This is a genomic window from Fibrobacter sp. UWP2, assembly GCF_900141705.1.
In the GTDB taxonomy this organism is placed as follows: domain Bacteria; phylum Fibrobacterota; class Fibrobacteria; order Fibrobacterales; family Fibrobacteraceae; genus Fibrobacter.
Map to the genome: position 1 here is coordinate 1 of NZ_FQYM01000012.1, position 86,899 is coordinate 86,899.

The following is an 86,899-nucleotide window of genomic DNA, read 5'->3' on the forward strand; positions in this document are numbered from 1 at the left end:
TGCTTGGTGTTTTTTTGCTGAACCAAATTTACAAGTTGGAGACCACCTTTTTCTTTTTGGTTGCAGAAATTTCAACTAACTTTGGGGCATCTTCCAAGCGAGCCCACCAACGACTTTTCCATCACCTGCACTCCGACCGAACCCACAGTCAACCTGGAAGACGACGTCCACTGGAAGCTCTCGTCATACGACCTTCCAGCCGTCGAAATCGCCGCAGCGACATTCAGCTGGACTTTCGACGACGGGACTCCCAAAACAGCAAGTTCTTCCGACGCATATGTTTCCTACACAACTCCTGGCAAAAAAACGGCCACACTCACGGTGTCGACAAAAAAAAGCGGAACCGCCACAACCAGTTGCTCAGTAATTATACCCAGCAATCCCATCACCGACTGCCAGTGCACAGCAGAAAAACGGTCCATTGACATCAAAACGGGAGGGAATGCAAAATGGCAGATTTCGGGTTGCAAGTCATCAAAAGACATCATTAACTACACCTGGGAAGGAGCGGGCGTCGCCGGAAACGGTGAATCGGCAACGGCAACCTTTACCAACAAGGGCGACATTTTGGCCCCGACGGTCACTGTAACGAACGAGGAGTACGGGATAGCAAAAGTCTCGTGCCCCGCTGTCACGGCGACCGATTCCGACACCCCCGACTACCTTTTGGATTTCAATGATTCCTTTTCAACTGAACGCATTAAAGTTCCCAGCGGAGCTTGCATCCAAATCCACGGGAGCTGGAGTACTCAATATTTCACACCGAAGCTTAACGTTACATGCGAATACAGTTCCTCGACTTACGACTTTGTAATGAAATTGTCCCATGAAGACAAAAACATAGACTGCCTCGGGAGTCTATTCTCAAGGTGCAGCATTTCTATCGGCACCGTCTCACTGGGCGAAAACGACTTTGGCGAAGTGTGCGTCACCATTTCTCCCGAAGACGGCACCCTCGCCAGCTGTATACTGGAACTTTAATAAAGCAAAAATCCCGCCACATTACGTGACGGGATCATTTTTAATAGCAAAAAAAACTAGAACAGCTTCTTGGCATCGGTAATTTCGCCGCCCTTCTCGTGGAAGAGCACGAGGGTACCGCCGTCCACCTTCACAAAGATGTCCTTCAAGGTGTTTACGACCTTGGATTCGTCAAAGCCAATCTCGTTCTTGGCTGTTTCGCCGATCACGATGCCGAAGTTCACCATGTCGGGAGAGCTAAAGCGCAGGTACTTCAAGAGGCCAGCTTCATCCTCCACGAGGTCGGTCGCGGTCAAGCGTTCAATCTCTTGCGGGTCGCGCGTGCTCACCGAGAGCGGGAACATGCTTTCGCCAACGGTCTGCTTGGCGTTCAGGTAGAGGGTGTTCCCCACCATGAGGCTAATGGAATCGTCAAGCACCTGGCGCACTTCGATAATCACGTCGCACTGGGCAGACATTTCCTGGATTTCGAGCTTGGAGGGGCCGCAGGCGACAAGCGCCGCAGAGAGGATTGCCGCGAAGGCCACAAACAGTTTTTTCATCTTCATTCCTTGTTTTGGGGTTAATGAACCAATTCCAGCGAACAATATACAAAAGCGTGCAATCACTTCGCGAGGATCGCGAGGGCTTTTTGTATCAAATCGGGTGAAAGTTTAAAGATTTCGCTCAATTTCTCGACACGGACGCCTTCCTCAAGCCTCTCCATGCGCGAACCGTTCGCATCGCGGGTCACGAGGTTCCCCTTTTGGTAGTAATACTGGATTCCGTGTTCGCGATCCAGGCGGTTGAGCACAGGGTAAGTCATCATCTCGCGGTAAAAGCTCTCGCTCCAGTGCAGCTTGAATTCCTCCACGGAGACTCCCGCAAGCGGGTACTCAAAGCGGAGCTTCATCGGTGCCGAGAGTCGACCGTCGGCATGCAGCGTGCCGCCCGTCCAAAGTTCCAGGGCGTCCTCGGCGGGCCGCACCAGGCGCACGCAGTTGGGCACCAGCGGGAACAGGGATTCCCCCGCGCCAAACGGCTTGGGGAGCGGGAGTGGGAGCGGTTCAAAAATCAGGTAGCCCGGATCGAAGAGATACGAGGTATGGAGTATGAGGTCGTCGGCCTTCGGCTGACTTTGAGGTAAGACAAGAGCGCAGTGGATGTTCTTCTCTTTTCGCTTGTGGCCCATCACCAGCCGCGGCTTTAAGCCCAGGTCCACAAAGCTCTGGTACAGGTGCCACGTCATGCTAAAGCAAGTGCCGCCGCCCATCCAGGTGTCAATGTCGTTCTGGTCGCTATCGTCCAGGTTGCGCGCCGCCGAGGCACTCCCCGTCGCATCGAGGCGTATTATTTTCGTGAGATTCTCGTATGTCACGTTCGAGAGACTGTTGCACAGGTCTAGAATCTTTTGCCAGGTCACCGGTTCCATATTACAAAGATAAAAAATACCTAACCAGCTTCGTCATCCTAAATGAACCCTAGCCCCTGCAAGGGGATAGGGAAAGTGAAGGACCCAGGTTTGAATAGCGGGACTGGATTCTTCGAGGCTTCGCCTCTCAGAATGACGTATTCCGCACTCATTTACTATATTATGCGCATGCTTGGAATAGAACAGAAAAAAGGAAACGACACTCACCTTTGCGGCCGCATGATTGCGTACGCGAGGATCCTCCCCTCCCCGGAGATGGACGGGAGCAGCACGCCCTTTGACGACCTGATCAAGAACGGGTTGCTCGCTCTCGAGGGCGACTTTAGAGCCGCGCCCCAAACGCCAAGCCGCAAAATGCTCAACAGCGCCATGGACGAAAAACTCAACAACATGCTCGCCACCATGGAAGAGAACGGCATGGAGATCCCCGAGAACCTCGATGTGGAAGCACTGCGCGAACGCCTGCACGAGCTCAACAACATGGAAGTCATCCCCATCCCGGCACGAATCGGGAACTTTGAATCCGAGGCCGACATTTTAAACCAGGACGCCGACATTTACTACGTGGGCGAATTCCTCGGCGCAAACCAGGCGCACTTTTGCCTCACGACGCTCCCCATCTTTTACCAGGCCAAGTACCGCGAACAGGCGCGCGTCCAGGAGGCGGCGCTCCTCAACGAGATGCTCGCGCAAATGGAATCCAGCGATTTTGTGGACGCCGACACCCTCGAAAAAGACACCGAGGAACTGTTCCCCGACGGAGTCACGCTCAACACCTTCGTAGGCGACCTCTCCAAACTTTTGAACATTCGCGTCATCCCGTTTTTGCTCGCCTGCGAAACCGACAGCGAATACGAAACGCAAATCGGGCTCTTCTATAACTTTATGAAGGACTACCCGCAGCAAATCGACGTTTCGCGGGTGGACCACGCCATCCGCAAGCTGCGCAAGCAAAGCGACAACCAAGCCGCGCGCACGCTCCTGGAACTGAGCTGCAAAAAAATCAACGCCATCTACAGCGAAAACACCAAGGCCGCCGAAGAACTCGAGGCCAAAATCGAAACGCTCTAGCCTCTTGAAACCGTCAACAGCACGGCCCCGAGCAAAATGACGGCAGTCGACATCACGAGCGTCGTGCGTTCCCTGCGGGTCGCATATTCGCCAAACGCGAACACGCCCCACAGCTGGTTCACCACCAGGTTCAACTGCAAAAGTGGGTAGCCAATGGCGTAGCCAAAAAATCCGTCCTCGGCAATGGCCCAAAAAATGGCGAGTGTACCGAACATCCAAAGGACACCCGCCAAAACGGCGAAGAGCGTGGGGACCTTGGGGAAACCGAATCCCTTGCCGCGCTTGAGCGTCATGACCGCGACCAGAACGAGGCTCGTGACACAAATGCCAAGCGCAAACGGCATCAAAAAATCCATGTCGGCAAGTCCACTGAACTTGAAGGGAATCAAGTAAGTGCCGAACACCGCGCCCGAGAGCAGCGAGCGCCAGTTCTTCAAAATGGACTGCTGCTTGGGAGTTTGAATGTAGATGCCGCCCAGCATGCAGGCAATAGCCGGAATCGAAAAATAAAGCTGAGTCGGTTCGCGAAAGAGCACCACGCCGGTAATGAACGAGAGCAAAATGCTCACGCACATGGAGCGAAGCCCCGTGCCCGCGAGGTCGGCCTCGGCCTGCACCGCCCAAAAGCAGAGCGCCCCGCCAATGACCCAGATGGCACCGCAAAGGAGCCCCACCGGCGCGAGGCTAAAGTGCCCGGTAACGGCGGCAATGGAGAGCGAACAAAGTAACGCACCTACCGACATGGCGGCAAGGAACGCCCAGGAGGAATACTGCGGCCACTTTTTGAGCGGCACCATGTAGGTACCGAACGCAAAGATCCCAACAAACACACCCAGAACGCTTAACGCACTACTTTCCAATGCAGAACCCCGCAAAAATTGACTGTAAAATATCCTCGGACGAAATTTCGCCCGTAATGCTCTGGAGCGAGCGGCGCACCAGCTGCATTTCAAAAGCTAACAATTCCACTGCCGGGCTTGTACGGATCAGGTCCAGCGCGCGGTCAATTCCCTTCAAAGCTTCCTCGAGGCAAGCCTTTTCGCGTTCGCTTGTAATCCACAAGTCCTCGGTGTTTTCGGTTGACTTGAAAAGGCGGGCGTTCATCTCTTTAGAGAGCTCCTCGAGCCCGTAGCCCGTCTTTGCCGAAACGGCTATGGATGGCGCGGCCAGGGATATGCCCTCGGCATTGGGCAACCCACCCACCAGGTCCTGCTTGCTCAACACAACCAGGTCGGGGTTGAACTCCTGCTCCGCATCGGCCGCAGGGAGGCTTCCGTCCACCACGCAAATCTTGAGGTCGGCTTCTTCTAGGACCTCCCTGCTCTTTTGCATGCTCAAGGCATCCAGGGCGTCGGTCGCCGTGGCGGCAATGCCAGCGGTATCGACCAGCCTAATTTCGCCACCCGCCAAAAAGAGCCGCACTTCCACAAAGTCGCGCGTCGTTCCCGGGACGCTGCTCACCAAAATGCGGTCCTCGCCCAAAAGCGCGTTCACCAGGCTCGACTTTCCTGCGTTGGGGGCGCCGTACAAAACCGCGAGTGGGATTCTCGAGACCGAGGCCTTGCTGCGGAAGCTCTTGAGAATGCTCTCCACGTTCCCGCGGATGGCGGCAAGCTTGCCTTCCCAGCCGGCATAATCGGGGTCGGCCTCCTCTTCGGCAAAATCCACGTCCAATTCCAAACGCGCCGAGATGTCCTTAATTTGTTCGGTAAGGAGCTTCACTTTTTTGGAGAGGGCGCCGCTCAGCAGACGGTGGGCGTTTTTTAGCTCGGCTCGGTTTGCGCTGTGGATTACGTCGGCAACAGACTCCGCCTGCGAAAGGTCCATCTTGCCGTTCAAATAGGCGCGGCGCGTGAATTCCCCGGGTTCCGCCAAGCGCACTCCCGGCACCCGCCGTATCGCCTGCATAAGTTCGCGCACAATCAGCGGGTTCCCGTGCGGGTACAGTTCCAGCACGTCCTCGCCGGTGTAGGAATTCGGGCCTTCAAAAAACAGGTAAAGCAGCTGGTCAATGACTTCGCCGCGGCATTCCTCGGCATCGCCCTCTTTCAAGGTGCTGCGGGCAGTCCCCAGGGCGGCACGGCGCGGTTCCAAATCCGCGGCGGCGCGTTCCCCAAACAGAGCCCGCACCACATCGCGCACGCGAGAACCGCTCACGCGGAGCGCGGCAACGGCCGAAACCCCGGCCGGGGTCATGGGGGCGACAATCGTCTGGGAATCCATAGGCTCAAATTTAGAATTATATTTACAGGCATATGTCAAAATTCAAGATTATTGCAAAAAATATAAGCGACATCACGTGCCACGCCATAGTCCGTGACGACGGTTGCGAATTCGAAGTCTTTACCGGCTACGGTGCTGGACTCAACGCCTGGCGCGTGCCCGCGGGCAGCACCAAGCTCGACCTTCTGTTTGGCTACCGCGAAGGCGACGACGTCTACAAAATCGGCCCCGACACCAATGCCGGCTGCAGGCTCTGCCCATGGCCCGGACGCACCGCCTACGCCAAGTTCACCTGGGAAGGCAAAACCTACCGGCTTACAAACAACGTAAGCTGGGCGCCGCACGCCCTCCACGGCTTTTTGCAAAACAGGCCCTGGCAATTCCAAAGCTTTGAAAGCGATTCCAGCAAGGCCGTCGCCGTATTCACCTGCGATTGGCCGGGCGACTTTGGCGGATTCCCCTTCCCGTTCCACGCCGAGAACCGCGTGACCTTCACCGGCGAAAGCTATACGGTGCAGTCCAGCGTCAAGAACATCGGCAAGGCACCCATGCCCTATTCCGAGGGCTGGCACCCGTATTACTCCATGGGCGAAAAAATCGACGGAATCACCATGACACTCCCACCCTCCGAATTCTCGGAACTCGACCCGGCGGACATACCCACGGGCAAAACCCACCCCGACACCCGTTTTGTAAAAGGACGCGCCATTGCCGACGAGTTCATCAACGACTGCTTTTGCTTGGACGACAAGGCTACAGACGCATCCGACGGCTCGGCACACGTTTTGCTCTCCGGTAAACACGGCAACCTCACCATTTGGCAACGCCCCGGGAAAAACGCCTACAACGCCATCCAGATTTACACACCGCCCGACCGCATGAGCATCGCCATCGAACCCATGACCGCCGCCCCCGACGTGCTGAACCACCACAAAGGGCTCATCGTTCTTGCCCCCGGCGAAACGGCCTCCTTTGAATTCGGCGCCAAGTTTCTTAAATAATGCTTACAAAACGCAAAAATTCGCCCAATTTCGATATTTTTTACGTTTAGAATCTTTCAACACTTTTCCCGCCCCGTCTCAAAAAAACGACGTTTTTAGGGGTATTTAAACATATTTTAAAAGCAGTCAAAAACAGGAGTGTATCCATGGATGTTAAAAAGTTTTTAGTCGCCTTCGGCCTCGCCGCAACAACCGCAACATTCGCAGCCCAGTACGAAGCCGAGGACGCGACCCTCGAAAACGGGGCTACCGTCTCGAGCAACGCGAACGCCTCCGGCGGCAAGTTCGTCGAAATGAAGGCCGGCGATATTACGTTCAACGTGACCGCCGAAACCGCGGGCAAGTACACGCTGAACGTGCGCTACAAGGCCGGCAGCGAAAAGACGAACCACATCGTGGTGAACGGTTCCCAGTCGGGCGACATGGTGTTCGCCACCGCCACCGCCTTCACCGACAACAAGACTGCCATCACGCTCAAAGCGGGCGCCAATACCATCGCTATCACCAATTTCTGGGGATGGATTGACGTGGACTACATCGAGATTACCGAATACGAGAACGTCGCCTTCAACATCTGCAACGCGCCCGTCACACCGAACGCGACCGAGAGCGCCGTCAAACTCTACAACTTCCTCGTGAACAACTTCCAAAAGAAAGTCATCTCGGGCATCATGACCGGCGACATGACGAACTACACCGCCGGCGCCGCGTTCGACACGCACCCCGACGTGGCCGATATCTACACCCGTAGCGGCAAAAAGCCCGCCCTGGTCGGCCTGGACTTCCTCTTTGCCACCGGCCCCAACGCAAGCGGCAGCTGGAACAAGGAATACACCGACAAGGGAATCGCCCTTGCCAAGGACCTCTGGAAGAAGGGCGGCATCCCGGCATTCACCTGGCACTGGAAGGACCCCCTCGACGAAGTGGACGCCTTCTACGCGAACCAGAACGCCGCCGGCGAAGGAAAGGAATACACCACGTTCGACTTTACCGAAGCATTCGTGAAGGGAACCACCTCGTGGGACACGCTCTCTGCCGCCTACAAGGGAATCATCGCCGACATTGACTACATCTCCGAATACTTCCTCGACCTGCAAAAGGACGGCGTCGCCGCCATCTTCCGCCCGCTACACGAAGCCGGCGGCACATGTTTCTGGTGGAGCACGCACTCGGGCAAGCAATTCGCCGCCCTCTACCGCCTGGTTTACGAACGCATGGTGTTCAAGAACGGCGTCAAGAACCTGGTGTGGGTATTCAACCCGCAAACTGCGAACCTCACTGACTGGAACCCGGGTGAGACCTACTACGACGTACTCTCCATCGACATCTACAATAACGACAATGACAACTCCAGCAACGCCGGCGCCTTTGACGATTTCAAGGCAAAGTTCGGCGTGAGCAAGGTGCTAGCCCTCTCCGAGAACGGTCCCATCCCCGACATCACCAAGATGGAAGAAGATCAGGCGATGTGGAGCTGGTGGATGCCGTGGTACAGCACCTGGGGCGGCAAATGGCCCGGCCAGACCTCCAACGAAGTCTGGAAATCCAACATGGAAAACGAGAAGGTCCTCACCATCGATAAAATGCCCGGCTGGGATAACTACACCGTGGCAAATAGCGGCACGCAGACCTGCAAGACGGCAAGCGAAGGCGCAAACTTTGCGGCAGACACCTCCAAGGCAAACGGCGCAAAAGACTACAAGATGCAGGTCACGTATTCCAACCTGACCACGGACGGAGCCCTCATCAACTTCACGAAGCTCCCGGACCTCTCCGCAAGCAAGTCCATCTCCGTCGACATCCAGGTGAACGGTTCCAGCACCGCAGCGGAAGGCGCATGGATTGGCCTCGCCTTCGTTAGAAACGGCATGGAAGACAAAGCCTGGACCTGGGAACAGTCCTTGAGCGACGGCTGCTGGATTGAATTCGGCGGTTCCAAGAACTGCACGTTCGACATCACGACCTACAAGGACGATGACGGCGTCGAACACCCGATTGACGTGGACAACCTCTTCTCCGTCGTGTTCGTCTTGAGCGCCGAAGGCTTCACGGGCAACATCACCTTCGACAACATGGTGACGGACGACGAAAAAATCGTCTCGGCGTTTGACGCCAAGAAGGACCTCTTCAGCGTTTCCGAAGGGAGTGAGGACTTCGTGAAAGCCATCGCCCTCGTCGAGGAAATCCAGGAACCCTCGGCCATCAGGACCGTTGCCGCCAAGGCTAGCTCCGCTAGGTTCTCTGTGCAGGGCGGCAGCATCATGCTTGCCACCTCCACCTCGGGCAACGTGGCTGTCGACGTATTCGCCATGACAGGCAAGCACGTGGCCACCCTCTTTAACGGAAATCTTGCCGCAGGCACTCACGCCTTCAGCCTTGCCGACATGCCCAAGGGCCAGTACATCGTACGCGTCAAGGGCAATGGAATCGCTGCCACGCAACCGGTGAAGATCCGCTAATCTCGAGTTTCTTTTACTCCATTCCATAGCCGCAAAACCCTCCCGTTTTGCGGCTTTCTTTGAAGTAAAAAAAACGTTCCCGTGTCCGCGAACACTTGACTTTGATTTTATGGAATATATTTTTAGAAGGACTGGAAAAAACAGCCAAAAACAAATGTGTTTGGGCCCCGCAAGGGACTTTAGGGAGATAAAATGAATAAAATAGCAAAGGCCACCATCGCGGTCTCTTTACTCGGCGTAACCGCGTTCGCCGAACCCACCATCTACGAAGCCGAAAAAATGGAAGGCCTGCCCTCGACAGCGACTGTCGTCGACAGCACCGGCTATTCCGGCGGCAAGTACGTGAACCCGGGATCGACTCCGCTCACGTTCAGCATCGACATCAAAGAGACGGCCCTCTACGACATCGCGGTCGCCGTGCGCATCAAGCAGTATGACTGGACCACTTCCAAGATTCTCGTGAACAACGTGGAGGTCGGCTCCGCCCTCACCAACCCGCGCAACTGCGACTCCAACTACGTGGTCGCGACCATCGCCAAAATGAAGGCGGGCAAGAACACCGTGACGGTCGGGAACGGCGCCATCGGCGTCGACTACCTCTCCATCGAAAAGCACCCCGATTTAGAGTTCAAAATCAGCGCCACCCCCGTGACGCCGGGAGCAACGCCCGAGGCTCAAAAAGTCTACTCCTTCCTGGTCCAGAACTTTGGCAAAAAGACCTTGAGCGGCATGATGATCAGCGACCAGAACTTCAACTACGATTACGCCAACATGAAGCTGATCCCGCCGGGAGGCTGCACGCCGCAAGACTCCTGCAAGTACAGCGACGAAGAAGTCTCCTGGAAAGGACAAACCGACATCAAGACCTTCTACGAGTATAGCGGCCACTACCCCGCCATTGGCGGCTTCGACATGCTCTTTGCGGCAGGCGGCCACAGCGACGAAGGCTGGTTCAAGGGCTATTCCGAGAACAACCTGCTCATGGCCAAGGAACTCTGGGACATGCACGGCATCCCCACTTTCACCTGGCACTGGAAAGTGGGCGAAGACACCGTATTCTACACGCAGAACAACGGCTTCCGCAATGCGGGCTGCACCGAGGGCGTGCGCGGCACTGCCGAGAACAACACCTGCTTTGACTACCGCAAGGCATTCAAGGATTCCACCTGCAAAGACGTGGACACGGGTTCCAAGGTATACAAGGATATTGTTGGCGACATCGACAAGGTATCCGCCCTCTTCCAGGTACTACAAGACCAAAACGTGCCGGTGCTGTGGCGTCCGCTCCACGAGGCGAGTGGCGGCTGGTTCTGGTGGGGAGTCGCGAGTGCCGAGTGTTACGTACAACTTTACAGAATTGTGTACGACCGCATGGTCAAAACCAACGGGCTCAAGAACCTCATTTGGGTTTGGAACATCAACACCGACCCCGCATTCGGTTACGATTACAACGCCCTGAACGCCGCCTGGTACCCGGGTGACGACTACGTGGACGTGGTGGGTGTCGATATTTACGACCCGCTCTTGGACCACAATTCCGCCGCCAACTACTTCAACAAGATTGCAAGCGACGTGGGAACAAGCAAGCTCATCGCCCTCACCGAGAACGGCGCCATTCCCGACATCGACAGCATCGCCGAAGACAAGAGCTATTGGAGCTACTGGATGACCTGGAGCCAGACCTGGAATGGACAATTCCTCGACAAGACTCCCAAGGACATGTGGAAACGCAACATGGAAGACGAGCGCATCGTAGCCATTGAGGACTTGCCGGACTGGGGCTCGATCACCACGGCATACAAGAACCGCGCCAGGGCGGTGCGCGACGCCGGTCCGTTCACGCTCTCGGCAAATGGGACGACCCTCTCCGTCACGGTCCCCACTGGCAACGTGAACATCGCTGTTTACGACATGCTGGGCCACTTTGTGGTGCAGCTGAACCGGGGGATTCTCCCCAAGGGAACCTACAGCTACAGCCTGGAAAGCCTTGCCAAGGGAAGTTACGTAATCCGCGCCAAGGCGGGCGCAGAGTCTCGTATAGAAATGCTCCGCGTCAAATAGCGGGGCACCCCTTTTTCGCTAATTTCTATATTGCTCTTATATGAGCGAAAAACACCCTCTTTACTTTACCATCCACGGTCACTTCTACCAGCCACCGCGTGAAAATCCCTGGACTGGCGTCATCGAGAACCAGCCCAGCGCACGCCCCTTCCACGACTGGAACGACCGTATCGCCAGCGAGTGCTACAGCCCCAATTCCGCCAGCCGAATCCTTTCGCCGCACGGTAAAATTGTCGACATCGTCAACAACTACGACTACATGAGTTTCAACATGGGCCCGACGCTCATGGGTTGGATCCGTACCAACACGCCCGACACCTACAAGCGCATTCAAGAGGCCGACAAACGCAGCGCCGAACGCCTGAACGGGCACGGCAACGCCATCGCTCAAGTTTACAACCACATCATCATGCCCCTCGCCAGCACGCAAGACAAACGCACACAAATCCGCTGGGGCATCGAAGATTTCAAGTTCCACTTTGGCCGCATGCCCGAGGCCATGTGGCTCGCCGAGACGGCCATCAACTTCGAGACGGTCGTGGAACTCATCAAGGCGGGTATTAAATTCACCATCCTCTCCCCCACGCAGGCAGACAGTTTCCGCAAGTTTGGCGACGAAGAATGGACCGGGTGCAGCAACACCGACATCGACACCACTCGCCCCTACCGCATTTACCCGCGCGACAAGGAAGGTAACCTTGTTTGTGACGGCTACCTGGACGTGTTTTTTTACAACCCGTGGCTCTCTTCGGCGGTCGGTTTCGAGCATCTGCTCCGTGACGCCGGCGTTTTTGGGCGCCGCATCACCGACGCCTGGGACGCAAACCGCGAAGAAGCTCAACTCGTGAGCATCGGGACTGACGGCGAGTCGTACGGACACCACGAACCATTTGGCGACATGTGCGCCGCCTGGCTCTACAACCGTTACGCCCCCGAGAACAACATGGTCCCCGTCAACTATGGTTGGTTCCTCGAAAAATTCCCGCCGCAACACGAAGTGCTCCTCAAGAATTTCCACGGCGAAGGCTGCGCCTGGAGCTGCGCCCACGGTGTAGGACGCTGGTACAGGGACTGCGGTTGCTCAACAGGCGGTGGTCCGGACTGGAACCAAAAATGGCGCGGACCTCTGCGCGACGCCTTCAACCACCTCAAAAAACTCGCCGACGACGTTTATGTCCGCGAGTTCGAAAGAATCTCGGCAATGAACCCGTGGGACGCCCGCAACGCTTACGTCGAGACCTTGGTCGCCCCCGAGGACCAATCCCGTGTGGACCAGTTCCTCCAAAAGATCCTTCTCCATCCCGAGAACACCGACGACCGCGCCAAGGCAATCCGCCTGCTCGACATCCAAAAGTTCTGCCTTTTCAGTTTCACCAGCTGCGGTTGGTTCTTCAACGACATCGAGGGTCTGGAGCCCGTGCAGAACATGCGTTACGCCCTGCGTGCCATGGAACTCCTGGAACCGTTCCTGCCGCTTGGCCACAACATCAAGAGCGAAATCCTGAGCATCCTCGCCCGCGCCACCAGCAATGAACACAAGTGGAACGGCGCCGAGGTATTCACCCGCTACGCCGAAGACGACGTGCCTGTGATCATCAAAGAGATGGCGGAACGCGCCGCCATATTCCACCTGGAATTGGAAGACGGCTACCTCGACAAGGATTCCCGCATTACCGCGACCAAGATTTCGAGCCGTCGCCGTCAAACCCTGGTGCGCACCTCCTACGAGGACTCCCTCATTGGCGAAAAGCGCGTCACCACGAACCTGGTGATTACCGATGCCCTCGGCCGCATCAACATTGTCGCCGCCATGGGAGAAATCGAGCAGAACGGCCTCAAGTTCGTCGAGAACCCGAACATGGGCACCGAAGAACTCAAACGCCTGTTCCCCACCGCCTACGTGGTCCGCATGCGCGACCTCATGAGCGATTCGCTCAAGCGCATCAACACGCTCTCCACGCAAAAGCACCTGACCAATCTCACGGAATCGTTCTCGAATTTCGCCTTGAATCACGGCATTTCCATCGACAGTCTGGCCGACCCCGACCACACGCTGCCCGATACCATGCGCAAGATCCTCTCGCTCGAACTGAACGCCCGCATCCACTATGCCGCGCTCAAGCTGCTCGAGGAGCCCAGCGACGCCCTCGTCAAAGAGATCAAGGACCTTGTCGACGAAGCCAACGCTCTCGACACCAAGCCGAGCTTTGGCGGCACGGGCCGCATGTTCTTCCGCAAGCTCTCGACACTCATCGAGACCGTCGCCAAGAACCTCGACGAATCTACCGTCAAATACATTACCGACCTCATCACCGTCGCCGATTGGCTGCAACTGTACATCGACAAGACGACCCTCGAAAACAAGGTGTTCGGCTTCTACAGGGAATTCAAGAAGTCCCCGACAGGCAAGTTTGCCGCCCTGAAGCCGATGTTCAGCTGGCTCAACTTTGAGGTCGAGAATGTATAAGTTGTCCGAGGTCCCGCTCCTTTCTGCCAAGCAAATCGACGAACGCCTCGAGACTCTCGCGGCCGAAATCAAACCGTATGATTTTGACTGCGTCGTTTCGGTCCTTACCGGTGCTTTCACCTTTACCGCGGACCTTTGCCGTCGCATTGCCACGCCCAAGATGCGCGTAGCCTTCATCAGGGCAGCAAGCTATGGAGCCTCCACAGAATCCAGCGGCACATTGAAAGTCTCCGGGCTCGACAAGATTGACATCAGGGGCAAAAAAGTGCTCCTTATCGACGACATCCTCGACTCGGGCCGCACCATGTTCGAACTCACAAAAAAATTGGCCGATTTGGGCGCCAAGGAGTTCAAAACGTGCGTTCTTTTGAACAAAGAGTCCCGTCACGAAGTCGACATGCACGCCAATTTTGTAGGTTTTAACATAGAGAACCAATTCGTGGTCGGCTATGGCCTGGACTATGCCGACGACTACCGAACCCTGCCCGATATCTGGACACTGGTGGAGGCATAATGGCAAACAACGATTTTGATGACGTAAGGCTCCATGCAACCCAAACGTTCGCCGCCGTCGAACGCCAATACAACAAGATTGGCCGCGGCAAGCGCTTACTCATCAAGGGTGGAGTCTGCCTTCTGTTCTTTATTGGCGGTTTTATCACCTGCAGCGTAATGAACGACGTCCCTACCGAGGGCGTCATCGAAAAAATCGCAGCACAGCCCGACCTCAAGAACAAGTGCAAGGGCCGTTACGACCGCCCTATGGAATACGCCATCATGCACGAGTGCATTTTTGCCAAGGGAACCCCGAGCAACGAAAAAAAACTGGTGCAGCGAATCAACTACTGCACCTGCGCCCTGCAAAGCGTGCAGGCTAAAAAGCCCTACCAAAAAATGTTCGAGAACAACCTGGTCGACTTCACGTTCAAGATCCGTGAAGAGGACCTTTGCCAAGACGACAAGGTCATCCCCACGCTCGACCCCGAAGACGGGCAAAAGAAATAACCATTTGCCCCACCCAACGGACACGGCCTACTTCGCCATGTACTTGCGGAGCACCTTGCCGCCAATCTTTGTGTATTCCACGACAATGACTCGCGAGGCGGGCATGTTTATAGGCTTTGCCGTGCCCGCATAAAGCGCGCGTCCCTGCATATCGAATATACGGAAGAATCCCGCCTCCACCTCGGTCGAGCGGTTCATTGTCAGTATAGCCTGCGGATCCCCGGTGCCGCTGCTGCTTTCTTCGCTGCTACTCGACATCGCAACGCTGCTACTGCTCGAAAGGACCTCGGAAGCGCGCACGCCGAACGTCACGAAGCCGCTCATCCATGTGAGTTCCGAGTTGTCGGTCACGACCGCCACGGCGGAGTATGTCCCGGCGGGCAAATCCGGCACATTCACCGTATACGGGGCTGCCGTCGAGGAACCCACCAAGGTATTGCCCACATAAAAATCGACCTTCTTAACACTGCCATCGGCATCGCTTGCGTTTGCAGTCAGCGTCACTATCTCGCCCGCTTCAAAAGTCTTGCCCGCGGCAGGGGTCGTCATGGCGACCGTCGCCGCCTTGTTGCTCTGTCCGAAAGCCTGGTTGTATTCGGGCATCTTGCCGTAACGGCCACCCACGCCCACGAGGCTCGGGATTTCCTTCGGGAGGTTCGCCACCGTGCGCTTCTCGAAACTGTAACTCGGGTTGAACGTCGCCGCATTCGGAACGCCCTGCGTCACCGTACCGTTGTAGCGATGCTGCTGCTTGGTGCCGCTCCCGAACGTGACTCCGCTAAAGTACACATAGCCGTTGTCGCCCCATTCGGCCAAATAGCCCTGGCCGTTGTCAATGTAGCTGTTCTCGTAGCGCACGTAGGCCTTCGCATTTGCGCTGTGGCCGTTTGCACCCGCAATAAAGAAGCGGTTGTAATCCACGTACTGGTTGTACAGATGAACCTGCGAGCCGTTGCTTTCGCCGGTCACCTTCGGCACACGGCCGTAGGTATTGTGCCAGTAGTTGTTCGCATAAGTCAGGTGGGCATCTTCGACAAGCGCCATGTAGGGGTCGGTTCCCCAGCAGTTGTATTCGTTCGCACCGTCGAAATCCAGGTAGCTAATGGTCGCGTCGTCCACGAATTCCATGTCCATGCCGTCACTGATCCACTTGTAACTGATGTGGTCAGCCCAGAAACCCTTCACATGGTTCGATGCGGAGCCCACTGTCTCGAGGCCATCGCCACCTTCGATCAAGTGCGGGTTTACGTCGTAAATGGCGAGGTTGCGATAGATGTGGTTTCCGGACCCTTCATAACTACGCACCACGATAGAAGCACCGCGCAGATTCGCACCACGGCCCATACCCACGAGGCTCTTGTTGGGTTTGGTGGTAATCCAGTTGCTCCACGCCTGCAGATTGTCCGATTCCTTCACGATTTCGAGTCCGGATTCCCCGAGACTTGCGCAACTATTCTGCTCGAATGCGATGCGGTAGAACTTGTTCGTCTTGCCCGTCACACGGTTCGTCTCGCTGCAGGTCGTGCGGCACCAGGTTCGTCCTTGCTTGTTCGCCTCGGTCACGGCGTTGCGCATCTGCCTGAAGTCGTAAGTACCTTCGGGCACAAGGATTGTCACCGCATCGTTACTCTGCAGGTACTTGCGGATGCTCGCCGAATCGCTCGCGATGACGATGTTTCCTGCATCGCCGCCAGTCGTAGAAGCGCCAAAGCCCTCGGCCTTCACATAAAAGGTGAAAAGCAGTACAGCGACCGGATCCTCTTCGCTCGCGGTCCAAATCCACTTGGACTCCGTCCCGCTTGCAAAGCCGTTCAGGCTGCCACCACTCGGCATGGCCGTATTTGCATAGTTCAGCGTCGTCGCGCCTCCCCATTGGCTCAAATCGCGGCCTTTGTTTTTCCACGAGGCGTTCGAAACCACCGGTTTCGACTTCCAGCCGGAACCGCTGTAATACGACTTGTCCAAGTCATCGATTTGCACCAAGACACCGGGAGCGCCGTTTCCATTCACTCCAACAACAGAAACAGCGTTCTCTCCCGGGAGAAAGGTGAACGGGACAAAGCGCACCCGGCCCGCCTGGTTGTCCTCCGCCAACAGCTCGCCATTCACGTAAAGGCGATAGCCGCCATCGGCCACAATCCAAACGCCGGGGCCTTTTCCCGCATTATAGGTGGCGGCAATGAGCTGCGAACCAACCTTATCCCCGCCACCATAGCTTGCATCCGTAGGGAGCGAAACCACTTCCGATGGCGACACAGCCGCATTGCCTATACCGAACGCGCACACCAAAGACGCGCCGGCCACCCATTTACCCATATCACTTAACTTCATAAATCCACCTTTTTACAGACAACGGGGCAAAATTGCCATTATTCGTCTGATTTGCTAAAAATCTAGCCTCAAAGAGCCCTTTTCGCCACTATTTTCTTGTTCAACCCTATTTTACCGTTGTTCATGGACAACACAAAACACAGGGCACTGCACCGCTTTTATTTTGGCTTTACCTAAATTTAAAGGTATGAGCGAGAAACCGACGCAAAAAAAAGTCTTTGAGTACCTGGACTACCGGGAATTTCTCAAGGACTACTATGCCCAAAAAAAGGCCGCCAATCCGGCTTTTTCGTTGCGCGTATTCTCCGACAAAATCGGTTTCAAGGCCAAGGACTTCATTAGTCGCGTGATGAACGGCGAAAAGAACCTTTCGGACCAAAGCATTCCCAAGGTGGCAAGCGGGCTCAAGCTGAGCAAGCACGAAACGGAATTCTTTATGGCGCTGGTCAGGTTCAACCAGGCCGAGACCATGGAAGACCGCAACGCCGCCTTTGAAGAAATGCAGGCAGTCCTCAAGGTCGTCCGCTTCGCCGAGAAGCAGCACTTGCTGGGGCATTGTCAGTACATGGTCTATTCGCACTGGCGCCACCTCACCATCAGGAGCCTCATCGGCATGTACGGCTTTGACGGCGACTACGACGCCCTCGCCAAGCAGGTGCACCCGAAGGTCACCACCGAAGAGGCCAAGCAATCCGTGCGACTGCTTGAGGAATGCCAGCTGATCAAAAAGGACGCCAGCGGCAAGTACATGCTCACCGAGAGCGCCATCACCACCGGCGACCGCACCTCAAAACTCGCCCTGCGCGGCTTCCACCAGCATTGCCTAAAGCTCGCCGCCGACGCCATCGACCGCGACCCTCCTGGCAAGCGCCACATTTCGGGGCTCACCCTCGGCATTAGCCAAGAAGGCTACGAGCGCATCGTGGAACGCATCAACGCTTTCCGCAAAGAAATCGCCCTCATCGCCGAAGAGGACGAGGGCGCCGACAAGGTGTTCCAAATGCAATTCGCCCTGTTCCAAGTGGGCGGTAAAAAGTAATTCCCTAAAAACCAAAAAGCAAAAGGCCTCCACACGGAGGCCTTTTAGCACTTCTAAAAAAACTACTTCAGAACAATGCGCTGGACTTTAAGTAGCACCCTGCCGACGGTCACGCGCACCACGCGGGCGCCACTGCCCAGGCCCGAAAGGTCGAACCGTCCTTCCGCCCCGTCAAAGCCGTAACGGGTCAATTCGTTGCCTTGCAAGTCGAACACGCGAAGCATCTTTGCCCCAGCGCTCGGGGCTCGCACATTGAGCACACGCCCATCGAGGTCCAGCGAACACGCCGCATTCAGCGAGACTTCCAAAATCGCGGTCGTCGAGGAGCCCCCCTCCATCGAGGAACTGCTGGAGGAAATCGGCCACCAGACCATGCGGGAACTGCTCGAAAGTTCGGCCACGCTGCTCACCGGCTGCACACTACTGGAACTTCTCCACACACTAGTACTGCTGGAACTTGCCACCGCCCAGCTGCTGGAGCTCACGACACTTGCACTGCTACTGCTCACTGGGGCAACGCTACTGCTGCTCGCCAGTTCCGGGCAGCTGTTCACGCCCACCGACTGCTTTGTGGAGAAGCAAACCCGGTCATTGCCGGACTTTAGCATGTTGTACACGTTGTAGCGGCTCGAGAAGGTGGCCATGGTCCTGCGCGGCGGATTCGAGGCGCTGAACTGCTTTGTACCCGAATTGCTTCCGCTGCCAACGAGCGTCGCCGCAAGCGTGTAACGCCGAGCATCGCCCTTGTTGGGGAAGTAGTCCCAGGCATCACTGGTGTAATTGACATACCAAACGTACACGCCGGTCTCGGCGCTTTTGTTGTCAAAGTCGGTGCCCGAGATTTTGGAGTCCCAGCCAATGCCGGGGCGATACTCGATCACATAGAATTCATCCTGATTCGAGGGGTTGGTAATGGAGTACGCCTTGTTCGCATCGATGTTCGGCAAAACATAAACGTCGTCCGATTCCTTAAGCTCCTCGATTTTCATCCAACCCATGGATTCCCTCTCAAAGGCGCTGTACTTGGGAGGCTGACGCCCCTGTCCCCTCGTACTGTAACTATAACCGTTGTACATACCCTGGGTCATTACATCGTACGGCGTTGGCCCAGGGACCCATTCATTCTCGTAGCTCGAATAAAAATCGGGCAGCCCAAGCACGTGGCTAAATTCATGGGTCATGACGCCAATGCCATTGTTCGCGCCCTCGTCCGCCAGCTGCGCAATCAAAAAATACCGTTCGAACTGGTAGCCGTTGTACTTGGTATACCTGTCATAGACCGAGTACCAGTACATGTGCCCCCACATACCCGTATTTTTTTCGGGCCCGGCCATCACAATGCCAAAACCGTCTATCACCTTGTCGCCATCGGCGTCGTATTTGTTGAGGTTGGCGTCGCCTATGGCGGCAGCGCCCGCCTTGACAACCGCCTTCACAAAAGAACCCTCATCGGAGCCCGCCGATGCCATATTGACATTAACCTTCACGGGGACCATGTCGAACGTCGGCCTAAAGATATTATTCGACGATACCTTGAAGTAGTCACGAATGCTGCCGTAATGGGAGTCCTCGGAATAGCCTTCCTTGTTGCACTGGTCGTTGTAAGCAGCGACCTCGGCATCCGAGAAGGTGCGCTCATCGGTGCCGTCGTTCGAGGTCACCAAAAAAACGGGGAATCGGACTTCCCCCTTGGTAAAGGTGAACGGTTCGGGGCGGTACATCACGGGCACCGAAGACTCCTGCGCAGGCACCTTGTGGTTCAACCTGAACCCTTCCATAAGGCGCTTTTGCTGGTCGGGGTAAGCATCTGGATGCTTTTCGCGATGCCTAGCGAGCATCTTGTAAAGATTCTTGGATTTCAAGAACGCCGTCGCCTTTACGGAACGGGCATCCACATTCTCCGCCTTAAATTCCGAAGGTTCCGCATTCTCGTCGGCAAACTTCCTAAAACCGTCCTCGTCCTTCAAAACCAGGTAACCATCGGAAGTCGTCTCATAATGGTAGTTTTCGTCCCCGTGTTCAAAGACCGAGACTACGCTGCCATCCGGCTGCTGTTTTAGAATCAAGAAGGGATTTGCGGGGCGGGCAAACGCCCCCGCACAAAAAACCAAACAAATAAAACCAACTATAATGTGTCGATTCATTTCCATTACCTCAAGATGAAAATATATCAACGCACTTTATTGAGAGCAGCCCCCAACGAATTAACGTGTAAAAAACGTGTTTTTTACACGCGGGTTACATACCCTAGTGATTCTTGGGCGCAGAAACACGGCGGCCCTTCAAATCGTAGAAGCGCTCGCGCGAAAGCACGTTGAGTTCCGGCTCCCCGTAAATGTTCTTGCGTACAAGATCAAACGATTCGCTACTAGAAGTCGAAGGTTCCTCGGCACTGGAACTGGACTCGAGTCCAACCGAGCTGGAACTCTCCACGACCGAATTGGAGCTGTAAAGCACTTCGCTGGACGAGCTCATGGCTTCGCTCGAGGAACTCAGGAACACAAGACTGCCGCTGCTGTAGGCGATCTTGAACTTTACCGACGAGTCGGTCTCGGTGATTTCAGACAAACTCACGCCAAGGCTATCTCCGCTCCACAAGGCAAAGTTATTGATAGAAGTCTTTCTTTCGTTACCGGGGAACGGATCCCCCTCGTACGTTCCTTGCTTATAGCCCCAGCGCGACGGCTGGTTTCCCTTGCCATCGGCCTCGATCAAGTCCACACGCTGGAGGTCCGACACGTTCAACTCGTTCTTGCTCCACGCCGTCTTGTCGTAAGTAATGTGCCAAACGAGCATCCCGTGCATCGGGAGTCCGGCATCAAAGCCCTTTTGCATGCGGTAATCCAAAAAGTAATACTCATTCGGATTTTTACTGGGAAGCACTAGGCCGTCGTTCTGGGTAACATCGAACAGTTCCTGCTCCTCGTCCGATTCCGACAATGTTCGCGGGACCTGCCAACCCAAAGAGTATCGCTCAAAGGCATTCAAGTACGGAGGCGAACAACTGTACACGTAATAACGGTTGGTCGGGCAATTATAGGTCCCTGCGTCCATCAAGTCCCAGGTGCCGGGGGTAAAGTAGTTGGCGTCGCTGTAATAAATGTCGTAGGTATCCATCAGCCCAAGCACGTGGCTGAACTCGTGCGTAAAGGCGCCGATTCCATCAATGGACTTCGTGGAGTTGTTGTACGCGAAAGCCGTTCCGCTGATTTCGTTGGAGCAGGCATATTTGTACACGTACATGCCCGTTGCCACCTTTTTTCGCAAATAAGAGGCATGCGGCCAAATCGCAGATTTCACATCGGAGTCCGCCGCCCCGACGCCCGCATAAATCATGTACACAAAGTCTACATTGCCATCGCCGTCATTGTCGTACTTCGAAAAATCGATCGTGCCCCAGCCAATGACCGTATTCAACGCCTCGTCCAAAGCGGCCCTCGCCCCCACAGACATGTCCGCTTCCGTCGCCATGTTGCCGTAATAGTCGCGCGTACCGCTGACGCGTACCGGTCCCACCACATCGAATGACGGCCTAAAAACGCTGTCGGAATTCTGGATAAAGTAATCCCTCACGCTACCCACGTTGGCATAGTCCGAAAAACCTTGCTCGTTCATAAAGCGGTCATACAGATCTTGCGAATTCTCGTTCATAAAATGAACGTCCGAGAATTCCACCATAACCACAAGGCCGTGGATATCGCCGGTCGTCAGGGACCTGGTATACTTGGGTTGGGCAACGGCGGCATAGACCCCCGCGGCGCTAGACGAACTCTCGTCCCCCGGGCGCATTAAAACCGACCTGGAACTCGAAGAGGCGGGACGGGGCTTTTTTAAAGCCTTGTGGCGTTCCAAAATCTTTTTGGAATCACGGCCAGTCAAAAAATCGGTCTCGAGCTTTTGGCGCTTATCCTTGGCATGGGCACGCACCTTCGTAGGCTTACCCGTTTCGTCGGCGTAGCTCCAATAGCCCGCAGAGTCACGGGCGATAAGCAACGAGTCCTCGGTGACCGTAAAATGGGCATACTCATTGCCCACATGGCGGATCCGTATTACGGAACCATCCGGCTGTTTAGATTCAATTAATCCCGGGAAGGCGGGCCTCGCAAAGGATTCAAGCGCCAGCATGCCTACGGCAACTGCCACCAACCCCAGTGTAGTTTTCAAACAATTCATACAAATACCCCAACTCCAACCCCTTAGAGACTAAAATAACCTAAAATTCAGCAAAAGAATGTTTTTTTTCTTTTTCTTAGTGACGAACAAGCGCCAAAAAGTCGCAAAGAAATAAAAAAAAGGCGTTTTGGAACAAAACGCCTCAAAAACTCGTCTAGTGAACAATCACTTTTTGCGCGCCAAGACCTTCGACCTTGACCATATAGATTCCGCTCTGGATGTAATCCAGATTGAGCGTCGCCCGGCCTGCGTTCAACGGGCTCACGGCGACCCTTGATCCATTCAGCGTGTAAAGCCCGATGCTTGCGCCGGTGCGTGCACCAGGCACATTGACCGAGAGCGTGCGGCCCAGCAGTTTCACGTCAAAGCCCTTGGCAACAGAAATTTTCTTTTCGGGAATGGGGGTTCCAGAGTCGAGTTTGACGATTTTTTCGTCATAGCGAGTGGCAAGGGCCATCAGGTACCAAGTGCTATGGGGAATCCACTGCTCAATCCAGCGCCAGTTGTTCCAAGGCTCGTCGTAAGGGAATCCCACCGCAGTAACGCCGTCATCGTCCCAAGCGATACCCGAACCATCCTTGTTCCTGCCGGTAATGCCGTTTGCAATGCCGCCAGGCAACGTGGCGTCGTAATTGGACTGGCCGTCATATTCTGCGGGGACTTTTGTTCCCGGGAAACCGTTCATCATGCAGACGCCATAGGGGTTCTTTCCTAAAATCCAGTCCAGCTGGTCGGTCGCATACTTGTCGGCACCTTCATAATCTTTTAAGCCAAGAGCACGGGATGCGTACGTTGCCGCAGCCGCAAGACTTGCGATACGGGCGTCTTCGCCCTGCCACCAGTAGTTGCTCTCGTTGTCGTGGGGGATAAAGAAACCGTCCTTGATGCTTCCACCGGTCTTGTAGGTTTGGCGGGCGTAACCGAAGGGGTTTTCTCCATTGTTCGTGACAGAGATAAGCCACTTGAAGTGTTGTTCAATGGCATCGTTCACATGAGTGCCATTGCAGCTACCTCCGACACAAGCTTCTATTCCAACTTCGGCATAGCGGATAAGCGCAATCAGCGGAAGCCCCGCGTCACTGGCGTGCCAGAAGGGGCGCGTCTTGGCATCGTCGCTCCAGAAGTATCCGTCTTTACTCAAGCGTCCAACAAGGCTTTTAGCGCGTTTATCAGCATCGAGCAAGTATGTGTTTTCCCCTGTCGCTGCATAAAGTTCCGTCGCCGCCAAAAGTGCCGTGTAGTCGTCGATGATGTTTTCTTTGCCGTCGTCGCAATAGGCGCAAGATCCGCCAATGCTCTGCTTTTCGGAAAGATGGGCATACGCCTTCTTGGCACCTTCCAAATACTGGATGCTAGTAAATTCGCCGGTGGCGCCGAGGGTAGAGGCTCTGGCGAGAGCGGCTATTGCCATGCCACCGCCTTCGCGGAAGGCTGTCTGGTAATCCGCACTCTTTATGCCGTCGCCGGTGCTGAACGCGCAAAGATAGCGGCTCCCCATGCCCCAGTTGTCAAAGACCGTCATGTAGAAGAACCCCTGGTCATCGAGCATGCGCAAAAGGAAGTCTGCACCGTAGAGGGCTTCTTCGGCGGCTGTCGCGGAACCCTTGTGGTTACTCAACATTTTAGGGATGCGATTGGCAGCAAAGGCGAGCGCCCACACCGTCAAGGGAATCTGCTGCGGGTTCAGGTAATTCGCATAAGAAAGATGGCTTAGGTACTTGCTCACATCACCGCTGGCGTCGTACCAACCACCGCGCACATCGCGTGTGACGCCAGAAGATCCGTAAACGGAAACCTTGCTATCCCAACCCATAATTGTGGAATTGCTTGCACGGTCCTTGTAGAAATAGTCCATGACCATTTTCAAGGTCTTTTCGGCGAGAGCATTCTCGGCGACGGTGATCTCCGGGGATTTGTTTCCGTTAAAAGAAATGCTGTAGGTGCCCGCGGGGAGGTTGGATCCTAAATTGGCCACGTAATACTTGCCTGATTTGGAACGACCAGAAAGCCATTTGTCCGGGTCGGAGCCTTGATAAAACGTCCCGGTGGAGCCGTTGGATATGGTAAATTGTGTGCCAGCCAAGTCGTCGGTGCTTTCGACGATAATCGTCACCGGTTTACCGGTATCGTATCCAACATTGTTGTAATAGAAGCTGGCCGCCGTTGCCATAGAAGTAAAGGCAAGGGCCGCGGGAATGGTCAAAAGAGAGTAATGGGTCATAGTGTTTTAAATCTAGTTTTTAAATAAACTATGCGATCAAAAAATTGAAATCCCGTGACTCTCGTCAAAAAAAATTCTTTTTCCCATTATTTTAATTAACGCAAATTTTGCGTAGATTTGTCGGAAGTTCATCGGATTTGGCATTCAGTTCCGCCCGCTCTCCCCTACGACCTGTCCGTTCCCTGGACCGTTCGGGGACAGGTTGCCCAAAACCGAGGGCAACAACCAACCCAAAATTTTGACAAATTTAGGCTAGTTTTTCATATTTAACGCATATTTTGCGTAAAAACAACCTATTTTTCTCTCCATTAGAAAAAATCCGTTGCACAAAGTGCCTCAATGACCTACATTTGGCAGGCAACAATTTCAAACAGAGGTTTAAAACCATGTACTACGAAAGCATCAAGGTCCTGGACTGCACCATCCGCGACGGCGGTCTCGTCAACAAGCACGACTTCTCCCTCGAGTTCGTCCGCCGCCTTTACACCCTCCTCACCGCGGCCGGCATCGACTACATGGAAATGGGCTACAAGAACAGCCCCGAACTTTTTGACCCCAAGGAATACGGTCCGTGGAAGTTCTGCGACGACGACCTCCTTTGGAAAGTGAAGGACGGCATCGATTCCAAGATGAAGATGGCCGTGATGGCCGACGTGGGCCGCGTGAACATGGACGCCGTGAAGCCAGCTTCCGAAAGCCCCTACCAGATGTTCCGTGTGGCAAGCTACGTCAAAAACATCGACAAAGGCATCAGCATGGTGAACGCCTTCCACGACATGGGCTACGAGACAACTCTCAACATTATGGCCGTGAGCCGCGACCGCGGTCCGGAACTTGACGAAGCGCTCCACCAGGTGAACGAAGAATGCAAGGCAGACATCCTGTACCTCGTCGATAGCTTCGGTGCCTTCTACCAGGAAGACATCGACAAGGAAATCACGCGCTACAGGAGCATCGTGAAGAACAAGAAGTTCGGCTTCCACGGTCACAACAACCAGCAGCTCGCCTTCTCCAACACCATCCAGGCAATCATCGACCACGTGGACTACCTCGACGGTTCCGTATCCGGCATGGGCCGCGGCGCAGGCAACTGCACCACCGAACTTTTGCTCAGCTTCCTCAAGAACCCCAAATACGATTTGCGCCCGGTTCTCGACGCCATCCAGGAACTCTTCCTCCCGCTCAAGGAAAAGTACGAATGGGGCTACATCATCCCGCAGATGATCACGGGCATGCTGAACCGTCACCCGCAAGACGCCATCGCCGTCCGCAAGACCGACGAGAAGGACATGTACCGCAAGTTCTACGAGAAGATGGTAAACGATTAGCGGATAGCGGTCAAATTACTTTTTTGCCATGAGAAGGCCCAGTTCAAAGAGCAAATGTAATGATGCCGCTACAAACAACTATACAAAAAAGCGCCATGGATCATTCCATGACGCTTCCGGTTTTTTAGAGGTGAAAAACACCGTTTTTTATTTGATGGTCGACGTCAGGCGCACGGCAAGAGCGACATCAGATACCTTTTGTTCACTGTAAGCACTGAACTGAATCTTGGTACGCTTACCGAACTTCTTGATAAGACTTGCCGTCCAGGCGATTTCATCGGCATCGGCTTCAAGTTCGTCGCGGTCGCTAACATATTCCAGTTCCGCGTACAGGTTATCAAAAATGCCACCCGTCGGAACTTCAACACCAACGAAGAACGGCACGTAATCGGTTCCTTGTGCATACTCCGGCTTTACAGAACCTTCACTGGAAAGGTTTTCGTCGTCACCCGTGTGAATGTAAGCGACTTCGCCATACAGGCCAAGCTTTTCGGTAAAGTAGTAGCTCGCACGGCCGGCAGCACGATGCGTCACCTCGGCGGGGTGCTGGATGGGATCCAACGCATTCACGCGATAAGCAGCACCCACCTTGGCACTTCCAAACTTGAGGGTTTCCTCGGCACGGATGTAACCAGTATTAAACTTGGAATCATACGTACCCACCAAGAAGTTGAAGAGGGACGGACCCGTTTCGAGGCCAAAGGAAATGGCGTCGTGCTGGTAATCGCGGGCAAGGAATCCGCGCTTGTTCAGGTGCACGTCCACGTATGTACCGAAGTTACCGGCAACGGTCCAGTCCGTACGGAAGCGACCGAATTGAGCACTGAAATCGCCGAAACCAGTATTCCACTTGTACTTGGCGTAGTAAGTATCGGCGCTGATCTTGTCGAAGCTGAAGTTCTTGCCGTCACCGTCCTTGACCTTGTTGCCAAAGGCCGGAGAGAAGATACGAATGTTGATTACCGCCTCGAAATCGCCGGAAGTGTACTTTCCGCCGATGTTTGCACGCAAGAAGGAATTGTCGAGCGTGTTGTCGGCATCGTTATCGTAAACGGCCTTGATGGCCTGTGCCTGCACGTTTCCGGTGAGTTTGAAAGCGGGTTCCTCTTTCGCTTTTTCGGGCGCGGCAGCTTCGGCCTTCGGGGCTTCAGCCGCGGGGGCAGCGGCCACAGGGGCTTCAGCCGCGGGGGCAGCGGCCACAGGTGCTTCTGCTGCAGGGGCAGCATCCTGGGCGAAAACGTTGGAGGCGAAAAGGGAAGTTGTAATGACCGCAGCGGCGGCGAGCTTTGCAAAATTCTGATTCATTCTTAAACTCCTTGGTTATGGTTATTGTTTTGTTTTTTTGTGCGCTCAAATATAGAAGCCGTTTTTTAACTTGTCCAATACTTTAATTTTATGCGGAGTTATCGGTTTTTGCTATAAAAAAGGTCCCCGCTAGGGGACCTTATATTTTACTTTATCACAACTTTCCGGTAGGTGTCAAAAACTGTCCACTTTTTAAAGAACGCTTCGCGGCCAACTTCGCCCGCTTCGGTGTATTCCCGGAGGAGTTGCGACACGTCTTCATCGGAGCAAACCTTGATTTCAAAGCCACGTCCGTTGATGACCGGGAATCCATCGTAAAGATATTTGGCTACTTCTGTGATTTCGGCGATGCGCTTGCCGCGCACTTTGACGGCGGTGCTGTCGCGCAAGATGATGATGTCGAAATCGTCGGGATAGCGGTAGCTCTCCCCCACTGTCGGGATTTCGTCACCCACGGTGTAGTGCTGCTTGACGGGCTGTTGCTTCACCACAGAGAGTGTCGCCGTATCGTAGAAGAACTCTTCGAAGATTTCTCCACGACCGTGGCGTTCGCCCTGCACGAATTCAGCCTTCTCACCTGCAGCAACCTGTCTTTCGAAAAGACCTTCCACGACGCCACATGCCGATGTCGCATGGGTCACGCGGTCAATGAGAATGAGCTCGCCCAAGGTCTTGTGCTTTTCAAAGAGGTCCACGACAATGGCTTCGGCAAATACGATTTCAACGGAAGCGATGCCATTCTTGTTCAGCGATTCCGTCGCTTGATGCGCACCCGTGTTCACATCAATCGCATAATCGATTTTTGTAAGAGTGTCGGGAATGATTTTCGTTCCGAGTTTCACGAGGTAGTCTTTCCCGAGTGAAAGCGGTTCGTCGTCCATCCACAGGAGCGAAGCCTTAATCTTCTTGTAGCTTCCGATGTCGGTGTCCTTGGCGAGCACGCAACCTCTGGAAACATCCACTTCGCGGTCCAGCGAAATGGTCACGGGTTCACCGACGTGAGCCTCTTCCACATTCTTGTCGCCGCGCAGAATTCCCTTGACAGCCGCCTTCTCGTTGCTCGGGAGGCTTGTAACCGTATCGCCCACGCGAATTGCGCCCGCTTCGATTTGCCCCTGGAATCCGCGGAAAGTGCGATCCGGGCGGCTCACACGCTGCACGGGCAGGTAAAAGCCCGCTTCGGTTTGCGCATCATCGATGTCGATGGTTTCAAGGTAATCCAAGAGGGCCTTGCCCTGGTACCATGCGATGTTCTTGGATTTCACGGTCACGTTGTCGCCCTCGGTGGCCGAAAGCGGAATCACATAAACGCTGTGGAGCGAAAGTTCTGCGCTCAGTTCATTGATTTGCTTCAGGATTTCTTCGAAACGTTCTTGGCTGTAGCCCACAAGATCCATCTTGTTCACGGCAAACACGAAATAGCGAATGCCCATAAGCTTGCAGATGCGGGCGTGACGGCGGGTCTGCACCAGAACACCCTGCGAGGCATCCACGAGAATCACGGAGAGGTCCGCAAATGATGCACCTACGGCCATGTTGCGGGTATATTCCTCGTGCCCCGGCGTATCTGCCACAATAAAACTGCGACGGTCCGTCGTGAAATAGCGATACGCCACGTCGATGGTAATGCCCTGCTCGCGTTCCGCCATCAGGCCGTCGAGCAAAAGCGAATAGTCGATCTTTCCGCTGCGACTACCCACCTTGCTGTCGAGTTCCAAAGCCTTTTCCTGGTCAGCGTAAAGCAACTTAGAATCGTAAAGGATATGCCCGATGAGTGTAGATTTTCCGTCGTCCACCGAGCCGCATGTAATAAACTTCAACAAACCTTTCATTAGAAATATCCCTCCCTCTTGCGGCGTTCCATGCTGCCCGCGGCTTCGTTGTCAATCACGCGGGATGTGCGCTCCGAGGATACTGCGCTCAATGTTTCGTCAATGATTTCGTCAAGCGTCGTGGCGGTCGATTCAATGCCGCCCGTGAGCGGGTAGCAGCCGAGCGTGCGGAAACGCACCGACTTGATTTCGGGCGTCTCGCCTTCCCGCAGCGGGAAGCGTTCGTCGTCCACCATGATGATGTTGCCGTCACGCACCACGACCGGGCGCGGGGCCGCAAAGTACAGCGGGACAATGTCAATCTTTTCGCGCTTGATGTACTGCCAGATGTCCTTTTCGGTCCAGTTCGAAATCGGGAAAACGCGGATGCTCTCGCCCTTGTTAATCTTGGTGTTGTAAAGCTTCCACATTTCGGGGCGCTGGTTTTTCGGGTCCCAGGCGTGCGCAGAATTGCGGAACGAGAAAATTCTCTCCTTCGCGCGGGACTTTTCTTCGTCGCGGCGACCGCCGCCAAATGCAGCGGTAAAGCCGTACTTGTTCAAGGCCTGCTTCAGGGCCTGCGTCTTCATGATGTCGGTGTATGCCGCCCCGTGGTCAAACGGGTTGATGCCTTGCTTGACGCCGTCCTGGTTGATGTATTCCAGCATCTCGATGCCGAGCTTTTGCGCCGTGCGGTCGCGGAACTCGATCATCTCGCGGAACTTCCACGTGGTGTTCACGTGCAAGAACGGGAAAGGCGGCTTTTCGGGGTAAAAGGCCTTCATGGCCAAATGCAACATGACGGAACTGTCCTTGCCTATCGAGTACAGCATCACGGGCTTTTCGCATTCAGCAGCGACTTCGCGGATGATGTAGATGGCTTCGGCTTCCAGCTCGTCGAGGTGTGAAAATTCGCTCACTGTGAAACTCCTAGTATTTGTTAGATTCCTTGGGGTCGATATCGATAGTCTTGACGCTTCCGTCGTTCAGTTCAAAAAACCAGCGCACGATATCGTTCTTTTCGCCCTTGACTTTTTCGGTATGCACCTTGCAGCCCTTGCCGCCGATGTCTTCGCCGAGAAAGAAACTGATGGCGTGAACGGGGCATTCCTTGATGCACGAGGTACAACCCCAGCAGTCCTTGGGGTACTTGATAAACGCTTTTTTATTTTCGTTTATCTTGATTAACGTGCCGGGGCAAACGTCGTGGCAGCGCCCGCAACCGATGCACTTGCTTTGATCAATGCTAATGCTCATAGTTCCTTTGCCCTTCTGCGGTGAGTTCGCGCAGGATGATTTTGATTTCACCGTTTTCGAGACGGGAATTCACGTACTTGCGGAAGTTGACGTTGTCTTTTTCGGGATAGTCGAGGTTCTCGGCAAAACTGTGCCAGCGGGTTTCGTGACGTGCGGCCAAGTGCGCAATCACGCTCTTGCAAACCGTCAGCCGTTCCTTGAGTTCGTAGATAAACATCACCTCTTGCAGGTCGGCGGCACGCAAGTCGCCCACGCGGGTCTCGATCTTCTCGATTTCCTTGAGAGCAACCGCTAACTGATTTTCGCTATAACGATAGCCTGTCTTGATGCCGCCTGCATAAGTGTCCATAACTGCTTGCATTGCTTCTTCAAGGTGCTCGACAGATTCGTTGCGGGCTTCTTCGGTATTGCCGCCGCGCTTGCTGAGGAATTTCTCGATTTCTGCGACATGTTCTGTAACCTCCTCTTCCGAAATTTTTTCCAGCGGATTCGCGCCCGGCGCGCTAGATCCCTGAGCTGGTTGATGAGTTTGTCGAATCAGCCGAAGGGCCGACAAACCCTTTACATACTCCACGGCACTCTTCGCCGCAATCTCGCCTTCGGCAAGCGCTCCCGTCACGTACTTCTGCGGAGCACCACCGGCAACATCGCCCGCGGCGTAAAGCCCTTCGATGGTCGTGGCGCGCTTGGTATCGACCCAGTAACCGCTTGCGGTGTGGCCGCCCACGATGTAAGGCTCCGTACCCTCAATTTCGACATTCGCCTTCGACGGCGTGTCGTTTTCAATCCAGCGAATCGTCTGCGACGGCGCCATGTTCAGGTACGCCTTCAAAAGCGATTCTTCCTGCTCGGGCGTAATCCCAACGGTGCGCAAGTAGCACGGCCCGCGACCTTCCAGATTTTCGGCCACCGTGCCGTAAACACGTTCCGAAGTAGAAATCCCGTACTTGGTCTCGTAAACTTCTCCGAGGGAATTCACCTGCTTGGCGCCAACGCCCTGCGCGAGCGTCCCCGTCGGGGCAATCGTGTCCTTGCAACGGAGCGCTATGAACCGCATTTCGAACGTGGTCATCTCGGCGCCGTGACGGATTCCCATGGCGTAACCCGCACCCGTATTGAACGGCGGGTACCACATCTTGTGCCGCGAAAATCCCGGATTGTTCGGGCGGTAAAGCCCGGCGGCACCGCCCGTCGCGACAATCACCGCACCCGCCTCAATGGCGTAGAAGGTATCGTTCTCTATCCCGAAACCGAACGCACCGTCAATCTTGTTATCGTGAACGGAAAAATCAAAAATGTTCACGTGGTTCAGCACCTGAACGTTCGGGGCCTTCGCGACAGCCGCCGCCAAAATCGGCTTGATGTTCTCGCCGTTGATTTTGATGTTGCGGTTCCCGCGCGTCACATACTTGCCGTCCTTGTCTTTCAAGATGACAAGGCCGAGATTTTCCAAATGCGCGGTGACCTCGTTGAACTTCTCGGAGATGGAATAGAGCAGATCCTCGCGGACGATCCCGTCGGCATCCTTCTTCGCGTATTCCACGTAATCCCTGGGCGTGCGGCCTTCGGTAATGTAGGCGTTCAGCGCGTTTACGCCGGCAGCCAGGCAGCCGCTCCGCTTGATATTCGCCTTCTCGACGACAAGTATCTTGATGCCGGCTTTAGAAGCAGCAATGGCCGCATAACAGCCGGCAGTACCGCCGCCTATGACCAACAAGTCCGTCTTGATCCGTTCTATCTTCACAGCACCTCCGTACAAATGCTTTGTGCCGCCAAATATAGAACGCGGCTTGAGCCGCGTCCAATACTATCTTTTTATGGTGTTTTATAGGTTTTTACTATAGCTTTCAAAAAAATTCCATACCGAAGGTGCCCCCGGAATCAGGACTTCTTAGAAACCAGGGGCACCCGATTGTACGGAACTTTATTCGACCACGAGGCCTTCGTTCGTGGCGGTATCGCCCTCGATGTGGAAGGAATTGAGCACCGGATGTTCGCGGTCCATGAGCGAAAGAATCAAGTAGCTCGCCCTGCTATCGTAGGCAAGACGCTTGTCTTCTTCCGACGGGCGCGAAGGGGATTCCGGATGGGAATGCCAGTTGCCCAGCGGCGAGAGGCCGTTTGCACGCATGTCCTTGATGGCGGCAAGCTGTTCCTTGGGATCCAGCGAAAAATGCTCGTTCGAATGGTCGATATTCGTAAGCAGATAGACCTTCTCGATATGCTTGTCGCCACCTTCGATGCGCCCCGCAATCAGCCCGCAGGCCTCTTCGGGGAGGTTCTTTTGGGCGTGCGCGAGGATTTTTTCGTAGTTGTCTTTTGAGATTGTGATCATTCGCACCGCCTAGTGTTTCAAGTCGCAAACCGCCTGCTCGTAGTCGATGAGCTGCGTGATGGTCGGGTGCGTGCCGCAAACAGCGCAGTCTTCGGTATGCGTCGGAAGTTTCACCTTGCGAAATTCCATTGTGAGCGCATTGTAGGTGAGCAAGTAGCCCGTGAGCAAATTGCCCACGCCGAGAATGTACTTGACGGCTTCCATCGCCTGCAGACTACCGATAACGCCGCCCATAGCGCCAATCACGCCCGCCTGCTTGCAGGTCGGCACGGCATCTTTCGGAGGCGGTTCCTTGAACACGCAGCGGTAGCAGGGGCCCTGGCCCGGAACATACGTCATGAGCTGGCCCTGGAAGCGGATGATTCCCGCATGGGAGAAGGGCTTTTTCGCCATCACGCAAGCGTCGTTAATGAGGAACTTCGCCGGGAAATTGTCCGTGCCGTCGATGATGAAATCGTAATCCTTGATGAGGTCGAGGATGTTTTCGCTCGTCACGAAGGTGTGGTAAGTAATCACCTTCACATCGGGGTTCATCGCTTCCATCGTCTCTTTCGCGGATTGCACCTTGGGCTTGCCCACATCGGCCGTAGCGTGAATGATCTGGCGCTGCAGATTGGAAAGGTCGACCACGTCGGCATCGGCAATGCCGATGGTGCCCACGCCTGCGGCGGCAAGGTACATGGCCACAGGAGCCCCGAGGCCACCCGCGCCAATCACGAGAACTTTTGCGTTCAGGAGCTTCTTCTGGCCCTTCGCACCCACCTCTTTCAAGATGATGTGACGGGAATAGCGCTCCAACTGTTCGTTAGTAAATGCCATTAGCAGCCGCCTCCCATGAAGTAGAGGAACTCGACGCTGTCACCGTCCTTGAGCACGGCCTTGTCAAACGTTCCGCCTTCGACAAATTCCTCGTTCACGGAAACCGTCACGTAAAGCGGGTTGTCAATCTTCTCAGCTTCAATCAGTTCTGCGACGGTGAGGCCGTCCTTGTATTCTTTCTTGTTTCCTGCAACTGTAATAAACATTTTACACTCCTTGGTTAGTCGCCGACCTTCTTCACGATAAGCGTGAAGGAGCCATCCTGGTTGTCGTCAAGTTTCAAGATTTCGTGTCCCTCTTCCTTGATGCTGCGCGGCACGTTCTGCACCGGTTCGCCGTCGTTCAGGCGAATAGAAAGGATTTGGCCTTCTTCCAGTTCCTCGAGGGCGACCTTCGCCTTCACGAAAGTAGTCGGGCACACGACATCGGTAATGTCGATGGTATCATCAATTTTTATTTCTGCCATTGTTGTTTCTCCGTACATTGTTGTTTTAATCTGGCCCAAATATAGAACGCGTTCTTGCGTGCGTCCAATACATTGTTTTTATGCTGAATTATCAGTTTTTTCTATAACAAGTTGCAGGGCTTGTATAAATAATCTTGTGCCTTTAAAGAAGCTATCGGAAGAACCGATAATTCGTTATCAAAAAAATGTATTAGGAACTGGGCGCGCGAGGTTCTATCTTTAGTCGATTAAGCTATAAGACCGAAAAGGTGCGACCATGTCCGAAGTCAAAATTTATCCGGCAAAAGATTTTTATAAAATCGATACTAAGAATTCAACCTTACTCGATGTTCGCGAGCCGAGCGAAGCCATCGTACGCCCTGTAAATGGTGCGTTGCAGGTTCCGTTCTTTGAACTGTCCAAGAAGATAGACAACATCCCGAAAGACAAACCCGTTTACGTGTTCTGCTCCACGGGGGACCGCTCCGAAGAGGTTGCTGAAATCCTCGCCGACCGCGATTATGACGTATACAATGTGGAAGGCGGGCTTGAAGCTGTCCCGAAAGTGCATTTCGTGGATGCCAGGGGCCTCAAGTGCCCGGGCCCCATCGTGAAGGTGGACGAAGCGGTCAAAAGCGTGTCCGTCGGCGAAGAAGTCCAGGTGGAAGCGACCGAGAAGGCGTTCTTCTCGGATGTGGATGTCTGGTGCCAGCGTACCGGCAACGAGTTGAAATCGCTTGCCGAAAAAGACGGCATTATTTATGCGACCATCGTAAAGCGCGATGCGCCCCAGTCTCTTGAAAAAAGGGATTTTGAGCACGGCAAGACATTCGTCGTTTTCAGCGGCGATTTGGACAAGGCCATTGCCTCGTTCATCATGGCGAATGGTGCCGCTGCGATGGGCCGCCCGGTCACGATGTTTTTTACCTTCTGGGGAGTAAGCATTTTGCGCAGGCCCGAAAAGGTCCGCGTCAAGAAATCGTTCATCGGAAAAATGTTCGGGTTCATGATGCCCCGCGGCTCCAAGAAACTCGGGCTTTCGCGCATGAACTTTGGCGGTATCGGCGCAAAGATGATTCGAGCCGTGATGAAGCAGAACGGAGTCTCTTCGCTGGAAGAACTGATTGAAAGCGCAAGGCAGAAGGGCGTGAAGTTTGTCGCCTGCCAGATGTCGATGGAACTCATGGGCATCGCTGCGGAAGAGTTGATTGACGGCGTGGAACTCGGTGGAGTCGCGACGATGCTAGGCTCCGCCGAAAAGTCCGACTTGACATACTTTATCTAGGCTCAACCTTTATGCATCAGTGATGATGCGAATGGTCATGCATGGAATGGTCGGGCATGAAATGATTCATCTCGATGGATTGCTTTGCCGGCTGGTAGCCTGCAATGGACGGATCCACCATACCAAAAATCATGGCGATGTGAGACAGAACCAAGAATGCAGCCAGCAAAGAAATGCGGATGATGTGCCTTTTCTTCGGCTCAGCATGCTTAAAGAGAAGCTTCAAGTTGAGCAGCGCCAGCAGAATCATCGGAATGCCCGCCAACAGGTACGAGAAGATGGCGACCACATCGACCCATGTCCTGAAATCCCCGTTGGACGCGAGTGGCAGAACCACGGCAGGGAACAGGTAAAGGATGATGCCGATAAATGCAACACCCGCAAGTACGCCGCACACGCGGTTCACCTTTTTTGTCAACTCGGCCTTTTCTGAAAGGAGCGGAATCAACAGTTCCGTAATCGCGATGGTTTCTGCCAAGACGACAGGAATTGCCATGAACAGAATCAAGTTCCACGGCGAATTCTGCATCAGTAAATCCATATAATGGGTAGAAGACATAATGTGCTCCTTGGTTTATTTTCCTATATTTTCAATAGGAAAATAGCAAACGGCGACCTTTTTTGACCACACTTTAGCATATATTATTTTTCTATAGGACAGATTTTTATTATGAATCGACAGACTGCTCTTGAAATTTTGAATGCAAACGCAGATTCTATACCGAACTTGATTGAACAGGCATATCAGTTGCGCACGAAATACAAGGGAAACCGCGTAAGCATCCAGTTGCTCACCAATGTCCGCAGCGGGAATTGCACGCAGAACTGCGCCTATTGCGCCCAGTCGCGCGATTCCGAAGCACCGATTGAAAAGTACCGCTATGTAGAAGACAAAAAACTTTATGGCGACAACGATCTCGTTGACGAAATGCATTTGGCAAGGCACTGCATCGGACTTAGCGGCATTCGATTTGCGGATGACGACATCGAAAAACTGGCCGAACGCATCCGCAAAATGAAAAAGAACGACACGCAAATCTGTTGCTCCATCGGGTTCCTGACCGAAAAGCAGGCGCTGATTCTTAAAGAGGCCGGCCTCAACCGCATCAACCACAACCTGAACAGCAGTCGTCGTTTTTACCCGAGCATCTGCACCACGCACACTTACCAGGAACGAATCGACAACCTGAAAATGTTGAAGGGTCTCGGCTTTGAAATTTGCTCCGGCGGCATCATCGGCATGGGTGAAACGCCCGAAGACGTGGTGGACATGCTTTTTGAACTGCTGGAAATCAATCCCGATTCGGTGCCCATCAATTTCCTGCTCCCGGTAGAAGGCACGCGTCTTGCGGAGCGCGATATTTCGGCACTCACCCCCGAATACTGCATCAAGGTGCTTTGCCTGGCGCGCCTGATGCTCCCGAAATCGGACATCCGCTGCGCCGCCGGCCGCGAGGTGTATTTCAAAGGTCACGAGAAGACGCTCTTCAAGGTAGCCGACTCTATTTTTGCGTCAGGCTACCTCACTGAAGGCGGTCAGAGTCTCGAAGAAACATTCCGCACCATCGAGGCTGCCGGCTTCACCTGGCAAGTAGAAAGCGAATCATCCCACTAGCTTCAAAAAATACCGGTGAATGCTCGTGTCGCTATTGAGCTCCGGATGGAACGAAAGTGCAATCTGGTTCTTGTAGCGAACGGCAACGATTTGCTCGGGAGCATCTGCAGTATTCGAACTTGCCGTACGCGAAAGGACTTCGACGCCATCGCCGACCGATTCAAAGAAGGGCGCGCGAATAAAGGTCTGTGGCACTTTTCCGACGTGCGCGACTTCGTTTTCCGTAAAGAAACTGCCAAGCTGCCTTCCGTAAGCATTCCTGCGGATAATCGCGGGGAGTGTTGCGAAATGCGCCTTGTTTTCGCCTGCAATTTTTTCGGCAAGGAGGATTGCGCCGGCACATGTTGCGAGTACGGGCAGGCCTTCGACAATCTTTTTACGAAGAGGCTCGAAAAGCCCTAAGTCGTGGAGCAGTTTTCCTTGCACGGTGCTTTCGCCACCGGGGAGCACAAGACCGTCTAAATGGCGGTCAAGGTCGCGCAACTGCCTGATTTCAAATACTTCGGCGCCGAGCGATTGCAGAATGCGTTCATGTTCGATGAATGCCCCCTGCACCGCGAGCACGCCAATTTGCGGTTTGTTAATTCCCATTACTTTCCCCTTTCGGCCATCAGCAGCGCGATTTCCTGTTCATTGATACCGACCATGGCTTCGCCCAAGTCTTCAGAAAGGTTGGCGATAAGTTTTGCATCGGTGTAATTGGTAACTGCCTGTACAATGGCGGCGGCACGCTTGGCGGGGTTGCCCGACTTGAAGATTCCGGAGCCTACGAAAACGCCTTCGGCACCGAGTTGCATCATGAGGGCGGCATCGGCGGGGGTGGCAACACCACCGGCAGCGAAGTTCACCACGGGGAGTTTCTTGTTGTCGTGAACGAAGCGCACCAGATCGTACGACACCTGGAGTTCCTTGGCTCGGTTAAAGAGTTCGTCTTCGCGCATGCTCGAAATGCGGGCGATTTCCTGGTTCATCAGGCGCATGTGTCGTACGGCCTGGACGATGTCGCCCGTACCCGGCTCGCCCTTGGTACGGATCATCGATGCGCCTTCTTCGATACGGCGCAGCGCTTCGCCCAAATCCTTCGCGCCGCAGACAAACGGCACGTCGAATTCTCGCTTGTTGATGTGAAAAATGTCATCGGCGGGGGAGAGCACTTCGCTTTCGTCGATGTAGTCGATCTCGATGGCCTGCAAAATTTGCGCTTCGGCAAAATGACCGATACGGCATTTGGCCATGACCGGAATAGAGACGGAGTCCTGAATACCTTTGATCATCTTGGGGTCGCTCATGCGCGATACGCCGCCCGCGGCACGGATGTCGGCGGGGATGCGTTCCAGGGCCATCACGGCGGCGGCTCCAGCGGCTTCGGCAATTTTGGCCTGTTCAGGGGTTGTCACATCCATAATCACGCCACCCTTGAGCATCTGGGCAAGATTCTTATTGAGTTCGTAACGGTTCTGGTCAGACATGTAAATCTCCTTGGTTGTGGAATGGTTTAATTTCAGGCTGTAATTTAAAACATTCGCTTGACCTGCACAATATTCAGTTTTTTACTATTTTTATAAGGTCAGTTAAATATCAGATTAGCAATACTAATAAGGTCAGTTTTATGTTCACTTACGATATGTCCAAGGCGGGAGCAAATAGCCTCTACCATTACCTTTACCAATGCATCAAAAAAGATATCGTAAGCGGAAACGTCCTTGTCGAAGAACAACTCCCTTCCAAACGCAACCTCGCGCAGAATCTCGGCATTAGCGTCGTGACGGTTGAAAACGCTTACGCCCAGCTCTTGGCCGAAGGCTATATCTACTCGCTCCCTAAAAAAGGCTTCTTTGTTGCAGACATAAATGCCGTGGCTAATGCGCAAGTCCATCGGAACCGCAAGAAACCCCGCACGCGCAGGCTCCGCGCAGAACTCACCGACGAGTCAGAACATATCAACCCGAAATACATTGCCGACTTTGCAAGTAACGGTTCCGATATCGAGGCGTTCCCCTTTACCACTTGGGCAAAAATCACTCGCGAGGTCCTTTGCGAAAGGCAAAATGATCTGTTGCAAGTTTCTCCGGGAATGGGCACGCTGGAACTTCGCCGAGCTATCGCTCGCATGCTCCGCGAATTCAGAAATATCCAGGTATCGCCCGAACAAATTGTCATTGGTGCCGGGACCGATTACCTTTATGGCTTGCTAGTACAATTGCTTGGATTTGACAAGTGCTATGGCGTAGAAGACCCGGGATGGAGTAAAATATCAAAGCTGTATAGCCAATACGGAGTCAAGGTGAGTCACATTCCCGTTGTGGTGAAAAGTTTCGTGGACTCCGTCAAGAAATCTGACGTCGATGTCGTGCATATTTCCCCAGCGCACCATTTTCCGACCGGGATGGTGATGCCTGTCGGCGAACGCTATCGCCTGCTCAGTTGGGCTGCCGAATCTCCCAATCGCTACATCGTCGAAGATGACTATGACAGCGAATTTCGTATGACCGGAAAACCCATTCCTGCATTACAGAACATCGATGTCACCGAGAAGGTGATTTACCTGAACACCTTTTCCAAGACGATGACTTCTGCGATTCGCCTCAGTTATATGGTGCTCCCGCCGCACCTTGCCGAGAAATTCCATAACAAACTTTCGTTCTATTCGTGTACGGTTTCGAATCTGGACCAGTATGTGATGGCAAAATTCATCGATCTCGGTTACTACGAGACGCACATCAATCGCATGCGCAATCTGTACCGGGCCAAGCGTGATATGCTCCTGTCGGCGATCCGCAAAAGCAAGCTTTCGAATGTCGCCCGAATTTACGAAGAAGACGCTGGCCTCCACTTTATCTTGGAAGTGGACACGAAATGTTCCGATATTGAATTCTGCAACCGCGCCCGATTCCGTGGGGTAAACATCCGCGCCCTTTCGGAGTATTACTTTGAGGCAAAGCCATCGCAGCACAAGTTTGTCGTGAACTACTCGTCGGTAGATAAAGCGAGCATGCAAAAAGCAGTGCAGATACTCGCGAGCCTTTGCAACTAAAAAGGTTTAGTGTCTTTAGTGCCCACCTCTTTCAACGACATCGGTAATGTCGATGGCATCGTCAATTTTTATTTCAGCCATTGTTGTTTTAATCCGGCCCAAATATAGAACGCGTTTTCGCACGCGTCCAATACATTGTTTTTATGCTGAATTATCAGTTTTTTTTCTATAGCAAGTTGCCATCTTATGATTATATAATGTAGTACCACTCCTCGCTTTGGGTAATTTCTTCCGTCTTGTGTTGCTTATCGGTAGAAACGTAGTCCATTTCGAGGCTCTTCATGCTCACGCGGGTATTGGGCGCAACAGAACTCGTGATGAAGGCACTGCCACCGATAATGGCATTTTCGCCTACAACCGTATCGCCGCCTAGAATGGATGCGTTCGCGTAAATGGTTACGTTGTCCTGAATGGTCGGATGACGCTTTTTGCCGGAGAGGCGCTGCCCCCCGCGCGTCGAGAGCGCACCAAGAGTTACACCCTGATAAATTTTCACGTTATTGCCAATAACCGCAGTTTCACCAATCACAATGCCCGTACCATGATCAATAAAGAAGTACTTGCCGATGGATGCACCCGGATGGATGTCAATTCCCGTCTTGGAATGCGCATACTCAGTCATGAGCCGCGGGAGAACCGGAACGTGCAAAAGGTAAAGTTCATGGGCAATGCGGAAAATCGTTGTCGCCATAAGGCCCGGATACGCAAGGATAATTTCGTCGAGGCACCCAGCGGCAGGATCGCCGTCATAAGCGGCATGCAAATCGGTTTCAAGACATTCGCGAATCCAAGGAATCTTCGCGAAAAATTCCTTGCAGATGCGGTAGCTTTCAATCTTGCGCTCGTCCGAAGTCATGGTGCCGCGGAGCTTGCAATAATCAAGCGCGATGGCCACCTGCTTGTGGAGGTGGTAAAAAGTATCTTCGATAATGACCGCGAAGCTGTTCTTGGGGTTGTAAATCTTGTGCGAGCGGTCCCTGAAATGTCCGGGATAAACCACACGGATTAGGTTCTGCAAAATCGTCTGAATCTCGGCCTGGTCGGGCCGATTATAGATGTCAATGTTGTCGATATGCTTGCCGCGATTGTAATCGGCAAAAATCGTCTGGACAGCTTTTTCGACTTCTGATTCCTGGATAAGTTCGTGCATGTGTCAAATTTGTTGAAAGAGAATTACGGCGTTCACTTCGACAAGCTCAGTGAACTTGTTTAGGTCCCTGAGCCTGCCGAAGGGCCGTCTTAGTCTAACCTATGCGAACGTCTTCAACGCCCTCACGAGAGCGTCGATGTCGTCCGGAGAGTTGTACAGCGCAAGCGTCGGGCGTACGGTACTTTCGTAACCGAAATGCCTGAGCACCGGCTGTGCGCAGTGGTGACCTGTACGCACGGCAACACCGTAAGCATCAAGCCTCTTGCCCACTTCTTCGTCGGAATAACCGTCGAGCTTGAAGGCGAGAGCGGAAGCCTTGTTGAGTGCCGTACCTACAAGGTGCAGACCCTTGACGGTCTTCAGTTCCTTGAGGCCATACTGCAGCAGTTCATGTTCCCAGCGGAATACGCAGGGCATCCCGATTTCGGAGAGGTACTGGAGTGCAGCACCGAGGCCAACGGCGTCAGCGATGCTTCCGGTTCCCGCTTCGAACTTGTTCGGGATTCCGTTGTAAATCGTGCGTTCGAACGTCACATCGGCAATCATGTTGCCGCCACCGTGATACGGGCGGGCCGCTTCCAGCAATTCCTTCTTGCCGTAAACGACACCGATACCGGTCGGGGCAAACACCTTGTGTCCGGAGAACACGAAGAAGTCTGCGTCGAGCGCGGAAACATTCACCGGAATGTGCGCGATGGACTGTGCGCCGTCAATGAGGATTCTCACGCCGTGCCTGTGGGCGATGGCAATGAGTTCCTCGATCGGTGTCACGGTGCCGAGCACGTTCGAGACATGCGTCACGGAGACGAACTTTGTGCGCTTCGTGAATAGCGCCTCGTAATCGTGCAATTTGAGTTGGCCGGTAGAATCACACGGAATCACCTTGATGATGGCGCCCGTTTCTTCGGCAATGAGCTGCCACGGCACGATGTTCGCGTGGTGTTCCAGGATGGAGACGATGATTTCGTCACCCGGCTGGAGCGTCGGCTTCACGTAAGCGTTAGCCACCAGATTGATGGCCTCGGTGGTACCGCGCACGAACACGATTTCCTGCGAAGACGGGGCCCCGATAAAGTCACGCACGATGTTGCGGGCGTTTTCATAGGCATCCGTCGATGCAGCCGCAAGCGTATGGGCTCCACGGTGCACGTTGGAGTTCTCGTTTTCGTAGTAGTACTTGAGGCGGTCAATCACCACTTGCGGGCGCTGCGTCGTAGCACCGTTATCGAGCCAAACGAGAGGATGCCCGTTTATCTGCTTCGAAAGAATCGGGAAGTCGCTACGGATCTGCGCAAGGTTCTTGGAACCGATGCGGATGGATTCGTTGCGGGAATTGGAGCCGCTGTTAGCGTTGCCGGCCTTGTTCACGGAATCGCCACCGAGAGAAGTCGGAGTGTCGATCGGACGGGCGTTTTCTGCTGCCTGGGTCTTGGAAAGGACCTTCGGAGAATACCCCGTTGCAGGCGCAGGCGCTGCCGGGACATCGCCGAACTGCGACACAAATTCCGCTTCGGGAACCGCAGGGGCTTCCACGGAGTTGAGCCAGGTATCGGTGGAATTGCCGCCGTAGGCAAACGGTGCCGAAGTTACCGGCTGGTCGCCATAGGTCGCAAACGGATGTTCCCAGTCAAATGCGGGAGTCTGGTTAATGGCTGCTGCCCCTTGGGCGGCGCTCACTCCCTGAGCTGCAGAAGCATTCTGCACTTCGGGTGCCGCGGGAGTTGCAGCATAAGCACTGTCCGTCAGGTCGGGAAAGTACTCATTTGCTAACTGCTCCAGTTCAGCCGCATTGGGAACTCCGGCGAGCTCTTCCAGCGATCTGGTATCTGGATTATTCGTAATCATAGTATTCGCCAACCTCTACGTCTTCAAGGACTGCAATGGCGTCGTCGGCAAGGATAGCCGCAGAGCAGTACAGGGAAAGCAGGTAAGAAGCAACGCCCTTGTTGTCGATGCCGCGGAAACGCACGGAAAGGCCACGAGAGTGTTCGTTCTTGAGACCGGCCTGGAAGAGGCCAATCACGCCGCGTTTGGCTTCGCCAGTGCGCACGAGCAATATATTGGTCTTGCCGCCCTGGGACTTCGGATTCTTCACGCCGTCCACGAGAAGCTTGTCGGTCGGAACGAGAGGAATGCCGCGCCAGGTGAGGAACTTGCCACCGGCGATGTCCACGACAACGGGCGGCACGCCACGGCGGGTGCATTCGCGTTCGAAAGCGGCAATGGCACGCGGGTGAGCGAGGAAGAAGGACGGTTCCTTCCAGACCTTCGAAATGAGTTCGTCGAGATCGTCCGGAGTCGGGCGGCCGTCGGCGCGGAGCGGCTGGATGCGCTGGGAATCAGCCACGTTCTTCAGCAGGCCGTAATCGTCGTTGTTGATGAGCAGGCTTTCCTGACGTTCGCGGAGCGATTCGATAGCGAGGCCGAGCTGTTCCTGAACCTGGTCATACGGAGAACTGTAAACGTCTTCGATGGCCGTGTTCACGTTGATAATCGTAGAGATAGAATTCAGCTTGTATTCACGTGGCTCGGTTTCGTATTCGACGTAGCCTTCCGGAATAATGTCGGTTTTCTTGGTCTGGCTGCAAAGAACATCGAGCGGGGTTTCGCCTTCCACGACCTTGTTCACACGGAACAGGCCCGTTTCGAGACCCTTGAATTCAAGGAACTTGGTGAGCCACTTGGGAGTGAGCGCACCAAATTGCGGCTTGGTCTTGGTGACGTTCGCCAGGTTGTAGGCAGCCTTTGCGCCAAGCGCATTGATGCCGGTTTTCTTTTCTGTAGCTTCATTTGCCATAGTGGTTTACCTCTTGGGTTTGTGTTAAGTGTTGCAGTTCTATAAAGTTTTGTTTCCTATCTGTTTTGTAGGATTTTACGAGAAAAAATTTTACAGCCATGCGCCTTCGTGCGAGAACATGATATCCTTCATGGCATCGACGCCGCCTTTAAGGTTGTAGAGCGGCCCCGTGTAGCCTGCTTCGCGCAAGGTGTTGATGGCGAGAATGCTGCGTTTGCCCTGCTTGCAGATGAAAACCGTATCCTTGTTCGGGTCCAGTTCTTTTTGCCTGCGGGCCAGCTGCCCGATGGGAATCACAATGGCGTTCGGGAATCGCAAAATCGCGCGTTCATGCGGCTCGCGCACATCCACGATAGTCATCGGGTCGCCATCGTCAATCTTCTTCGCGAGTTCTTCGGGAGTAAAGCCCTCCACCGGAATTTCGTTTTCGGTCTTGAGCCCGCAAAGTTCATCGTAATCGATTTCCTCGACATCGGTAATCGTCGGGTTGCTCCCGCAAATGGGGCAGTTCCTGTTGCGTTCCACCTTCAAAATTCGCGAGGTCAGGTACAGGCTATCAATATGCAGGAGTTTCCCGTTCAGGTGCTCGCCGATACCGAGAAGCAATTTGAGCGCCTCGTTGGCCTGGATGCTCCCCACAATGCCCGGAAGCGGACTGATCGCACCACCCTCGGAACAGGAGGGAATAAGCCCTGCCGGCGGAGGCGACGGGAATTGGCAACGGTAGCACGGTCCGCCGTCCAGATTGAAAATGCCCACCTGGCCCTCGAACTGGTAAATCGCGCCGAACACGACGGGAATGCCGTGCAGCGCACACGCATCGTTAATGAGGTAGCGCGCCTTGTAGTTGTCGGAGCAGTCGACCACCAAATCGTAACCGTCAATCTGTTCCAGAATATTCGAAGAATCTAGCTGCACCTTTTCGGCGATAAATTCGATATTCCTGTTGATGTTTTTTACCTTGTCCTTGGCGGAGGCGACTTTCGGGCGCTTGATATCGCGGGAACCGTGAAGTACCTGGCTCTGCAGGTTTTCGAGCGAGACCTCGTTGAAATCGACGACCTTGATGGTCCCGACACCCGCCGCGGCAAGGTACTGGATGACCGGCGAACCGAGCGCGCCCGCACCCGCGACAACGACCTTTGCGGCCTTGATGCGCTTTTGGCCCTTCACGCCAATTTCCTTAAGCATTAGGTGCTTGCCAAAGCGCTCCACCTCGTTGTCATCGAAGGCGACTTCCTTGCGCCTCTCGTCCGAAATGAGACTTTCGACCGCAGCGTTCTGCGATTGATCAACAGGCGCTCCGCCAGCAATCGCAGGCAACAACAGGATTTCCGTATCTTCGGGAAGCGGCGTTTCCCAGAGGGTTTCCACCGTCAGGTTCTTGCCGTTGACATAAATCTGAATAAAATTCCGGATTTTGCCACCATCATCGTAAAGGACGTTCTTGGCATCCGGATACATGTCCAAAAGGATGAAGAGTGCCTTCCTGACCGTACTCGCGGGAATTTCTATCCGCGCATTCCTACCAAAAAAATTTCTAAGAGTAGCCGATATGTATATTTTCACTTTTTCCTCCGTACAAAAAAAAGTGGAATTTTAGACAAAATAACCACCTGGATTATTTTCACCGCGAAATATAGAACCGGATTTTGCCTATGTCCAATACTTAATTTTTATGCGGAATTATCGGATTTTTTTATAACGCCCTAGAACAGCAAGGAGTCGTCAGCATTTGATATCATTTTTGTAACTTCTGATATCGGCAACCCCCTCCCTTGTCACAGAAATTATCACGTAAACAAGCCCAGGGACCATGTTTTCGGCATCTTCCCTGGACGGTACAGCCTCATAATCGGGGTGCGAGTGGTAAAAACCGACTATTTCAAGCCCGCTTCCCTCGATTTCACGCTCCACCTGGTAAAGAAAGAGTGGGTCCGCCTCGAAATGCGTCCCTCTCCCCTCCCCCTGAATCCGGTTAGGCAAAGCACGTATTTCCGTCACCTCGAACTTGCCGTCCGGGGCGTTTTTCCCGAGCAAAATCCCGCAACATTCATGCGGATAACTTTGCCGGGCTTCTTCTGCAATACGTTGCCGCCAACTCATTTCTTAACGCTAGACACTCGCTTCCAGGATTTTCTTCGCAAACACGTCGCGACCGATGCGGTCGATAGTGTACTTGAAACGTTCGCCAGGGTTCGCGTTCTCGGCAAAGAACGTAATGGCCGCATCGCAGATATCGAGCAACTTTTGCTTGTCTTCGATGAAGGGGATAATCGTTTCGCCCTTGTTGATGTTGTTGCCGAAAAGCCCGCCAAAGGAGACGATGTAGCCGTGGGTATCTTCCCAGGCGTCCGTCGGGCAAGACTTGTAGCAGCGACCGCAGAAATTGCACTGCGACTCGTCGAAGATAACCTTCTTGTTTTCGACCTTGATGGCTCCCTTGCGGCAGGTCTTTGCGCAGAGCCCGCAGCCGATGCACTTGTCTTCGAGCCACTTAACCTTGATGGCACCCTTGATGCCCACGTCGTTTTCTTCGGCCTTGAGGCAGTTGTTCTGGCAACCGGTCACGCCGAACTTAAACTTGTGCGGGAGTTCACGGGCAAAATAGCGGTCGTCGAGCTCCTTAGCGAGCGCGTAGGTGTCGATGCACCCACTGGGGCAAACGGCTTCACCCTGGCACGCCGTAATGGTACGCACGCGGGGGCCGCAAACGCCCGGTTCCACGCCGCCTTCGGCCAAGGCCGCCTTCACGTCTTCTACGTTTTCGAGTTTGATGAACGGAATTTCGACGCTCTGTCTGGAGGTCAAATGGGCGTAGCCTTCACCATACTTGTCGGCGACTTCCGCGATTTTGGCGAGCTGGGTGGCGGTCAGGTTTCCACCCACGACGCGTACGCGCAGCGAGAAATTGTTCTTCTGCTTCTGGCGCATCCAACCGCCCTTTTTAAGAGTTGCATAATCCGTTGCCATATTTTTGTGTCTCCGTTTAAATTTTCTTTATAGCTTGTTCGAAATCTTCCTTCAGATCCTCAATATTCTCGATACCGATGCTCACGCGGATAGTCCCTTCGAAAATTCCCGCATGTTCCTTCTGTTCCTTGGAACTGTGCGTAAAGATGGTGCTTTCCGGGTGAATCACCAGCGTGCGGATATCCCCGATATTGGTGGCGATGGTAGCGTACTTGAGGCCATTAATCAGCTTGAACGCCCTTTCCTTCGTGCCCGCGTCAATCGTGAGGATTGCGCCTCCCCTGCCGCCAAGCTGCTTCTGCACCAGGTCGTAATAGGGGCTGCTTTTCAGGGCCGGATAGTTGACAGAAATGCCATCAAAGCCCTGCAAAAATTCCGAGAGTTGCAGCGCGTTGCTGCACAGGCGATCCATGCGCAGCCCGAGAGTCTCGAGCCCGAGCGAATTCAGGAAAGATGTTTGGGGAGCAACGCAGCAACCCACGTTGCGCCAGATTCCGTTGCGCAGCTTCGCGATGTAGGCGAACTTGCCAAAACGCCTGTATTCTTCGAGGCCCCTATAGCGGGCGTAATCCCAAGGGAAGTTCCCGCTATCGACAATGAGGCCGCTAATCGCAGAACCGCTCCCGTTAATGTACTTCGAAGACGAATGCACCACGATATCCGCGCCGAAATCGAAGGGATGCACAAGATACGGGGTCGCCGTCGTGCTATCGACGATAAACGGGACGCCACCCTCGTGGGCGACATCCGCGACGGCATTCAGGTCAACGACATTCAGTTTCGGGTTTCCGATAAGCTCGGTAAACACCGCCTTCGTCCTTTCGTTCAGCTGTTCGCGGACACTTTCAGCAGTCACTTCGGTAACAAAGCGAGTCGTAATGCCGAACGCTTCCAGGTCATGGAACAGGTCGATTGTACCGCCAAAAAGCCCGGCACTCGCAATCACTTCGTCGCCCGCGTGCAAAATGTTCAAAAGCGAGATAGTCACCGCCGCCATGCCCGAAGAACACGCCACCGCGCCGATTCCCTTCTCGAGCGATGCAATGCGGCGTTCAAAGGAATCGTTCGTGGGGTTCGCGATGCGCGTATATGCAAAACCCGGAGCCTTGTTGTTGAACACGGCTTCGAGTTTTTCGGCGGAATCCTGTGAAAAGGCGCTCACCTGGTAAATCGGCGCAAGCGTAGAACCGCTACATCGGTCGCTACCAAAATTCTGGTGCAATAAAGCAGTATTGAATTCCATTCAGCATGTCTCCGTACAATTTTTATCCGCAGCCAAATATAGAACGGTATTTCAACCCCGTCCAATACTTAATTTTTATGCGGAATTATCAGTTTTTTCTATAACGAAGCCGCATCCGTTCGTTAAATCACCACCACCGGCTCACGCAGCGACTTGTTTTCGAGCAGAGTCGCCGTATCGCCCTGCGTCACGAACATGCGGTAGATGAACACGTCCACCTTCTCGCCCACCTCGATTCTCGGCTGATCGAAGGAGCGCCGCGCCGTAAGCAAGACCCCGTTCACGCGGACGCGCAGTTCGATACCGTAACCGCGGAAATCTACTTCTTCCACGACGCCTTCTTCTGCAGAATTCTTGTACTTCTGCACTTCGGTTTTCTTGGTGACCTTCACAAATTCCGGGCGCACAATCGCGTTTTCCGCATTTTCGAGGATGTCAAAGCGACGGAAATTACTATAGTCCCTGAAAATGCTGGGCTGCCCGAAGAACGATGCCGTAAAGGCGGTTTTCGGGTTGCTGTAGACCTCGTAAGGCGTGCCCACCTGCTCGATGCGGCCACGGTTAGTGATGATGATTTCGTCGGCCACCTCAATGGCTTCGTCCTGGTCGTGGGTCACGAAAATGCTGGTGACACCGAGCTTCTGGATCATGCCCTTGAGCCAACTGCGCAGTTCCTGACGCACCTTCGCGTCGATTGCGGCAAACGGTTCGTCAAGGAGCAAAAGCTGCGGGTTGGGAGCGAGGGCACGCGCAAAGGCCACACGCTGGCGCTGTCCGCCCGAAAGTTCGCTCGGGTATCGTTTCTCGAGCCCGGAAAGGCCCACCAGTTCCAAGAGTTCGTGGACGCGTTCCTTGATTTCATTCGCGGGTTTTTTCGCAATCTTCAAACCGAAGGCCACGTTATCAAAGACGGTCATGTAGCGGAACAATGCGTAACTCTGGAACACGAACCCGATGCCGCGCTTGCTCGCGGGCACATCGTTGATGACCTTCCCGTCGATAATGATTTCGCCACTGTCCGGGTTCTCGAGCCCTGCAATCATGCGGAGAATCGTCGTCTTGCCCGAACCGCTCGGGCCCAAAAGGCCAATGAGTTTCCCCTTCTCAATGCCGACAGTCACATCGTCCGAGGCCTTGAAATTTCCGAAATGCTTGTTGATATGTTTGAGTTCGACGTACATAAAATCTCCTTTCAAGGCTATTTCTTTCTTCCCTTATGTTCAATGACGCTTCTTGCCACCAGAATGAGAATGGCAAGCATCACCAGTATCGACGCCACCGCAAACGCGGGCACGTACTGGAACTCGTTAAAAAGGATTTCCACATGGAGCGGGAGCGTGTTCGTCTTTCCGCGCAAGTGGCCCGAAATCACCGACACCGCACCGAATTCGCCCATGGCGCGCGCCGCACAAAGCACGACGCCGTAAAGGAACGCCCACTTGATATGCGGGAAGGTGATGCGCCTAAAAATCGTAAAACCCTTCGCACCCATGAGCGCCGCCGCCTCTTCCTCGTCGGTTCCCTGCGATTCCAGCACCGGAATCAGTTCGCGTGAAATGAACGGGAACGTCACGAAAATTGTCGCCAGCACGATTCCCGGCACCGCAAAGACAATCTTGATGTCGGCATCCTGCAACAGCGGGAAAATCGGGCTTTGGCGGCCGAACGTGAGCAAAAAAATGAGACCCGCAATAATCGGCGAAACCGTCACCGGCAAGTCAATGAGCGTCGCGAGAATCTTTTTCCCCTTGAACTTGAACTTCGTGAGGCTCCAGGCGGCACACAGCCCAAATACCGTATTGATGGCGACCGCAAAGAACGAAGCCTCTAGCGTAAGGAGTATCGCCTTAATGGTGTAATCGTCGGCAACCGCCTTGCTGTACACCGCAAAGCCCTGCTTGAACGCTTCGGTAATCACCGTAATCAGCGGGAGAATAAGCATCAGGAATACGAAAAGAAGGCTTATGCCAATCAGCGAATACCTGACGATTTTCGAGCCTTTCGTATCACGATGGAGACTGCTCTGCGTAACTGTACTCATTAGCTACCTCCCTTGAGAATCTTGGCATTCCTGTTCTGCACCACGTTCACCAGGAACAGCGTGATGAACGACGCCACCAGCATCACGAGGGCAATCGTCGTCGCACTGGAATAGTCGTATTCCTGAAGTTCCGACATGATGATGAGCGGCGCAATTTCGGTTTCGAAGGGCATGTTGCCCGCAATGAACACGACGCTGCCGTATTCGCCGAGGCAGCGCCCGAAAGCAAGCCCGAAACCCGTAAAGATGGCGGGAATCAGTTCCGGCAAGATGACCTTCCAGAAAATCCTTGTACGGCTTGCGCCCAGCACCCCTGCAGCCTCTTCGTAGGCGGGGTCCAGCTTTTCGAGCACCGGCTGCACCGCGCGCACCACGAACGGAATGCCGATAAACACTAGCGCCACCGTGATGCCGATGCGCGTGAATGCAATCTTGATGCCGAAATTCGCGAAAAAGCCGCCTATAAGGCCCGTATCCGCAGTGAGCGCCGTAAGCGCGATGCCCGCCACCGCCGTAGGCAATGCAAACGGGAGCTCAATCGTTCCGTCCACGATGCGCTTAAGCGGGAACGTGTAACGCACCAGCACCCAGGCGAGAATCACGCCCATCACCGCATTGATAAGCGAGGCGACAAAAGCCGTCAAGAAACTCACCTTGAAACTCGAAAGCACGCGCGGACGCGTGATGACGTCGATAATATCGCTCGCACTCATCTGGGCCGAAAACACGACCAGCGAGGCAAGCGGAATCAGCACCACCACGCTCAAAATCGCCAGGGTCACCCCTGTTGTAAGGCCGAAGCCCGGTATGACAACACTCTTTCTTTTCATAAGCGTCGCCAAATATAGAACGCGTTTTCCCGTGCGTCCAATACTTAATAATTATGCTGAATTATCAATTTTTTCTATAACAAACAGGGATGCAATTGAAATTTGAAATATTTATATTACCACTGAAAATTTGGAGGCATTAGATGAGCTTGACACTTGAACGCGCAAAAGAAATCAACAAGGGCCACGTGACCGAAGAATCGCTGGTCATCCATTCCCTCAACGTATGCTATGCCATGGGCGCGATGGCCAAACACTTCGGCGAAGACGTTGAACACTGGCAGGCCGTGGGCTACCTGCACGATTACGACTACCAGGAATTCCCCGAAGAACACCTGCAGCACACCGAAAAGGAACTGCTCGCGCAGGGCGTTTCCGAAGAAGACGTGCGCGCCATTTTGGCACACGGCTTTGAAATCGTAAACCAGGTGGAACCCAAGACCAACATGGAAAAGAGCCTGTTCACCGTCGACGAACTCACCGGAATCATCCAGGCCTGCGCGAGAATGCGCCCCAACGGCATCCTGGATCTGGAAGTGAAAAGTTTCGTGAAGAAGTTCAAGGACAAGAAATTTGCCGCCAAGTGCAACCGCGACTACATCCTGAAAGGCTGTGCCCTGCTCGGCATGGACGTGAAAGACGTCGCCGCCATCTGCATCGAGGGCATGCGTGAACACGCCGCCGAAATCGGCCTGGCGGGGAACGCCGGGGCATAATGTCGGTTTAAATGTCGGAAAAGATGTCGGATTAATGTCGGAATGAAAAACACATTTGTCGGGGTATTTGTCGGTGTAAATGTCGGGGTAAAAAACGACAAAAAATGGGCGTTCCCCGGCTCGTTTACCCTCGCCGGGTCGGGCTATACTCGCTTCGCTCCCGGAGCCTTGCTTTGCGTCATGGCGGACTCGATCCGCCATCTAGAACCAAATAGCGCAAGTCTCCGCCCTTACGGGTCACTATCCCTAACGCAAAAATTCTATTCTGCATCCTTCAAAACATCAAAATTCATTCGAACCCACTCTGCAAGGTACTTAAACGGAAAAGGTCTTACCGTCAATCTTTCATTATGAACGAAATCAACATTCATCAAAGGAAGTAGTTGTTCGAAAAATATTGGCGCATCATCATACGACTTAATACGACGAATATTTGCAGCATTCGCAACTGCCGTTTGCATTCCCAAGCCGACAGTTCCAACGAAATAATACACATCGCCATCTTTTTCAAACATTTTTATATCCGTGATTCCCGGCAAATACATTTCACGACCGGCTTTGCTACGAAATTCATGAATCTGATCCTTTTCATACTCATCTCGAATCTTGAATATTTCCGGAATAGTAAACCATCCCGTATTCTGAATGACATTGATTTCACCCTTATCATTCATCACAATACCACAAACGTCATCCATTCCAGTAAAAATTTCCAAACATTTCGTGTACACATCATTGTCAAATAAATCTGAGGCATCTTTCTTTGCAAATTCCATAGAGCCATCAGGTCTTATTTTCAGAAAACAATATATCTGCTTTTCATTTTCGTCATCAAGATTAAATTTCATTCCAAAAGAAACATCTTCTAAAAAGCCCGTTTTTGACCAATCAAACAAGGAAAGTTTTTTATTTCGAATATCATATTTTATCACAAGTTCGTTTAATACAGATTTTAGTTGGGCCGATTTATTCTTGAAATCGCCACCCATAGTTATATGCTGAACTGTGGCATCATAGTTTTTGCTATAAGGATCTTCTACATCTTTATATTTTTCCGGATCAAGAACAACGCAAATATTCAACCCTTCTTTTGATTTATTAGTCCCTATGGCGGCTTTTATCCCACAAAGATCTTCAACTACTTCTTGTGTTTTTGCGCAGAAATCTTCTGACGCTTCTTTAACTAAATCAATTATGCGGATTTTCTTGTTTTCTAGGGCTTTCGCCTTCGTTGCTTTGTCTTCATTAATGCAACTACGTGTTCTTTCTATTGATTTATATTCAGGAATTTCGTCAAAATCAATATGTGCCAACCCTTTAAATTTATCATTAAAACGCTGTGTTATTTCTGCAACCACTCCCATTTTAGAATTATCAAAAGATTCTCGTTGTTTGCCAATATTCAGAAACGGGATATTGTATTTTTTGTGAAATTTTTGTCTCTGGATAAATTCCTCTTCTTTGCTATCCTTCGGTTTCCTTGCCATAGTTTGAAACCTAGAGAAAATATACTTAGGATAGGACTCATACGGATGCTTAGGCGTGAAGATAATTTGATCCCTGCATTTTCCAGATGTAAACGTGCGAACGGAAATATCTAAACGCAAATCTTTTGTAACAAGGTTCTCTAAACAAGACACCTGCTCAATATTATTGTCTTTATCCTTTTTGAGCCAAGCTGAATTATAACAATAGAGATGTCCTGTAAGATTGTTTATGCGGAGCCTTTCATTACTAGATGTCCCCAATGTATTAAGCAAAAGTTGAAGCAGCGTCCTGTCGTCCACATCTCGCATTCTGATAGGAGGAATACAGATTTTGTCAATTTCATCGGTCTGATTCAGGGCATTCAAAAGTAACGCTCTATTATTTTCGCCTTTATCCATTAAAACATAAAATGTATTTTCGCAATCAAAGCGAACGGCGCAGACTCGTTTTTCCATCAAAGGAACGTCAAGGCACATCGAACCACGATTAAATCTTTTTGCATCCTTTTTTACTAGAAAAATATCGTATTTTTCTGCAATAGTATTTCGATTCAATTCATATTTCAATTCATTAGTTTTGAACGGCGTCATTACAAGCTCCTACAAATCTACGGATTTCATTAACAGCGGTTTCATTTTTACGCATTTTTTCATCATCAATAAGTAAAGAAGGAATCGCAAGAATTTCAACACCATTCTTTTCATAATTATGACAAGGCAGCTCTCTCTCGGAAAGAATATTTACAACTAAAGCTTTTTTACACCCACACTTATGTGCTTTTTCACAAATTTTATCTATCACAGCATCTCTATCAAAATCTGTTCTCAAGCTCCAATGCTTAAAATCAACATAAACAGGCTTTCCTGGGACCTTATAATCAAATAATTCAAACGCATCAAGGTTTTCTATATCTTCTAATTCAATATTGAGCAAATCTGATGAAAAAATATAACGTCCTATGACTTCGCCAAGAGCGCCCTTATATATGTTGTTATACATTGTTGGCACCATAATGTAATCATTAGGACAGAAAGATGTTGCGTAACCATTGTCCTCAAAAAATTTTCTAATACCAGGGCGACGCATAAATCGATCCAGTTTGCACGCCGACTCTGATTCAATCATAGGGCAATCAGGATCACCGTTTGTATACGAAACAAATACATTCTTATAGTCATATTTTTGCCCAAAAAACAGAACATTCGCCTTCCGTTCAAATTCCGCATAGAACGACGCCATTTTATTCTCTGCAACAATTTCTTTCGTTGCAGTAGGATATCGAAGAGCAAAATCACGCAACGTTTTCCAACGTTCAACATTAATATCTGTCCACTTTTCTTTTAGAATTGCCATTATGTAGCTATTTACAGCAACCGACTTATTCGCTGCTATCAGCTCTTTAGAGCTTTTGACAACCTTCCGATTGGTTTTTTTATCTACAAGTTCTAGCAACTTTTTAAATTCATGATTTAGAATAAGGGTATCTGTAACTCTGCAATCTAAATTTTCTGCGATAGTCGAATCTGCAAAAACAAAAATTCTGGGAGATTTATGATTTGTTCGACACATACGTCCAACAGCTTGGATTATATTTCTAGTAGCCAAAAGCTTTACACTTTCACAGTCATAAACATTAATATCGCTTTTTATGCTTTTATAGGATTGATGTTGTGTCGCATAAGAATCAAATCCTTTGCGAATATGCTGCATAGCCAAATCTGACGGAATCTCTCCGGACGCCAGCAAATATTCTATCTGAAATAAAAATGTTACAAACTCCTTTTGCGACAATTTGTCTTTATTGGTATTAATCAAAAGATATGTTGGATTATCAAGATAAATTGCATCATAATCTTTTTCGTCATTCTTTTCTCGAATATTGTTCACAGTAACTATCGACTTCCGTAATTCGATTTTTGATGGGATGGTATACTGTAAATTTTGTCCAGCACCAATCGCTGCATATGCAGAAATTACAAAACATTTATCTCCATTTTTTAGCCTTTCCGAAATTTCCTGCTTCTTTTTATCAAAATCCTCCGTAGTAAGCCATTGAACCTTATCTTCGGCATCCTCATCCATAAGAGAGAATAATTCTATTAGCGTATTCTTTCTCAAGGTTCCCTTGTCTTCACGAGGATATGTTGTTAGAATACACAAAAAAGAATGTATCTCGCTATTATCAAAGAATTTTTTATACGCTTCAACTATACGATAATAACGTTCTTTATGGAAACCATTATCGTCCACCGGAACAGCATCGCACACTTTTTTAAAGGCTTCATTAGCCAATTCAGAATTTCCATAAAGTTTTTCCCACGACTGCTCATCACAGCGCCCTCGAACATTTTTCCCAAGCAATTCTGCAACTATTTCGACCTTATCGTACCCTTTCTGTTCTTCATAAAACTGCTTTTTTAATCGCGACCTATCTTCTTCCGACATTTCTTGAAAATTCTGTCCTAATTGCTCCTTCAAATACGCCAAATTAAAATTTCCAATAGATGTCGGTATCGTCGCTGTGGCAGAAATTCCAATGACCTTTGCTCGTTCGCAGGTGTTTAATAAAATCTTTTCAGGAGTATTATTAAACGCAAACATGGATATTACGGATTCCAAATCGTCCATAATATCATTCGTGAACGCATAATATCGAAGCCCTCTGACAAAAAAGCTCAAATCAAAATCTTTTGTAAAACCAACATCCCCTTTTTTTCGAGCATCTTGCAGAATTTGGTTCTTCAGAAAAACAATATGTTTATCCTTAAGGCGAAATTGCTTTAAAATTGTACTAACAGCCGCATCAAGCGTAAAATCCCCATCTCCTTTACGGTTGTGAAATAAATTACTTGCAAGCCTTTTCACGCCTATTTGAAAAAAGTTAATAAAACCGCGAATTTTAGAAAGCATCATTTGAACATTAGCGAATGACTCATTCTTCTTTTCATCCGACAAATGTATTACATTCAAATCTTCTTTATCATCATATGATATTGATATGAGTTTATTCTCTTTCGTTATTGTGTGATATTGGCAATCCTGGAACAAAAATTGTTTTGACAAATCTTCATCACGATTAGTTCTAATATCGAAAGCTAAATTATAAGCCTCAAAGATTTCATCCGCATTGTCTTTAAAGCCCTGAATAATTGTTTCAACAGGCTTGTCTCCATATTTTCTTTTAGAATACCAATCCGATTTTCGACTAATTACTTTTTGGAATTTTTTTGTTTGAAGAATTGTATGGATATCAAGAAACAAATCAATAAAATCTACTTGTTCTCTAATACCATCTTCAATAATATTATCCAAAAAATCTTTCTTTGCAGCGTCAAATTCATCAATAAAAACAATAGCGTTATTCATTATATCATTTGTATAGAAAAGATATGAAGAGTCAACTATTGTTGAATTTTTTGTAACGAATTTTTTCGCACTAAGAATTATAATCTGCTTAGAATACGTCTTAGTAGACTCATACAGATCACCCAGCCACATCCAACGAGGGTCCGATTCAACGGCCTTACGCCGTCCTTCGACATTTTTGATTTCGTCTTTGAACAATCGTTCAACTTTATGGCGAAAGTCTGGTTCTATTTTTGTTGCAAAGGTATTTTCAATGCTAGACGCGCTTTCATAAAACTCTGTCTTTTTCTTATTTCGAAATTTTATAATAGTATCTAGATCTTGAAAAAAGAATTTTGTTTCATCCCATTGCCAAATATCTGGCGGAACCTTACCCTTTATACCCGCATTCTTTGAATAGCCATCAATGGCTAATTCTGCATTAGAATTTAAATAGAGAAATTTTTGATCAAACTCCTTTTTTCTTCCTTTTTTTTCAAACAACTTACGAAGCTGCTTTTCGGGAAGATTCTTCTTAAGATTGGTGATGAAAAAGAATTTTTTATCCTTATTCTTTTCATCACAAACCGCATCAAATATATATTGAATGACATTATGAGTTTTGCCAAAACCCGTCGGCAAATCCATCAAGAACAGACCATTTGTCTTTTCATTTTCGCAATAATCTTTAATAACATTATACATAATGAAACTACGCTCTCTTTCTTGTGAATATATATTCAATCCTTTTGTAAAAAATACGTGGCGTATGAATATTCACACTTTTAAGAGCCTTTTGGGGCATTTTTACAACTTATTTATTATATTTATTAAGAAAATTATAACAAATAGGTTGTTTTATGAACAAAAGGCTGATTTTGCTCAGAACGCTCACTCGCAAGATGGGAAATCTTGCCCGACTTCGAGATACCCAGCCGCCCAAGCAGGGGTGGATTGCCGCCGTGCGTCAAGCCCTTGGAATGACCGCCAAGCAGCTTGCGGAACGCGTAGGACTTTCTCAGCCGCGCATCGCCAAGATGGAGCTTAATGAAAACAACCTCAAGATTTCGACCATGAAAAAAATTGCGGCGGGTCTTGACTGCGATTTCGTTTACGGTTTTGTTCCCAAGAACAGCTTGCAAGAGACGATTAACCGACAGGCTCGCAAAAAGGTTGAGGCAATCCTGTCGAATGTCAATACGAACATGGCACTGGAAGACCAACTTGCCGACGATCCGCATATTCTGACGGACATGGCCGACGAGCTGATTGCCAAGAACATCAGGCGCATTTGGGATTAGGTTTGTGATGAGATAACATCAAAAAATCCCCGCTCCGAAGAGCAGGGATTTTTGCTATGACAATTTGGCCCTAGATTCTATCGCCTCTTCGAGGCTCCAGAATGACAACCTGGCTTACTTCTTTTCGTAGATCTGGTCGAAGACGCCACCGTTGGAGAAGTGCGTTCCCTGCGCCTTGTCCCAACCGCCAAAGTGCTCGATAGAAATCAAGTTCACGTTCTGGTCGAATTCCTTGTACTGGTCGAGAATGGCCTTGTTGGAGGGGCGGTAATGGTTCTTCGCTGCAATGTGCTGGCCCTCGTCGCTGTAGAGGTAGTTCAGGTATTCGGTAGCGAGTTCGCGGGTGCCGCGCTTGTCGACCACCTTGTCCACGATGGCAACGGAAGGTTCAGCCAGAATGCTGATGCTCGGGATTACGATTTCGTAGTCGTTCGGGTAGTCCTTGAGAGCGAGGAAGGCTTCGTTTTCCCATGCGAGAAGCACATCGCCCTGGCCGTTTTCGATAAAGGTCGTGGTAGAGCCGCGTGCACCGGAAGCGAGCACGAGCACGTTCTGGAAGAGTTTCTTGATGAAATCCTTAACCTTGGCCTCGTCGTTGTTGTACTGCTTTTCGGCCCAAGCCCAAGCGGCAAGGTAATTCCAGCGCGCGCCACCGGAAGTTTTCGGGTTCGGCGTGATGATGCCGATGCCCGGCTTCACGAGGTCTCCCCAGTCCTTCAGGTTCTTCGGGTTGCCCTTGCGGACCAAGAACACGATGGTGGATGTGTACGGGGAACTGTTCAGCGGGAATTCCTTGACCCAGCCATCTTCGATGAGGCCCGCGTCGCGCACGGCGTTCACGTCAAATTCAAGGGCGAGCGTCACCACGTCGGCTTCAAGACCGTTGGCCACTTCCAGGGCCTGCTTGCCGGAACCGCCATGAGACTGCGTGATTTCCACTTCGCCGCCGGTCTTTTCTTTCCAGTGCTTCTTGAATACTTCGTTGTAGTTGGCATAGAGTTCGCGGGTCGGGTCGTAAGACACGTTGGTGAGCGTCTGCTTTTCAACCTTCTTGGCGGAAGATTCGCTCTTCTGCTCGTCAGAAGAAGAACATGCGCTAAAACCGATAGTTCCCACAATCAGGAGACTTGCCGCAATGGCGGACTTGACAAAATTCTGATTCATTATTGTACCTCTCTTTGTTTTGGGTTGATGTTTAATTTGCGCACAAATATAGGCACCATTTCGCCCAATGTCCAATACAATAATTTTATGTTAAGTTATAGTTTTTTTCTCTTGCCAAGCATCTATTTTCAAGGTTTTGATTATAAATTCTCTCTATTCCCCCAGCACGTGCCGGAGCGTATCGAGGAAAAGTTCGCCCGCACGCGTGAACTGCTGGCCCCGCCGCCAAATGATGTACATGTTGGTGGTGAGCTCGGGCATGAGCGGCCTGAAACACAGGCGCGAACTGCGGCTCGTATCCACCAGTCCGTCGAAAGTGAGCAGGTAGCCCGTGCCCTCTTTGGCAAGCACCGAACCGTTGTACGAAAGATCCAGCCCCACAATCACGTTCAGCCTCGAAATATCGTCGCCGAACCATTTCGGCAAATCCGCCACCATCGCCTGGCGCGACGCCATCAGCGGCTTGTCGAGCAAGTCCTTCGGCTCGATGAAATCCCGCTTGGCCAAAGGGTCGTCGCGACGCATCACCACGCCCCAACGGTCCACCGAACGCACCGCAAGACAGTTGTACTTTTCCAAATCAACGTTATCTACAACCACCGCGAAATCAAAAATGCCCTTGTCCAGCTTTTCCAGAGCGCGCTCGCTGTCGCCAGAATATAAGTTGTACTTAATCTTCGGATAGTCGTCCCGGAGAATCCCGATGCACTTCGAAAGAAAATTCACGTTCCGCGATTCCGCACAGGCAATGGCGATTTCACCCACCACCTCGTCTTCCTTCAGCGACTTGAAATCCTGCACCGTCCTGTCCGCCATCGAAAGGATGTCCTCCGCACGCTCCCGCAAGAGTTCCCCCGCAGGCGTCAGCCGAATCGCGTAATTCGTGCGCTCGAAAAGCTTTTCGCCCAGTTCCTCCTCCAACTCCTTGAGCTGGCGACTCACCGTCGGCTGCGTCACGCAAAGATTATCCGCCGCGCGCGAGACATTCCCCAACCGCGCCGCCTCCAGAAAATACCGCAAAACTCGAAGTTCCATACCTGAAAACTAATAAAATTCAAGCCCCGCAGGTATGAATTTGCAAAAATAATGCTCGGAAGGAATAACTGAATGATTTGACGGGGGAGGGGGATGTGTCCCCCTGGTTCGCACTTCGTTGCTCTCCACCCCCTCGCCTAAGGGGCTCCGCCCCCTAAAACCCCCGGGCTTTTGTCATTCCCACTCCATTTGTCACCCCGGCCACTGTGCCGGGGTCACCGTTTTTTTTCGTCATTGCGCAAGCGCATGACCGCTTCGGCTCGGCAGTAGAACTCGCAGGCGGTTCTGCTGCTCTTGCCTCGCACGTCATTCCGGGCTTGATACACGTCATTGCGAGGGTTCGTAGAACCCATGGCAATCCATCTCTCGCATATTTATATATATTTCCCACTGACATAGCCCCATTCCTCACGGTCTGGGGCGCATAGAAATTTGAGTTATTGCTCTTATTCTCGCCTTGAAAAACGACCAAAATTTTCAAATCCAACGAGAATGGGCAGACACTCACGCACCCTGTGCGTGGGTCGTTTGTGCTTACGTTGGATAGGTTTCTTGGTCGTTACCTCAAGGCGGTGAGTGCATTCGACACCACGCCTTTTTTGTAGAAAAGGACTTCGGCTCGGTCATCCCCGTGCAAGCACGGTCGCGACTCTCGCCTTACGCCTTTTTGTGGATTGAATGTACGGGAATCGGGGCAAGCAACCCCGAGGTCCTGTGAAGGTTCAAAAGACAAAGCCGGAAAAGAATTCGGCGCAGATTAAGTCCAAGGAACGCGTCGCCGCCCATGGCGAGGTATTTACTGCCGAGCGCGAAGTGAACGCAATGCTCGACCTGGTAAAGCAGGAAACCGAGCGCATTGATTCTCGATTTTTGGAACCCGCCTGTGGAACGGGCAACTTTCTCGTAAAAATTCTAGAACGCAAACTTGACGTGGTCAAGAAAAAGTACCGCCGTAGCCCGTTGGACTTCGAGCGAAATTCCGTGCTGGCTCTATCCAGCATCTATGGTGTTGATATTCTCGCAGACAATGCGGAAACCTGTCGCAACCGTCTCTTCAAAATTTGGAACAAGGCTTACAAGTCTGTTTGTAAAAGCGACCTGAACGAAGATACGCAAAAGTCGGCACAGTTCATTTTGGAGCGTAATATCGTTTGCGGAAATGCTCTGTCTTTGATGAAAGTCGATGAAAACGGAAACGATACGGATTGTCCGATTGTGTTTTCGGAATGGGCTTTTGTGCGGGGCAACACTATGCAACGCAAAGACTACACCTTTGCGGATTTGATGCGCATTGGTGAAGGCTCTGAACTTGCAATGCCAAGTGACGAAGGAAATTTTTTGACGCAATACACCTCTGATTACAGGAGACTATGGCAAGATGATAAACAAGCATAATCCCGATGTCTTGAGTTGCCTTGCAAACTTGAGCAACGACGAAGTGTTTACGCCGCCCGAAGTGGTGAATCGCATGCTCGATATGCTCCCGCAGGAACTGTTTGAAAGTACCGAGACAACGTTCCTTGACCCCTGTTGCAAAACGGGTGTATTTTTGCGAGAAATTGCAAAGCGTTTGTTGGCGAATCAAATGCCGGGATACGAGCAAGCCGTAGAAGAGATAAATGCTAAAAAAGCGAATGGTCAAAAACTTTCGCCTGATGAAAAATGGTTTATGAATCAGTTGCAAAATTCCATAGACCATATATTCCACAACCAACTGTTCGGAATCGCCATTACCGAAATGACGAGTCTGGTGTCTCGCCGAAGCGTCTATTGTTCCAAGTGGCCTAATGGCGAATACTCTGTATCAAAGTTCGATAATCCCGAAGGAAATATCCGGTTCAAACGGATAAACCACACTTGGGTAAATGGCAAGTGCAAGTATTGCGGAGCAAGTGAAGAACAGTATAGCCGTGGAGATACTCTTGAAACGCATGCTTATGAATGGATTCACACTGAAAACCCCGAAGGAATTTTCAACATGAAGTTTGACGTGATTATCAGCAACCCACCGTACCAATTGAGCGATGGTGGAAATGGAAAGAGTGCCAAACCTATTTATCAGCGATTTGTTTTTCAAGCGAAGAAGATGAAACCACGCTTTTTGACGATGATAATTCCTTCTCGTTGGTTTACTGGAGGAAAAGGACTTGATGAATTTCGTGCAGAAATGCTTCATGATCGAAGTGTAAGGAAACTTGTAGATTTTGAAAATTTTAAGGATGTCTTTCCTGGAGTAGATTTGGCTGGAGGAGCCTGTTATTTCTTATGGGATAGAGATAATAAAGGTCGTTGCGAAGTAGTTAATCAAACGAAGGAAATAAGTGAATCGGCATCTAGATATTTGGATGAGTATGAAACATTTGTAAGACAGAATAAAGCTGTTCGTATTGTGAAAAAAGTTGTTGAACAGAATGAAGATTTCTTGAATGAGAGAATTTCTTCAAGAAAACCATTTGATTTGCCTACAAATTATGAACCCGTATCAAAAGGAATACCTTGTCATTTTATCCAAAAGATCGGCTTGCGTTACGCTTCACCAAAGGATGTCGACGATTCCCTACATTATCTCAATAAATGGAAATTTTTGATTCCAAAATCACCCATCGCTGGTCAGACTGATTTTTCCAAACCTGTAGGTTTTTATTACGATGGCAATACTAGAATTGCGAAGCCAGGAGAATGCTGTACTGAATCTTGGCTGGTTGCGGGGGCTTTTGATACAAAGGCAGAAACGTTAAATTACAAGTCTTACATTTTCACGAAAATTGTACGGTTTCTTCTGCTACAAACAGTCGTATCTCAAGATGTTACAAAAAAGAATTTCTGTTTTGTTCCTGATTTGGGTACGTATGACCAAACTTATACAGATGATATTTTGCGAGAGCGATGGAATATTAATGATAAGGAGTGGGAATATATAGCTTCTCGAATAGGAGAAATTGGAGGTGAACAATAATGCCTTCCGTTCAGTTAGACGAATTTCTCAGGGAGCGTCCTGAAGTCAACCCGACCATCTATGCCTATACAATCCCCGATGTTGAGAAACTTAGTGGCTACATCAAGGTCGGCTTTACAGACCGCAATGTCGAAGCCCGAATCAAGGAGCAACTGCACACGGCAGGCCTTGAAGGAAAAATCCTCTTCAAGGAATCGGCAATGTGCGCCGATGGTTCATGCTTTACTGATAAACAAGTTCACAAGATTCTTGAACGCAAAGGTTTTACTCGACTGAACCAAGGCAAAGACCGAAACGAATGGTTTTTCTGTAAAGAAGAAGATGTTCTTGCCGCCATCAAGGAGCTCCGTACAGGCAAGCGTATTGATGAAGATCGCAACGAAACATTTGAAATGCGCCCGGAGCAGGAACGTGCCGTTGAAATAACGAGCGCCTACTTTAAGGCGACTTTGAAGGAAAAGCCCGAGAGTTCGCCAAAATTCCTTTGGAATGCAAAGATGCGTTTTGGCAAGACTTTTGCCGCCTATAAGCTGGCACAGTCAATGAAGTTGAAGCGAATCTTGGTTCTGACTTTCAAGCCTGCGGTGGAAAGTGCCTGGGCTGATGACCTGTATCATCATGTAGATTTTAAGGGATGGCAATTCATCTCGAATAAAGACGCTAGGGATATCAATTTTTCTATAGACGAAGAATTTGAAGAAGCGGACAAGAATAAGCCGATTGTAGTATTCGGTTCGTTTCAAGACCTGCTAGGGCGTAATGATGCTGGTGGTATCAAGGCGAAAAATGAATTTATCCACTCTGAAAAATGGGATTTAGTTATTTTTGACGAATACCATTTTGGCGCATGGCGAGAAAATGCGAAGAATCTCTTCGAAAAACAAGACGAAGAAGCGGAGGTTAATTTTGACCAAGAAGAATTCCAGCGCAAGGAAGCCGCGAATGCGATGGATGAAACTTTCTTGCCTATAACGACAAAGTATTATCTCTATCTTTCGGGAACGCCGTTCCGTGCACTCAATTCCGGTGAATTCATCGAAGAACAGATATTTAACTGGACATATTCCGATGAACAGCGTGCCAAGGAAACCTGGGTAGGGAAATATAATCCATACAAGGCTCTCCCGCGTATGGTGCTGATGACTTACAAGATTCCTGAAAGTATTCGTGAGGTTGCAAGTCAGGGTGAATTTGACGAATTCGATTTGAACGAGTTCTTCAAGGCGGAAGGTAAAGGCGAAGATGCCAAATTTAAGCACGAAAATGAAGTGCAGAAATGGCTCGATTTGATTCGTGGTTCTTATTTGCCATCCAGTGTTGATGACTTGAAACTCGGACAAGACAAGCGACCGCCCATGCCGTATTCCGATACGCGCTTGCTGAATATTTTGACGCACACTTTGTGGTTCTTGCCCGATGTTGCCGCATGCGATGCAATGAAGAATCTGATAGATCAAAGGCAAAATACTTTCTATCACGATTATAAAGTTATCGTGTGTGCAGGGACAAAGGCGGGCATTGGCCTGGAGGCTCTCAAACCAGTGCAAGCTGCAATGGCGAATCCTCTCAATTCGAAGACTATTACGCTTTCATGCGGTAAGCTCACGACAGGTGTGACGGTTCGCCCCTGGACGGGCATATTCATGCTCCGTAATCTGAAAAGCCCTGAAACGTATTTCCAAGCGGCATTCCGCGTGCAATCTCCTTGGGAAATCAAGGACGATAAGGGTAATCCGCAGATTATCAAGGAAAACTGCTATGTGTTTGACTTTGCACTAGATCGTGCGCTGAAACAAATTTCAAGTTATAGCTCAAGGCTTGATATAAACGAATCGGACCCGGAAAAGCGTGTTGCTGAATTCACTAAGTTCCTGCCGGTGCTTGCTTATGACGGTTCCGCCATGATGCAACTGAATGCAGAGGCGATTCTTGATATTGCCATGTCGGGAACTTCTGCAACACTTTTGGCTCGCCGTTGGGAATCCGCGTTGCTCGTAAATGTTGATAACGACACTCTTAAGCGATTGATGGACAATCCTGATGCGATGGAAGCCTTGATGCGTATTGAAGGATTCCGTAGTCTTAATTCGGATATCGAAACGATTATCAATAAATCGGAGAAAGTCAAGAAAGCAAAAACTAAAGATGGTCCGTTGACGCCAAAACAGAAACGGGAACTTACCGAAGAAGAAAAAGAATTCAAGGCGAAGCGCAAACAAATTCAAGAAAAACTTATCAAGTTTGCGACGCGTGTTCCCGTGTTCATGTATCTGACGGACTATCGCGAACGATGCCTAAAAGATGTGATTACTCAGCTAGAACCGGGACTTTTCAAGAAGGTCACGGGCCTTGAAGTCAAGGATTTTGAATTGCTGTGTTCGCTCAATGTATTCAACGCCAGCTTGATGAATGAAGCAATCTTCAGCTTCAAGCGTTACGAAGATTCTAGCCTGAGCTATACCGGCCTTGACCTCCACGCTGGAGACGATGTCGGCGGTTTTGATACGGTACTTCGTCGCAAGGAATATGAGCAGCTGTTTTATGGACAGCAAGATTCTATGAAAATTGCGGAAAGTAGTGAGGACATTGATTATATAGTAGGTGATAATGATATATCTGATTATCCAATGGTTGCTGATGAAGGAAACCGTCAAAGGAAAGACCCCCTTCTTGAACGTTTGAAACAAATTAAGGTGAACGATGAGATAACTCATAAAATGCATGGGGCGGGCCGTGTTACGAAAATTTCCAAGGACCGAAAATATATTACGATTGCATTTGGAAAATTGGAAAAAACTTTCGTATTTTATGCGGCATTCAAAAAGGGGTTTTTAAAGTACAAATGCGTTAAGAACGAATAACCCGTTTCGTTATGTAAAATTTCGTTACACCCCTTGCCAACTTTGGCGGATTTTGATACATTACCGCTGAACGCATCTCGCTGTTTTAAGGCGAGGTGCGTTTTTGCGTTAAATCGGCTTGTCGGTTTTGCAAGAACGCCTCAAACGTTAACAAGCCGTTTTTTTTGCGGCTAAATGGAGGCTATATGGCTAAAAATTTGGCTAATCATAGGGAAGACGCTCTTTATTCTCAAATTGCGTCGATTCTCGAACAGAACCGTAAGTCTGTTGCTGTTGCCGTTAATACGGCGATGGTGCGCACGTATTACGAAATTGGCCGTTCGATTGTTGAAAACGAGCAAAAGGGTAACATCCGCGCAGAATATGGAAAGGAAGTCCTCAAAAATCTTTCTGCCAGACTTACTGCAAATTATGGCAAGGGATTTTCTACGACGAATTTGAAGCAGATGCGGGATTTCTATCTGACTTATCAAATTGGTCAGACAGTGTCTGACCAATTCGTCTTGAGCTGGTCCCATTACTTGTTTCTGATGCGTATTGATAATCCCGACGAACGGAAATTCTACGAAATTGAGGCGAAAAACTCGAATTGGAGCTTGCGGGAACTCAAAAGGCAGTTCGATTCCGCGCTTTATGAGCGGCTCGCCGTAAGCAAGGATAAGGAATCGGTGAGGGAACTGTCTAAAAAAGGGTGTATCGTGGAGTCCCCGGCGGACATTGTCAAGGATCCCTACATTTTGGAATTCTTGGGACTGCCGGAACAGTCCGAATATTCGGAAACCGAACTGGAAAGCAAGCTCATCGACAAGTTGGAGTCTTTTTTGCTTGAACTGGGTAAGGGGTATACTTTCGTGGGACGGCAGTCGCGGATTACGCTGGACGAAAAGCATTTTTTTGTGGACCTGGTTCTTTATAACAGGCTGCTGCAGTGCTTTGTGTTGGTGGATCTGAAGATTGGCGAACTCACGCATCAGGATTTGGGCCAAATGCAGATGTATGTGCACTACTATGACCGCTTTGTAAAGCTTCCGCACGAAAATAACACTATCGGCATCGTTCTTTGCAAGAAAAAGTCGGACTCCCTTGTAGAAATTACTTTGCCTGAAGGAAATTCGCAGATTTTTGCCAGCAAGTATCAAACTGTGTTACCCAACAAGGAACAATTGATAGAATTGATCGAAGATAAGTAGATGAAAAAAAAGCCTCGCCTTTTTATGCTATTTAAATCTATGCCTTACAAGCATATCTAGTTATGAAAACAAAGTATTTGCAATATCTAAAAAATGAAGGTATATTTGAACATGTAAAGACTTCAACCGAGAGGAACCTATGAAAAAAGTATTGGTCTTGTCCAGCAGCTTGCGCAAGGGGAGCAACTCCGAAACCTTGGCGCAGGAGTTCGCGAAGGGTGCCGCCGAGGCGGGCAACAAGGTAGAATTCGAGTCGCTACGCGGCAAGAAGATCGGTTTTTGCATGGGCTGCCTCGCTTGCCAGAAGAAGGGCAAGTGCGTCATCAAGGACGACGCTCCCGCCATCACCAAGAAGATGGAATCGGCTGATGTCATCGTGTTCGCGACGCCGATTTACTATTACGAGATGAGCGGCCAGCTCAAGACGATGCTCGACCGCGCGAATTCCCTGTACTCTAGCGATTACAAGTTCCGCGAGATTTACTTGCTCACGTCTGCTGCCGACACCGACGCGAAGGCCATGAACATCGCGAAGCGCGGCATTGGCGGGTGGATCGCTTGTTTCGATGGCGTGAAACTTAAGGGCGCCCTCTGCGCCACGGGTGCCGAAAGCGCAGGCGATGTCAAGAAGAATTCCGCGCTCCTGAAAAAGGCGTTCGCCATGGGAAAGAAAGTTTAACAGCAAGGAGATAAATCATGAAATCCAAATTCTTAAAAGCGGCGCTTGCCGTGGCTTCCGCATGCACCCTGATGGCATGCTCCCCCGAAAAAGCCCCTTCGACTGGTTCAACAGGCTCACCAACCTTATCAGGGACCTTGTCGACAACAAAGTCCGCAACAGAAGCAGCACAACAGACAAAGGAAGAAAATATGAACAAGCTTACGCTCACCGCCGAATGGGATAAGGTTTTTCCCAAGAGCGACAAGGTCGAACATTCCAAGGTCACTTTCAAGAACCACTTTGGCATTGAACTCGCCGCCGACATGTTCGTGCCCAAGGACACGAGCCTCAAGGTGAACGGCAAGTTCCCGGCAATCGCAGTCTCGGGCCCGTTCGGCGCCGTCAAGGAACAGTCCAGCGGCCTTTACGCCCAGCAGATGGCGGAACGCGGATTCCTGACCATTGCGTTCGACCCGAGTTTCACCGGCGAATCGGGCGGCGAGCCGCGCTACATGAACAGCCCGGACATCAACACCGAAGACTTCATGGCGTCTGTAGATTTCCTCTCGACCCGCGACAATGTTGACCCGGAACGCATCGGCATCATCGGCATTTGCGGCTGGGGCGGCATGGCGATTAACGCTGCCGGCATCGATACCCGCGTCAAAGCGACCGTTGCATCCACCATGTACGACATGAGTCGCGTGACTGCAAACGGCTACTTCGATTCCGCAAACAACGCCGACGCCCGTAACGAAGCGCGCAAGGCACTGATGGCCCAGCGCACCAAGGACTTCAAGAACGGTACGTACGACCTGGCCGGCGGTGTCATTGACCCGCTCCCGGACGACGCTCCTTACTTTGTCAAGGATTATTTCGCCTACTACAAGACCCCGCGCGGCTACCACAAGCGCTCCCTCAACAGCAACAAGGGCTGGGCCGCTTCCGCAGGCACCTCGCTCATGAACACAAAGCTCCTCGCATACGCCGACGAAATCCGTAACCCGGTGCTCATCATCCATGGCGAAAAGGCCCACAGCCGCTACTTCGGCGAAGGCGCATTCGAAAAAATGACCGGCAAGAAGGCAAACGTCCCCGCAAAACTCGACGCCACCAAGAACTGGAGCAAGACCGTCGGCAACAAGGAACTCCTCGTCATCCCCGGAGCCTCCCACGTGGACCTCTACGACAACCTGGAAAAAATCCCCTTCGAAAAGCTGAACGAATTCTTCAAGACAAACTTGAAGTAAAAGTGATCGCTTAAACAAAAAGCGGCCTGCGAATTGCGGGCCGCTTTTTCACGCCAGCGTGTAGCTTTTATCCAGCAATTTCTTGATTTCGGTTAGCGGCACGGTCCCATCAAGAATGACCGTTACCCAGCTTTTCTTGTTCATGTGGTATGCGGGGAGGTAGCCGGGCTTTTTCAGGAGTTCCGGCAATTCCTTCGGGACTATTTTGAAGTTTGCCACTTCGATAATTTCGTCGCCTTTGAGGCCAACTTTTGATTTTTCGACAGTCCCCAACAGGCAATACCATTTCTTGTTTTCGTGCTTGCGGATGGCGGCAAATTGCGGAAACCGTGCCCACAGATATTCGGGCTTGTCTCCGTATTTTTGCTCCGCGTAGCCAATCAGGTCGTTTGCTGATTTCCTTTTAAAAATCTGCGTCTCGAAACATTCGCTGATGAATTTATACGTAATAGTGGAAACTTCTTTGCGGATGCGGCCCACGAGGGCCCCCTGCACTGACAGCACCGAAAACAGTAGGTATTCTTCACCGAAATCGTTGTCGAATACCTTGACAGAAACTTTCTTGCCCCGTCCCACTCTGATTTCCAGACGGAATTGCCCGCCAAGTATTTCGCGGACGAGCGCATAGTTAGACCCTTCCTTCGTGAACCCGAAAGGAACGAGTTTCTTGACAAGAAGTTTCTTGCCGTTGAATTGTTCTTCGATGCCTGTCACAATCGAAAAGATAGATAAAATTATTTTTTTTGCCTTTGTCAAGAACTTGCCAACGGAAAAATTTTTTCCTAAATTCGCTTGCGAAATCAACGTGTAGCGGTCCCGCATAAGTCCAGTTGTAAGGCTTTGCGGGCTTTTTTTATGGCGATTCCATGCGGTTTCGTCAAGAGGAATTTATGAGCGGAAAACAGAAATTCACTTTCCTTATGCTGTTGCTTGGGCTGCTTTCGGCATTTGGCCCCTTCGTGACGGACCTTTACTTGCCGGCCCTCCCGAGCCTTGCCGATTACTTTGCGGCAAGCCCCTCGATGGCACAGCTTAGCCTCACCATGAGCATGCTCGGACTTTCGGTGGGGCAGCTCTTTGTAGGCCCGCTGAGCGACAAGTACGGCCGCAAAAAGTTGTTGCTAGTTTGTCTGTTGCTTTTTGTTTGCGGGACTCTCGCCTGCATTGTCGCGCCGAATATCGTAACCTTCAATGTGTTTCGTTTGTTGCAGGGCATGGCGGCATCCGGCGGAATCGTGATAGCACGTTCCATTTCAGCGGATTCCTACCGTGGTCCCGTCCTCACCAAGTTCCTTGCGATGGTGAGCGCTGTGAACGGAGTCGCCCCGATTATAGCCCCGGTGCTAGGCGGATTCTTGCTGAATTTCATGAGCTGGAAGGGAACTTTTGCTGTGTTGCTTCTGTACGGCGCATTGCTGCTCTTTATGTCAGGGAAATTCCAGGAATCGCTCCCGGTAAAACGCCGCAGCAAAAAATCTGTCTTTGCGAGCTTTAGCTTGTATGCAAAGGTATTCAAGAACTGCACCTACGTTTCATATTTCTTGGTATGCACCTTCCCAATGATTATCTTGTTCGGGTATATCGCGTCTTCGCCCTTTATCTACCAAAAAATCTACGGCCTTTCGCCTGTCGGCTTTAGTCTGTGCTTTGCGTTGAATGCGTTGTTTACGGCGTTTGGCTGCGCCTTGTCGGGTAAAGTCGGCAGCGAATTCAAGGCCCTGAAAATCGCGGGCGCGGGGATGCTCGTTTTCGCGATTGCAGTTGCTGCCGCCCTCATGACGCACGCTTTACTCCCGCTTCTGCAAGTCGCCTTCATGGGGCTTACGTTCATGTTCGGCATGAGCCAGCCTCCGGCAACGGCCTTGGCTTTGAACGCCGAACGCGCAAATGCAGGTACCGCTGCAGCGGCCATCGGGGCATCGGGCTTCTTGATGGGCGGAATCGTTTCTCCGCTGGTCGGCATGGGGGACATCGCCACAAGTGTTTCGATCGTCCTAGTTGTGGGTGCCGTTTTGACGCTTGTTTCGGTTCTCGCTGGCGGTTCACTATGCGCAAAAGGCATAGTGAGTCATAGCAAATAAGTATTTTGAATTGCTTGCGCAATTATTTATATTGTGTATATGCGAAACATTGTCCTTATAGCGTTGTTCTTTCTGGTCGCCTGCAGCGATGCGGCGAGCCATTCGACGCAACCTGAAACCCAAACGTCGAAATCGGCCGGTTCAACATCTAAAGTGGGGGAGGCACCCGTGAAACTCAAAATCCATGTGAACGATACCGCCTTCACGGCAACGTTCGAAGAAAATTCCTCGGCCGAGGCCTTCGCCGAATTCCTTGCGCAGGGCGACCTCACGCTCAACATGCACGACTACGGCAGTTTCGAGAAGGTGGCCGACCTGCCGCGCAGTTTTCCGCGTAACGACAAGCAAATCGACACCGACGCAGGCGACATCATCCTTTACCAGGGCAACTCCATCACCATCTACTACGACAAGAATTCCTGGAACTTCACGCGCCTCGCCCGTATCGACAACGTGAACAAGAAACGCCTTAAGGAAATCCTCGGCAAGGGGAACGTGAAGGCGACATTCTCGGTGGAATAAACGTCCGAAAACTCTAAATAACCCCCGATTTTTGTGTAATCAATTTTTTTTACACGAAATTTTTAGTTGTTCTATTGACATTACAACATTGATTTGTGGTTATTTCAAATCTAAAAATTGGAACATCCTATTTTTTTTACCCCCTTAGAGGAATTTGCGAAAGAAAATATACGTTACCCGGCTTTTACATTGTGGGGGTGTTGCTTGAACTTTTGCTTTTGTTACAATGTCACTTGTGTAAAGCAGCGGGGGCAAATGTCCTGGCGGTTTTGTCACTTGTGCAAAACGGCCCTGTCTTTTGCCGGAGTGTCTTTTACAAGTTGAACAGGATGCCTGAACATTTGGCCGAGCACCTTCACCGTTTAGGTGATGGTGCTGGGGCATTTGCTGGAGCAGCATTTACAAAGTATATATTCAGGGTGAGCGAGCCGCCATACATTCTTGTCCTGAGCGGAGGCTGTCATTCTGGAGCGAAGCGATAGAATCCAGGCATAGCCCTGATAGGATCTCAAAGCATTAAAAAGGACCGCAGCGATGCGGCCCTTTTTGTATATGGAGGGGGAGGAATCCCCCTGGCTTCAGCCCCTTTGGGTCTTCCGCGCACCCCCACTGCGGGCTTCAGACGCCAGCCCGCAACGCCCGGGCTTGATTGAAAAAGAATTTTAAGACCATTTATTGGTTCGTTGTCTTTTTTTCTAAAATGATATAATTTATGTGCTAGGAATTACAAAAGGATTTTTGTATGAAAATTGGTAAACAAACAACTAGAGTTTATGGAATTGCTGACCCGGCATTACAGCGGATGCCTATAGAAAGAATGTACCTAGAACAATATGTTGTTCAACTATTCGCCAATATCAATGCTACAGGCCATAACCATAATCGGCCTATTTCGTGCGGAACGGCCTCGATAATTCCGCTTGGTGGTCGGATATTCTTGCTGACTGCAGCTCATGTTGCCGATGAAATGAATTTGGCGGTACCTTGCCCTGGTTCTACAAAAATAGTGCAACCAATTTATATGTCTTTAGAAGGGACTAGGCTTTTATCTATTGCTCCATCTATTATAAGAAATAAGGATGACAAAGATTGGGCCTTAATTCCTGCTGCAGATGAAATTATCATAGGCTTTCAGAATATAGGTCTTAGACTCTCCAATTATAACGCTCTGCCTACTGCAAAAATCTATACAGTTGTTGGTTTTCCCTCGTCCCGATGCAAGGCTGTTCGATATAAGGGAAAAGCGTATATCAAGAGTAGATCGTATTCATATTCATCGCCGGAAGCGGATCTAGCAACTTATAAAAAATATGGATTAGATCCCAAACTCCATATAGCCATACCATTCAATAGGGGATATGGTTTTTATGATTTGTCAAATCCAAAGCGAAAAAATGTCTTTCCTGATATTCATGCGATGAGTGGCTCTCCGATATATAATGAAAGAGGCTTTCTTGTTGGCATCTTTACAGCTTGTTCCAAAGATAAGGAAGTTTTGCTTGGAACTAGATTTAGCGCGATTGTTGAGGATATTTCATCAGATTCTAAAATGAATGTTGATTTTTGGCCGGCGAAAAATCAGGTGGCAAGTAGTGACAATTCTGAATTGAAAATAAGGCCGTGAACAGCCACATCGACCATAAGAAGGCCCACCTGAAACTTCGCAAGGGAAGGGGCAAGATTACCGTGACTCCGGAAACACCCGAAACGGCGGCAATCGAAATCCCCACCGAAACGAAGGACGAGGAAAATGCCGCATAACAATCAAATACAAGACATGAACAACGAATCTCCTGCCTGATTGGATATCAGACAGGAGTTTTTTTCTGTATGACCAGCCCTAGTCGGGTATGCCAATACATCCACATTTGGTGGCTTAGCCCATAAAACTCCAGAAAAAATTTTTCTATAAGTGGTGAAAAAAAAGTCTAGCAGATAATAAATAAATAATTTTAATCCTTTTTTTTGCATATAGGAATGTGGTGAATTAAATTTACAATCCTTGCCGCTTGTCATAATTTATATTTACAGTATGCTTTCAAAAATCTTACAGGCTTTGCTTGCTCTTTGCTCTTTTGTGTTTTCGCAATCTGTGGAAACGGGCGAAGCGTTCAATAAATATATGTCCCCTGATGGTGGGATAAACCCTTTATCTGGAACGGTTAGCTTTAGTGTTCCTCTTGCAACGCTGTCTGCAGGGGGTGTATCCACCTCGTTTGCTTTGAATTATTCGGGTAATGTTTCTCAGAGTGTAAAAAATCGAAATGACTTGAGTCCGACTAGCTGGGTTGGTTTAGGTTGGTCTATGGGTTTTGCTAAAATCGTTAGCGAAAACAACCATTCGATGAGCCTTTTGGATGATTTTTATTACCTAGTAACAGCAGAGGGGATTCGTTATAAGTTGATTTATGAGGGAAATCGATGGTGGATTGAAGGTTTGCCATATTGGTTGGTTGAAAGACATGTTGAAACAAAAATTTTGAGTGGCAAAACTTTTGAAATTGTCGTTGGATGGGTTCTGACAGATGATTCGGGCAATAAGTACCAATATGGAGATATGTCTTATTGTTTGACCAATGCTTTAGATACAGCCTGTAGTGCGCAAGGAGCGACTGCGTATGAGCTAGGTTTTCCTGCATTTGGGCACACGGGCGAGTCTATTGACGGGGACGATGTTCCTTATCCTGTTTCTTGGAGCCTAGCTAAAATTTATGATTGGAAAAATAATTCTTTAACATATTCTTATTACCAGTTTCAGGAAAAAATAAAGCATGGTTCCTGGACTTCTCAAAACAGATATACAAAAGAAACATACTTAAAAGAGGTTCGTTCCTCGATGGGTTCTTATGTAAAGTTTGTTCTTTCAGATAAAAATAAAGGTGATTTTGAAGGTGAAGTGGTTGATGCTATCGGAAAAGAAGAACTTTCTGCTGATGATGAAATTGATGCGTTTGTGGACCCCCTGGAACGAAAATTCTTGTCTAAGGTAGAACTTTATGGAATGGATGGCGAAATTCTGCAAACGGTAGGCTTCTGTTATGAAGCTTTGAAAGTTTCTCCAAGTCTAGACGCCGACGAAAATAAAAAATACACCAAGCGTTTATTGACACGAATAGTGTGGGCGAATGGCGCCGGAAAGGAAACGAAACGAGAATCATATGAATACTACGATAATGTGTATAAAGCGTATTTGAATGATTCCTACGCGTTAGGCATGATGAAGGAAATTCAGGGGGCGAACTGCGGAAAAGTGTCATTTGATTATGTCTATCAGGCCATAGATAAACAACCGTTGACTATTCACTCGGAGAAATTGCCTGTTGTCAATGTGTCGCTAGGTTACTTGGAGGACGGAACTCCCTATTTGTTAGGTGTTGACAAGAACGAAAAAAAAGTTGTTGTTTATTATTGGCGAAACGGCGCCTGGAATATACGAAAGGAATTAAGTTCACTGCCGTATCATGACAAAGGGTATTTTATTACGGCGAAAAACAACTGGTTCGCCTATGTGACAGGTAATGGCGTTAGCTACGATATGTATCCTGTTGTATGGGATGGTGCAACATGGCTAGTAAAGCCTTATATACATGATGATGGTGATAGGGAATTGGTGCTTACTGGCCCTAATTATATAGTAAAGGGAAATCTGTCTTCAGACGAATCTACCCTGACGTTAACGGTTCCTTGGACTCTTTGGGGAGGTTCCTTTGTAATAGACACTCTTTCTGCTGATGAAGGGAGTATGGATAATCAGTTTCTTCAGATTTATCCGTCGGAAAATCACATTGCTGTTTCTTATATAGGTACAGATTGGGGAAACAACTACCGGGTAAGAATTTTTTCTTTTAAGTATGAGGCTTCTGGAATTTCTGTTCAAAAAACTTATGACAACGATGACTTGGATGACGATAATCGTTATTATTGGGGGAACGGCTATTTGTTTGGTGCCGTGGAGTCCACGGGCCTTTGGGGACAACGAGCAGAAGCGTATCATTGGAATGGTAGTGGCTGGACAAAATTACTTAACTACGATGTCCATGGGGTTCAGGGCGTTCCGAGGGCGCAGGCTGTAGGTTATAATTATGTCGCTATGCGACACAATGACAACGATGACTTGACTTTATTTGATTGGGATGGTGAATCCTGGCGGATTCCTTTTGAAAATAGGAATATGGTTCATCATGATGATTTTGACCTTTTGGAAGAGGCGGAATGGGATGCTGTTGGGAGTAGCAATTTCTTTGTGACAAGAAGACCCAAAGTAGACAACATTATTGAAATACCCTATTTTTGTTGGCCGAAATTTAAGCGTTGGGGTGTAAAGTGGAAGTGTAAATATGTGAGAGTGTGGAGTGAAACCCACCCCGGTGCAAATATTGAATTGTTTGAGCGGCAAAATGATGGTGGGTGGATAAGATATGGTGAAGTAAATACTGATGATTCCAAAAGTGAAAAACATTTGGTTGTTGGCTCGAATTGGTATATAGAGAAACGATCAAACAAGGCTTTTCTGTGGGACGGCGTAAAATGGAACGAAGAACAACTTGATATAAATTGGAGTCACTTTGAGGATATCCGAAACCCGAGCGGACAAGGACTGACTACGGTCGAAATCTTTGACGAGTCTTATACAATAGGTGATTTCTTTGCTGTTGAAGGAGCTGCCGAAACAACGGAAGCCGGAACAACGACAATCTACTATAAGAAAAATGATTCCTTCGTAAAGAATAAGGGGGTTCTGCTTGTTGGACAGAAAACTGTGCATGACCCTATTGTAGATAAGAAATTTTCTTACAAGTATGTTTATAATTTTGACAAGGCTCCAGATATCGCATTTGATTATGTGAATAATACACCCTTAATAACGACCGTTCGCGTTGAATTACCAGATAATTCAGGGATGATTGAACGAGAATTGTGCTCAATTGATTACAGTGATGTCGGGCTTGGACTGGGAAAAATTTGCGCTGAAAGAACCTATGTGGGGGAAGTTATTGAAAAAAGTTCAATTTCCAAGTATACTCGTTACCATAATTCAAATTGGCCGAATCTGTTGCATGTCGATGCTGTCAGTTCTATAGAAACATACATCAAGGGCGTCAAGAGTAAGGATTCGACCGAGTACAATATAGCACTCAATGGGCTACCCTCAAGAAAATTATTCTACGAAAACGGTTCAAACGAGGCCTCAAATGAACAGGTGCTAAGATATTCTGCGGAAGAATATATTTTTGAACGTAATGAAAATCATCTCCGCAACCCATTGCTTTCTTATTCATGTAAGCCCAATTGCACTTCGGGAAAAGTAGTTCAGGCTACGGCGGCTCGTTATGCCGCTGCAAACGACTCAATAGGAATACCGCACCTTGTTGAAGAATGGGCTTATAATCCTGAGGAACTCGTAAATGGAAATTCGTTCCAGGGAATTCCTTGGGCTCTTGATGCGAACCCGAGTGCTATATGGAAAAAGAATTCTGAAATCTCAAAATATTGGAATGGTTTTGCGGTAGAACGAAAGGATGCTCTTGGTAACAAGACCGCGCGGATAGTTGATGATGACTCAATTGCTTTTGAACGTGCCGTGGTGCAAAATGCCGGATTTGATGAAATTCTTGTTATTCCTGGTGATCGTTGTGACGAAAATGGCATGGAAGTGACTAGTGAATGTCACTTGTTGCCTTTACAGGGAAGAGCAACCGATGGCGAAGGTGCGTCTAATGGTCGCTTTTCAAAAGTCGTGATGGATTTGAGATATGGCTTTTCAGGTGTCGTCAAGCAGGCAAGGCAAGGTAAATATCGTTTTTCCGCATGGGTTCAAAATGCGGACAACACATCTGCAACAGTTACGTTGTCACTTAATGGAATACAGAAATATAACTGGACTTTAGATGGGAATGCAGCCGGTAAATGGCATTATGTCGAGTGGGAAGGCGAAGTGAATTCGGGTTTACAGAATGTTTCCTTGTCTGGTACGGGAAATACTCGTGTGCAGGATATTCGGATGATTCCCGCTGGTGCTGCAGCCATGGTCAAATACTATGATGTACACTTCGGGATGCCTGTTGCCGAAGTTGATGATCGAGGTGTTGGTAAGCATATTACGCTGGATGGAAACGGACGGATCAAAAAGACTTTTGGTGAAGATGTTTCCGGTAGTCTACGGCTTGTAAGCGAAAATGATTTCATCGATGCAAGATGTAGCGATCCTTCTCTTGGTTCAGATGACTTGGCGTCTTTATCTTTTGATTCCAAACCGATTCTGCAGTCTTCGACTAATCGAAACTTGCAATATGTATTGGCCGGAAACAAGGAGGATGTAGTTATTTCTTGGGAACCAAAGAATTCGGAAGATGCAGTCCGTTATCGTCTTTATGCGGACGGAGAGTCTGCTTCGGCTGGATGGCATTACGACTGTTGCTCTGCTACCGATGGGTTGTATGCTACATTTGATAACAATACCTCATATACATTGGAAATAGATGTCGGGGCGGATAGTGTCGGGATTTATACTGTGCATATTCAGAAAGCCTCTTCCGGGTGGGTTGGCTATGGAAATGTCTTGAGAAAGGCAGAAATGCCGCTGTTTATAAATAGGGGCGATTCTTCGAAAATAGTCTATTCTGCATCAGATGGAGTCTATACGGCTGATTTTAGTGGAAATGTATGGATTGAAAATCTGGTAACTTTGCAAAAGTCTAAAGCTCTGTCGGGAACAACGTCTGGTGGAAACAGCTATTTGCTTTCAATGCCGCGAATCCTGATGGTTGATTCTACTAGCAACGAAAATGCTGAACTGTTCTCTGGCAATTCAGAAACATGGACCAACAATGGTTACATTTTTGATGCCTCCGTATACGGGCTTGATTTTGCTATGTCGGCGAATTCAACTGGCAATGTTTGTGCGGCCTATGTAAAGACAGCTGCCCATGATGGCACAACGCCTTCGGTACTAGCTTCCAGTTGTTTTATAAACAATGTATGGATGCCTATAGGTGGCTATACGGTGTTTGGGCAAGATTTTGATGCGCCTCCATCTGTTGTGCCGGGTATTATAGAGAATGGTGATGTGTTTGGCGTTGATTTGACAACAGGTCCTGGCGGAAAACTCTATGTGGCGTATGTTGCACGAAATCCCTATTTTGAACTATATAAGGATGATGTGATTGCTGAACATGGAGATAGCGTTTCTTCTCCCAAATTCTTGATTATAAAGAGACTTTTTGATTCTTCGGAATCTGGGATATCTGGCTCAGGAAGTATTTGGGCGGGGCCGACTCTTACAAAGGATTCTGCTTCCAATGACATGCTTCCGAATTATCTAGGAGATTTTGTCTTTATGGATGATTCAATACCACTTACCATGGTGAAGCAGTTTAAGATTGTTGGCGATGCTGACTATATCTACCTTGCTGTCGCATACAATGTCTCTGTGGATAATACTGGTAAGACTGCTATTACGGTTCTCAGGGGCGAATTTGTCGACACGGAAGATGAAGATGGTATTCCCGAACATAGACTCCAGTTTACTCCCTACGAGGATGCTTCTATTGTAAATTCTGCGGGATTACCCGTTGAACAGGAACGCCGGATTATTGCTTATTTAGAAAGTGATGCTCCGTTTGATTTTGCTGTTCGGAATGGAATCCCTTATGTCTTGTTTGCGAATAGTCAAAACGAAGATGGACTCACTCTTGTAAGTTATCGAGATTCACGATGGCTTTCTGTTGGTATCCCTGCTTTCATTAAGTCAAATAAAACGGTGAATTCGGCCAACTTGGCTTTTGGCTCAAATGGAACCCCCGCTGTTGTTGTACGGGCATCGGATAAAGAAACGAAAAGTCGCAGAAAGCATATTGTTCCAATGAAGTATGTATCGGCGGATGACGTTGATATAACTCTTTCTGGAATTCAGGTTACGGGTGCCGTGACAACAATTTCGTCCGAATTCCGTCAATACATTTTAAATTATTCGGCCAAGGTATTGTCGGATGACTCTGTCATTGAAATATCACCTGCCTTGATGGAACCGCTGGATGTAGCTTCTGTGCAGGTGCTTCATAACGGGAACCAGGTTTCCTATGAGGGTGTCAATTTCTTTGGTGCACTGATATCGTGGGTCGGTTCAATATTTTCTCCCGGATATAACTTCCAGGATTTGACAAGTGAAATTCATTTGGAACCTGGAGAGAACCGCATAGAAATAAATGTCATCGGGGCTAATGGCGTATCTTTGACTTATACGATAGACCTGTTTAGGGAGCACCCGACTGCGGATTCATCGGATAAAACATTGCAATATAGTGTCAGTACCAACAGCAATTTGATTCCTGTCGGCATAGCTTTGGATACGGCACTATATGTCAGTAGGGGGGATAGTTCGTATCGTAAATTCTGTATTCAGTTCCCGTTCGGCGTTCGTTTGTGGTTCAAGGGAACGACCTATTTCCGCAGCACCTGTGTTGATTTGGATTTCTCCAAGGCTTCAATCGATACGTTATTCCTGGAGGATGAATATGGAAATAAGCAAGTTATTTTCGTTGAAGATGACAACATTGCTGAAAACAAGAATGAAAGCGATGACGATAGTAGCGGAGTTGACGAAAATGAGAATATCCCTTTACCGTATAGGAATTTGTTAGGGCACAAGGTCTATGCTACAGGATATATGGCCCTTTATGATCGGGCTTCGATTTCTGCCGATGAAGTTGTCGGTGAAACGGTCGAGGTTTGCGCAGGAGCAAATGTTCTTGCACAGATGACTGTTGAAGGGGATGTCTTGTTACGGTCCAATTCAAATGTCGAGGATATTACTTTAGGTGGAAATCTGTATATGCAGGATGGTGCAACGCACGGACAAATTGAACATAGGGATGTCCATATTGCGGACATACCTGTAAATTATTTCGTTACAGGAATAACGGATTTTATCGTCGGTGTGAATGATTCGGCGACGATATCTTCTGGTGCATATAAGGATTTCCATGCCTATGCAAATTCGGAAATACATTTTGAGGAAGGGGAATATTATTTTGACTCCTTTGTCGTAGAACCTGATGTCAGGGTGTACTTTGATGGCCCTGTTCGTCTGTGGGTACAAAACGGTATCAGCATTGCTGACCGTGCGGGGCTCTACAATTCTCCTGGTGGAGCGGAAAATGTATTTCTTTATACGAATACTACTGACTTAATGTATTTCGGAGTCTATTCTGATTTTGCGTCCATTCTTGTCGCTCCGTTCGCATCCGTGAGCCTTGCTACTCAATCTAGGTGGGAAGGATTGATTTGGGCTAACAATCTATACGTACAGGCGGATGCCGTAATTGAATAGGAGTGAAAAAATGAAAAAGATACTAATTCTTCTATTCCTGATTGTCGGATATTCCTATGCCGATGTCTTTGCCCAACGATACAGCGATGGCAAAATTCATAGGGCGCTTCCCAGCTGGATAGATATGTCAGACGCGGAAGTTGTGCCTTTTTCGGTGAACGGGACTGTTCTCAGTCTTCCCGAAGCAAATCAATTTACATATATGTCGCGAACATATTCAAATCTTACCATTTTTGCCGATGGACGCATTTCTTTCGGAAATCTGACTAATGGTCTTGATAAGGACATCGAACCCTATCTACAGCCTATTTCTGCCGATGTCAACATGGGAAACTCTTTTAGATGGAGGTCCATCGTCGATGCGAATTCGAATTATCTTACCGTTGTAGAAATGGGGCCGTTTCTGTATAGGGGAAAATCCTATTCTGTCCAGTCGTCTTTCTTTATAGACGGTGAAATTCAGGTACAGCTATGGCAAAACGATGTTGCTCACGCCAAACCGGAATTGCTTAATTGGATGCGTCCGGTCTTGTATAACGGAACTGTAAAAACACGTCCGGAGAAGAAACAAGTGACCAGAATGGATGTCTATGGGCCGAATGGTTTGAGACCAGGATGGATAGCGAAATCATTTAACGGGGCCGGGGTTTCTATTACTGAACCAAACGGCATTGGGACTGGCCTTCTTGTGAATATGGGAACATTTTCGCAAGCTGGGGGACTCCTTGCTTATGATTATTCTAGAGAGTACCCCGTAGTTGGAGGAATCCGTAATATCGAAGTCAAGATGCTTAATCCGGTCGATGTTGACGATAGTCTTTGCATTTGGTATTTTGACGAATTTCAAGGAACCGTCTATGCAAATTATCCATCTATGAAGATGAACCAGACGATGGGGGTGTTTAGTCCCGAAGACTACACCTACCAGTGGGGTGGACCTTTCTATACATCGCTTTATGTAACTAGGCCTGCACCAGGTTTCAAGTTTCAACTGGCTTACCCGCAAAACCAGAATATGACATTTAGAATAGGCCGGATTGTATACAATCTAAAGCAACTCCCGTCAATCCAGTTTCTGCCACCTAAACCATATCAGTTGACTTTTTCGATTACGGGAAGTGGTCGTGTATCGATGAACTCCCCGTCGGGTACTTCTCCGTTTAGCCTGTACGAAGGTGAAAATGCTTCCGCTTCAATAATAGGCAAGGCCGGTTCGACGATAGAACGGATTACGGTGAATGGAAAAGTTGTTGTTCTCAATGGAGAAATTATTTCGAAAATGCCTCCCATAAATCCGTCTTTTAATGCAATGAGGGCCGCAAATGAATATGTAAAGTTTTTTAAGGTCTATGGAAACAAGCCGTATTCGAAGATTGATTTTGATATCACGGCCATGCATGAAAATGTGAATGTGGTCGTTGAATTTGCTCCCTGTGAGGCGAGGACGCTCGATGTCGTACCGGAAATGGTAAAGACCGATTCCTATCTTGATCCCGTCAACCAGTCAAATGCGAGAAAGTTTACATCGGCATTTTTCAAGGACGCCTTCGGTTCGACTGTGCAGAAGCTGGATTCTCTTGCTGACGGAAAGTATATTGTGTCAGCCGTATATAGTGACGCTCTCGGAAAAACAAAATATGAGCCGATGTCGTTTGTGCGTGATACGACTGCATTCGGGTATATGGATATGGCTTGCGAAGCCTGTGTGACCGCGGCGAATAATTATTACGACGGAACCGATTCTACAGACAAACCGAATGCGGAGAGTAATGCCTTTACGGAATTCGAACCGAGATATGGAAATACTTCCGGTTCCTTCGGAAGGAATGCGGGGATAGCGAGGCGTTCTTTTGAATATCAGCAGCAAGTCCAGGAATCCTACGGTTTGCCCGCTTCTGTTGCGACGGACTTTCTCTATTTGGATTATTTGAACGAAGACAATATATCGGATAATTTCAGGAAAAGAATCAAGAACCCGGGCGGAAAGCATTTGACGATATCTCGCGATGCTGAAGGGCGTTATACGCAAAGTGTAACGGATGAGAAAAACAGGACTGTATCGACATGGACATACGATGGCGAGAATGAACTCGTTGTCATGAACGAGTATGATGGCTATGACAGGTTAATTCGATCTTATCTTAGGGATTACCCTGCGTTTGCGGATACGATGAGCTATGATGCCATGGGTCGCCTGCTCTCGAAAAAATCCAATGACCGTGGCCTGGTGGAATATGCCTATGATTCCCTGGGAAATTTAAGGTTTACGAGAAACGCTCGCCAGAAGGCTTTGGGAAACAACTACTTTATGGCGAATGTATATGACGGCGAAGGGCGTGTTGTCGCAATCGGCGAAGTACATGGCGGTCATGACTTTGCTGCCCCAAATACGGCGATTGCTTCCGCAGCTCTTACTCCCATAGTCCGCACAGTTTACGGAAAGCCGACATCCGATACATTGACCCTATACGGGGTAAACCTGAACAGCTCGCTGCTTGGAAACATTCTGTCTCAGATGGACGGAATACGCGATTATGATGTCGGGGCTATCATTGCCTACGACGGTGAAGGTAATCCTGTATCTATAAAAATGAAGTCCTATGACCGCATTGGGCGCATGTCAAGACAGTGGGTCGTCTATCTGTTTGACGATGTTCCCGCGGTACAATTGTCCTATGTCTATAACTTGTCCGACGAACTGGCTTCTTCGACCTATTCGGAATGGAATGGAAGCGGTTGGACGCAAAAGTCAACAAGGACTAGAACTTACGACTACAAGGGTCGTCTCGTTGAAACACGCGAAGGCAATTCCATGTTGGCTAGCTATACGTACAGTGCAAATGGGAATGTTGTATCCAAACATTATTACGACGCGGGAGCAGAGGTGTTTGCAAAAACTGTTCGGCGCGATGTATACGGAAGACCCGTTGTACTAGACTATAGGAACGGCTCTACGGAGCTTTATTCTGAAAACATATCGTATGAAAATCCCTTGTCTGTGCGACAGTCAACCGTGGCAAGAGTGTGGGCTGATGCGGGAACTGTAGGCCGAGTTGTAGAAAATGCTGGCTATACCTATGACTATCTGGGCCGTCTGACGGAAATGTCCGGAACTAGAAATGCAAGTTATAGTTACGACGAACTTGGACGATTGACTGTCAAACACGAGGGATCTCAGGCTGTAGGGTATTACTATGGTTCTCAGAGCCATCAAGGGTATTATCGACCTTATGGTATGACAATTTCGGGTAGAAGCTATACCCCGTATGAGTATTATTCTTACGACGCTTCAGGAAATGTGTGGCTAGACCGTTATGCTCGTGCCGCCTACGAACTGGATGCCAGGGCCTTGCCGGAAAAAGTGCGGTTATATCCTGAAGTCCCATCGGGGATTTCGCTGGAAAATTTGGATGATTTCTCGTCTTCGGAATCGGGGCAAATTCACATGGCCTATGATGAAAACGGCCAGCGCGTCTATTTTAACTACAGTGACGGAAGTTCCGGTTACGGAGAAGCGACCCTGAGCGGTGTGGGCGTTTACCGCAAGGATGGAAGTGGGGATTATTCTCTTGTACGGGAGGATTTGATTGCTGGCGGCTACCGCAAAGATGGCGCAGCGTATTTCCCTGTGACAGATGTTCAGGGCAATATAAGGGGCTATGCAAATACATCTGGAGTCCAGAGCGCATACGCCTATTACCCATACGGAGCACTAATTGACTTGGCTCATGACGATGCTGAAGATTCAAGACGCTGGCAGGCCAAGGAATTTGATTCCTACATAAACAAGTATTACTTCGGTGCACGATTCTATGACCCGCTCTTTGGACTATGGCTTACGCCGGACCCTGCCGGACAGTTTGCGAACGCCTATACTTATGGCGGCGACCCGCTAAACTATATAGACCCAAACGGGGAAAGTGTGACTGCGGCCATCATTGTGGGGGCCGCTATAGGAGCCGCTATTGGCGGGACTGTTTCGGCGGTGAATTGTAGCGGAGCAAATGAAGTGGGATGTGGTAAAGCAATTGCACAGGGTGCCGCAGTAGGTGCCATTGCTGGAGCTGCTAGTGGAGGAGTCGGAAGCGCAGTAGGTGGTTTGGCAACGGGTGCTGCTGGAGTTCTTATGGAATCTGGTTCGGCGGCGGCCTTTGTTGGAGGTGCTGTTGGTGGTGCTGCAGGATCTGCTGCTGGTTATACATCAAGTTATTTTTTAAACAACGCTTTGGGGAATCGTTCCGAATGGAGTTGGTTGGGGTGGAATGGCTTTCTTGCACAAGTAGGCATTGGAGCGGTTTTAGGAGGAACGCTGAGTGAGATTCGCTTTCAAACAGATGTCAATTATCAATGGAGTGTTTATGAAGAAACATATAATTTTGGCAAACGTTTTGATTTCTTAAATCGAGTTGCTAATTATATAGGAAATGAAGAAGGCTTAGCCTCAGGAACGATATCTGTGGATATGACACAGGAATATTTTCGGGTAGAAAGTGCTACCAGCAAAACTGGATTTGTTGATGCGGAGGGAATGACTGATAATTTGGGCAATATAAAAATTGCGAAATCGGCCACCACATCAGCAGCAAATTTTTATGAAACAATTGCGCATGAAGGTCTTCACCAAAAATTTAATTATATGGGACCTGATAATATGAGACTGATGTTTAATAATAGTATTGATGCTGAAGAAGCTCTAGTAAGAGATCGTTTATTAGATCATAAGTTTAATAAATTCTGGCCTAATGAACGTGCGAAAGAAATCTCTGATTTAAAAACATTTATTGAAAGAAAATCAACAAGCAAACAAACTATAAAAACTTTAGAAACTTTTGGAAACCGAAGGCGCTTGTACAATATTCTTTTGGAGACGCAACGAAGATGACTTTTAGATTTCTTGTTGTAACCCTTTTAGTGATGAGTAGTTGTGCTGTTTTGAATGGTGACCGAAATCGTTGGAGTGTGAAAATTTTTTCAGAGAGAATAAAGGACTCGTTCCATAGCAGGTATACGTATGAACCAGGGGAAAAGTCTATTTTGCGCTATAATGTGTGTGAAGAAAAAATAGAGAATCGAATAATTTTATACCCTTGTTCTCTAGAATATATAACATTCAAAGAATATGTAGAAACTTTACAAATAAAAGCGAGTGGGGTTGGTGAGTTAAATGTTCTATTTTTTTATTATGCGGCACAAATGTATTATTTTCCCGAGGATTCAAGTTCTTCTTCCGTAAAATCCATTTATTCGTTTGCGTCTGAACGGGGACCTATTTATATAGATAATAATGGGGCGAAATTCGCTCTTTGCCAATCTACAGATGGAATAAAATGCGATTATCTTTTTGCAGAAATATCAGTAAAAAAAGACTGTGATTCGTGTATTACAATTTATCATGAAATATATATGGATTTGTTTTTAAAAGAAGAAATGAATGCAGAAAAATTGTTGAATGTCTTGAAGGAAGAATCAGTGGCAGATGAAAATTATATTCCGTCTGATGTAGTTAGGCATACTTGGCCTTATTACAAGATGGATGGCAATAAAATGGCAGATTACTAAAATTTTTTGAATGGATGATATTGAATAGCAATGCCAAGTCATCGTTCGCAATCGGCCCTATGACCAAGTCGAACCGACCGTCTATGTTGGAGTCTTCTTGCGGGTCTTTCAGTTTTGTTGCGTTTCGATTTGTGATGACGAATTTCGCCCATTCTACGCTGGGTGAATCAAAGTGACGGATGTTCAGGGTTCCCAGTTTGTCCACCGAATTGTCGAAATCGTATATATTCAGGGTGGGCGAGCCGCCATACATTCTTGCCACCCTTTGAGCCATCCTTACAGCCTGCTCCCGAATGGTGGTAAGGTAGAACCCCTTGCCGAAATCCTTGTTCGGGCGGCACTTGGACAGTTCAATTTAGGCGATGTCCGTGTTCGAACCGTGGAAGAGAATCACTGTATCTTCCCTCCGTTCTGCTGGCTGACTAGCGTCAGGTCGTTGATGGCGTCTTCAAATGAAAGCGTATGCTCCACATCGTAGAATTCGACAAGGAAATCCATCGCTCCGTGATTGCATAGATAATCAAAAGCCTGCTTTTCGGTGAGGCTCTTGTTTGCGGCGAACTCGTTGACGCATGCAACGGTATATCTGATCAGTTTCTTGTCCATTTCTTAGATAATATACATCTTGACATCGCCGAAGATGCCCCAAAGTTAGTTGAAATTTCTGCAACCAAAAAGAAAAAGGTGGTCTCCAACTTGTAAATTTGGTTCAGCAAAAAAACACCAAGCAA

65 protein-coding genes are annotated in these 86,899 nt (G+C 49.9%); 28 read left to right on the top strand and 37 right to left on the bottom strand.

Going from position 1 to position 86,899, the window contains the following annotated elements; translation table 11 throughout:
• Positions 1-81: 81 nt before the first annotated feature.
• Complete coding sequence (locus BUB55_RS07355) at positions 82-981, top strand: PKD domain-containing protein (protein WP_073189566.1); 900 nt, start codon at positions 82-84, stop codon at positions 979-981.
• Between the two features lie 56 nt (positions 982-1,037).
• Here the strand turns inward: BUB55_RS07355 and BUB55_RS07360 are convergent, their stop codons facing one another.
• Both BUB55_RS07360 and BUB55_RS07365 read right to left on the bottom strand, forming a co-directional pair.
• The gene (locus BUB55_RS07360) at positions 1,038-1,523 is read right to left on the bottom strand and encodes a hypothetical protein (RefSeq protein ID WP_073189654.1); all 486 of its coding nucleotides are present in this window, start codon (positions 1,521-1,523) and stop codon (positions 1,038-1,040) included.
• Between the two features lie 62 nt (positions 1,524-1,585).
• A complete protein-coding gene (locus BUB55_RS07365; RefSeq protein WP_073189567.1) occupies positions 1,586-2,392 on the bottom strand; it encodes a hypothetical protein in 807 nt (268 codons plus the stop codon).
• Positions 2,393-2,560: 168 nt separating this feature from the next.
• Here BUB55_RS07365 and BUB55_RS07370 point away from each other — a divergent pair, with 168 nt between their 5' ends.
• Positions 2,561-3,463, top strand: coding sequence for a hypothetical protein (locus tag BUB55_RS07370; RefSeq protein ID WP_073189656.1), 903 nt, complete (start codon positions 2,561-2,563; stop codon positions 3,461-3,463).
• On the opposite strand, the gene BUB55_RS07375 is transcribed toward BUB55_RS07370, so the two are convergent.
• Both BUB55_RS07375 and mnmE read right to left on the bottom strand, forming a co-directional pair.
• Positions 3,460-4,293 carry a GRP family sugar transporter gene (locus BUB55_RS07375; protein WP_234971847.1) on the bottom strand — a complete coding sequence of 278 codons (834 nt, stop codon included), beginning with the start codon at positions 4,291-4,293 and terminating at the stop codon, positions 3,460-3,462. The two genes, BUB55_RS07370 and BUB55_RS07375, sit on opposite strands and share 4 nt — an antisense overlap.
• 19 nt (positions 4,294-4,312) lie before the next feature.
• The gene (gene mnmE, locus BUB55_RS07380; protein WP_073189569.1) at positions 4,313-5,686 is read right to left on the bottom strand and encodes a tRNA uridine-5-carboxymethylaminomethyl(34) synthesis GTPase MnmE; all 1,374 of its coding nucleotides are present in this window, start codon (positions 5,684-5,686) and stop codon (positions 4,313-4,315) included.
• 32 nt (positions 5,687-5,718) lie between these two features.
• Between mnmE and BUB55_RS07385 the strand changes: the two genes are divergently transcribed.
• From BUB55_RS07385 to BUB55_RS07410, 6 genes are all read left to right on the top strand, one after another.
• The gene (locus BUB55_RS07385; RefSeq protein ID WP_073189571.1) at positions 5,719-6,687 is read left to right on the top strand and encodes an aldose 1-epimerase; all 969 of its coding nucleotides are present in this window, start codon (positions 5,719-5,721) and stop codon (positions 6,685-6,687) included.
• A 146-nt stretch (positions 6,688-6,833) separates the two neighbouring features.
• Positions 6,834-9,146 (top strand): glycosyl hydrolase, encoded by a 2,313-nt coding sequence (locus BUB55_RS07390; protein ID WP_073189573.1) that lies wholly within the window; start codon positions 6,834-6,836, stop codon positions 9,144-9,146.
• 192 nt (positions 9,147-9,338) lie between these two features.
• Positions 9,339-11,207, top strand: coding sequence for a glycosyl hydrolase (locus tag BUB55_RS07395; protein ID WP_073189575.1), 1,869 nt, complete (start codon positions 9,339-9,341; stop codon positions 11,205-11,207).
• A 40-nt stretch (positions 11,208-11,247) separates the two neighbouring features.
• Positions 11,248-13,674 carry a DUF3536 domain-containing protein gene (locus BUB55_RS07400; protein WP_073189576.1) on the top strand — a complete coding sequence of 809 codons (2,427 nt, stop codon included), beginning with the start codon at positions 11,248-11,250 and terminating at the stop codon, positions 13,672-13,674.
• On the top strand, positions 13,667-14,188 hold the full coding sequence (gene hpt, locus BUB55_RS07405; protein ID WP_073189578.1) for a hypoxanthine phosphoribosyltransferase: 522 nt from the start codon (positions 13,667-13,669) through the stop codon (positions 14,186-14,188). Before BUB55_RS07400 ends, hpt begins: the two co-directional genes overlap by 8 nt.
• On the top strand, positions 14,188-14,679 hold the full coding sequence (locus BUB55_RS07410) for a hypothetical protein (RefSeq protein WP_073189579.1): 492 nt from the start codon (positions 14,188-14,190) through the stop codon (positions 14,677-14,679). Before hpt ends, BUB55_RS07410 begins: the two co-directional genes overlap by 1 nt.
• A 27-nt stretch (positions 14,680-14,706) precedes the next feature.
• On the opposite strand, the gene BUB55_RS07415 is transcribed toward BUB55_RS07410, so the two are convergent.
• Positions 14,707-17,010 (bottom strand): Ig-like domain-containing protein, encoded by a 2,304-nt coding sequence (locus BUB55_RS07415; RefSeq protein WP_073189581.1) that lies wholly within the window; start codon positions 17,008-17,010, stop codon positions 14,707-14,709.
• 187 nt (positions 17,011-17,197) lie between these two features.
• Between BUB55_RS07415 and BUB55_RS07420 the strand changes: the two genes are divergently transcribed.
• Complete coding sequence (locus BUB55_RS07420; RefSeq protein WP_073189583.1) at positions 17,198-18,049, top strand: TIGR02147 family protein; 852 nt, start codon at positions 17,198-17,200, stop codon at positions 18,047-18,049.
• A gap of 62 nt (positions 18,050-18,111) precedes the next feature.
• Here BUB55_RS07420 and BUB55_RS07425 read toward each other — a convergent pair whose 3' ends face one another.
• From BUB55_RS07425 to BUB55_RS07435, 3 genes are all read right to left on the bottom strand, one after another.
• Positions 18,112-20,160, bottom strand: a complete 2,049-nt coding sequence (locus BUB55_RS07425) for a M6 family metalloprotease domain-containing protein (RefSeq protein WP_073189585.1) — start codon at positions 20,158-20,160, stop codon at positions 18,112-18,114.
• Positions 20,161-20,296: 136 nt separating this feature from the next.
• On the bottom strand, positions 20,297-22,222 hold the full coding sequence (locus tag BUB55_RS07430; protein ID WP_083596926.1) for a M6 family metalloprotease domain-containing protein: 1,926 nt from the start codon (positions 22,220-22,222) through the stop codon (positions 20,297-20,299).
• Positions 22,223-22,376: 154 nt separating this feature from the next.
• Positions 22,377-24,443, bottom strand: a complete 2,067-nt coding sequence (locus tag BUB55_RS07435) for a glycoside hydrolase family 9 protein (protein ID WP_073189588.1) — start codon at positions 24,441-24,443, stop codon at positions 22,377-22,379.
• Positions 24,444-24,829: 386 nt separating this feature from the next.
• Here BUB55_RS07435 and BUB55_RS07440 point away from each other — a divergent pair, with 386 nt between their 5' ends.
• Positions 24,830-25,771 carry an aldolase catalytic domain-containing protein gene (locus BUB55_RS07440; RefSeq protein ID WP_073189659.1) on the top strand — a complete coding sequence of 314 codons (942 nt, stop codon included), beginning with the start codon at positions 24,830-24,832 and terminating at the stop codon, positions 25,769-25,771.
• Between the two features lie 147 nt (positions 25,772-25,918).
• Here BUB55_RS07440 and BUB55_RS07445 read toward each other — a convergent pair whose 3' ends face one another.
• The 9 genes from BUB55_RS07445 to BUB55_RS07485 all read right to left on the bottom strand — a co-directional run bounded on the left by BUB55_RS07445 (position 25,919) and on the right by BUB55_RS07485 (position 33,764).
• The gene (locus BUB55_RS07445; protein WP_234971848.1) at positions 25,919-27,076 is read right to left on the bottom strand and encodes a hypothetical protein; all 1,158 of its coding nucleotides are present in this window, start codon (positions 27,074-27,076) and stop codon (positions 25,919-25,921) included.
• Positions 27,077-27,222: 146 nt separating this feature from the next.
• Entirely contained in the window at positions 27,223-28,908 is a 1,686-nt protein-coding gene (locus BUB55_RS07450) for a sulfate adenylyltransferase subunit 1 (protein WP_073189590.1), read from the bottom strand.
• Complete coding sequence (cysD, locus tag BUB55_RS07455; RefSeq protein WP_073189592.1) at positions 28,908-29,807, bottom strand: sulfate adenylyltransferase subunit CysD; 900 nt, start codon at positions 29,805-29,807, stop codon at positions 28,908-28,910. The genes BUB55_RS07450 and cysD overlap by 1 nt, the downstream gene beginning before the upstream one ends.
• Positions 29,808-29,817: 10 nt before the next feature.
• On the bottom strand, positions 29,818-30,144 hold the full coding sequence (locus BUB55_RS07460; RefSeq protein WP_073189594.1) for a 4Fe-4S dicluster domain-containing protein: 327 nt from the start codon (positions 30,142-30,144) through the stop codon (positions 29,818-29,820).
• Positions 30,134-31,888, bottom strand: a complete 1,755-nt coding sequence (locus BUB55_RS07465) for an adenylyl-sulfate reductase subunit alpha (protein WP_073189663.1) — start codon at positions 31,886-31,888, stop codon at positions 30,134-30,136. The genes BUB55_RS07460 and BUB55_RS07465 overlap by 11 nt, the downstream gene beginning before the upstream one ends.
• A 180-nt stretch (positions 31,889-32,068) precedes the next feature.
• Entirely contained in the window at positions 32,069-32,479 is a 411-nt protein-coding gene (locus BUB55_RS07470) for a M67 family metallopeptidase (protein ID WP_073189596.1), read from the bottom strand.
• Between the two features lie 9 nt (positions 32,480-32,488).
• On the bottom strand, positions 32,489-33,298 hold the full coding sequence (locus BUB55_RS07475) for a HesA/MoeB/ThiF family protein (protein WP_073115777.1): 810 nt from the start codon (positions 33,296-33,298) through the stop codon (positions 32,489-32,491).
• Positions 33,298-33,504 (bottom strand): sulfur carrier protein ThiS, encoded by a 207-nt coding sequence (gene thiS, locus BUB55_RS07480; RefSeq protein ID WP_073189598.1) that lies wholly within the window; start codon positions 33,502-33,504, stop codon positions 33,298-33,300. Before thiS ends, BUB55_RS07475 begins: the two co-directional genes overlap by 1 nt.
• A 14-nt stretch (positions 33,505-33,518) precedes the next feature.
• The gene (locus BUB55_RS07485) at positions 33,519-33,764 is read right to left on the bottom strand and encodes a sulfurtransferase TusA family protein (protein WP_073189600.1); all 246 of its coding nucleotides are present in this window, start codon (positions 33,762-33,764) and stop codon (positions 33,519-33,521) included.
• Positions 33,765-34,020: 256 nt separating this feature from the next.
• Between BUB55_RS07485 and BUB55_RS07490 the strand changes: the two genes are divergently transcribed.
• The gene (locus tag BUB55_RS07490; protein WP_073189602.1) at positions 34,021-35,028 is read left to right on the top strand and encodes a DsrE/DsrF/DrsH-like family protein; all 1,008 of its coding nucleotides are present in this window, start codon (positions 34,021-34,023) and stop codon (positions 35,026-35,028) included.
• A gap of 16 nt (positions 35,029-35,044) precedes the next feature.
• Here BUB55_RS07490 and BUB55_RS07495 read toward each other — a convergent pair whose 3' ends face one another.
• Complete coding sequence (locus BUB55_RS07495; RefSeq protein WP_073189604.1) at positions 35,045-35,587, bottom strand: DUF6803 family protein; 543 nt, start codon at positions 35,585-35,587, stop codon at positions 35,045-35,047.
• 111 nt (positions 35,588-35,698) lie between these two features.
• On the opposite strand from BUB55_RS07495, the gene bioB reads away from it, so the two are divergent.
• A complete protein-coding gene (gene bioB / locus BUB55_RS07500) occupies positions 35,699-36,643 on the top strand; it encodes a biotin synthase BioB (RefSeq protein ID WP_073189606.1) in 945 nt (314 codons plus the stop codon).
• On the opposite strand, the gene pdxT is transcribed toward bioB, so the two are convergent.
• On the bottom strand, positions 36,632-37,234 hold the full coding sequence (gene pdxT / locus BUB55_RS07505; protein WP_073189608.1) for a pyridoxal 5'-phosphate synthase glutaminase subunit PdxT: 603 nt from the start codon (positions 37,232-37,234) through the stop codon (positions 36,632-36,634). The two genes, bioB and pdxT, sit on opposite strands and share 12 nt — an antisense overlap.
• Complete coding sequence (gene pdxS, locus BUB55_RS07510; protein ID WP_073189609.1) at positions 37,234-38,112, bottom strand: pyridoxal 5'-phosphate synthase lyase subunit PdxS; 879 nt, start codon at positions 38,110-38,112, stop codon at positions 37,234-37,236. Before pdxS ends, pdxT begins: the two co-directional genes overlap by 1 nt.
• A gap of 140 nt (positions 38,113-38,252) precedes the next feature.
• Here pdxS and BUB55_RS07515 point away from each other — a divergent pair, with 140 nt between their 5' ends.
• On the top strand, positions 38,253-39,677 hold the full coding sequence (locus BUB55_RS07515; RefSeq protein ID WP_073189611.1) for a MocR-like pyridoxine biosynthesis transcription factor PdxR: 1,425 nt from the start codon (positions 38,253-38,255) through the stop codon (positions 39,675-39,677).
• A gap of 190 nt (positions 39,678-39,867) precedes the next feature.
• Here the strand turns inward: BUB55_RS07515 and BUB55_RS07520 are convergent, their stop codons facing one another.
• From BUB55_RS07520 to cysT, 10 genes are all read right to left on the bottom strand, one after another.
• On the bottom strand, positions 39,868-40,827 hold the full coding sequence (locus BUB55_RS07520) for a serine O-acetyltransferase (protein WP_073189613.1): 960 nt from the start codon (positions 40,825-40,827) through the stop codon (positions 39,868-39,870).
• 99 nt (positions 40,828-40,926) lie between these two features.
• On the bottom strand, positions 40,927-42,672 hold the full coding sequence (locus BUB55_RS07525) for a cysteine desulfurase (RefSeq protein WP_073189614.1): 1,746 nt from the start codon (positions 42,670-42,672) through the stop codon (positions 40,927-40,929).
• Positions 42,659-43,624: a family 2A encapsulin nanocompartment shell protein gene (locus BUB55_RS07530; RefSeq protein ID WP_073115771.1), complete on the bottom strand. Its 966-nt coding sequence runs from the start codon at positions 43,622-43,624 to the stop codon at positions 42,659-42,661. Before BUB55_RS07530 ends, BUB55_RS07525 begins: the two co-directional genes overlap by 14 nt.
• A gap of 90 nt (positions 43,625-43,714) precedes the next feature.
• A complete protein-coding gene (moeB, locus tag BUB55_RS07535; protein WP_234971849.1) occupies positions 43,715-45,088 on the bottom strand; it encodes a molybdopterin-synthase adenylyltransferase MoeB in 1,374 nt (457 codons plus the stop codon).
• Positions 45,089-45,352: 264 nt separating this feature from the next.
• Entirely contained in the window at positions 45,353-45,730 is a 378-nt protein-coding gene (locus tag BUB55_RS07540; protein ID WP_073189617.1) for a M67 family metallopeptidase, read from the bottom strand.
• Positions 45,731-45,739: 9 nt separating this feature from the next.
• Positions 45,740-46,597 (bottom strand): 4Fe-4S binding protein, encoded by an 858-nt coding sequence (locus BUB55_RS07545; RefSeq protein ID WP_073189619.1) that lies wholly within the window; start codon positions 46,595-46,597, stop codon positions 45,740-45,742.
• A 16-nt stretch (positions 46,598-46,613) separates the two neighbouring features.
• Positions 46,614-47,840 (bottom strand): O-acetylhomoserine aminocarboxypropyltransferase/cysteine synthase family protein, encoded by a 1,227-nt coding sequence (locus BUB55_RS07550; protein WP_073189621.1) that lies wholly within the window; start codon positions 47,838-47,840, stop codon positions 46,614-46,616.
• Between the two features lie 122 nt (positions 47,841-47,962).
• On the bottom strand, positions 47,963-49,021 hold the full coding sequence (locus BUB55_RS07555; RefSeq protein ID WP_073189665.1) for an ABC transporter ATP-binding protein: 1,059 nt from the start codon (positions 49,019-49,021) through the stop codon (positions 47,963-47,965).
• Positions 49,022-49,038: 17 nt separating this feature from the next.
• Positions 49,039-49,881, bottom strand: a complete 843-nt coding sequence (cysW, locus tag BUB55_RS07560) for a sulfate ABC transporter permease subunit CysW (protein WP_073189623.1) — start codon at positions 49,879-49,881, stop codon at positions 49,039-49,041.
• Positions 49,881-50,711, bottom strand: coding sequence for a sulfate ABC transporter permease subunit CysT (gene cysT / locus BUB55_RS07565; RefSeq protein ID WP_073189624.1), 831 nt, complete (start codon positions 50,709-50,711; stop codon positions 49,881-49,883). The genes cysW and cysT overlap by 1 nt, the downstream gene beginning before the upstream one ends.
• Positions 50,712-50,854: 143 nt before the next feature.
• Here cysT and BUB55_RS07570 point away from each other — a divergent pair, with 143 nt between their 5' ends.
• A complete protein-coding gene (locus BUB55_RS07570; protein WP_073115758.1) occupies positions 50,855-51,427 on the top strand; it encodes an HD domain-containing protein in 573 nt (190 codons plus the stop codon).
• A 260-nt stretch (positions 51,428-51,687) separates the two neighbouring features.
• Here the strand turns inward: BUB55_RS07570 and BUB55_RS07575 are convergent, their stop codons facing one another.
• Both BUB55_RS07575 and BUB55_RS07580 read right to left on the bottom strand, forming a co-directional pair.
• Positions 51,688-53,505, bottom strand: a complete 1,818-nt coding sequence (locus tag BUB55_RS07575; RefSeq protein WP_073189626.1) for a hypothetical protein — start codon at positions 53,503-53,505, stop codon at positions 51,688-51,690.
• Entirely contained in the window at positions 53,486-56,965 is a 3,480-nt protein-coding gene (locus BUB55_RS07580; RefSeq protein ID WP_073189628.1) for a hypothetical protein, read from the bottom strand. Before BUB55_RS07580 ends, BUB55_RS07575 begins: the two co-directional genes overlap by 20 nt.
• 155 nt (positions 56,966-57,120) lie before the next feature.
• Between BUB55_RS07580 and BUB55_RS07585 the strand changes: the two genes are divergently transcribed.
• Positions 57,121-57,561 carry a mobile mystery protein A gene (locus tag BUB55_RS07585; RefSeq protein WP_073189630.1) on the top strand — a complete coding sequence of 147 codons (441 nt, stop codon included), beginning with the start codon at positions 57,121-57,123 and terminating at the stop codon, positions 57,559-57,561.
• Positions 57,562-57,675: 114 nt separating this feature from the next.
• Here the strand turns inward: BUB55_RS07585 and BUB55_RS07590 are convergent, their stop codons facing one another.
• Positions 57,676-58,725, bottom strand: coding sequence for a sulfate ABC transporter substrate-binding protein (locus BUB55_RS07590; protein WP_073189632.1), 1,050 nt, complete (start codon positions 58,723-58,725; stop codon positions 57,676-57,678).
• 153 nt (positions 58,726-58,878) lie between these two features.
• The gene (locus BUB55_RS07595; protein ID WP_073189633.1) at positions 58,879-59,760 is read right to left on the bottom strand and encodes a LysR family transcriptional regulator; all 882 of its coding nucleotides are present in this window, start codon (positions 59,758-59,760) and stop codon (positions 58,879-58,881) included.
• A 714-nt stretch (positions 59,761-60,474) separates the two neighbouring features.
• Here BUB55_RS07595 and BUB55_RS07600 point away from each other — a divergent pair.
• From BUB55_RS07600 to BUB55_RS07625, 6 genes are all read left to right on the top strand, one after another.
• A complete protein-coding gene (locus BUB55_RS07600) occupies positions 60,475-61,155 on the top strand; it encodes a DNA methyltransferase (protein ID WP_073189635.1) in 681 nt (226 codons plus the stop codon).
• Entirely contained in the window at positions 61,139-62,716 is a 1,578-nt protein-coding gene (locus BUB55_RS07605; RefSeq protein WP_073189637.1) for an Eco57I restriction-modification methylase domain-containing protein, read from the top strand. Before BUB55_RS07600 ends, BUB55_RS07605 begins: the two co-directional genes overlap by 17 nt.
• Positions 62,716-65,577: a DEAD/DEAH box helicase family protein gene (locus BUB55_RS07610; RefSeq protein WP_073189639.1), complete on the top strand. Its 2,862-nt coding sequence runs from the start codon at positions 62,716-62,718 to the stop codon at positions 65,575-65,577. The genes BUB55_RS07605 and BUB55_RS07610 overlap by 1 nt, the downstream gene beginning before the upstream one ends.
• 185 nt (positions 65,578-65,762) lie before the next feature.
• The gene (locus BUB55_RS07615; RefSeq protein ID WP_073189641.1) at positions 65,763-66,767 is read left to right on the top strand and encodes a PDDEXK nuclease domain-containing protein; all 1,005 of its coding nucleotides are present in this window, start codon (positions 65,763-65,765) and stop codon (positions 66,765-66,767) included.
• Between the two features lie 139 nt (positions 66,768-66,906).
• On the top strand, positions 66,907-67,446 hold the full coding sequence (locus BUB55_RS07620; protein WP_072977139.1) for a flavodoxin family protein: 540 nt from the start codon (positions 66,907-66,909) through the stop codon (positions 67,444-67,446).
• 71 nt (positions 67,447-67,517) lie between these two features.
• Positions 67,518-68,678, top strand: a complete 1,161-nt coding sequence (locus BUB55_RS07625; protein ID WP_073189667.1) for an alpha/beta hydrolase — start codon at positions 67,518-67,520, stop codon at positions 68,676-68,678.
• Positions 68,679-68,726: 48 nt separating this feature from the next.
• Here the strand turns inward: BUB55_RS07625 and BUB55_RS07630 are convergent, their stop codons facing one another.
• Complete coding sequence (locus BUB55_RS07630; protein WP_159431941.1) at positions 68,727-69,392, bottom strand: MmcQ/YjbR family DNA-binding protein; 666 nt, start codon at positions 69,390-69,392, stop codon at positions 68,727-68,729.
• Positions 69,393-69,568: 176 nt separating this feature from the next.
• Between BUB55_RS07630 and BUB55_RS07635 the strand changes: the two genes are divergently transcribed.
• From BUB55_RS07635 to BUB55_RS13995, 7 genes are all read left to right on the top strand, one after another.
• On the top strand, positions 69,569-70,759 hold the full coding sequence (locus BUB55_RS07635; RefSeq protein ID WP_159431942.1) for a Bcr/CflA family efflux MFS transporter: 1,191 nt from the start codon (positions 69,569-69,571) through the stop codon (positions 70,757-70,759).
• 39 nt (positions 70,760-70,798) lie between these two features.
• The gene (locus BUB55_RS07640; protein ID WP_234971851.1) at positions 70,799-71,281 is read left to right on the top strand and encodes a cyclophilin-like fold protein; all 483 of its coding nucleotides are present in this window, start codon (positions 70,799-70,801) and stop codon (positions 71,279-71,281) included.
• Positions 71,282-72,023: 742 nt separating this feature from the next.
• Complete coding sequence (locus tag BUB55_RS07645; RefSeq protein ID WP_073189645.1) at positions 72,024-72,905, top strand: hypothetical protein; 882 nt, start codon at positions 72,024-72,026, stop codon at positions 72,903-72,905.
• Positions 72,902-73,042, top strand: coding sequence for a hypothetical protein (locus BUB55_RS14205; RefSeq protein WP_159431943.1), 141 nt, complete (start codon positions 72,902-72,904; stop codon positions 73,040-73,042). The genes BUB55_RS07645 and BUB55_RS14205 overlap by 4 nt, the downstream gene beginning before the upstream one ends.
• A gap of 271 nt (positions 73,043-73,313) precedes the next feature.
• Entirely contained in the window at positions 73,314-80,609 is a 7,296-nt protein-coding gene (locus BUB55_RS07650; RefSeq protein ID WP_143152960.1) for a cadherin-like beta sandwich domain-containing protein, read from the top strand.
• 10 nt (positions 80,610-80,619) lie between these two features.
• Positions 80,620-85,491 carry an RHS repeat domain-containing protein gene (locus tag BUB55_RS07655; RefSeq protein WP_073189649.1) on the top strand — a complete coding sequence of 1,624 codons (4,872 nt, stop codon included), beginning with the start codon at positions 80,620-80,622 and terminating at the stop codon, positions 85,489-85,491.
• Positions 85,492-85,523: 32 nt separating this feature from the next.
• The gene (locus BUB55_RS13995; RefSeq protein WP_143152961.1) at positions 85,524-86,168 is read left to right on the top strand and encodes a hypothetical protein; all 645 of its coding nucleotides are present in this window, start codon (positions 85,524-85,526) and stop codon (positions 86,166-86,168) included.
• Here the strand turns inward: BUB55_RS13995 and BUB55_RS14750 are convergent.
• Complete coding sequence (locus BUB55_RS14750) at positions 86,113-86,523, bottom strand: DUF3990 domain-containing protein (protein WP_143152962.1); 411 nt, start codon at positions 86,521-86,523, stop codon at positions 86,113-86,115. The genes BUB55_RS13995 and BUB55_RS14750 overlap by 56 nt on opposite strands.
• Positions 86,524-86,558: 35 nt before the next feature.
• Complete coding sequence (locus tag BUB55_RS07665; protein ID WP_072801212.1) at positions 86,559-86,774, bottom strand: DUF3791 domain-containing protein; 216 nt, start codon at positions 86,772-86,774, stop codon at positions 86,559-86,561.
• Positions 86,775-86,899 lie beyond the last annotated feature (125 nt).

Bases quoted from the DNA above. Each gene is read 5' to 3' on its own strand.
- BUB55_RS07360 (WP_073189654.1), bottom strand. From the start codon at position 1,523: ATGAAAAAACTGTTTGTGGCCTTCGCGGCAATCCTCTCTGCGGCGCTT.
- BUB55_RS07365 (WP_073189567.1), bottom strand. From the start codon at position 2,392: ATGGAACCGGTGACCTGGCAAAAGATTCTAGACCTGTGCAACAGTCTC.
- BUB55_RS07370 (WP_073189656.1), top strand. From the start codon at position 2,561: ATGCTTGGAATAGAACAGAAAAAAGGAAACGACACTCACCTTTGCGGC.
- mnmE (WP_073189569.1), bottom strand. From the start codon at position 5,686: ATGGATTCCCAGACGATTGTCGCCCCCATGACCCCGGCCGGGGTTTCG.
- BUB55_RS07385 (WP_073189571.1), top strand. From the start codon at position 5,719: ATGTCAAAATTCAAGATTATTGCAAAAAATATAAGCGACATCACGTGC.
- BUB55_RS07390 (WP_073189573.1), top strand. From the start codon at position 6,834: ATGGATGTTAAAAAGTTTTTAGTCGCCTTCGGCCTCGCCGCAACAACC.
- BUB55_RS07395 (WP_073189575.1), top strand. From the start codon at position 9,339: ATGAATAAAATAGCAAAGGCCACCATCGCGGTCTCTTTACTCGGCGTA.
- BUB55_RS07400 (WP_073189576.1), top strand. From the start codon at position 11,248: ATGAGCGAAAAACACCCTCTTTACTTTACCATCCACGGTCACTTCTAC.
- hpt (WP_073189578.1), top strand. From the start codon at position 13,667: ATGTATAAGTTGTCCGAGGTCCCGCTCCTTTCTGCCAAGCAAATCGAC.
- BUB55_RS07410 (WP_073189579.1), top strand. From the start codon at position 14,188: ATGGCAAACAACGATTTTGATGACGTAAGGCTCCATGCAACCCAAACG.
- BUB55_RS07415 (WP_073189581.1), bottom strand. From the start codon at position 17,010: ATGAAGTTAAGTGATATGGGTAAATGGGTGGCCGGCGCGTCTTTGGTG.
- BUB55_RS07420 (WP_073189583.1), top strand. From the start codon at position 17,198: ATGAGCGAGAAACCGACGCAAAAAAAAGTCTTTGAGTACCTGGACTAC.
- BUB55_RS07430 (WP_083596926.1), bottom strand. From the start codon at position 22,222: ATGAATTGTTTGAAAACTACACTGGGGTTGGTGGCAGTTGCCGTAGGC.
- BUB55_RS07435 (WP_073189588.1), bottom strand. From the start codon at position 24,443: ATGACCCATTACTCTCTTTTGACCATTCCCGCGGCCCTTGCCTTTACT.
- BUB55_RS07440 (WP_073189659.1), top strand. From the start codon at position 24,830: ATGTACTACGAAAGCATCAAGGTCCTGGACTGCACCATCCGCGACGGC.
- BUB55_RS07445 (WP_234971848.1), bottom strand. From the start codon at position 27,076: ATGAATCAGAATTTTGCAAAGCTCGCCGCCGCTGCGGTCATTACAACT.
- BUB55_RS07450 (WP_073189590.1), bottom strand. From the start codon at position 28,908: ATGAAAGGTTTGTTGAAGTTTATTACATGCGGCTCGGTGGACGACGGA.
- BUB55_RS07460 (WP_073189594.1), bottom strand. From the start codon at position 30,144: ATGAGCATTAGCATTGATCAAAGCAAGTGCATCGGTTGCGGGCGCTGC.
- BUB55_RS07470 (WP_073189596.1), bottom strand. From the start codon at position 32,479: ATGATCACAATCTCAAAAGACAACTACGAAAAAATCCTCGCGCACGCC.
- BUB55_RS07475 (WP_073115777.1), bottom strand. From the start codon at position 33,298: ATGGCATTTACTAACGAACAGTTGGAGCGCTATTCCCGTCACATCATC.
- thiS (WP_073189598.1), bottom strand. From the start codon at position 33,504: ATGTTTATTACAGTTGCAGGAAACAAGAAAGAATACAAGGACGGCCTC.
- BUB55_RS07485 (WP_073189600.1), bottom strand. From the start codon at position 33,764: ATGGCAGAAATAAAAATTGATGATACCATCGACATTACCGATGTCGTG.
- BUB55_RS07490 (WP_073189602.1), top strand. From the start codon at position 34,021: ATGTCCGAAGTCAAAATTTATCCGGCAAAAGATTTTTATAAAATCGAT.
- BUB55_RS07495 (WP_073189604.1), bottom strand. From the start codon at position 35,587: ATGTCTTCTACCCATTATATGGATTTACTGATGCAGAATTCGCCGTGG.
- bioB (WP_073189606.1), top strand. From the start codon at position 35,699: ATGAATCGACAGACTGCTCTTGAAATTTTGAATGCAAACGCAGATTCT.
- pdxT (WP_073189608.1), bottom strand. From the start codon at position 37,234: ATGGGAATTAACAAACCGCAAATTGGCGTGCTCGCGGTGCAGGGGGCA.
- pdxS (WP_073189609.1), bottom strand. From the start codon at position 38,112: ATGTCTGACCAGAACCGTTACGAACTCAATAAGAATCTTGCCCAGATG.
- BUB55_RS07515 (WP_073189611.1), top strand. From the start codon at position 38,253: ATGTTCACTTACGATATGTCCAAGGCGGGAGCAAATAGCCTCTACCAT.
- BUB55_RS07520 (WP_073189613.1), bottom strand. From the start codon at position 40,827: ATGCACGAACTTATCCAGGAATCAGAAGTCGAAAAAGCTGTCCAGACG.
- BUB55_RS07525 (WP_073189614.1), bottom strand. From the start codon at position 42,672: ATGATTACGAATAATCCAGATACCAGATCGCTGGAAGAGCTCGCCGGA.
- BUB55_RS07530 (WP_073115771.1), bottom strand. From the start codon at position 43,624: ATGGCAAATGAAGCTACAGAAAAGAAAACCGGCATCAATGCGCTTGGC.
- moeB (WP_234971849.1), bottom strand. From the start codon at position 45,088: ATGTATCCGGATGCCAAGAACGTCCTTTACGATGATGGTGGCAAAATC.
- BUB55_RS07540 (WP_073189617.1), bottom strand. From the start codon at position 45,730: ATGAGTTGGCGGCAACGTATTGCAGAAGAAGCCCGGCAAAGTTATCCG.
- BUB55_RS07545 (WP_073189619.1), bottom strand. From the start codon at position 46,597: ATGGCAACGGATTATGCAACTCTTAAAAAGGGCGGTTGGATGCGCCAG.
- BUB55_RS07550 (WP_073189621.1), bottom strand. From the start codon at position 47,840: ATGGAATTCAATACTGCTTTATTGCACCAGAATTTTGGTAGCGACCGA.
- BUB55_RS07555 (WP_073189665.1), bottom strand. From the start codon at position 49,021: ATGTACGTCGAACTCAAACATATCAACAAGCATTTCGGAAATTTCAAG.
- cysW (WP_073189623.1), bottom strand. From the start codon at position 49,881: ATGAGTACAGTTACGCAGAGCAGTCTCCATCGTGATACGAAAGGCTCG.
- cysT (WP_073189624.1), bottom strand. From the start codon at position 50,711: ATGAAAAGAAAGAGTGTTGTCATACCGGGCTTCGGCCTTACAACAGGG.
- BUB55_RS07570 (WP_073115758.1), top strand. From the start codon at position 50,855: ATGAGCTTGACACTTGAACGCGCAAAAGAAATCAACAAGGGCCACGTG.
- BUB55_RS07575 (WP_073189626.1), bottom strand. From the start codon at position 53,505: ATGACGCCGTTCAAAACTAATGAATTGAAATATGAATTGAATCGAAAT.
- BUB55_RS07580 (WP_073189628.1), bottom strand. From the start codon at position 56,965: ATGTATAATGTTATTAAAGATTATTGCGAAAATGAAAAGACAAATGGT.
- BUB55_RS07585 (WP_073189630.1), top strand. From the start codon at position 57,121: ATGAACAAAAGGCTGATTTTGCTCAGAACGCTCACTCGCAAGATGGGA.
- BUB55_RS07590 (WP_073189632.1), bottom strand. From the start codon at position 58,725: ATGAATCAGAATTTTGTCAAGTCCGCCATTGCGGCAAGTCTCCTGATT.
- BUB55_RS07595 (WP_073189633.1), bottom strand. From the start codon at position 59,760: ATGGAACTTCGAGTTTTGCGGTATTTTCTGGAGGCGGCGCGGTTGGGG.
- BUB55_RS07605 (WP_073189637.1), top strand. From the start codon at position 61,139: ATGATAAACAAGCATAATCCCGATGTCTTGAGTTGCCTTGCAAACTTG.
- BUB55_RS07610 (WP_073189639.1), top strand. From the start codon at position 62,716: ATGCCTTCCGTTCAGTTAGACGAATTTCTCAGGGAGCGTCCTGAAGTC.
- BUB55_RS07615 (WP_073189641.1), top strand. From the start codon at position 65,763: ATGGCTAAAAATTTGGCTAATCATAGGGAAGACGCTCTTTATTCTCAA.
- BUB55_RS07620 (WP_072977139.1), top strand. From the start codon at position 66,907: ATGAAAAAAGTATTGGTCTTGTCCAGCAGCTTGCGCAAGGGGAGCAAC.
- BUB55_RS07625 (WP_073189667.1), top strand. From the start codon at position 67,518: ATGGCATGCTCCCCCGAAAAAGCCCCTTCGACTGGTTCAACAGGCTCA.
- BUB55_RS07635 (WP_159431942.1), top strand. From the start codon at position 69,569: ATGAGCGGAAAACAGAAATTCACTTTCCTTATGCTGTTGCTTGGGCTG.
- BUB55_RS07640 (WP_234971851.1), top strand. From the start codon at position 70,799: ATGCGAAACATTGTCCTTATAGCGTTGTTCTTTCTGGTCGCCTGCAGC.
- BUB55_RS07645 (WP_073189645.1), top strand. From the start codon at position 72,024: ATGAAAATTGGTAAACAAACAACTAGAGTTTATGGAATTGCTGACCCG.
- BUB55_RS07650 (WP_143152960.1), top strand. From the start codon at position 73,314: ATGCTTTCAAAAATCTTACAGGCTTTGCTTGCTCTTTGCTCTTTTGTG.
- BUB55_RS07655 (WP_073189649.1), top strand. From the start codon at position 80,620: ATGAAAAAGATACTAATTCTTCTATTCCTGATTGTCGGATATTCCTAT.
- BUB55_RS13995 (WP_143152961.1), top strand. From the start codon at position 85,524: ATGAGTAGTTGTGCTGTTTTGAATGGTGACCGAAATCGTTGGAGTGTG.
- BUB55_RS07665 (WP_072801212.1), bottom strand. From the start codon at position 86,774: ATGGACAAGAAACTGATCAGATATACCGTTGCATGCGTCAACGAGTTC.